Origin of the sequence: Caballeronia glathei (assembly GCF_000698595.1) — a bacterium.
Lineage (GTDB): Bacteria > Pseudomonadota > Gammaproteobacteria > Burkholderiales > Burkholderiaceae > Caballeronia > Caballeronia glathei.
On sequence record NZ_JFHC01000014.1, the window covers coordinates 1 to 115,343 of the forward strand.

The window sequence follows — 115,343 nt, forward strand, 5'->3', positions numbered from 1 at the left end:
TCATAGGAGCACAAGCGCATCAGACGGCGTAAACAACAAACCCAAACCCAAGCGCCAGCGACCAAAAAACCAAAGCCAATACAAGTTTCATGGAAGCGCAAGCGCATCAAACGGCGTGAACGTTCCCCGTCCAAGCGCCAGCGGCAAAAAATGTGTGCGTCAGGCAAATTCCTTCAGCGCACGATGATCGAGCAAACGCTCCCCTCGCGGCGGGAGACCGAGCTTCCTGCGCCCTTCGGTCGGCGCAAGAGCCCTGCCGCCAAGCCTCTCGATGATCTCGACCGCGCGCTGCACGAGCGACCCATTGGTTGCATGCACGCCCCGGTCGAGGTACAGGTTGTCCTCCAGCCCCACCCTCACATGTCCGCCCAGCAGCATCGCCTGCGCGACCATCGGCATCTGCATGCGGCCAATGCCGAACCCTGCCCAGTGCGCGCCGGGCGGCATGTTGTCGACCATCGATTTCATCGTGCCGGTGTCGGGCGGCGCACCCCACGGAATGCCCATGCAAAGCTGAAAGAGCGGCGGATCGTCAAGCAGGCCCTCCTTGAGCATCTGCTTCGCAAACCACAGGTGGCCAGTGTCGAAGATCTCAAGCTCGGGCTTCACGCCCAGCTCCTGGATGCGCTTCGCGCCCGCCCGCAGCTGCGCGGGCGTCGATACGTAGATGTAATCGCCGTCGCCGAAATTGAGCGTGCCGCAGTCGAGCGTGCAGATTTCCGGCAGCAGTTCCTCGACATGCGCGAGCCGCGTCAGCCCGCCCACGAGGTCCGTCCCGGCGCCGAACTGCATCGGCGCTTCGCCCGCGCCGATCTCCAGGTCGCCGCCCATGCCCGCGGTCAGGTTGATGATCACGTCGACATCCGACGAGCGGATGCGGTCCACCACCTCGCGGTACAGCGCCGGATCGCGGCTGCCGCGGCCGGTCTTCGGATCGCGCACGTGGCAGTGCGCAACCGTGGCGCCCGCGCGAGCGGCCTCGATGGCCGCATCGGCGATCTGCTTCGGCGTGACCGGAATGGCCGGGTGCTTGTTCGTCGTATCGCCCGCGCCCGTTACCGCGCAGGTGACGATCACTTCGTAGTTCATGTTCGCGCTGTCCTTGTAGGGAAACTCAGAGACCGAGGTATTGCTTCACCGCGGGCAGACCGTCCTTGCCGTCGACCGTCTTCACGCCCGCAAGCCACGCATCCAGCAATTGCGGATTCTTCTTCAGGTACGCCTTCGCGGCATCGGCGGGGCGCTCCTTGTTCATCACCGGCTGCATCAGCTGGTTTTCGAGCTGCGTCGAGAAGCGCAGGTTCGTGACCAGCCTGCCCGCGTTCGGGCAGCGCGTGAGGAAGTCGGGACTGGTCAGCGTGTAGACACGCGCTTCGCCATAGTTCGGGCCAAACACTTCGTCGCCGCCCGACAGGTAGTTGATCTTCATCTGGATGTTCATCGGATGCGGCTCCCAGCCGAGGAATACCACCCACTTCCTGTCGCGGATCGCGCGCTCGACGGTCACGAGCATGCCCGCCTCGCTCGACTGCACGAGCTTGAAGCCGCCAAGCCCGAACTGGTTCGTGTCGATCATCTTCTGGATCTTCGCGTTCGCGCTGCTGCCCGGCTCGATGCCGTAGATCTTGCCGTCGAGTTCCTCGCGATGCTTCGCGATATCGGCGAAGGTCTTCAGGCCCGCATCGTATTCGTAGCCCGGCACCGCGAGCGTCGCCTTCGCGCCGGAGAGATTGGGCGGTTCGAGCTTCTGGATCGACTTCGCTTCGAGAAACGGCGCGACGGCCTTTTCCTGCACCGGCCACCAGTAGCCGAGGGACACGTCGATCTGCCTGCTCTTCAGTCCGGCAAGCGAGATCGGCACGGAGGCCACGGTGGTTTTCGGCGCATAGCCGAGGCCTTCGAAGACGACGGAGGCGAGCGCGGTCGTCGCGGTGATGTCGGTCCAGCCGATATCGACGAAGCGCACCGCGCGGCACGACGCATCCTCCTTCGCCTGCGCGCGGGCGGCGCCAGTCGACGCAAAAGCGCACGCAAACGCGGCGCAAAGGCAGGCGAGCTTGATCGTAAAGGGTCTCATGGCGTGCTGATTCCGGTGATGGTTGGGGCGGGCCGTTCTTCCCGCCCGTGCATAAAAGTACCGCCGCATAATGGCGCGAAGGCGACCGGTTGCGACCGCGTTTTGCCTGGGAGCGACCTGGGGTCCCGATGGGGGCACCGGCATGGCACTCGACCCGGACGCGCCCCCGCGAGATGCGGGACACGCCCGGTTGCGCCCCGAATTTCAGCTTGCTAGCTTGGCGGTCCGTGTCCGAGAAATGCCGCCGCCCTGCAATGCACGCCACTGAAGACTTCTATTTCCTGCTGCTTCCCGAGTTTTCCTCGATCGGCTTCATGTCGGCGATCGAGCCGTTGCGCGTCGCGAACCGCTTCAGCGGCGCGCTGTACCGATGGCACATTCTCTCCGCCGACGGCGGCCCTGTCGCCGCGAGCAACGGCATTTCGCTGAACGCGGAAGGCGCGCCTGACAGCGTGAGCGGCGCGAGCGCGGTGTTCGTCGTCGCGGGCTTCGAGCCGCTTGCGTGCTACACGCGCGAAATCGGCGAATGGCTGCGGCGGCTCGACCGCGCGGGCGTCACGCTCGGCGGCATCGATACGGGCAGCTTCATTCTTGCCGAGGCGGGACTGCTCGGCGGCGAGCGCGCGACGCTGCACTGGGAGGCGGCGTCGGCATTTCGGGAGCGCTATCCGTCGCTCGACGTGAGCGAGGAACTGTTCGAAATCGACGAGCGGCGCATCACGTGCGCGGGCGGCACGGCGTCGATCGACATGATGCTCGACCTGATCGCGCGCCGGCATGGAGCGGAACTCGCCGCGCAGGTCTCCGAGCAGTTCGTGCTCGGGCGCATACGCCAGCGCTCGGATCATCAGCGCATGCAGATCGCGGCGCGCTACGGCATCCACAACCGCAAGCTGATTCAGGTGATCGGCGTGATGGAGCAGAACATGGAGGAGCCGCTCTCGCCGGACCGGCTCGCGGAGTCGATCAGCGTGACGCGGCGTCAGCTGGAACGCCTCTTCTGCTCGGCGCTGAAGGACACGCCGACGCATTTCTACCTCGGCCTGCGCCTGGCTCGCGCTCGCGAGCTTCTTCAACAGACCGACATGTCGATCATGGCGGTATGCGTTGCCTGCGGCTTCGAATCGCCGTCGCATTTCTCGCGCACGTATCGCACGCGCTTCGGCACGAGCCCGCGGCACGACCGCAGCGCGTTGCGCATCGCGGAAGCCGTTGCCGCGGGCTGAACGTCAGAACGAATGCCGCATGCCGATCCGGACATCGCTCTGCGTATTCGACGACGAGGGCGTGAAGCTGTAGCCGATCACCGCGTTCACGCCATCCGATGCGCGCAGATAGTCGCCGGAGATGTAGACGTCGGTGCGCTTCGAGAGCAGGTAGTGCAGGCCGAGCGAGCCCTGATTCCAGTGGTTGCCTTCGAAACGCGTGTGCTGGTAGCCGCCGTACAGGCTCAGCGCCGGCGTGAAGCTGTACGACGCGCCGCCTTCATACACCTGCATATGCGAGGTTTCGCCGAGACCCTTGATGGTCGTGTAGGTGAAGTTGCCCGAGAGCATCACGTCGCCGATCGTATAGGCCGCGCCGATCGCGAACGCGCCCTGCTTGTCCACCGGGAACGGGGTCGAGCTGAAGAGGTCGGTCACGGCGCCCGTCGCGGGATCGACGGACACGGTCGGCTGGCCGAGGAACGTGCGCGTGCCGATCATCGCGTACGGATCGAACGCATAGATGCCGAACGGATTGTTCAGCTGCGTATAGGCCGCACCGATGTTGAACGTGTTGCGCGCATAGTGCGCGCCCACGCTCCATGCGCTGTTCTGATGGAAGTTGCCCGCGTTGTTGCCGAACGAATACATGCCGCCGAACGTGAAGCCCGCGAAATCGTTCGAAAGAAACTTGACCGAGTTCGGCAGGCGGTCGCCGTTCATGCGGTCGAAGTCGCCCTGGTGGATCGCGTAGCCGCTCGCCCACGCCGAGATGTTGTACAGATAGACGAACTCCTCGGTCATGTCGAGCTGATTGCCGAACGAGAGCGTGCCCCACGCGTTCTTCAACCCCACATACGCCTGCCGCCCGAACTCCGCACCGCCGAACAGATACTGGCCGGTGCCGAGCCGAAAGCCCGATTCGAGGACGAACACGGCCTGCAGGCCCCCGCCGAGATCCTCGACGCCTCTGAAGCCGATCCGGTTGCCGTACGAAATGCCGTCGTCGAACTTCCAGACATGCGCGCCGCCCGTGTTGTTCACAAAGGTGATGCCCGCATCGAGAATGCCGTACAGCGTCACGCTGCTCTGTGCATGCGCGAGCGCGGGCGCGCATGCGGCGCTCGCGCCGAGCGCGAGGCCCGCGACCCTGGCGGCAATGTTCTTCTTCATCTGCTTATCCCCTGCTTGCTGATAATGCGTATTCGTTGGAGAAAGCGATTCCATGCCGCGTGCGATATCGCTATCGCGCGACACCGTTTCGCGTGAGTAGGCGTGACGAGGACTGCTATTGCTGGCGATGCGGATGCACGCGAGCAGTGTGGCCGCGTGCATCGATGGTGTAAAAATACGGGCTCATATTCAGACCGGCTCGACCGATTGCGACGCAAATCTGTCCAGTTGCGACTCGAGAACTCACTTGACGCCCAGTGCAGCCTGCACGGCTTGGAGCCCGTTGGCGCCGCTCGCCGTGTTCACGCCGTCGAGCCACGTCCTGAGCAACTCCGGGTGATGCTTGAGCGCATCGGTGGCGGCCGCGTCGATGTTCGTCTTCTTATCGAGCACATCGGTGATGACGCCGTTTTCCAGATCGACGTTGAACGAGAGTTGCCTGAAGAGGCGCCCGACGTTCGGGCACTGCCCGGCATAACCCGCGCGTGCCACGGTGTTGACCGTCGCGCCGCCGTAGTTCGGGCCGAAGTACCTGTCACCGCCGTCGAGATAGGTCAGCTTGAACTTCGTGTTCATCAGATGCGGCTCCCACGCCAGAAACACGATCCACTTCCTGTCGCGAACCGCGCGCTCCACTTGCGTGAGCATCCCCGTCTCGCTCGACTCGACCACCTTCCAGGTGCCGAGCCCGAATGCCTTCTCGTCGACGATCTTCTTGATGTTCTGGTTCGCCGGTGCGCCCGGTTCGATGCCGTAGATCCTGCTGTCGAACTTGTCGGCGTTCTTCGCGAGGTCGGCGAACGAATGCACGCCCGCCGCTGCGACATAGTCGGGCACGGCCAGCGTGAACTTGGCGTTGCTCAGGTTCGGGCGCATCACTTCAACCGATTTCTCCTCGACGAACGGCTTGACGAGCGGTGCCTGCGCAGGCATCCAGTTGCCGAGGAAGACGTCGATCTGCCCTTTCTTCAAACCCTGATACGTGATCGGCACCGACAGGTTCGCCACGTTCTGATGGTAGCCGAGCGCCTTGAGCACCACGCCGGCCATCGCGTTGGTCGCATCGATATCGGTCCAGCCGGGGCCGGCCATTCTCACCTGCATGCATGCGGGCGGTTCGGCGGCACACGCGAGCGTAGTCGCGCAGAGCACGGCGGCGCTGAACAGCGCCTGTTCGAAGGGCTTTTTCATCGGGTCTTCCTGTTATGTGGGAGTGGCACTCAACGCACGACGGCCGGGAAGCGGGCCATCGCCTCCAGGGTGTCGAGGTCGATGTGATTGCGCATGTAGCGCTGGCTCGCGTCGACTTCGGGCTGCCAGTCCCATGACTCGATCACGCCTTGCGTCGTCGCTTCGAAGTGAAAGCGCCTGCGCCGCTGGCTCGTCACGACTTCGTCATGCAATGCGGCAATGTCCCAGCGTTTCGCGATTTCCTCGCGAAACGCCGCGACCTGCAATTCGTTGCCCGAATCCGCGGCGAGGTTGTTGCGCTCCAGCGGATCGGCCGCCAGGTCGTAGAGCTGATCGGGATCGGCAGGCGAATGAATGAACTTGAAACGCCCGCGGCGCAGCATCACGATCGGCGCGATCGCGCCTTCCGCGAGGTATTCGCCGATCGCTTCGTCGTGGGCATTCCCGGCATTCAGCAGATGCGGCACGAGGCTTCGGCCATCGAGCGAGTCGGGCCACGCGTCGCGCGGCTCGCCGCGAGCAAGTTCGGCGAGCGTGGGCAGCAGATCGAGATGCGACACCGACGCGCTCACGCGATGCGCATCGAACCGTTTCGGCGCATGCACGATGAGCGGCACGCGGCAGCCGCCCTCGAAGAACGTCATCTTGTACCAGAGGCCGCGCTCGCCGAGCATCTCGCCATGGTCGGACGTCACGATCACGATGGTGTCGTCATCCAGCCCCGTGTCCTTCAGCGCCTGCAGGATCGCCCCGAACTGATCGTCGACGTAGGAAATCGCGCCATAGTAGGCGCGCCGCGCGTTGCGGACCTGTTGATCCGTCGGCGGCGTGCGGTCGGTCTCGTACACATGGCGCAGCCGCTTCGAATGCGGGTCGCACGCATGCAGCGGATCGCGATGGCGAGGCATGTCGATGTCCTCATCGCGGTACATGTCCCAGTATTTCTGCGGAATGGCGTACGGGTCGTGCGGATGCGTGAGCGACGCCACCATGCAGAACGGCCGCGCATCCTTGCCCGCGCTGCGCTCGCGCGCGATGTCGAACAGCTTCTGGCGCGTGGTGAAGGTCACTTCGTCGTCGAAGTCGAGTTGGTTCGTGCGCACGCAGGGCCCCGCGTCGATCACCGAACTCATGTTGTGGTACCACGTCGGGCGCGCATCGAAGTGTGCCCAGTCGGGCGTCCAGCCGAAGTCAGCGGGATAGATGTCGGTGGTCAGGCGCTCTTCGAAGCCGTGCAGCTGATCCGCTCCGCAGAAATGCATCTTGCCGGAGAGGACCGTGCGATATCCCTCCGCGCGCAGATAGTGCGCGAACGTGAGCGTCTGCGATGCGAACTCGGCGGCATTGTCGTAGGCGCCGATCGCGGAAGGCAGCTTGCCCGAGAGCAGCGAGAACCGCGAAGGCGCGCACAGCGGACTCGCGCAGTAAGCCGAATCGAAGACGACGCCGCGCTTGGCGAGCGCATCGAGATGCGGGGTCTTCGTCAGCCGGTGGCCGTACGCGGCAAGCGCGAACGGCGTCATCTGGTCGGCCATCAGAATAAGGATGTTTTGTTTCGTGCTGAGCATGTGAGCGCGCCTCGAATAGAATCGCAGAAGTGTCTTACCGCGTTTGAGCGTCACTATTGCCGTCCATATTGAAGCTGTGAAGACGGCAAATCGTTATGCGCCCATAAGGGGGAGTTATGCCCAGGCAGGACCGCTTGCCGCCGATGCAGGCGCTGTCGATGTTCGAATCGGCCGCGCGTCTTGCGAGCTTCACCGCCGCCGCGCGCGAACTCGGCTCCACGCAGCCGGCCGTGAGCCAGCGCGTCGTGCAACTGGAGGAAGCGCTCGGCGCGCCGCTCTTCGAGCGCGGCCATCGCGGCGTCACGCTGACCGAAGACGGCATGCGCCTCTTCGACGCCGTGCGCAGCGCGCTCGACACGATCCGCCTCGCCACCGCGGAGATCCGCGCACGGCATACCCCGCGCACGCTGACGCTATCGACCGACTTCGGCTTCGCCACCTACTGGCTAATGCCGCGCCTTTCGCAGTTCAAGGCGCTGATGCCCGATGTCGATGTCAGGATCATCACGTCCCAGACGGTGTTCGACCCATCGCACGACCATGCGGACATCGCGATCGCGTTCGGCGATGCGAGCGGCGACTGGGGCCCGCGCGAAACGCTGAAGCTCTTCGCCGAGGAAGTCACGCCCGTGTGCAGCCCGTCGTTCGCGGCCGCCCATGCGGGCCTGGGCTCGACCGCCGATCTCGCCTCGCTCCCGCTTCTGCATCTGGAGCCGACGACGCCCGAGCGCTGGCTGTCGTGGGATGGCTGGTTCGCGGCGCACGGGCTCGCGCCGCCGCCCGCGCACCGCGGCATCACCTTCAACAGCTATGCGTTCGTCGCGCACGCGGCGGTCATGGGGCAAGGCGTGGCGCTCGGCTGGGCGCCGCTCGTCGACGAGCTGATCGCAACGGGCCAACTCGTCCGGTTATTCGACGCGCCCGTCGTCACCGAACGCGGCTATGTGCTCGTGACGCCGCGTACGCCGTCACCCGCGGTCCGTGCATTCGTCCAGTGGCTGCTCGACGAATGCGGCGTCGAGACAGCGTAGGCGGCCCAGACAGCAGGCCTGACGCTTGCGTACCAGCGCGACGGCGCTTAGCTTCTATCCTCCCGGGCTGCCGGTTTGCTCTACTTCGTTCATGCGCGCCGCGTCCGCGGCGCTGCCCAACCTGCATGAACGCACAAGTGGAGACCGCATGTCCGCCGATTCCCGTCCTCACCAACTGGTGCTCACCGTCGCGTGTCCGAGCGCGGCGGGACAGGTCGCCGCCGTCGTCGGCTTTCTCGACCGGCATCATTGCTACATCGACGAGCTGACCGTCTTCGACGACGACCTGAGCGGGCGCTTCTTCGTGCGCTGCGTATTTCATGGCATGGAGCGTGACGAGACGCTGCAGATCGAAGCCCTGAAACGCGAATTCGATCCCATCGCCGCAGGCTTTCACATGACGTGGGCGATGCACGACGTCGGCGCGCGTCCGAAGGTGCTGATCATGGTGTCGAAGCTCGAGCACTGTCTCGCGGACCTGCTGTTCCGCTGGCGCATGGGCGAACTGAAGATGGACATCGTCGGCATCGCCTCGAACCACACGGACCTCGCGCCGCTCGCCGAGCAGCACGGCCTGCCGTTCCATCATCTGCCCGTCACCGCCGATACCAAGGCGCAACAGGAAGCGCGCGTCATCGATCTGTTCGAGACCTCCGGCGCCGAACTGATGGTGCTCGCGCGCTACATGCAGATTCTTTCCGGCGCGACGAGCCGCAGGCTCGCGGGGCGCGCGATCAACATCCACCACTCGTTCCTGCCCGGCTTCAAGGGCGCGAAGCCCTACCATCAGGCGCATGCGCGCGGCGTGAAGCTGATCGGCGCGACCGCGCACTTCGTCACCGACGATCTCGACGAGGGTCCGATCATCGAGCAGGAAGTCGAGCGCGTGGACCATTCGTACAGTCCGGAGCGTCTGCTCGCGACGGGCCGTGACGTTGAATGCATCACGCTCGCGCGGGCGGTCAAGGCGTTCATCGAGCGGCGCGTGTTCATCAATGGCGATCGAACGGTCGTGCTGCAGTAAACGAAAAAGCGCCGCTTTGTCAGCGGCGCTTGTCTTCAACTCACACTCGACGCACTCACTTCACCCAGCTATCCACCCGGTCGCCATGCGCGCCGATCCATGCATCGGCCGCCGACGCCGGCTTCTGGCCGTTCTGCGTCGCGAGCATCACGCTGTCGATCTCGCCCGGCTTCCACTGGAATTTCTTGAGGAACGCCACGACGGGCGGCGCCTTCTTTTCGAGTTCCGGATTCACCACGCTGTCGACGTGCTCCGCCTCACCGAACACTTTCTTCGGATCGTCGAGGAATTTCAGCTTGTACTTCGCGAACATCCAGTGCGGCTTCCAGCCCGTCACGATGATCGGCTTGCTCGCCGCTTCCGAGCGCGCCAGCTCGGCGGTCATCGCACTGCCCGAGCTCGGCATCAGCTTGTAGTCGAGATTGTAGGCCTTGATGGCTTCGCTCGTCTTCTGCATCACGCCCGCACCGGCATCGATGCCGACGATGCGCGAGCCGAACTCGTCCTTCTTCGCTTCGAGGTCCGTCATGCTCTTCACATCCGCGTTTTCCGGCACGATCAGCCCGATCCTCGCATCGTTGAAATTCGGGCCGAGGTTCACGACCTTCGCCTTGAAGTTGTTCCAGTACGCGCCGTGCGTCACCGGGAGCCATGCGGAGAGCGTCGCATCGAGATCGCCGCGCGCCACGCCCTGCCACATCACACCCGCCGCGACGGGCACGAGCTGCACCTGATAGCCGAGCCGCTTCTCGATGATGCGTGCCGCCACGTTCGACGTCGCCACGCTGTCATCCCAGCCTTCCACGTAGCCGATCTTGATCGTAGGCTTGGTGTCGGCGCAAGCGCCCGTGCTGGCCGCCGCCAGCGCCGCGCTCATCGCGCTCAGAACCAGCATTTTTCTGAACAATCCCATCTCACTCTCCCTTTCGCGGTCCATGCCTTGAAGCACTCAGAATCACCAGCCAGAATTGACCGGTAACGTTCATTTCCGACATCCAGTTGTCCGGATGCGACCTCGCTCTCTCCTCCGGCGTCTTCGCGGCCGGTCTTGTTCTTCTGCCTACTTGTCGACAACGAGATCCGTCAGCGGCCTGCTGCAGCACAACAGCACCATCCCCTGGTCGATCTCGCGCTGACGGATTCCGCCCGCGTGCTTCATGTCGACCTGGCCCGAGACGAGCTTCACCTTGCACGTGCCGCACATGCCCTGCGTGCAGGACGCCGCGAGCCGGACGCCCGCCTTTTTCGCGGCATCGAGCACGTGCTGCCCGCTGCCGCAGACGATCTCGCGATTGCTTTTCGCGAAGCTGACCTTGTACGTGGTTTCCGTTTCCGGTTCGGATTCGGCCTGGGTTTCGGCTTCCGCCGGAGCGGGTGCGAAGCCGTTGGCTGCGTGCAGCGCGTCGGCCACGTGCACGGTCGTCAGTTGCGTGGGCGCTTCAGCGAGCGTCTCGAACGAGAAGCTCTCTTCGTGATAGTGCTTGCGATCGAAGCCGCCCTCGTCGAGCAGGTCGCGGACCGCCTTCATGTAGGGCGCCGGGCCACAGGTAAAGATTTCGCGCTCGAGGTAATCCGGCGCGATCAGCTTGAGCAGCGGCAGCGTGAGAAAGCCGGTGACGCCCGGCCAGTTCGTGCGTGCACCGACACGCTCGCACACGAACGCCGCGCGGAAATTCGACTGGTTCGCCGCGATCAGATCGAGTTCGCGGGCGAAGATGATGTCGTCGGGCGTGCGGGCGCTATGCACGAAGATGATATCGCTGTCCTCGCCGAGCTCATGGTGTGCGCGGCTCATCGACATGAGCGGCGTGACGCCCGAGCCCGCCGACAGGAACAGGAACTTGCGCGCCGGATGCCGCGCGCACGTGAACTCGCCCGACGGCCCGAGCACGCGCACCGCGCCGCCCGGCTGCAGGTTGTCGTGCAGCCAGTTCGAGACCTTGCCGCCCGGCACGCGCTTGACCGTGATCGAAATGGTGTGCGGGCGCGTGGGCGGTGACGAGATCGTGTAGCACCGGTTGATCGCTTCGCCTTCGATATCGAGTTCTAGCGTAATGAACTGCCCCGGCTCGAACACGAACGCCCGTTCGTCCGGCGCGCGGAAGAAGAAGCTCTTGACGTCGTGCGTCTCCTGCCGGACATGGCAGCAGACGAGCGTGTCGTCGGTATCGCTGTTCCAGCGCGCGGGCAGCGCTCCCCAGAACTGCGGCTGGGTCACACGGCTTGCGGCCCCGAACGTCGCCTGATCGCGCATCATCTTCTACTCCTCACAGTTCAGGCGGCGCTTCAGCGCATGAAGGACACGACTTTCTCGCCGCGCGAAGCGGTCGATGCGTCGTTCGTGTCCTGGGTGTCGGGCGCGTCGGCACGGTCGGCGAGCCGGGCGATGTACCACTCGCAGAACTTCTCGACGAGACCTTCGGTGAACGGCGAATACGGGCCCGGCTCGTACGCGCTGCTCGCCGCGCCGCGCTGCGAATATTCGACGAGCGTGCGGTCCTGGTCGTTCGTCGCGCGCCACACCGCGGTGAGGTTGTTGACGTCGTAGTCGATCCCTTCGCGCGCGTCCTTGTGCACGAGCCACTTCGTGCGCACGAGCGTCCTGCCCGCCGACAGCGGAATCACCGAGAAGCTCACGATGTGATCGCTCATGAAGTGATGCCACGAATTCGGCTGCGTCCAGAACGACAGGCCGCCGAGGTCGGCGCGCTCGAAGCCGCCGAGCAGCTTCTTCGACGCGACCTTCGCGTCGAGCGTCTGCGATTCGCCGTCGCGATCGAGCGGCAGGCGCTGCGTGCGAAAGCCGGTGACGAGATCGGACAGACGTTCGATTTCCGCCGACGGCAGGTCCATCGCCTCCCACTGCGCGGTGCGGCGCGCGACGGTCTCTTCGAACGCGGCCATGCCTTCCTCGTTGGCGGGCGTGCGCTGATAGCCAAAGCCGTATTCGTAGAGGGAAATCGTGAGCTCGGGATGGTTCGCCACGCAGTGATAGCACTCGCGGTTGTTCTCCATCGTGAGCTTCCAGTTGCCGTCCTCGAGGATATCCACCGACGCCGCCACCTTGCATTCGGCAAGCCCGTGCGGCAGCAGATACGGCTCCATCGCGGCGCGCATCACGGCAAAATCGGCGGGCGGGTTTTCCGCGAGACAGATGAAGATCAGGCCCGCGAGATTCTCCAGATGAACGCGCTTCAGGCTGTGCTTGCAGCGGTCGAACTGCTCGCCCATGTGCTCGGCGAACATCAGGTCGCCGGTGAGGTTGTACGTCCAGCTGTGATACGGGCACACGATGTTGCCGAGCGAGCCTTTCTCAGCGTTGCACAGACGCGCGCCGCGATGGCGGCACACGTTGTGGAAGGCGCGGATCTGCATGTCGTCATCGCGCACGATCAGGACCGAATCGTTGCCGATCTCCACCGTCACGTAGTCGCCGGGTTCAGGCACATCCGGCTCGACCGCGACCTGAATCCAGTGCTGCCGGAAAATCACGTCCAGATCGAGCGCGTGAATCTCCTCGCTCGTGTAGAACGGCGCTTCGAGCGTATGGCCCTTCTTGCGGCGTTCGATCATTGCGCGAACGTCTGCCGAAACTTTCATCGTGTGCTCCGTTGTGCCTTGGGTGCCCCGCTCATGCCCCTTTCCGGGCCCTCTCGGGGCGGGTATCCTGCGATCGAAAAATCAGTAATCGACGAGTTGATGCTCGCGCAAATACGCCAGAATCACTTGTGCTTTTTCGACGGAACTCCCTTCAATTACGACGCTGCCGCCGCGGCTCTCGGTCGTGGTCGCCGAGAGCATGCGCGCGTGGCCCGAGCGCTTCTCGGCGGCCGCGAGCCGCGCCGGTTTCGCGGCCGCGGGCCTGATCGTCCACTGAAGGCTTTCGGCGTCGGCGGCGGCGCGCGTGACGACCGGTGCGATCGTGCCCTCGCGCAGACGCGCGTAGGCGTAGCGCGGCGCAGCATTCGCCATCGGATGCACCGCGACGAGCGCGGGCAGCGACGCCCGAACCCGCCTGCGCAAGCCCTTCGGCATGAACTGCCGGACCTCGACGCCCGCGTCCTGCACGGCGGCATCGACCGCCGATCCGAGCAGCGCAACGCCCAGCGCGTCGGCGAGGCGATACGGCAGCATGCCGCTGTCATACGCGCCTTCGGCCCGCGTGCCGGTCATCACCAGGTCGTAGCCCTTGAGACGCGCCGCAAGCGCGGCGATGGCGTCGCCGTCCACGTCGAGCACTTCGACACGCGCGGCACCGAGCGCGAGATACTCCTGCAGCGCGGGCTCGGACGGGTCGCCCGCATGCAGCACGTCGAGCGCCGCGCCGCGATCCTTCGCGATGGCGAGCGCCATCGTCAGCGCGGCGGCGTCGTTGCGGCTGTAGCGCGCCTTCGCGCTGACCGGATGGCGTCCCACCGAAACGAGTACGGCGATCTTCATGCGAGTGCTCCTTCTGCGATGCCCGCCGAATGCAGCAGCGCGGCGCCGGTGCCGCGCGCGCTGCGCGCCGCCGCGGCTGCGTCGTTGAGCGCGGCGATTGTTTCCTGTGCGTCCGCGATGATCGTGAGGTTCGCGCGCTTGGCGATCGGCGCGCTCGCGTCGAGGTTCACGGCGATCACGTGCCTGCAATCCTTGATGCCCTGCAAGTGCTGCACCGCGCCCGAAATGCCGAACGCGATGTAGACGCTCGCATCGACGGTCTTGCCCGTCGCCCCGATCTGCTTGTCGCGCGTGAACTTGCCGTCGTCCACCGCGACACGGCTCGCGCCGATCGCGGCGCCCAGCGTGCCCGCGAGACGCTCGAATGCGGCGACGTCGGAGACCCCGTTCCCCGCCGACACGATGAAATCCGCTTCTTCCAGCGCGACTTGCGCGGCGTCCAGTTCCTCGATGCCCAGGTCGCGATAGGTCCCCGACGACGCAGCGACGCCGAAAGGCTCCGCCCGTTCGCCCGCGCCCACGAATGGCAGCTTCGGATCGACGGCGTTCGGCGCGAGCAGGATCACTTCCGGCAGCGCGCGCACCGCATAGGCCTTCTTCGCCTGGACGTACACCGCGACATGCGCCGCGTCGATCTCGACGACATGGGCCGCCGCGCTCGCATTCGCATAGGCGGCGTAGCGGCGGCCGAGGTCGCCATCGCCGGTCGCGTTGTCGGGCAGGAAGACGTGCGCGGGCGCATAGGCCGCGACGCACGCGGCGAGTGCGTTCAGTTCGTCTTGCGGCGCGAAGGCGCGCCGGTCGAACTGCGGCAAGGCGATCAGCTTGTCCGCGCCGAGCACGGCAGCGTCGTCGTTGAACTCGCCGAACGCGAGCAGCACGACTTCGGTTTGCGCGTCGGCGATCAGCGCGGCGGCGGCCAGCGCCTGCCGCGCGTGGTCGTCGAGTGCGCCGCGGTCCGTATGGGCCGCCACCAGCAGCGCGCGTTGCGGCGCGGCCGTCGTGCGGCGCGGCTTCGCCTGCTCGCGATGGCCGCCCGAAGCGACGAAATCCATGGCGCCTGCCGTGCCCACCGCACCCAGCGTGATCCGTTTGAGTCCCTCGGCCGTGATCGTGAACGGCCGGCGCGGATCGATTCGTTTGATGTCGTTCATCGTGTTACTCCAGCGCGGCAGCGACGAGTTCCGCCACGTCGAGCACTTCCGGACGCGGACCCACGACGCCTTCCAGCATCGCCGTGCAGTTCGGGCAGCCCACCGCGACGATCTCGGCATCCACCGCGCGAGCATCGGCGATGCGGATATCGGGAATGCGCTGCTTGCCGGGGATATCGGTCAGCGGCGCGCCGCCGCCACCGCCGCAGCAGCGTCCGCGCATGCCGTGGCGCTCCATCTCGATCACCTTTATGCCGATAGTCTTCAGCAGCTTGCGTGGCGCTTCGGTCTCGCCGTTGTAGCGGCCCAGATAGCACGGATCGTGATACGTGATCTTCTTCTCCGCGATCGCGGCCGCCGCGCGCGGCGAGAGCTTGCCGCTTTCGACGATCTCCGCGATCAGCGAAGTATGGTGCTGCACGTCGTAAAAGCCGCCGAGCGCGCGATACTCGTTGCGCAGGCTGTGCATCACGTGCGGATCGGCGGTGACGATCTTGCCGAACGAATAGCGCGAAAGCGTGCCGATGAGCTGCTTCGCGAGCTGCTGGAAAGTCGCTTCGTCGCCGAGACGGCGGGCCGTGTCGCCTGTGTCGGTTTCCACGCCGCCGAGCACCGCGTAGTCGATGCCCGCCTTGTTGAACACCTTCACGAGCGCTCGCAGGGTGCGCTGATAGCGCATGTCGAAGGCGCCCTCGCCTGCGATCAGCAGCACGTCCACATGCCGCCCCGGCTGCGCGACCTGCACCTGCAGATCGACGGCCCAGTCGTAGCGCGCGCCGATGTCGTAACCGTTCGCGCTGCCGGTCTCGCGCAGGTTCGCGAGCGTGATCGGCCCCTTGCCCGGCACGATGCCCTCGACGAGCGTCTGGTTGCGCCGCATGTCGACGATCGCATCGACGTGCTCGATCAGCATCGGGCACTCCTGCACACAGGCGCGGCACGTCGTGCATGACCAGATGGTGTCCGCCTCGATCAGGCTCGAAATGAGCGGCTTGCCCGGCGCGCCGCCATGCTTGCCCACGGGAATGCCGGGGGTCGGACTGCCCGCATAGGCCGCATCCGTTCCGCCGACCATGCCGGTCACGAGATCCTGGATCAGCTTCTTGGGGTTGAGCGGCTGACCCGACGCGAACGCGGGGCACGCGGCCTCGCACTTGCCGCACTGCACGCAGGCGTCGAAGCTCAGCAACTGATTCCAGCGAAACTCCACCGGCTTGCCGACGCCGTATTCCTTCGCGTCGAGCACGGGCATCTTGAGCGCCGTCGGCGGCACCGCGTCGTCTTCGCGGCGCGGCCTGAAGCGTTCCTGGCGCGGATGAAACGCGAGATGCAGAAGCCCCGCCAGCGCGTGCTTCATCGGTCCGCCGCGTGCGGCCCCGAAGGTCATCGCGAACGCGCCCGCCGCAATCAGCAGCGCGACGATCGCCGCGAGCGCACCCGACATCGCCGACGCGGGCAACACGACGAACAGCGCGAGGCCGAGCGCGAACGAGCCCAGCAGAAGCGGCAGGCTGTCCCACGGACCGCGCGAAAGACGCGCGGGCACCGCCTTCGCGCCATGGCGCCTGCGCCACACGAACACCGCGCCGACCAGCATGACGAGCGCCGCGAGGAAGATCACCTTGTCGAGCCACGGCGAGTAGATGGCGAGGCCGTAGTTCAGGAAGACGAGCGCCATCGCGAGGATCGCACCGCCGGCGGTCGCGACGTGGGTCTTCGCGATGTACGGATCACGCGCGACCACGTGATGCAGGTCGACGAAGTAGCGCTTCGGGATTGCGAGCAGGTTGGTCCAGCCGTAGGCGCCGGCCGCCGTCGCGCGGCCTTCGCGCCAGTACGCGGCGCGCTTCGCGACCGCGAACGCGAGGCCGGCCACCGATACCCAGAGCAAGACGGTGATGACTAACACGGGGCTCATCGTCAAAAGTCCTTGCAAAGACGGAGCGCGTCGTAGATCGCACCGTGGATGTTGTGCATCGAGATGCAGTCGCCGACACGGAACAGCAGAAAGCGCCCGTTGCCGAGTTCCTCGTTCAATGAAGGCTGCGGCTCGGATGCGAACAGCTTGTGCACGTCCACCTGCCCGCGGTTGAGCGACTCGCCCTTGAGCTTCCAGTACAGCCCGTCATTGGGCGTGCTGCCGTTCTCGATCACCACCTGATCGACCGCGCGCTCCTCCTGCTCCTCGGTGTACTCGTTGCGGATCACCGCGATCTTCTTGCCGTCCTCCTCATACACCTTGTCGAGCCAGTAGTTCGGCGTATGGATCACGCCTTGCGCATAGAGGCGCCGATAGAAAATGGGGAACGTCGTGCCGCCCACGTCGTCCGCGACCTTCACGTCCGGCGTCACGATCTCCACGTTCGAGCCGCGGCTCGACATGAAGTCCGCGACGCCCGCGCCCGCATGCGTGCTCACGCCGTCGTACACGAGCACGTTCTTGCCCGGCTCGACCTTGCCCGACAGAACGTCCCACGAACTCACAGCCAGGCCCTCGCCGACGCCCCACGCCGGCACCTGCGACGTGAACGCCGAGCCGCCCGTAGCAAGAACGATGATGTCCGGCTTCTCGGCCATGATGGCCTTCTCGTCGGCGGCGACACCGAGGCGCCGGTCCACGCCGAGGCGCTTCGTCTCCATGTCGAACCAGCGCACGATGCCCGCCATCTGCTCACGCTGCGGCGCCTTCGCGGCCAGCATGATCTGCCCGCCGACGTAGTCGTTCTTCTCGAACAGCACGACGTCATGACCGCGCGACTTCGCCACGCGTGCCGCCTCGAGTCCGGCGGGGCCCGCGCCGACCACCACCACCTTGCGCTTCGGGCCGCGCGTCTTCTCGATCACATGCGGCATGGTGCCTTCGCGTGAGGTCGCCGCGTTCTGCACGCACAGCACATCGAGCCCGTTGTACTGCCGGTCGATGCAGTAGTTCGCACCGACGCATTGCTTGATCTCGTCCTCGCGGCCATCGCGGATCTTGATGACCATGTGCGGATCGGCAATCTGCGCGCGCGTCATACCGACCAGATCGACCATGCCGCTCGCGAGCAGCCGCTCGGCCTGGCCCGCGTCGCGGATGCTTTGCGCATGCATCACCGGGAGCTTCACCACGGACTTGATGCCCGCGGCGAGATGCACGAACGGCTCGGGCGGCAGCGCCATCGGCGGCATGCAGTTCGCAAGCGTGTTGTGCGTATCCGCGCCCGATCCGATCACGCCGACGTAATCGATCAGGCCCGTTTCGGACATCGCGTGTGCGATTTCCTTCAGGTGTTCGTGATCGAGGCCGTCTTCATGGAACTCGTCGCCGCACATGCGCAGGCCAACGCAGAAGTCCGCGCCAACCGCTTCACGCACCGCTTGCAGCACTTCCACGCCGAAGCGCAGACGGTTGTCCAGCGAGCCGCCCCATTCATCCGTGCGGAAGTTCGTGCGCGGGCTCCAGAACTGGTCGATCAGGTGCTGGTGCGCCGCGGAGATCTCGATGCCGTCCATGCCCGCATCCTTCACGCGTTTCGCGGCCGCCGCGAAGTCCTGAATGATGCGCTTGATCTCTTCGATTTCGATGATCTTGGCGTTTCCGCGATGCACCGGTTCGCGCACGCCGGAAGGCGACATCAGATGCGGCCAGTGCTCGCCATGCCATGCGGAGCGGCGGCCCATGTGCGTCGCCTGGATCATGATCTTCGCACCATGGCGATGCATTGCTTCGGCAAGACGCGAGAGCGGATCGATGATCCTGTCGGTCGAAAGATTCACCGACTTCCACCAGCCTTGCGGGCTGTCGATCGACACCGGGCTCGAGCCGCCGCATACGGCAAGACCGACGCCGCCCTTCGCCTTCTCTTCGTAGTAGCGGATATAACGGTCGCCCGGCAGGCCGCCCGGCTCCGCGTAGACCTCCGCGTGCGCGGTGCTGACGATGCGGTTGCGCAGGGTCAGCTTGTTCAGCGTGAGAGGTTTGAAAAGGTTGGGGTAACGCATCGCGATCGACCTCGGAAATGATATTGCTTTGCTCGTGCTTACGACGCGAGCGGCGACACTTCGAACACGCAGTGGTCGTGACCTTCCGCCGCGCATTGCGTTTCGACGGAATGCGAGCGCGGACCCTTCTTCGCCGAAGCGGAAGCCGTGTCGTTGACCCAGTCCATCGCGCCCGCGAACCAGCCTGCGAACATGTAGCAAAGCCTGCCTTCCTTGCCCGGCTGCGCCAGCACGAACGACGAGTTGCGCAGTTCGATGCGCGCGTGCGACGTGGCCGGATCGGCTTCCCGGATCGTGAAGATGCCCCAGCCGCGTTGCGACAGGCGCTTGAGGTAATGCTCGAAGACCGCCATGCCGGTCAGGCCGTGCTGCTTTGCTTCCTTGTCGCACCAGTGGTAGGCGGACTTGTAGCCGGCCTTGTAGAGAATCCCGGCGTAGGTGTCGCGGCCGAGCGCTTCCTCGACCGCCACGTGGTTGTTGGTGAAGAAATGGCGCGGCACGTACAGCATCGGCAGCGCGTCGGTGGTCCAGACGCCGGTGTTCGGATCGACGTCGATAGGCAGTTGAGGTTGCATCGTGGAGGCTCCGTGTATTTTTATCGAGGGATTCAGACGTTCCAGACTTCGCCGAACACCCGCACCCAGTTCTCGCCCATGATCTTTCTGATGCGCGTCTCGCTCCAGCCGGCGCGCTCCATCGCGGCGGTCAGGTTCGGAAACTCGCCGATCGTGCGGATGCCCTCGGGGTTCACGACCTTGCCGAAGTTCGTCAACTGGCGGTAGCGGCCCTTGTCGTGCGTGATCCAGTCGAAGAATTCGGTGCTGTAGCCCTGCGTGAAATCCGTGCCGATGCCGACCTGGTCTTCTCCGATCAGGTTGACGACGTAACCGATCGCCTCGATGTAGTCCTCCACCGTCGCATCCGGGCCGCGCCTCAGAAACGGCGCGAACATCGTCACGCCGACGAAGCCGCCCGCATCGGCGATTTCCTTCAGCTGCTCGTCGGACTTGTTGCGCGGATGCTCCTTCAGGCCCGAAGGGCAGCAGTGCGAGTAGCACACCGGTTTCTTCGACGCGGCGATCGCCTCGGACGACGTCTTGCCGCCCACGTGCGAGAGGTCGACCATGATGCCGACCCGGTTCATCTCCTGAATCACCTCGCGCCCGTAGCCCGACAGTCCGCCGTCGCGTTCATAGCAGCCGGTGCCGACCAGGTTCTGCGTGTTGTAGCAAAGCTGCACCACGTTCACGCCCAGGTCCTTGAACGCTTCGATATAGCCGAGGTTGTCCTCGAACGCATGCGCGTTCTGGAAGCCGAAGATGATGCCGGTCTTGTTCTCCTTCTTCGCGCGGTGGATGTCGGCGGTCGTGCGCACGAGCGTCAGGATCTCGCTGTACTCGCGGATCTGCTGCTTCATTTCGGCGATGTTGTCGACGGTCTTCTGGAAGCTCTCCCATACCGATACCGTGCAGTTCACCGCCGTCACGCCGCCCTTTCTCATGTCCTCGAACACGGAGCGCTCGAACTTCGAAATGTTCAGGCCGTCGATGATGATGCTGTTTTCATGCAGGTTGCTCATCTCTTGCTCCAGGTGTTCTCAGTAGATGGGGAAGCGTTCGCATAGCGCGAAGATCTCGCGGCGCACGCGCTGTTCGGTGGCGGCATGTCCTTCGGGCGAAGCGCGCAGCGCGTCGAGCACTTCGACGATCAGCCGCCCGATTTCGCGGAACTCGCTCACGCCGAAGCCGCGCGTCGTGCCCGCAGGCGTGCCGAGACGGATGCCCGACGTGACGGTCGGCTTCTCGGTATCGAAGGGAATGCCGTTCTTGTTGCACGTGATGCCCGCGCGCTCGAGCGCCTGCTCGACCTGATTGCCCTTGAGGCCCTTCGGACGCAGATCGACGAGCAGCAGATGGTTGTCGGTGCCGCCCGTCACGAGGTCGACGCCGCCCGCCTTCAGCACGTCGCCGAGCGCCTGGGCATTGGCAAGCACGTTGTCGATGTAGGTCCTGAAGCCCGGCTGCAGCGCTTCGCCGAATGCGACCGCCTTGCCCGCGATCACGTGCATGAGCGGCCCGCCCTGCAGACCGGGGAAGACGGCCGAGTTGATCTTCTTCGCGATGTCCTCGTCATTCGTCAGCACAAAGCCGCCGCGCGGGCCGCGCAGCGTCTTGTGCGTGGTGGACGTGACGACGTGCGCATGCTCGACCGGGTTCTGATGGCGGTCCGCTGCGATCACGCCGGCAATGTGCGCCATGTCGACCATCAGCTTCGCACCGGCGTTGTCGGCAATGGCGCGCAGCTTCGCGAAGTCGAGCTTGCGCGGATAGGCGGAAAAGCCCGCGATCAGCAGCGTCGGCTTGTGCTGCTGCGCCAGCTCCTCGATCTGTTCGTAGTCGATCAGCATCGTGTCGCGATTGACGCCGTACTGCACCGCATTGAACCACTTGCCCGAAAGCGCCGGCTTCGCGCCGTGCGTGAGGTGGCCGCCCGCGTCGAGCGACATGCCGAGCACGGTGTCGCCCGGCTTCGCGAGGGCGAGCATCACGGCGCCATTCGCCTGTGCGCCCGAATGCGGCTGCACGTTCGCGAACTTCGCATTGAACAGCTGTTTGATGCGATCGATGGCGAGCATTTCGATTTCGTCAACGAACTCGCAGCCGCCGTAATAGCGCTTGCCCGGGTAGCCTTCCGCATACTTGTTGGTGAGCACCGAGCCCTGTGCCTCGAGTACCGCTCGCGACACGATGTTTTCCGACGCGATCAATTCGACTTGCGACTGCTGGCGCTCCAGCTCTTTGAGGACGGCGCCGCGCACCGCTGCGTCGCGTGTGGCGAGCGGCGCTTCGAAGAAGGGATTCGGATTCGACATGTGAGGTCCGTGGGTCAGGAGAATAGGCGGTTTGCGAAGCACCGGCACCAGCCGGAAAGGCCGTTTCGTAGCGGGCTCCGATGCGTCTATTCTTGACTCTCGCCCCACGCGTCAATTTACGAATTCAGACGCGTTCTTGGCCTTTTCCGACATGCGCGTCTCTTTTCGACAAGTCAGCCGGGCGCGTTTGAGGTAAGGCCGGGTATCCCCTGAGCCCTGCCGCACCGCGACGGGTTTTGATTGCGCGCTGGCGGTGCGTGAGAAACCCTTGCCGGCCCCGTTGCGGTGCGGCATTGATTAGCGATCCACGATATATCATCCCGCTCAGGGTTTAGCCTGATGGCATGGTAGTTGCAATCGTAATCAAAATGCAGAAGTCGTCGCTCCCCACGACGAAGCACATTACAGATTCGAAGGAATCACTCCTCCCATGTCTCCCGATCGCACGGCGTCGCTGTCGCATTTCGCATTCATGCCGCTTCCGAACTTCACGATGATCGCGTTCACCAACGCCATCGAAGTGCTGCGCATGGCGAACTACCTGACCGGGCAGCCGCTCTACCGCTGGTCCATCGTGAGCCCAGACGGGGGGCCCGTCACGGCGAGCAACGGACTGTCGGTGGACACGGGGCCGGTCGAATGCGTGGGGCAGCCGGATATCGTGTTCGTGGTCGGAGGGATCGATGTTCAGCGGGCCACCACGCCCGCGCATCTTGCTGCGCTGCGCCGCTTCGCACGGCTCGGAAGCACGCTCGGAAGCCTCTGTACCGGAACCTACGCGCTAGCCCGCGCAGGACTTCTCGCAGGCTATGCGTGCGCGATTCACTGGGAGAACATGTCGGCGCTCAAGGAAGAGTTTCCCGACACGCGCTTTCTCAAGGAACTGTTCGTGATCGACCGCGATCGGGTGACCTGCACGGGGGGCGTCGCGCCGCTCGACATGATGCTCAACCTGATCGCCGCGCGGGTGGGAACGGCGCGGGTCACGCAGATCGCGGAGCAGTTCATCGTCGAGCACGTGCGCGATACGAGCGCACAGCAGCGCATGCCGCTGGTTGCGCGCCTGGGATCGGCCAACAAGTCGCTGTTCGAAGTGATCTCGCTGATGGAGAACAACATCGAGGAGCCGCTTTCGCGCGAGGAACTCGCGCGGCTGGCCGGGATGTCGCAGCGGCAGTTGCAGCGGCTCTTTCGCGAGCATCTCGGCATGACGCCGACGCACTACTACCTGACGCTGAGGCTGCGGCGCGCGCGTGAACTGCTGCTGCAGACCGACATGTCGATCATGCACATCACGATGGCATGCGGATTCCAGTCCGCATGCCATTTTTCGAAGAGCTATCGCGATGCGTTCGGCACGGCGCCCACGAGGGAACGGCGCAAGCAGGTGCCGCCGCTCGCGGCCGTGCCCGTGTTGGTGGCGTAAGCGCCACTCGGTGCACTTGCGGCCGGACCGCGCCTGGGAAGCGCCACCCGACCGCACTGCGTTGGCGGCGCTTATGCCGCCTTCAGGAGCCCATGCGGATCGATGACAAACTTCCGCGGCGCCCCGCCATCGAACTTCCGATAGCCTTCCGGCGCTTCATCGAGCGAAACGACCGACACGTTGACGATATCCGCGATCGGAAGCCGGTCCCACAGGATGGCCTGCATCAGGTTCTGGTTGTACTTCATCACGGGCGTCTGCCCCGTATGGAAGGAATGTGACTTCGCCCAGCCGAGGCCGAAACGGATGCTGAGGCTCCCCTTGCGGGCAGCGGCGTCGGCCGCGCCCGGGTCGTCGGTCACATAGAGGCCCGGAATACCGATCGCGCCAGCCGCGCGCGTGATCTCCATCAGCGAATTGAGCACCGTCGCCGGCGCTTCCTCGCTGTGTCCGCTGCTGCCGTGCCCGTGCGCTTCAAAGCCCACGCAGTCCACCGCGCAATCCACCTCGGGCTTGCCGAGAATCTGTTCGATCTGCTCGCCGAGCGTCGCGTCCCTTGAAAGATCCACGGTCTCGAAGCCCATCTTGCGCGCGTGCGCGAGACGCTCCTCGTTCATGTCGCCGACGATCGTGCAGGCTGCGCCGAGCAGCCGCGCCGACGCGGCCGCGGCCATCCCGACCGGCCCCGCACCCGCGACATACACCGTGGCGCCCGGCTTGACGCCCGCCATCACGGCGCCGTGGTAGCCCGTCGGCAGGATGTCCGAGAGGCAGGTGAGGTCGCGGATCTTCGACATCGCCTGCGCGCGGTCGGGAAACTTCAGCAGATTGAAATCGGCATACGGGACCATCACGTACTCCGCCTGCCCGCCGATCCAGCCGCCCATGTCCACGTATCCGTAGGCGCCGCCCGCACGCGACGGATTCACGTTCAGGCAGACACCCGTGTGCTGCGCCTTGCAGGTCGGGCAGCGACCACAGGCAACGTTGAACGGCACCGACACCAGATCGCCGATGGCGAGCGTTTCCACGTCCCGCCCGATCTCGATCACTTCGCCCGTGATCTCGTGGCCGAGCACGAGTCCTACCTGTGCGGTGGTGCGCCCGCGCACCATGTGCTGGTCGGAGCCGCAAATGTTCGTGCTGACCACCTTCAGAATCACGCCGTGGCCGATCGCGCGGCCACGCGGATCGACCATCTTCGGATAGTCGATCGACTGCACTTCGACCTTGCCCTGCCCCAGATAAACGACGCCGCGATTGCTGCTCATTGTTCGTCTCCATGTCTCGTTGCCGGCACGCGTGAGCCGATGTCACGCTCCGTGCAACGAGCGTAGCGCTCGCCTGACGATGAGACGTGTGTCCAACACGACACGGGTTTGGCAGAAACCGACACGCTCAATGCGCGCCGCCATAAGCGAGCCGGTGCGAAATCCACACGACGGCAACCGCGAGCGCCAGCGCGCCGAAGGGCAGCAGGTCGCGCACGCCGCGCCGCTGCGACGGCGAAGCTTCGAGTTCCATGTCTTCGGCCATGCGCGCGGGAAAGCGCCCCTTGTCCTGCCAGAAATGACGGTAGGCGAAGACCGGCAGGATCAGCAGCACCGCGATCAGGCCATTGCGCATCGTGCCCTCGCCCTGCAGGTCCGCACCCGCGCCGATGAACGCGAGGTTGGCGTAGCCGCACAGCGCGCCGAGCGCGAGCAGCCAGGTCGGGCAGCGAAACGGCCGCTTCCAGCTGCCGCGATCCATCCTGTGGATCCAGCCGGATTGCAGGTTGAGGAACACGAAGACCATATAGCAGACGTTCGAGATCGACAGCACGGTCATGTAGTCCGACATCAGCAGCAGCACGAGGTTGAAGCCGAGGTCGGTCCACATCGCGCGCGTCGGCGCGCCGTGCTCGTTCACGTGCGCGAGGAAGCGCGGCAGCCAGCCGTCCACGGACGCCTGATAGAGCGTGCGCGACGAACCCATCATCGAGGTCATCACGATCAGCAGCACCGACAGCATCAGCATCACGACGATCGCATTCGCCACCCACGCGCCGCCGCCCACCATGTGCGCCATCGCGGCGCCGACGCCCGTGCCGTCGACGATGCGCGGATCGAGCATGCCCGCCGTGCCGAGCACGCCCTGGAACGCGATCGGCACGAGCGTCATCACGACGAGGCACAGCGCGCCCGACCAGAAGATCGCCTTCGCGGTATCGCGCTTCGGATCGCGGAATTCGCGCGTGTAGCACACGGATGTCTCGAAGCCATACGACGCCCAGCCAGCCATGAACATCGCGCCCATCGCCATCGTGATGCCGGTGCCGTTCCATGCGCCGAACGCGGAGGCCGTCACGTTACCCTGTGCGTCGTGTCCCAGCGGCAGCAGCGGAAAGAGGTGCGCGAGCGGCACGTCGCCCGTGACGAACGGCACGATGCCGACGATCAGAAGCGGCGTCAGCGACGCAATGCCTAGAATGCGCTGCGTCTTCGCTGCCTTCGACGCGCCGCTGTGCTGCAGCCGGAACGTGATGAGCAGGAGCGCGGCCGCGAGCAGGAACGTGGTGTTGATGCGCAGCGTGAGACCCGCCTTGATGAACGACAGGTCCGCGATCGTGAGATGCCACGTGTTGATCGCCGCGTCGGCGGGAAAGAGCGCGGACAGCGCATAGTTCGCCGCGAGCCCGGTGCCGAGCGCGAGCATCGGCGACCACGCGAGCCAGTTGCACCATACGGAGACCGGCGCGAGCAGCTTGCTGTAACGCACCCAGCCGATCGCGCCGTACACGGAGGCCCCGCCCGACTTGTGCGGGAAAAGGCCCGAGATTTCCGCATAGGTGGCGCTCTGGATGAGGCCCATCGATATCGACGCGATCCAGATCGCCCATGCGGGCTGCCCGATGGTCGCGCATACGCCGCCTATCGTAAACAGCACGCCGGCCGGTACGCCGCTCGTCACCCAGAACGCATCCTTCCACGTCAGTCCGCGATGCAGCGCACCGTGCGGCTGTTCCGTGCGAGTGGCCATGTCGCTGCGCGCACGCAGTTCCGCTTGCTCCATCGGTCTTCTCCATTTCAGGCAGGCGCCGCCACGGGAAAGCGGCGCAGCAGGCAGTTCGAAGGAACGCCGCGCGTTGGCAGCGATGCGAATCGACGTGCATGTGTGCACTGATATGCATCGGCATGAATACGCGCAGCGGCGACGGCCATTCCGTCGAATCCGGGGCGCACATTCGGCGCGCGCCCGCGCGATCCTTGCTGCATGGATGTTTCAGAGGCCAGGCAAGCGGATGTCTCCTTCCGCACGCTGGCCGGTCGTCGGTTGCATCGAGCCGCGGAAGGGTTTCCGCGACTTTTTATTGATTGACCGTTCAATATAAAAACCTTAACATGGCCTTCGGAATTTGCAAAATAGTTCCGCTCGAAATCGCCCTATCTTTCAGTGAAGACGCCATGCCCAAGCTCGGAATGCGCGAAATACGGCGCGCGCAGTTGATCGATGCAACGCTTTCCACCATCGACGAAACCGGTCTCGGAGGAGCGACGCTCGCAACGGTTGCGCAGCGCGCAAGCATTTCGACGGGCATCGTCAGCCACTATTTCGGCGACAAGGACGGCCTGCTCGAAGCCACGATGCGGCACATCCTGCGCGATCTGTGGAATGCCACGTCGCGCCGCCGCAAGGCTGCGAAGCCGGACCCGCGCTCGAAGCTGCGCGCGGTCGTCGCCGCCAATTTCGACGCGGCGCAGGTGAGCAGCCCTGTCATGAAGACCTGGCTCGCGTTCTGGTCAGAGAGCATGCACAAGCCGCAACTGCGCCGGCTGCAACATGTGAACACGCGCCGCCTGTATTCGAATCTCTGCGCGGATTTTTCGAAGGCCCTGCCGCGCGCCGCCGCGCGCCGTGCCGCAAGCGGCCTTGCCGCGCTGATCGACGGCCTCTGGCTGCGCGGCGCCTTGTCCGGCGAACCATTCGACACGAAAGCTGCGCTGCGTCTCGCGAACGACTACATCGACCTGGTTCTCGAAGCCAGCGCCTGAGTCTTCCTCCTCTTCAGCGCATTTGACCTCATAGCAAGGAGCACGCGATGTCCGCATTCGACCTCCAACGTCTCTACATCGGCGGCACCTACGTCGATGCGACGAGCGGCGAAACCTTCGACACGCTCGACCCCGCAACCGGCGAAACGCTCGCGGCGGTACAGCAGGCGTCGGCCGCCGACATCGACCGCGCGGTCCGTTGCGCACGCGAAGGCCAGCGCGAGTGGGCGGCGATGACCGCGATGCAGCGTTCGCGCATCCTGCGCCGCGCCGTCGACCTGCTGCGCGCACGCAACGACGAACTCGCGGCGCTCGAAACACGCGACACGGGCAAGCCGATCGCCGAGACGAAAGCCGTCGATATCGTGACGGGCGCCGACGTGATCGAGTACTACGCGGGGCTCGCCACCGCCATCGAGGGCACGCAGATCCCGTTGCGCGCGGAGTCGTTCGTCTATACGCGGCGCGAGCCGCTCGGCGTGTGCGCGGGCATCGGCGCATGGAACTACCCGATCCAGATCGCGTGCTGGAAGTCGGCGCCCGCGCTCGCGGCCGGGAACGCGATGATCTTCAAGCCGAGCGAAGTCACGCCGCTCACCGCACTGAAGCTCGCCGAGATCTACACCGAAGCGGGCGTGCCGCCCGGCGTGTTCAACGTGGTGCAGGGCGACGGACGTGTCGGCGCCATGCTCGCCGCGCATCCGGAGATCGCCAAGGTGTCGTTCACCGGCGGCGTCGAGACGGGCAAGAAGGTGATGTCGCTCGCGGGGTCGTCGTCGCTCAAGGAAGTGACGATGGAACTGGGCGGCAAGTCGCCGCTCATCGTGTTCGGGGACGCCAGTCCCGAACGCGCCGCCGACATCGCGATGAGCGCCAACTTCTTCAGCTCCGGGCAGGTGTGCACGAACGGCACGCGTGTATTCGTGCAGCGCGGCATGATCGAGCAATTCGAGGCGCTCGTGCTGGAACGTGTGAAGCGCATCCGCGTGGGATCGCCCGCCGATCCGCGCACCAACTTCGGGCCGCTCGCAAGCGCCGCGCAGCTGCACAAGGTGCTCGGCTATATCGAGAGCGGCAAGCGGGAAGGCGCGCGCCTCGTCGCGGGCGGCTCGCGCATGACCGAGGGCGGCTTCGCCCGCGGGCAGTACGTCGAGCCCACCGTCTTCAGCGGCTGCCGTGACGACATGCGCATCGTGCGCGAGGAAATTTTCGGCCCCGTGATGAGCATTCTCCTGTTCGACGACGAAGACGAAGTTGTCGCCCGCGCCAACAATACGGACTACGGCCTCGCAGCGGGCGTCGTGACGGAGAATCTCGCGCGTGCGCATCGCGTGATTCATCGGCTCGACGCCGGCATCTGCTGGATCAACACGTGGGGCGAATCGGCTGCGGAGATGCCTGTCGGCGGCTACAAGCAGTCGGGCGTCGGACGCGAGAACGGCATCACGACACTCGGGCACTACACGCGCATCAAGTCGGTGCAGGTCGAGCTCGGCCCCTACCAACCCGTGTTCTGAAGGAGTCTCGCGATGAGCGCGAACGAATACGACTACATCATCGTCGGGGCGGGTTCGGCGGGCAACGTGCTCGCCACGCGCCTGACCGAGGACGCCGACGTGACCGTGCTGCTGCTCGAAGCGGGCGGCCCCGACTATCGCTTCGACTTCCGCACGCAGATGCCCGCGGCGCTCGCGTTTCCGCTTCAGGGGCGGCGCTACAACTGGGCCTACGAAACCGATCCCGAGCCGCACATGAACAACCGACGCATGGAATGCGGCCGTGGCAAGGGGCTCGGCGGGTCGTCGCTCATCAACGGCATGTGCTACATCCGCGGCAATGCGCTCGACTACGACAGCTGGGCCGAACGAAAGGGCCTCGAAAACTGGACCTATCTGGATTGCCTGCCGTATTTCCGCAAGGCCGAAACACGGGACATCGGGCCGAATGCGTATCACGGCGGCGATGGCCCCGTGCACGTGACGACCAGCAAGCCCGGAAACAATCCGCTCTTCGCCGCGATGGTCCAGGCAGGCGTGCAGGCGGGCTATCCGCGCACGGAGGACCTCAACGGCTATCAGCAGGAAGGCTTCGGGCCGATGGATCGCACGGTCACGGCGAACGGCCGGCGCGCGAGCACGGCACGCGGCTACCTGGATCGCGCGAAGCAGCGTCCCAACCTGACGATCGCCACGCACGCCGTCACCGATCGCGTCCTGTTCTCGGGCAAGCGTGCGATCGGCGTCGCGTATCTGCGCAACGGCGAGCGCGTGAGCGCGCACGTGCGCCGCGAGGTGCTCGTGTGCAGCGGCGCGATCGCCTCGCCGCAATTGCTGCAACGCTCGGGCGTCGGCCGCTCGACGTGGCTGCGCGAATTCGACATCCCGCTCGTGCTCGATCTTCCCGGCGTAGGTGAGAACTTGCAGGATCACCTCGAAATGTACATGCAGTACGAATGCAAGGAGCCGGTGTCGCTCTATCCCGCGCTGCAGTGGTGGAACCAGCCGGCCATCGGGCTCGAATGGATGCTGAACGGCACGGGGGTCGGGGCGAGCAACCAGTTCGAAGCGGGCGGCTTCATCCGCACGCGCGACGACGACCTGTGGCCCAACATCCAGTATCACTTCCTGCCGGTTGCGATCAACTACAACGGCTCGAATCCGATCAGCATGCACGGCTTTCAGGCGCACGTCGGCTCGATGCGCTCGCCAAGCCGCGGCCGCGTGAAGCTCAGGTCACGCGACCCGAACGCGCACCCGAGCATCCTCTTCAACTACATGTCCGATCCGCTCGACTGGCGCGAATTCCGCGACGCGATCCGCATCACGCGCGACATCATGCGGCAACCCGCACTGGATCGCTATCGCGGACGCGAACTGAATCCGGGCGCCGACCTGACCACCGACGCCCAGCTCGACGATTTCGTGCGTGCCCGCGCGGAGACGGCCTTCCATCCGTCGTGCTCTTGCAAGATGGGTTATGACGACATGGCGGTGGTCGACAACGAGGGCCGCGTGCACGGACTGGAGTCGCTGCGCGTCGTCGATGCATCGATCATGCCGCAGATCACCACGGGCAATCTCAACGCGCCGACCATCATGCTCGCCGAGAAGATCGCGGACAGGATTCGCGGACGTGAAGCGCTCGCGCGAGTGGATACGCCTTACTTCGTCGCGAACGGCGCCAAGGCGAGAAAGCGGGAGTTTGCAACGGTCTGAACGAGAGAGCCGCGACGACCTCGCGGCTCTTTTTCCACCTACTCGCGAACGGGACGCAGCATGCCGGCCGCTTCCGGCTCGACGGCTTCCGACACGAGCGTCTCGAGTGCCAGCCCGCGCGTTTCGATGCCGAGTATCCAGACCGCCGCGGCTGCAATGACGAAGCACATCGCGCCAAGCGAAAATACGCCGCCCTGGCCGAAGGCCGGCAACACCACGCCCACCACGTACGGCCCGATGAGCGAGCCCACGCGGCCGATGGCCGAGGCAAACCCCGAACCCGTAGCGCGTGCGCCGGTGCCGTAGAGTTCGGGCGTGTACGTGTAGAGCACGGCCCACATCGCGAAGAGGAAGAACTGCATCGCGAGACCGGCGCAGATCAGGAGCGTGGGCGTTTCCGCGTGCAGCGCGGTTTGTCCGTACACGTACGCCATGACGCCGCTGCCGACGAGCGACGCGATGCAGGTCGGCTTGCGCCCCCAGCGTTCGACGAGCCACGCCGCGCACAGGAATCCAGGAATGCCGCCAAGCGAGATGAGCACCGTGTAGAGCACGGACTTCGTCACGGCGAAGCCCGCCTGCTGCATCAGCGCGCCGAGCCATGAAGTCAGCCCGTAGAAGCCGAGCAGCGCGAAGAACCACAGCATCCATACCATGACGGTGCGCCGCCGGTACGCGGCGCTCCATATCTCGCGGAACGCGCCCCTGCCCTTCGTCGCGGCCGGTTCGTTCAGCATGGCGGGCGCGGGCAGCTCGCGCAGGCCGCGCGCCTTCATGACCTTTGCCTCGACATCGGTGAGAATCCTGTCCGCTTCCGCGAGGCGTCCGCGATGTTCGAGCCAGCGCGGCGATTCCGGGACCACGCGCCGCACGATCAGCACGAACACCGCGGGAATCGCGAGCAGCGCGAACTCGGTGCGCCAGCCGAACTGCGGCAGCACGAAGTACGAGACGACACCCGACGCGATGAAGCCGAGCGGCCAGAAACCGTCCATCAGCGCGATCAGCCGCCCGCGCGAGGCGGCCGGAACGAATTCCGACAACAAGGTCTGCGCGATCGGAAACTCCATCCCCATGCCGATGCCGAGCAGCACGCGATAGAAGATCAGCGCCTCCACGTTTCCCGCAGTCGAACAGAGATATGAGGCGAGCCCCCAGAGCACCATGCTCCACTGGAACACCGGACGCCGGCCGAAGCGGTCGGCCAGCAGCCCCGCGACGGCCGCGCCGAGCACCATGCCGAAGAAGCTCGCGCTCGCGACGAGACCCGCCATCGCGCTCGACAAGCCGAACTCCGTCCTGATCGAGCCGAGCACGAACGTCATGGTGCCGAGATCGACGGAATCGAAGAAGAATGCAATCGCGATGATGATGAAGATGGTCCGGTGATAACCGGAGAACGGCAGGCGCTCGAGTCTTGCGGCAGCGCTCGCGCGAGGCTGGTGGGCAGCAGGCATGTCATCCCCTCGTTGGTGCGGCGGCGGCCGCGTGGACGTTCCCGTTCGAAGCAATTCCAATTCAGTAGACGCCGACATAAATCGGCCACATAGAAGGAATGCGCCATCGGGATGGAACGAGTGCGCCACGGCCGCGAGGGGAACGGAACCGGGGATCGGCCTTCGACGTTTCAGGCCCGCAGGCGGGCACGCGCCGCCTGCGCGATGCGTGCAAGGGCTTCGGCGCTCAGGCGCGCCGCGATCTTCTGCACGTACTCATGGTGGCGCACTTCGAGAGGCGCGCCCAGATATTGCGCATGCAGGTAGCGGATAAGCGCGATGCGCCGATGCCGCAACGCGATGCTTTGATCGAGCAGCGCAACTGCGGCGCAGGCATCGCGCTGCCTCAACGCGAGTTCGGAAAGACGCGAGGTTTCAAGACGCGTCGAGTTCATCGCGCTCAGAGACAAGCCGCCGCGCGCGAACCGGCGTGCGCGCGCCATGCATCGTAGTCCGCGCGGCGCCAGTCGAGCTCGATGCCCACGCGCCGCGTGCCTTCGCGAATCTTCGGCTTGTAGAGCAGGAGCGTCACCGCATCGAGCGCGGGCCACTCGTCGAACGAGAGCGCCGCGACCTCCACTGCCAGCATTTCGAGCAGACGCGTGTGCGGCTTCTGCTCGAGAAAGCCGCTCACGCGCGCGCACCACGCTTCGTAGTCGACCAGTTCGTGCGCGGCCGCCTCGCCGGGCACGCCCCGGTACAGCAGGCTCGCATCGATCGCCACCGGCTGCGCGGCGAGATGCTCGTGCGCGTGCAGGCCGATGCGCGTCGGCACGACCAGCTCATCGACCACGATGCGCCAGCCGCGTCCGCCAGGAGACATCGGTTCGAAGGGCTTCACGACATCAGCGGTTCGGCCGCGTCGAGCATGATCTTCACGAAGTAGTCCGCGAAGCTGCGGCGGATGACGAGCTCGAAGCGCTCGCCGCCCGCCGGCAGCAGCGTGACCGGCGCCTTGAAGTAGTGGCTCTGCGCGCACTGGCCCTTGCCGAACAGCTTCGGATGCAGGTCGAGCGGACAGCCGCGCGAGAGCACCTCGCGCGTGCGCGTGCCGCTGATTTCGAGCACCGTATAGCCGCTGCCGATATCCACCGCCGACGCGAACACGCCCGCGAACGCGGCGCCGAGCTTCGCCTGCAGCGGCGCCGTCTTCGCTGCGTCGTGCGCGGTGGCCGAACGCACGAGCCATTCGTCCGGGCCGAGCCAGAGCATGTCGTAGCCGTTGCCCTCAGCCGTGGTGTTCGGCTTCTCGGGCGGCCGGCAGCCGATCACGTTTTCGACTGCGCGCACGAACGCCGCATCGCGCGTGTCGCCGCGCACGTTCACGAGTTCGAGAAACGGCCGCTCGGCCATCCGGAACGTCTTCGATGCCGCCGCCTGGTGCTTCTTCAGCAGCGCATCCACACCGACGAGCGGCGACTCCTGCCACACACCGGCCTGACCGGCAATTGCACGATCCACGACCGTCGACGTGCCTCTGGTTTCATTCCACATGTTGACGTGCTCCTTCGCTGTCGTAGAACACCGAGCTGGTGATTTTTGCCGCGACCTGCCTGCCGCCCGCAAGCGGGATCGTGACCGATGCGCCGATCTTGTCGAGGCCGCCCTTCACCACGGCCAGCGCGATCGAACGCTTAAGAATGGGGCTGTAATAGCTCGACGTGACGTGGCCGAGCATCGGGGCCGTGTCGCCCTGGAACGGTCCGGCGACGATCTGCGAGCCCTCCGGAATGACGAGCGACGGATCGTCGGAAAGCAGGCCGACGAACTGCTTGCGTCCCGCCTTCGACGTATCCGAGCGCGTGAGCGAGCGCTTGCCGAGAAAGTCCTTCGACTTCGCGACGAGCCCGCCCATGCCGAGGTCGTAAGGCGTCATCGAGCCGTCCGTATCCTGGCCGACGATGATGTAGCCCTTCTCGGCGCGCAGCACGTGCATCGTCTCGGTGCCGTAGGGCGTGATGTCGAACTCCGCGCCTGCCGCCATCAGCGCTTCCCACACGGCGCGCCCGACGTTCGCCGGCACGTTCACTTCGTAGGCGAGCTCACCCGAGAAGCTGATGCGCATCACGCGCGACGCCGCGCCCGCCACCGTGCCTTCGCGATAGCTCATGAACGGGAACGCCGCATTCGCGAAGTCGATGTCGTGACATACCTTCTGCAACACCTTGCGGCTGTTCGGGCCGACCACCGCGAACGTCGCCCAGTGGTCCGTCACCGATGCGAGGCGCACGCGCATGTCGGGCCATTCCGTCTGCAGCCAGCGTTCGAGCCACGTCAGCACGCGCGCCGCGCCGCCGGTGGTGGTCGTCATCATGTAGTGCTGGTCGGCGAGGCGCACCGTCACGCCGTCGTCGAAGATCATGCCGTTTTCGTCGAGCATCAGGCCGTAGCGGCACTTGCCCACTTCGAGCTTGCTCCACGGATTCGTATAGACCCAGTTCAGGAGCTTCGCGGAATCGGGGCCCTGAATGTCGATCTTGCCGAGCGTCGATGCGTCGAGAATGCCGACGCTCCTGCGCACCGCGAGCGATTCGCGCGCCACCGCCGCGTGCATGTCCTCGCCCGCCTTCGGGTAGTGCCACGGACGCTTCCAGTTGCCGACGTCCTCGAATGCCGCGCCGTTCTCGACGTGCCATTCGTGCACCGCCGTCTTGCGCACCGGGTCGAGGAACTCGCCGAGCTCGCGGCCCGCGAACGTGCCGAACGTGACGGGCGTGTAGTTCGGGCGGAACGTCGTCGTGCCGGTCTCGGGAATCGTCTTGCCGAGCGCCTGCGCGAGAATCGCCATGCCGTTGATGTTGCCGAGCTTGCCCTGGTCGGTGCCGAAGCCCATTGCCGTATAACGCTTCACGTGCTCGACCGACTCGAACCCTTCGCGCGCGGCGAGAAAGATGTCCGCCGCCGACACGTCGTTCTGAAAGTCGATGAACTGTTTCGGCCCGCGCGTCGCGAGCTCGCGTCCGCCGACGAGCCACAGCGGCTGCAACGGCGCTTCCGTGAGCTCGGCCACCTGCACCGGGTTCGGACGCGCGACGATGTAGCCCGCCGCGCGCGCCGCCTCGACGCCCGCGTCCACCGCGAAGCGAATGCCGCGCGCCAGCGTGAACTCGCCCGCGCACGCGCCCACGCTCGCTTCCGCCTGCATCGCCTTGCCCGGCACGAAGCACGCTTTCTCGTCATGCCAGTGCGCCTTGCCGCCCGACTGCGCGAACAGATGCAGCACCGGGCTCCAGCCACCGGACATCGCGAGCAGGTCGCAGTTCAGTTCGCCCTGCCTTGCGCCCACCTGCCCGTTCGAATACGCGGACACTTCAACCGATGCCACGCGCAGCTTGCCGCGCGCCGCCGTCACCACCGCGCCGCTCAACACCTTGACACCGTGGCGGCGCGCGAGCGCGGGCAGCGTGCCCTTCGATTCCGACACGCGCGGATCGACGACAGTCACCTGCGCACCCGATGCCTTCAGGTCGAGCGCGCATTGATAGCCGTCGTCGTTGTTCGTGAACACGACGGCATTGCGCCCCGGCAGCACCGCATAGCGATGCAGATAGGTCGACACGGCCGACGCCAGCATCACGCCCGGCAGGTCGTTGTTGCCGAACACGATGGGCCGTTCGTGCGCGCCTGTCGCGAGAATCACGCGCTTCGCGCGCACTTTCCACATCAGCTCGCGCGTGCCCTTGCGCATCGAAACCGGCAGATGATCGGTGAGCTTCTGCGTGACCGTCACGAGGTTGTGGTCCTGATAGCCGAACGCGTTGCTGCGGGTAAGGATCTTCACCTCGGGCATCTTGCGCAGCTCGGCTTCGATCTTCTGCACCCATTGCAGCGCAGGCTTGCCGTCGATTTCCGCGCGGCACGAAAGGAGCGACCCGCCCAGTTCCGGCTGATCGTCGACGAGGATCACGCGCGCACCCGAAAGGCCCGCCGCGTGCGCGGCCGCGAGACCCGAAGGCCCGCCGCCCACCACGAGCACGTCGCAATGCGCGAAGCACTTGTCGTAGCGATCGGCGTCGAGATGCTCGGGAGCCTTGCCGAGACCCGCCGCATCGCGGATCACCTCTTCGTACTTCGGCCAGAACTTGCGCGGCCACATGAACGTCTTGTAGTAGAAACCCGCCGGAATGAAGCGAGCGAACTTCTGGTTGATCGCCATGCGATCGTTCTCAATGTTCGGCTTCGCGTTCACGCTCGTCGCAACGAGCCCCTGATACAGCTCGACTTCCGTCGCGCGGGCATTGGGCACCGTATAGGCGCCGGTTTCCAGCTGCACGACGGCATTGGGCTCCTCGACGCCCGCCGTCACGATGCCGCGCGGCCGGTGATACTTCCAGCTGCGCGCGACGAAGTGCAGGCCGTTCGCGAGCAGCGCGGAGGCGAGCGTGTCGCCCTGATAGCCCTGATAGGTGCGCCCGTTGAACGTGAAGGTCAGGGCGATCGCGCGGTTGATGCGCCCGCCCGTGGCGAGTCGGTCTTTCTGGCTCATTTTGTCGTGCCCTCGTTGCTGTCCATGGTGGCGAGCGGTCGTTCGAACGTCTCGTAGCCCTGAAACGCGTAGCTCACCGTGTCGCGCTGCGCCATGAACCAGCGGCGGCAGCCCTGTGTGTGCATCCATTGCTCGCGATGCACGCCGCGCGGGTTCTTGCGCATGAAGAGGTAGTCACCCCATTCCTTGTCAGTGAGCTTTTCGGTGTCGAGCGGACGTGCGATGTCCGCTTCTCCACCGCATGAAAATTCGCTTTCGGCGCGTGGCCCGCACCAGGGGCATTCGATCAGCAGCATGTTCTCTCCAGAAGTGCGTGGGCTTTAGTGCGCGACGGCGGCGGCGCCGTGCTCGTCGATCAGGTGGCCGGTGTAGAAGCGGTCGAGCGAAAACGGCGCGTTGAGCGGATGCGGCTCGTCCTTCGCGATGGTGTGCGCAAAGGCCCAGCCCGAACCGGGCGTCGCCTTGAAGCCGCCCGTGCCCCAGCCGCAGTTGAAGTAGAGGCCCTTCACGTCGGTCTTGCTGATGATCGGGCACGCGTCCGGCGAGACATCGACGATGCCGCCCCACTGCCGGTTCATGCGCACGCGCGAGAACACCGGGAACATCTCGACGATCGCCTCCAGCGTGCCCTCGATGACCTGGAAGCTGCCGCGCTGACCGAAACCCGTGTACTGGTCGACGCCCGCGCCGATCACGAGATCGCCCTTGTCGGACTGGCTGATGTACGCGTGCACCGCGTTCGACATCACCACCGTGTTCACGACCGGCTTGATCGGCTCGGAGACGAGCGCCTGCAGCGGGTGGCTTTCGAGCGGCAGCCGGATGCCCGCCATGTCCGCGAGCGTGGACGTATTGCCCGCCGCGACGATCGCGACCTTCTTCGCCTTGATGAAGCCCTTCGTCGTCTCTACGCCGCTCACCTGGCTGCCGTCGCGGCGGATGCCCGTCACCTGGCAATTCTGGATGATGTCCACGCCGGCCTGGTCGGCGCCGCGCGCGAAGCCCCATGCGACCGCGTCGTGACGCGCCACGCCGCCGCGCCGCTGAATCGATGCTCCGAGCACGGGATAGCGGCTGTTCAGGTTGATGGTCGGCTCGATTTCCTTGATCTGTTCCGGCGTGAGGAACTCGGCATCGACGCCGTTCAGGCGGTTCGCGTTCACGCGCCGCTCGGTGTCGCGCACGTCCTGCAGCGTGTGCGCGAGGTTCATCACGCCGCGCTGGCTGAACATCACGTTGTAGTTGAGGTCCTGCGAGAGCCCTTCCCACAGCTTCATCGCCTTCTCGTAGAGCGCGGCCGACTCGTCCCACAGATAGTTCGAACGCACGATGGTCGTGTTGCGCGCCGTGTTGCCGCCGCCGATCCAGCCCTTCTCCAGCACCGCGACGTTGCGCACGCCAAGCTCCTTGGCTAGGTAGTACGCGGTGGCGAGTCCGTGCCCGCCGCCGCCGACGATCACGACGTCGTATTCGCGCTTGGGCTCAGGGCTCTTCCACTGGCGCTCCCAGTTCTCGTGATACGACATCCCGTTGCGCAACAGGCTGAATATCGAATAGCGGCTCATGATGTTTCCCTTTTCCTTCGTGACTTTCGTAGCAACGTTTTCAGCACTCGATGACGTTCACGGCAAGGCCGCCGCGCGACGTCTCCTTGTATTTCGTCTTCATGTCCGCGCCGGTTTCGCGCATCGTCTTGATCACGTTGTCGAGCGAGACGTAGTGCTGGCCGTCGCCCTTCATCGCCATGCGCGCCGCGTTCAGCGCCTTGATCGCGCCCATGGCGTTGCGCTCGATGCATGGAATCTGCACGAGCCCACCCACCGGATCGCAGGTCATGCCGAGGTTGTGTTCCATGCCGATCTCCGCGGCGTTTTCCACCTGCGTCGGCGTGCCGCCCATCACGGCGGCCAGCGCGGCAGCCGCCATCGAACACGCGACGCCGACCTCGCCCTGGCAGCCCACTTCGGCGCCCGAGATCGATGCCGTCTCCTTGTAGATGATGCCGATCGCGGCAGCCGTGAGCAGGAACGTGACGATGCCGTCGTCGTTCGCGTTGTGCATGAACTTCACGTAGTAGTGCAGCACCGCCGGGATCACGCCCGCCGCGCCGTTCGTGGGCGCCGTGACGACGCGCCCGCCCGCGGCGTTTTCCTCGTTGACGGCCATCGCGTAGAGATTGACCCAGTCGAGCATCGAGAGCGGATCGCGCAGCGATTCCTCCGAGCGCGACCGCAATTGCGACGAGAGGTCGGCAGCGCGGCGCTTCACGTGCATCGGGCCGGGCAATTCGCCGCGCACCTGGCAGCCGCGCTCGACGCACGCGGACATCGTGCGCCAGATCGCGAGCATGCCTTCGCGCACTTCCTGCTCCGTGCGCGACGCGCATTCGTTCTGCATCGTGATCTGCGCGATCGAGAGACCGGTTTCGCGGCACACGCGCATCAGGTCGTCGCCGGTGCGAAACGGATGCGGCACTTCGGCGCCGGCGCGCAGCCCGTTCACGCGATCGCCCTCGCGATTGACGACGAAACCGCCGCCGATCGAGTAATACTCCTTCTCGACGAGAAGCTGGCCGTTTTCATCGAAAGCCTGAAACCTCATGCCGTTCGGGTGCGCGATGCTCGAACCCGGCGCGCCCGGCATCAGCTTGCGGAAAAAGCCGAGGTGCTCGCGTTCGTCGAATTTGACGACGTGCTTGCCGAGGAGCGCGAGTTCTTTCGTCTCACGAATGGCCTTGAGGCGCGGTTCGATCAGGTCCGGGTCGATGAGATCGGGCAGGTTGCCTTCGAGGCCGAGCAGCACGGCCTTGTCGGTGCCGTGGCCCTTGCCGGTGGCGCCGAGCGAGCCGAACAGCTCGGCCCTGATGCGGCGCACGAACGCGAGCAGATTCGCGTCCTCGATGTGCGAGGCGAAGCGGCACGCCGCGATCATCGGCCCGACGGTGTGGGAACTCGACGGACCGATGCCGATCTTGAACAGATCGAAGACGCTGACGTTCATGGCTTGCCCTTGGTCGTTTGCAATGGATGGGTACTGCTGTGACGCCATTGGACCAAAGGCCAATTTTCATCGATAGAACAAAAACGGCATGAGAGTGGGATGGCGGCGTCGCCGTGCGGTGCCAGTGCCGCACGGCGGCGCTTTTGCGAAGGTTTCTGACGGGTTTGCAAAAGGGGGCTGCCAGGAACCCCACCCGCCGCGCAGAATCACCCCTCACCCGTTGCCGGACCGCCTCGGCTCCTGCCCGAGCATGTAGCGCGAAAGCACGCCCCTTGCGGGCAGCGAGAGCACGTCCGGATGACTCGCGAAGATTCGCTCCAGACCGCTGACCACGTCACGCAGCCGATCACCGTCGTGGACCGGCGTAGCGTGCAGCACCATGGTTTCGGCTGCCGCAACGGGCCCGGTCGCGGCCAGCGCAAGCAGCAAGAAGCTGTATGGCGGCACGAAAAGCCCGCGCCCGAAGGTGCGCACGAACAATTCGACGATCTGCGCCGATGCGGGAACGAGCGCGGGCGAAGCGCACATCAGCGCGAATTGCGGCGTGACCGGTCCCGGGTCGTCATCGAATCGCTGGATGTGATCGATATCGCGCGACAAACGGCTGATCGGCGCCGCGTGCGCGAGGATAATCATCCGGACCCGCTCGCAAAGTGTCGGAATATCCCTTTCATGAAGCTCTGAATCGTCTCTCAAAACCGGCCTCTCAACGGTTGATGCCCTTTTTGCAGGGCGTTTTTTATAAAGCGCGGGGAATGATAAAGAAGATCGCCATTCGCGCCCGCATCAAACCAGAAACCGCTCCGGGTGCGGTGCTATGCTTGATGGATATTTCCTTGTCGCCCGCTCCGTGCATGCATCCCGCTGAACCGCTCCCTCCGCAGTCCATCGACGGCAAGTCGAAGCAGCGCATCCGCTTCGGCATCATCCTGCTGCCGAATTTCACGCTGACCGCGTTCTCGGGCTTCGTCGATCTGCTGCGCCTGTCCGCGGACGAAGGCGACTTCAGCAAGCCCGTGCGCTGCTCGTGGAGCGTGATCGGGGAAACCCTCGCCCCGGTGCGCGCGAGCTGCGGCATCCAGATCACGCCGTGGGAGACCTTCGAGAAGGCCGAAGCATTCGACTACGTCGTCGTCGTCGGCGGGCTGCTGCACTCGGGCCCGGCCGCGAGCGACGCCACGCTGCAATTCATCCGCCGCGCCGCCACGACCAACGCGACGCTCGTCGGCATGTGCACGGGCGTGTTCTCGCTGATGCGCGCGGGCGTGCTCGACGGCCATCGCATCTGCGTGAGCTGGTTCCACTACTGGGATTTCGTCGAGCGCTTTCCGAACGTCAATGAAGAAGCGCTCGTCGCGGACCGGCTCTTCGTGATCGATCGCCGGCGCATCACCTGCTCGGGCGGGCGCGCTTCGATCGATGTCGCCGCCGCCATCCTGCTGCGCCACTTCGAAACGGCGACGGTGCAAAAGGCGCTGCGCATCCTGCTCGTCGACGACATGCAGAAGGGCAACGCGCCGCAGCCGCATCCGCCCGGTCTCGCGCCCGCCACGCATCCGAAGGTGAAGCGCGCGATCCTGCTGATGGAGCAGCACGTGGGGCGCTCGCTGTCGCTCGACGAACTCGCGCACAAGCTCGATCTTTCGACGCGGCAACTCGAACGCCTCTTCAAGGCGGAAACCGGCAAGGCGCCGCAGGCGTACGCGAAGCAGGTGCGCCTGCGCACCGCCGCGTGGCTGCTCACGAGTTCAGACAAGACGGTTGCGGACATCGCATCGAGTTGCGGCTTCTCCGACGCGTCGCATCTCGGCCGCGAATTCCGCAAGCAGTTCGGCTTGCCGCCGATGATGTACCGCGAGCAGCGCGGCACGGCCGAAACCGACAACGCGGCCGGCTACGACGAAACCTTCCCGGGCCGGGCGCAGGCGCTCTGATTCATCCTTGTATAAACGCCAATAATAGTGAAGATGAAAATACGCGATTTTGCACGCGAATATTGATGCCGGATAAAGAGGGGTGTCTCCACATGAACCCCTGCCCGCGCGCACAGCAGCGCGAGCCCGTCCCAAAGGCGCGACATGCTCAACCCGGACCAAACCCGTCAGCCCGTGCGCGCGGCGCTTGCCGCCTTCATCGGCACGACCGTCGAGTTCTACGACTTCTACACCTACGCCACCGCGGCGGCGCTCGTGCTCGGCGACATCTTCTTTCCCAGCAGCAATCACTTCCTCAGCACGCTCGCGTCGTTTGCCACGTTCGCGGTCGGGTTCATCGCGCGGCCGCTTTCCGGCGCCGTGTTCGGCCACTGGGGCGACAAGCTCGGCCGCAAGAAAATGCTGCTCCTCACGATGTTCCTCATGGGCGTCGCGACCACGGGCATCGGACTCCTGCCGTCGTATGCGTCGATCGGCGTCTGGGCGCCCGTCATGCTGATCGTGCTGCGCATCGTGCAGGGCATCGCGGTCGGCGGCGAATGGGGCGGCGCCGTGCTGATGTCGAGCGAGCACGCGCCCAAGGGCCGCAAGACCTTCTTCGCGTCGTTCCCGCAGATGGGCAGCCCCGCCGGTCTGCTGCTCTCGCTGATTTCGTTTCGCCTCGTCACGTCGCTCGATCACGCGGATTTCGTCGCGTGGGGCTGGCGTCTGCCGTTTCTCGCGAGCTTCGTGCTGTTGATCGTCGGGCTCGTGATCCGCGTCGGCGTGAACGAGTCGCCGGAGTTCGAGCAGATGAAGGAAGCGCGGCAGATGGCGAAGGCGCCGGTACGGGAGGTCCTCACGTCGCACTGGTATCCGATCCTGCTCGCGGCCGCCGCGACGACCATCGGCTCGGCCGGCTTCTTCTTCACGAACACGTTCATGATCTCCTACGTGACGACGTATCTGTCGATGCCGAAATCGCTGATCCTCGACTGCCTGTTCCTCGTCACGATCATCCAGTTGCTTTCCCAGCCCGGCTCCGCGATGCTGTCCGAACGCTTCGGCGAAGCGCGTTTCCTCACGGGAGCCGCCATCGTGTCGATACTCACGCCCTATCCGATGTTCATGCTCGTCAACACGCAAAGCCCGCTGGCGATCGTCGTGGGCATCTCGTTCGCGGTAGTCGTGCTCTCGGCGATCTATGCGGTGATCGCGGGCTTCATGACCTACGCGTTCCCGACGCATTTGCGCTACTCGGGCATCTCGATTGCGTATCAGCTTTGCTGCACGATCGCGGGTGGCACGACGCCGCTCATCGGCACCATGCTCGCGCAGCGCTATCAGGGCGAATGGCTGCCGCTCGCGATCTTCTTTTCGCTGCTCGCCGCGGTCTCGCTCGCGGGCATTGCGGGGCTCGCGCGCTATCAGGGCAAGCACGGACTGCGCGACGAAACGCGCGATACGGTCGCGCGTGCGACCTGACATCGATCCTCACTCATCGCACTCGAAGGAATACGCAACATGCCACACGACACTCATGGTTATTCGGCGCAAGAATGGGCGGTGCGCTGCGAGCTTGCCGCGCTGTACCGGCTCGTCGCGCATTTCCGCATGACCGACATGATCGACACGCACATCACGGCGCGCGTGCCGGGCCCCGAGCATCACTTTCTGATCAACCGCTACGGCGTGCTGTTTCATGAGATGTGCGCATCGGACCTCGTGAAGATCGACAGCGCGGGGCGCGTGGTCGAAGCGGACGCAGACGCGCATCCCGAACGCTACCGCGTGAACGCGGCCGGTTTCACGATCCACTCGGCGGTGCACATGGCGCGGCCCGATCTCGCCTGCGTGATCCATACGCACACGTCGGCGGGATCGGCGGTATCGGCGCAGCGGCAAGGGCTCTTGCCCATCAGCCAGCACGCGTTGAAGTTCTACGGGCATCTCGCGTACCACGACTACGAAGGCATCGCGCTCGACCTCGGCGAACGCGAGCGGCTGATCGCCGATCTCGGCTCGCACAACGCGATGATCCTGCGCAATCACGGGCTGCTGGTCGGCGGCTCGTCGATTCCGGCGGCGTTCCAGGACATCTATTTTCTCGAGCGTGCATGCGAGATACAGGTGCGCGCGCTTGCGGGCAACGCGGATCTGTCGTTCCCGCCGGAAGCGGTGCGCCGCCTGACCGCGCAGCAGTTCCAGCGCGACGAGTCGGACAACATCGTCAGCCTGCAATGGCAGGCGGCCCTGCGCCTGATCGAAGGCAACGGATCGGATTACCGCACCTGACGCCGCCGACATGACCAGAATCGTATTGCTGAGTGACGGCTACGACATGACGCCGGTCGTGCGGCCGCTCCTGAAGGCGGCGCCGGAGCTCGTCATCGTGCCCGAGCAGGAAGGCAGCGCCGACGTCGCCGTCTGCTGGAATCCGCGCCCCGGCTCGCTCGCGAGGCTGCGTGGCCTGAAACTCGTGCACAGCATCGCGGCAGGCGTCGACAACATCCTCGCCGATCCGGCCCTGCCCGCCGTGCCGCTCTGCCGCGTCGTCGATCCCGGCCATGCGCAGGGCATGACCGAGTTCGTCACGTGGGGCGTATTGCATTTTCACCGGCAGATGGATCGCGTGTTGCGGAACCACGCGCGTCGCGTCTGGGAGCGTCCGTTGCAGGTCGCGGCCGCGCAGCGCACGATCGGCGTGATGGGGCTCGGGACGCTCGGCGCGCGGGTCGCGGGCGAGTTGCGGCGCTTCGGCTTCAGCGTGCGTGGCTATTCGCGCACGCGAAAGGCGCTGCCCGGCGTCGAGACGTTCGGTGAAGACGAACTGAAGCACTTCCTTTCGCCGCTCGACATTCTCGTGTGCCTGCTGCCGCTCACCGAGGCCACTCGCGGCATTCTCAACCGAGAGCATCTCGCGGCCATGCCTCGCGGCGCCCGGCTGATTCACGCCGGACGCGGCGAGCATCTCGTGCGCGACGACGTGCTCGGCGCGCTGAACGAAGGCCAACTCGGCGGCGCCATCATCGACGTATTCGACAAGGAGCCGCTCTCGCCCGGCGACGCCTTCTGGCAGGCCCCCAATCTGATCGTGACGCCGCACATGGCGTCGGTGGCGAGCTTCGAGTGCATCGGCGAGCAGGTTGCGTCGAACGTGCGCAGGCTCGTGCGCGGCGAGCCGCTCGCGAACCAGGTGGACGCAGCGCGAGGCTACTGACCGCGCTCGCGAAGCGCCTCTTCGGCGAACGCCTTCATGCGCTGCAGGAAGACCGCTTCGGCCGCGCGCGGCTTGTGATGCGCGGGCCAGAGGAGCATGACGTCGAGGTCCGCCACGCCCTCGGCGGGCGGCAGGCGCATCATGCGCCCGAGCGCGACCTCGGCCTGCCCGACATGCTCCGGCAGGCAGCCGATGCCGAACCCCGCATACATGAGCCGCCGCACTTCGGCGACGCTCGCGGATGATGCGACGACGCGTCCCGTGAAGCCGTGCTGATCACGAAAGTACGTCAGCGGTGACAGCGACGCGCCGATCTGGTCGCCCGTGAACGAAACGAAGTTTTCGTCGAGGAGATCGGCGGTCGTGAGCCCTTCGCGTCCGAAGAGCGGATGATGCCGTCCGCAAAAAAGCGCATAGCGCTGCGGCATGAAGAGCCGGTACTCGATCTTCTTGCCGACATTGCGGTTCAGGCTGAGCGCGGCGGTCGCGGTGTGCTGGATGAGCGCGCTCGGCACATCGGCGCTGCGCATCACCTGCACCTCGATATCGATGCCGGGATAATCGCGATGAAAGGCGGCGAGAAATTCGTCGTAGGCCGGAAACTGCACGCCGCTCACGGTGATGAGGCGCACCTGGCCCGACACGTCGCGCTCCGCCGCGCTGCTTTGCCCCGCGAGGCGCGAGATGCTGCCGTAGATCTCCTCGGCGAGTTCGCGCACCTCGTCGCCTGCGCGCGTGATTTCGATGCGCGGCCCGTTGCGCTGCACGAGCTTGCGGCCGAGTTGCTCCTCGAGGCGCTTGAGCGCATGGCTGACCGCGGGCTGCGTGATATGCAGATGCGCGGCCGCACGGCTCACGCTTTCTTCGCGAGCGATCACGAGAAAGGTCCGCAGCAGGTTCCAGTCGAGCCGGTCGTTGATCAGCGTCGCGCGAACGCTCTGGGTCATGGGGGCTCCGGGCAATCGATCCGCAAGAAGCCCCCGATTATAGAGCGCCGTTATTTGCCTGCCACGTAGGCCTTGACCGCGGGCAGGCCGTCCTTGCCGTCGAATGTCGTCACGCCCGCGAGCCATTTGTCGAGCACCGCGGGATTCGCCTTGAGCCATTCGCGCGCCGCCTTGTTCGCGTCTGACTTGTTCATGATCGGCACCATCACGTGGTTTTCGATGTCGGTCGTGAACTGCAGGTTCGACACGAGCTTCGCCACGTTGGGACAACGCGCGCCGTAGTCCGTCGGCGTCACGGTCAGCACTTTCGCCTCGCCGTAGTTCGGGCCGAACACGTCGTCACCGCCGCTGAGGTAGTCGATCTTCATCTGCACGTTCATCGGGTGGGGCTCCCAGCCCAGGAACACGATGGGCTTCTTGTCGCGGATTGCGCGATTCACTTCGATGAGCATGCCCGCCTCGCTCGACTCGACCAGCTTGAACTTGCCGAGGCCGTACTGATTACTGTCGATCATCTTCTTGATGAGCGCGTTGCCGTCGTTGCCCGGCTCGATGCCGTAGATCTTGCCGTCGAGCTTGTCGTAGTTCTTCGCGATGTCGCTGAACGATTTCAGGCCTGCGTTGTAGACGTAGTCGGGCACGGCGAGCGTGTATTTCGCGCCGGTGAGATTGGGGGTCGCGAGCACCTTCACTTGTCCGGCCTTCCTGAACGGATCGATCATCGGGTCCATTGTCGGGGACCAGTAGCCGAGGAACACGTCGATCTGCTTGTTCTTCACGCCGGCGAAGGTGATCGGCACGGAGGCGATGGTTTTGGTTGGCTTGTAGCCGAGTCCTTCGAGTACCGTCGATGCGAGGCCGGTCGTCGCCGCGATGTCGGTCCAGCCGACGTCGGCGAAGCGCACGTTGCGGCAGGCGGCCGGGTCTGCGGCATAAGACGTCGATACTGCGAGCGCGCAGAGTGGCGCGATCCACATACGGTTCATTTTGGGTTTCTCTCCGAGGGGTTTTGTCGCTGGCGCTTGGGGTTCGGGTTTGTTGTTTGCACCGTTTGATGCGCTTGTGCTTCTATGGAACTTGTATTGGCTTTGGTCTATTAGCTTCGCCCCTGTGCGGGGCGGCACTTACTTTCTTTGCTGCTGCAAAGAAAGTAAGCAAAGAAAGCAGCTTTTTAGTCATCCGGTGTTAGGACGTGACCACGTTTGATTCCTTCTAAGTGGCCCGACCGTCGGAGTGTCCACCACTGTTCGTCACGCGGATTGGTACGCGGACCCACTGCGTCATCGCGCCACCAGACGAAGTGGTAAGGCAGTCATCCATCCGTCCTCGCTTTGCTCCGACGGGAGGTTCGCCACAACCAGTCGCTTCGCTTTCTTGTCGCGCATATCAAAGCGCTTCGCCTTGTAGCTGCCACGTGCATTCAGTGCGTTTCGTCATGACGCGGCGCGTGCCTCACACCGTGCAAACCTGACGTCGGGCACGCAGTGCCAAGACGGATAAATGACTGCCTTACCACTTCGTTTAACGGCGCGACGACACAGTGGGTCCGCGTACCAATCTGCGCAACGAACAGAGGTGGACACTCCCACGGTCGGGCCACTCTGATAACCTCAAACGTGGTCCCGTCCTAACACCGCTGAGCCTATAGCTGCTTTCTTTGGTTACTTTCTTTGCAGCAGCAAAGAAAGTGACTGCCGCCCCGCACAGGGGCGAAGCTAATAAACCAATATCAAATCAAGTTTCATGGAAGCACAAGCGCATCAAACGAACAAAACCCCAACCCCAAGCGCCAGCGAAATAACTGTCTAGGCCGAAAGCCTCCGCTCAACGCTAGGAGCGTGTCCAAACTGCGCGCGGTACGCTTTAGAAAAGTGACATGGCGAGTGAAATCCACAAACTGCGGTGACCCGTGCAATCGAAGCATCCGTATTGCGCAGCAGTTCGCGCGCACGGCGCAACCGCAGCGTGAGGTAATAGTGCGTCGGCGAAACGCTCAGAAACATCTTGAACATGCGCTGCAAGTGACGTTGCGACAACTGCACGAGCCGCGCGAGTTCCTCGAGTGAAAGCGGCTCTTCGATGTTCGCCTCCATCAGCCGCACCACCTCGATCAGCTCGGCGCGCGAAAACCCCACGCGCGCATCGACCGGAATGTGCTGGTAGTCGCTCGACCCCCGAATGCGCTCGACGATGAACTGCTCCGATACCTGCGCCGCATGCGACTGTCCGAGCCGCATGCCGACAAGGTTGAGCATCAGGTCGAGCGGCGCCGTGCCGCCCGTGCACGTCACGCGGTCGCGATCGATCACGAACAGTTCGTCGGCGAACCGCACATGCGGATAGCTCCTGTGCAGCGGCGACATGTCTTCCCAGTGCACCGTGCAGCGATAGCCGTCGAGCAGGTTCGCCGCCAGCAGCGCATACGCGCCCGTGCAGATGCCGCCCAGCGGCACGCCCTGTGCCGCCACTTCGCGCAGGAGCGCGATCACCTTCTCATCCACGTATTCCCGCACGTGCCAGCCCGCGCAGACAATCAGCACATCCGGCACACCCGCTTCGGCCAGCGTCGTGGTCGGCTTCACGGTGATGCCGTTGCTCGCGCGCGCAGGCTCGCCGTCAGGCGTGATCACCGACCACGTGTAGTGCTCTGCGCGGCCCACGTAGTTCGCCATGCGCAGCACCTCGACCGCGCTCGTGAACGCGATCATCGAGAAGTTCGGCAGCGTGAGAAAGCCGTAGTGAGCCAGCTTCGATAACGGCGAGTCGCTCGGAGCAGGCGTGATCGCGTCGCGTTTCATGGGCGTGCCGGTTCGCTCAGCTCTGCTGCGCCGCCGGCGCGCGGCGCACCCGCATCACGCTGCGAAGGCCCGAGAGCAGCGGGGCGCGCGCCATGCCCGGCGACCGGCCGAAGCTCTCCGTGATGCGATCCAGGATGATCGCGAGCAGCACCACCGACAGACCGCTTTCGAAGCCGAGCCCGATATCGAGCCGCTGGATGCTCGCGAGCACGTCGTTGCCGAGACCGCCCGCACCCACCATCGACGCAATGATCACCATCGAGAGGGCCATCATGATCGTCTGGTTCACGCCGGTCATGATCGACGGCAGCGCGTTCGGAAACTGCACCTTGTAGAGCAGCTGCCACGGCGTGCAGCCAAACGCCTGCCCGGCTTCGACGATCTCGCGGTTCACATGCTTGATGCCAAGCGAGGTGAGGCGCACCGCGGGCGGCATCGCGAAGATGACCGTCGAAAGAATGCCGGGCACGCGCCCGAGACCGAACAGCATCGCAGCCGGAATCAGGTAGACGAAGGCGGGCATGGTCTGCATGAGGTCGAGCACGGGGCGCACGGCCATCTCGACGTACTTGCTCTTCGCCGTCCAGATGCCGAGCGGAACGCCGAGCAGCAGGCTGATCAGCGTCGACGAAAGCGTGAGGCCGAGCGTGATCACCATCTGGTCCCAGAAGCCGGTGCCGTAGATGAGCAGCATCGAAAGCAGCGTGAAGAACGCGAAGCGCCAGCCCACGCGCCACAGCCCGACGCCGACGAAGAGCGCCATCAGCGCCCACATTGGAATGGCTTGCAGGCCGTGCTCGACGAACGCGGCAAAGCTCTCGATGACCTTGCCGATGGAATCGAACGTCTTGGCGTCGTGGTCGAGCAGATAGTGGACGCCGTGATCGACCCAGCTACCGAGCGGAATCATTTCAGACATGGGAACCTCGATGGCGCGTTAAGACCTTCAGTACGTTCGTCTTGTTGACCGAACCACAATATGAACCGTCCGCCTCGACCACGGGCAGCGGGGCACGGCTTGCCACCACGCGCGAGACGACATCGTCGAGCGGCGTGGTGCGATGAATGCATTCAACCTGGTTGAGCAGCGTGGACGCGCCGCCCGTCGCGTCGCGGCTCACGAAGCCGCGGATCCTGCGCTCGCTGTCGAGCACGAACGCGTAGTCGGCATGGCCGTTGAGCGTCGCGGCAACCGCCGACGCGTCGATCTGCGCCGAATGCTTCATGAGCGGCACGGCATCGGTCTGCATCAGGTCGCCGGCGGTCAGGTAGCGGCTCGTGTCGATGCCGTCGAAGAACGCCTGCACGTAGTCGTCGGCCGGGTTCGTGATGATTTCCTGCGGCGTGCCGATCTGCACCACGCGGCCGCCTTCCATGATCGCGATGCGCGTGCCGATGCGCATCGCCTCTTCCAGATCGTGGGACACGAAGAGAATCGTGCGCCGCTGCTCGCGCTGCAATTCGAGCAGGACGTTCTGCATTTCCTTGCGCTTCAGCGGATCGAGCGCGGAAAACGCTTCGTCCATGATCATCAGCGACGGATTGACCGCCAGCGCCCGCGCGAGACCCACGCGCTGCTGCATGCCGCCGGAAAGCTGCGCGGGCAGCTTCTGGGCGAACGGAGCGAGTCCGACCTGCTCCAGCACCGACATCGCGCGCCTTTCGCGGTCCTTGCGGCCGACACCCGCGACTTCCAGCCCGAACGCGGCATTCGAGAGCACCGTGCGCTGCGGCATCAGCGCGAACGACTGGAACACCATGCTCATGTCCTTGCGGCGCAGAGCGGTGAGTTCCGAGCGCGGCACGGAAGCGACGTCGCGCCCGTCGATCAGCACCTTGCCCGCCGTCGGCTCGACCAGACGATTGATGAGGCGAATGAGCGTCGACTTGCCCGAGCCGGACAGGCCCATCAGCACGAAGATCTCGCCTTCCTTCACTTCGAACGACACGTTATGGACGCCGACGATCTGGCCTGTGCGCGCGAAGACTTCTTCCTTCGTCGCGCCGCCGGCCAGCATGTCGATCGCCTGTTTCGGGCTGGTGCCGAACACCTTGCAGAGCCCTTCTACCACGACCTTGGGGGAATTCATTGAATGCTCTCCTAGCGTGGCGGACGTGCGTCCGCGCTGTGCATACATAGTTGCCAGAAAAAAGTGCGGCGGGCCGACTATTTCCGACAACCACATGAGGAAATACGACACCGGATTCCGCAGTCCGTCTGATTGCGGCGCGTGGCGCCTTGTCCGGCAAGGGTTTGCGGGCGATGCGCGGCGCCGGCGCGAGGTTTTTCGCATGTCGCGCTGGTGCAAGTCCGGGCGTCCTTTATGGCGCATCCACCATTCGTCAGATCATTTGGCGCGCGTTAAAGAAACGAACGCCAGTGCCGTAAACCAGTGACAGCTGAACGACATCCGGGCTACAGCCCCCTCACCCCACCAGCAACCCATGCCAACCCTCAGCCTTCGCCGTGCGAACGTCGGCACCAAGTTCGCGGTTCTCGCGTGCGCGCTCGCCGCGCTGATCGTCGCCAGCTTCACGATCGCCGTGACCCGCTCGGCGGGCGAACAGGTCGACGCGCACGCGCTCGCCCGCGTGGAAAGCGACAACCGCTCGATCGCCACCATGATCGGCCTCTACAACAAGGCCGTGAGCGCGGAAGTCGAGCGCTTCATGTCGATCTTCGCGAGCTTCCTGCCGGCGGATTTCGCGCTCGACGAATCCCGCAGTGTGGACATTGGCGGCGTCGCCACTCCGGCGATGAGCGCCGGCGGCACGACGCTCAACCTTGATTTCACGATTCCCGATGCGTTCCTCGAAAAGAGCGGCGCCATCGCGACGATCTTCGCGCGCACCGGCGACGATTTCGTGCGCGTCACGACCTCGCTGAAGAAGCAGGACGGCGCGCGCGCGATCGGCACGCTGCTCGACCGCAAGGGCCCCGCCTACGCGCCGGTGCTGGCGGGCAAGCGCTACATCGGCATCGCGACGCTGTTCGGCAAGCAGTACATCACCGAGTACAAGCCGGTCACCGACGCCTCGGGCCGCGTGATCGGCGCGCTCTTCGTCGGCGTGGACGTGGGCGCCGAGATCGCCGAGCTGCAGCAGAACATCCGCAAGCTGAAAATCGGCGACAACGGCTACTACTTCGTCGTCGATGCATCGAGCGGCGAGAATCGCGGCAAGCTGCTCGTGCATCCGGGCAACGAAGGCCAGGCCGCCGACGAACGCGTCGCGCCGTTCAGGCAGATGCTCGACGCGCGCGAAGGACAGCTCGCGTTCGAAGGCGCGGACATCGCGGACGCCGACGCGAAGATCCACGGCGGGACCAAGGAAATCGCCTTCACCACGGTGCCGGAGTGGCAATGGATGGTCGGCGGCATCGCCTATCGCGACGAACTGCTCGCCGATGTGAACGCCAGCCGCAACCGCTTCCTGCTGCTCGGGCTGGCCGTGGTCGGCGCGTTCGTCGCGGCGCTGCTCTTCGCCGTGAAAAAGCTCGTGAGCGAGCCGCTCGCCGAGGTCACGAACGCGTCGGAGCGGATCGCCGCGGGCGACCTGACCGTGCGCCTCGATTCGAAGCGCGAGGACGACATCGGGCGCCTGATGCAGGCCATCGACGGCATCGCGACCGGCCTCGCGCGCATCGTCTCGCAGGTGCGCAGCGCGTCGGCGGACATGCTCGATGCGACAGGGCGCATCGCGTCGGGCAGCAGCGACATCTCGCTGCGCATCGCCACGCAGGCGAGCAGCCTCGAGGAAACGGCGGCCAGCATGGAGGAAATCACGTCCACCGTGCAGCAGAACGCGGCGAACACATCGCACGCGGACAGCCTCGTCGCGTCGGCGTCCGACGCGGCCCGCGCAGGCGGCGAAGCGGTCGGCCGCGTGGTCGCGACGATGGGCGACATCGACGCGTCCGCGCGCAGGATCGCGGACATCACGTCGGTCATCGAAGGCATCGCGTTCCAGACCAACATCCTCGCGCTCAACGCGGCGGTCGAAGCGGCGCGCGCGGGCGAGCACGGCAAGGGTTTCGCGGTGGTGGCGTCGGAGGTGCGCGGGCTCGCGCAACGCAGCGCGGCGGCGGTGAAGGAAATCGAAGCGCTGATCGCGGAGTCGGTCGGCCGGGTGTCGGACGGCTACCGGATCGCCGAGCAGGCAAGCGGCACGATGAACGGCATCGTCGAGCGCGTGGCGCGCGTGAACGCGATCATCGCCGAGATCAGCGCGGCCTCGCGCGAGCAGTCGAGCGGTATCGAGCAGGTCAACGTCGCGGTGATGCAGATCGGCGAGGCGACGCAGCAGAACGCGGCGCTCGTCGGCGAGGCGGAGCATTCGGCCGCCGATCTGCGCGATCAGGCCGGGCGGCTCGCGCAGGCGGTGAGCGTGTTCAGGCTGTGAGTTCGGGAAAGCGCGCAGGAAAGCGCGCGGGGAAGTGACTTGTGGCGGGCGGCACCGTGAGGGCCGCCCCGTCTTGCCTGGTGCGCGCGGCGTACCGCGTCGCTTCGGCCGCTACGCCGTCGGACGGATCATCTCGAACATCTCGCCGAGTTCCGCGTAATCGCCGCGATATCCCGCGCGCATGATCGGGCGGGCGGCGGCGGTATCGAAGAGGCCGTCCTTCAGGAATTCCTTGCGGATGTGCACGCCGACCACCTGGCCGAGCGCGAGCCAGTTGTCCATCGGCTCGCCTGCGAGGTTCTTCAGCCGCACGACCTGCAGCAGCCGGCATTCCAGCGCCGCCGGCGATTCGGCCACGTGCGGCACGTCCACGCTGCGCCCGGGCGCCTTCGTGAGGCCCGCGAGGTCGAATTCGTCGATGTCGTGCGCAACCGGCGCCGAGGTCCGGTTCATCTTTTCCCCGAGCGGGCGGCTCGTCATGTTCCAGACGAACTCGCCCGTCGCCTCGATGTTGCGGATGCTGTCCTTCTGCCCCTCGCTCGAAAACCCGATGATGTACGGGAAGGTCGCGAACGCGCCGAAGAAGCTGTAGGGCGCGAGGTTCACGCGCCCATCGGCGTCGCGGCTCGAAATCCAGCCGATCACGCGCGGCGCCACGATAGCCTTGAACGGATCGTGACGCAGGCGGTGGCCTTCGTCGGGATGATAGAAATGGACGTCGTCTGTCATGTGGGATCGGGCAGAAATGGCGCGTCGGGCGACGGCAAGCCAGCAGAATAGCGCAGCGTCGCGCGGCTCACAGCGGACGATGTTCAGCGTGGGGAAAAGGGCAAAAAAAAAGCAAAAAAATAGCGCCGGATGGCGCGTGGACAGGACGGCGAAAGCGGCTGATTCGACGCCAATTCTGGCTAGAAAAACTACATTGCGGCAAACTGGAAAGCGGGCGCGGCGATTCGCCTTTCAGCGGATCAGACAGTCTTGCGCGCCGCTTTCGGCAAAGCTCACAGACGAATACCGAATACGGTGCCACGGGCCTTGCGAACGCGTTCGGACTCGCGGAAACGCGCCTGGTACGAGTAGTCCGAGTCGAGCGGCAGATGCGGCGATTCGAACAGCGCGGCGAATTTTTGAAGCAGGGCGAAGAGGTAGCTCATGTCAGACTCCGGTTAATGTTGCAGGGTTTTCCCTTAGCTCTAATTATAGGGTTTTCACCTACCGATTTCTAGTGCAATGCAACATTTTCCGTTAGGAAATTACGTAGTTTTTCTACATGACGCTTCCGAAGAAGCCTGAAATTTGGGGGCCGGGTCGGAGAGGCAGTATTTGCGGGGATCGAGAGCGATGGGTGGCGCGTGGCGTGATTCGTCGCCTGCGCAAGGGTGTGGCGTGCACGTCACACCGGGGCCCGAGCGCGCGAGGCTGTCGCTGGCGAAGCCCGGCCGGTGTCAAAAAAGACCGACCGAAAGCTCCGTCTGCAAAGGTCAGGCGCGTTTGCGCCACGATGCCCTTCCTTGGCCCGCCGCGGGCGGCGGCCGACAAAAGGCCGCGCCTCAGTGCGCGGTCGTGTAGCTCTTGTGCTGCGCGTGCGTCTGCTGGGGCTTCCTGGCGGCCGCATCGCTCTTCGGTGCAGCCGCCGGCTGCACCGGGGCCGGAACGTTCGATTCCCTCGGGACATTCAGCGCGTTGATCGTGCTGATGTTGGCCGAATCGGTATCGAAGAAGGAAGCGAGCGTCGCCTCCTGGTTCAGCATCAGCTGCTCGATGCGCTGCTGCTGCACGGCGCTCTCACGCCCCATGCGCAACAGCACGACAGTCTGCGCGATAACCGTCGCGACCGTCACGAGCATCACGCAGACGATGATCGTGAGCATCGTCTTCATGCGGCGCGAGTGGGCGGTCGCGGCACGGCGCTGGTCCGCGATCACGGCGTAGAGCGCGTCGATCGTATCCGCGAAGGCGGTCGCGCGGGCGCGGTCCAGTTCGGGCGCGTCTTCGGCTTCGGTTCGGGCGGCCGCGGGCGTCGCCCGGTTTCGGGACGTCGCGGGGCCGTGGTGGCGGTCGTCGTCGATCAGGGCGGCGGCAAGCGACGACGGCGCCCGGCGCATGCCGTGCGTGGCGCCTGAAGCAGCGGCCGACGACGGCTCCGGTTCCGCGCCGTCAGGACGCACGGTGGCCGGTGCGGAAGCGGAGCCGGACGTCACGGAAACCGGTGCGGCAACCGGTGCGGAAACCGAGTCGGCCAGCTCCGTATCGGCGGCAAAAACTGAAGCCCCCGCCCCCGCGTCCGCCTTCGCAGACGCCGTGCGGCTCACCGGCCTCACCGCCGATGCGGCGATCACGGTCGGCCGAACAGCCTTGAGATGACCGTGCGCATCCGACGACGCCGACGACGGCTCCCCGACGGCACCGTTCTCTTCGTCACCCGCCTCGCTCTGCGCGATGAGCGGCGGCACGGCATCGATACCGCCGTTGCTGTCGGCATCACCTGCGGCACGCGCGGCCGCCGCGCCCCCGCGCGTGGCGCGTTTCGCGGGCAGCGCGTCGCCGTTCGCCCCGCCCGGCGTCACGCCCGACTGCACGGCGGCCATGAACGCCTCCGGCAACTCGAAGCCCGCGAGCGTGCCCTGCCTGAGATCCGTGTTCATGGCCTGCAGCGTCGCGCGCTCGGCGTCCTCGGCGAACAGGTCGGGCGTAGTGTCGACGCGCGGGGCGTTGCTCAGCTGCGCGAGCCGCTGCGCCGAGCGCGCGGCGCGGGCAAGCTTCTTTTCGGTATCGGTGCCGGAATTCGGCGATGCGGCGTCGGCGCCACGCGGCGCTCTTGCGTTTCTGACTGGCGGGGAAGCGGTCTTTACAGCGGAATCTGGCATAGGTTCGGAGAGTGGCGGCCGTCGCGAGGCGGCTCGCGGCAGGGCGATGCAAGTCTGCGATTGTTTCGAGACCGCATTGTCGCACGGCCGCGCCCGTTCACCGGCGGTTATCTGCAAGCTCCGGGCGGTGTTTCGCGCATGCTGCGATCCGTGCCTCGGCCCATGCCGCGTCTCTCCATCGCCGAGGAAGCACGGCCGCCTCAGCTCGCGTCTTCTTCCCTGAATTCACGCACGGTCGGCAGATTCCTGAGCTGATCGCAGATCGCCTTGTATTCCGGCGCCGACACGCGCGCCAGCACGATCTGCACTTCGTCCAGATCCGGCGAGTCCTCGCTTTGCTGCACGACGAACTGCTTCACGCGCACGCTGCCTGGCCCGAGCGTTTCGTGCAGGCCGTGAAAGCTGAGCGAGCCGCGCTCGACGAGCATCGTCAGCTGACGGCGCTGCTTCACCGAGATGAAGCGCCGCTCCAGCGGCTTGATGCCCGCGAGGATGATCAGAATGATGAGCGTAGCGGCGATCGACGCCGTATACAGCCCGCCGCCGACCGCCAGCCCGATGGCCGCCACGGACCAGAGACTCGCCGCCGTCGTGAGGCCGCGCACGATCTCGTTGCGCAGGAGAATCGAGCCCGCGCCGAGAAAGCCGATGCCGGAGACGACCTGCGCGGCCATCCGCGAGGGATCGAGGACGACGTGCTCGCCGCCGAGCGAATCGGCGAAACCGAATGCGGACACGATCATGATCAGGGCCGAGCCGACGCACACCAGCATGTGCGTGCGCAGCCCGGCCGCCCACGAGAGCCGCTCGCGCTCGAAGCCGATCACGCTGCCGAGCGCCGCGGCCACCACGAGCCGCGAAACGAGTTCGAAATTGCCTAGCATGGATACGATCCTCCGTTATTTTGGTGAGCCGATGCGGCACCGTCCGGGGCGGGCCGGACGGATTTGCTATCCTTGGACCCCGCGCTTTCGTGCGTTGCGCTGGCGGCGAGTCCGCTGGCAGAGGCAACGCCACCATCCAATAAAGAACCGGCCTCATGCACGACCAGAACCCGAACGCCGCGCCGCCCGCGCAAGCCACGTCGATCACACCGGGCGCCGCGCTGCGCGATCACTACGCGCGCATCGTACTGCCCGTATGGCGCGGTCCCGGCTACAACGCTGCGCTGCGGCTGCCGTACGAAGCCGTTTCGCCCGGCGATCACGCGCCGCTGCCGCCGTCGCGCTACCGCGCGATGGCCTGCGCGCGGCAGTTGTTCGTCTTCTCGCAAGCCGGCGACATCGCGCACGCCGGCACGCTGTTCGCGTCGTTGCGGCACTATTTTCAGGACAATGAAAACGGCGGTTGGTTCTACAGCGTCGATGCGCAAGGCCGGCCGCTCGAGCGGCAAAAGGACCTGTACACGCATGCGTTCGTGGTTTTCGCGTGCGCGGAGTACGCGCGGCGCAGCGGTTCCGGCGACGCCGTCGCGCTGCTGAACGAAACCGCCGCACTCACGCAGACGCGCTTCGCGGCGGACGGCGGGCTGATGAACGCGGTGCTCTCGGAAGATTTCGGGACGATCGTCGAAACGCCGTTGCAGAATCCGCTGATGCACCTGACCGAAGCCTGGCTCGCCGCACGCGACGCCACCGGCGACGCGGCCTTCGACCGCCGGCTGGAAACGCTGGCGTCGGCGGTCGCGCGAACCTTCGTGCACGAGGCGAGCGGCTGCATCGCCGAACTGCCGATCGGCGCCGCCGACAACCGGCTGGAGCCGGGTCATCAGTTCGAGTGGTTCTTTCTGGTGGAAGGCAGCCGCCACCCGGCTTTCGACGCGGCCGGACTGCGCGCTCCTCTCGCGCGGGCCTTCGAGTTCGCGCGGCAGCATGGCGTCGACGGATCGACGGGCGGCGTGTGCGCCGCGCTGGATGAAAGCGGGCGCATCAAGGATGCGACACAGCGCATCTGGGCGCAAACCGAATACCTGCGCGCGCTGGCGACGCACGACAGCGACGCCTCGCGCGCCGAATTGCCGCGGCAGATCGAGCGCTACCGGACGCGCTTTCTGCACCCGCGCGGGTGGATCGAATGCCAGCTGGCGGACGGCACCGTGACGCGCGCGGACATGCCCTCGACGACGCCCTATCACCTCGCCACCGCCTACGCCGCGCTACCGGCCTGAGCCGGGACGCGAACGCGACTACCGGGGGCACATGACAAAAAAGCCCACGTCGGTGCGACGTGGGCTTTTTGCCAGCGATCGGGCCGCAATCAGCCCGCAATCAGCCCGCGCTCAGCCCGCCGCCAGCTGGCCCGTCCGGAACGACGCCTCGCGCGGCGCGCGCTCGTCGCGCTCGAACGCCGCATCGGCAATCCGGAACACGGACACCGCCGCCTTCAGCTGGCGCGTCTGCTCGTGCAGCGAGGCCGCGGCAGCCGCCGCCTGCTCCACCAGCGCGGCGTTCTGCTGCGTCATCTCGTCCATTTGCGTGACGGCCCGATTGACCTGCTCGATGCCCGTGCTCTGTTCGAGCGACGATGCGCTGATGTCAGCCATCATCTGCGTGACGCGCGAAATGGACGACGACACCTCGCGCATCGCCTGCCCCGCCCGCTCGACGAGCGCGGAGCCGTCGCTCACCTGCGACACCGATTCGCCGATCAGCTCCTTGATCTCCTTCGCCGATTGCGCGCTCCTCTGCGCGAGCCCGCGCACCTCGCCCGCGACCACCGCGAAGCCGCGCCCCTCTTCGCCCGCGCGCGCCGCCTCGACGGCGGCGTTGAGCGCGAGGATGTTGGTCTGGAAAGCGATGCCGTCGATCACGGAGATGATCTCCGCGATCCTGTCGGAGCTTTGCGCGATGCTGCGCATCTTCTCGACGACTTCGTCCACCACTCCCGTGCCGCGCGACGTGGCCGCGAGCGCCTCGCCGGCGAGCATGTTCGCTTCGCGCGCGTGGTCGGCGTTCTGGCGCACCGTCGCCGTGAGTTCCTCCATGCTCGACGCCGTTTCCTCCAGCGACGCCGCCTGGCTTTCGGTGCGCGCGGACAGATCCGCGTTGCCGGTCGCGATTTCATCGGCGCCGAGGTTGATCGAATCCGACGTCTCGCGCACCGTCGCGACCGTGCGCGCGACGCTCGCCTGCATCGCCGCGAGGCCGGCGAACAGACGCCCGATCTCGTTGCTCCCGCGATCAGCGATGCGCTCGTCGAGCAAGCCCCGCGCGATTCGCTCGAAGTGCCGCCCCGCTTCCTCGAGCGGCGCGACCACGCCACGGCGCAGCGCGGCGTGCACGAGCACGATGCCCGCCACCAGCGCGACGAAAATCCCCGCCCCGACCGCGCGGAACAGGAAAAAGCGCGCATCGATGGATTCGATGTACGCGCGGCCGGCGGCGTCGCCGAATTTCACGAAATTCTGCTGCTCGGCGAGATAGCGGTCCTGGAAGCCTTGCGTCGGCTGATCGAGGAATGCCTGGATGTTGCCGGCGTCGAGATACTGGACCAGCTCGCCGAGCGCCTTCGCGTACGCCGCGTATTTCTCCTGAAGCGCGCCCGTGCGCGCCTGATTGTCGTCGCCGGTCTTCGGTGCGCCGACGAATGCGCCAAACGACTTGTCCGCGAGCGCGAGCTGCTCGCGCGCATGCTGGACGATCTCGACGGGCTCGGCGCCGCCGCGCACCATGCGCGTGCCTGCCCGCGAGAGGTTGATGCGCGCGTCCATCAGGTGCTGCGTGGTCTCGTTGACCGCGTTCACCTGCCTGAGCGCGATATTCGACAGATTGCCGACGTCGTCGTGCGTACGCGACAGCGACCAGAAACCGAGCCCCTCCGTCACCACCTGAAAGAGACAGAACACCACCAGTACCGCCAGCAATCCCGATGCAACCTTGATTTTTCCGAACATCCCTGACACCCGACTTCTGAATTGGCCCTGCGCAAGCGGCGACAGCAGGGTTTACGGCAATACGGGCGGAGGGCTTGAACGACGTTTCGTACGATTCCCCGGGTTCGCTACGCGGACGTCGGGGTGAAATGCGGATGAAAGATTTTTTCGCTGGCTTTTGGAGAATTTCTTGCAGTGTGGGCCAACGCTACCTACAGTCTTTGCAGGACCGCGCCGAACCCACCCAAGGAGTGTCCGAATGGCCGAAATCGTCGATATCGCACGCGGGGCGCTGAACGCGCAGCCGTTCAGTGCATTGCTCGGAACGAAACTGATGCAGGTCGATTCAGCGAGCCTCACGCTGTGTCTGACCATTCGCGACGATCTCAGGCAGCAACACGGTTTCGTGCACGGAGGGGTGGTGAGTTATCTCGTCGACAATGCGCTGACCTTCGCGGGCGCACTGAGGCTCGGCCCGAAGGTGGTCACCGGGGAATACAAGATCAACTATCTGCGGCCCGCGGTGTCCGGGACGCTGATGGCGCGGGCCCGCGTGATCCATGCGGGCATGACGCAGGCGACCTGCCAGTGCGACGTCTACGTGACGGACGGTAATGCCGAGCGGCTCGTCGCCGTCGCGCAGGGCACGATCAACCGCATCGTCGAAGGCGCGCCCGAACCGATGTTCAATGCGTGAGGCGCTGGTCCGCGCTCTGCGTGGTCAGGCGTGCATGAAAAAACCTCGCCCAGCGGCGAGGTTTTTTCTTGCCGGGCGCCGCCGCTTACTTCGCGGCAACCGTCCTTTGACGCTGTTCGCCGAGGCCCTGAATGCCGAGGTGAATCGTCTGCCCGGGCTTCAGGTACACCGGGTTCGGCTTCACGCCCATGCCGACGCCGGGCGGCGTGCCCGTCGAAATGACGTCGCCGGGCTGCAGGCTCATCGTCTTCGACAGATACGACACCAGTTGCGCGACGTTGAACACCATCGTGCGCGTGTTGCCGTTCTGATAGCGATGGCCGTCTACTTCGAGCCACAGGTCGAGCTTCTGCGGGTCCGCGATTTCGTCCTTCGTGACGAGCCACGGGCCGATCGGTCCGAACGTATCGAAGCCCTTGCCCTTGTCCCACTGCGTGCCGTGCTCGAGCTGCCACTCGCGCTCGGACACGTCGTTGATCACGCAATAGCCCGCGACGTAGTCGAGCGCGCTCGCCTCGTCGACGTATTTCGCCTCTTTGCCGATCACGATGCCGAGTTCGACTTCCCAGTCTGTCTTCTTCGAATCGCGCGGGATCTCGACTTCGTCGTTCGGGCCGCAGATCGCGCTCGTCCATTTGCCGAAGATCACCGGCTCGGTGGGCACCGGCAGGTTCGATTCGGCCGCGTGGTCGGCGTAGTTGAGGCCGATGCACACGAACTTGCCCACCCGCCCGACGCACGGGCCGATGCGCGGCTCACCCGGCACGACGGGCAGCGACGCCGGATCGACGGCGCGCAGTTTCGCGAGACCGGCATCGGTCAGCGTGTCGCCGGCGATGTCGTCGACGACCTTCGACAGATCGCGAATCTTGCCTTCCGCATCCAGCGCGCCCGGCTTTTCCTGACCCTTCGGCCCAAAACGAAGCAGTTTCATCTGGTTTGATCCTCGTATTTCAAAAGGTGTTTCGATTGCCTCAGTTCGACCAGCCGCCGTCGATCACATGGATCTGGCCGGTCGTGAACGACGATTCATCCGACGCGAGATAAAGCGCGAGCGCCGCGATTTCCTCCGGCTTGCCGACGCGCCCCATCGGCTGGCGCGCAACGAACGCCGCGTGAACCTGCTCGATGGTCGCGCCCTGCGCCTTCGCCTGTTCCGCGATGCGCTGCTGCAGCGAGGGCGAATCGACCGTGCCCGGGCAGATCGCGTTGCAGCGTATGCCGCGCGTGACGAAGTCGGCGGCGACCGCCTTCGTGAGCCCTATGACGGCCGCCTTCGACGCACCATACGCGAACCGGTTCGGCACGCCCTTCACGCTCGACGCCGCCGACGACATGTTGATGATCGACCCGCCGCCATTGTCGAGCATCGCCGGCAAAAACGCGCGGATCGTCCGGTACATCGCCTTCGCGTTCAGGTTGAAGGAGAAATCCCAGTCCTCTTCGGTCGTTTCCAGAATCGTGCCGGCATGCACGAAACCGGCGCAGTTGAAGAGCGCATCGACGGCGCCGATCTCCTTCGCCAGGTCATTGACGGCCCGCGGGTCGAGCACGTCCAGCTTGCGGACCTCGAAAGGCTTGCCTTCGAGCGAACCGGTGCGGATGTCGGTCGCGATCACGCGCGCGCCCTCGGCCGCGAAACGCTCGGCCGTGGCGAGCCCGATACCCTGCCCCGCTGCCGTGATCAGAACGGTCTTGCCTGCCAGTCTTTGTATCATCTACGACTCCGGTTGAAATTGTTTTTGAGACACGTCGTGCATATCGCGCGTTCAAAGGCGGTAGAAAGCACGGGCGTTTCCGCCGAAAATCGCGTCCATGCCCGATTTTTCGAGATTGCCGCGAGCACCGGTGAGCGCCTGTGCCGCGCGGTGCCAGCCGGCGTAGTCACCGTTCAGTTCAAGCACCGGCCAGTCGCTGCCCCACATCAGGCGTTGCGCGCCGAAATGTTCCAGAAGATGTTCGACGTAAGGTTTCAATATCGTTTCGTCGCATTCCGGCGCCGCTTCGGTCACGAGGCCCGAGAGCTTGCAATGCAGCTTCTGCGGCAGCGCCGCGAGTTGCGCGACGCCGTCGGCCCACGGCTGCCAGCCTCGCGCGCCATCGCGGATCGGCGGCTTCGCGCCGTGATCGACGACGATTCGCAAGTCGGGATAGCGCTTTGCGAAAACCAGCAGCGAAGGAACGTGGCGGGCAAAGATCAGAGCGTCGAAGGCGAGATCGAGTTCGATCAGTTTTCTGATCGCGGCTTCTTTCGGCGCGGTTTCGATCCACCGGTCGTCGGGCAGGTCCTGCAGCATCGGCCGCACGCCCTTGAACTTCGGGTGCTGCACGAGTTCTTCGAGCAGAGCGGGCGCGTGCTGCGCGTCGAGCGGCACCCAGCCGACCACACCCGCAATCGATTCTTCCGCACGCGCTAGGTCGAGCAGATAGCGCGTTTCCTCCACGGTCGGTGCCGCCTGCACGACGACCGTGCGCCCGATGTTCGCCGCCTCGCGCAACGGCTTCAGATCGCCGGGACCGAACACGCGGTACAGAGGCTTCAGGTCGGCCGTCAGCCATCCGTAATCGCCGCGCGCCGGGTCCCAGTAATGCTGGTGAGCGTCGATTTTCATCGCGGCACCGGCGCCGCCTGATGCAGCAAGCCGTCCGCACGCAACGCGTCCCACAGCGCGGCGGGGAGGGGCTGCGCGAACGACGCCGCGTTCTCATGCACTTCATGTGCGCTGCGCGCGCCCATCAGCACCGTGGCGACTACTTTATGCGCATAAGGAAATTGCAGGGCCGCGCTCGACAGCGCGACGCCGAGCTCGCGGCACACGCGTTCGAGCCGCCCGACCTGCTCGACGATCGCCCGCGGCGCATCGCCGTAGTTGAACTTCAGATCGCCTTCCGCCTTCGCGTCGAGGCCCCGCGCCAGAATGCCGGAGTTGAACGCGCCGCCAAGCAGGATGCTGACTTCGCGCTTCTCGCAAGCGGGCAGCAGGTCGTCGAGCACTGCCTGCTCGAGCAGCGTATAGCGGCCCGCGAGCAACGCGCAGTCGATGTCGAATTCCGCCATCGCCTCCATAATCGCCGCGCCTTCGTTCACGCCGAGCCCGACCGCCTTCACGCCGCGGGTCTTGCGCAGTTCGTCGAGTGCGCGAAAGCCGCCTTCGTTCGTCAGTTGCCGCCAGTAATGCGCGTTCTTTTCGCCGTGCGTGTAGCGGCCGATGTCGTGAATCAGGACGATGTCGATATCGGCAATGCCGAGCCGCTGCTGGCTGTCTTCGAACGAACGCAGGATGCCGTCGTAGGTGTAGTCGTAGATTGCCTGGAAGGGCAGCGGATTCGCCCAGCCTTCGCTGCCGTCATATGGCGTCGTGCGCGGCACGAAGCGGCGCCCGACCTTGGTCGACAGCACGTAGTCGGCGCGCGGATAGCGGCGCAGCGCGTCGCCGAGCCGGTGTTCCGCCTTCGTGTGCCCGTAGTGCGGGGCCGTGTCGAAGAAGCGGATGCCCACGGCCCAGGCGGCATCGACCGTCGCGAGCGCGGCTTCCTCGGAAAGCTCGTGATACAGCCCGCCGAGCGGTGCGCTGCCGAGCGACAGCGCGCTCACTTCCAGCGCGGTACGGCCGATCCGGCGACGGCGCTGTACGGCTTCGAATTTTTGCGTGCTCATTCGCGCGACCTCACTGCAGTGCGATTTCCACGACATTACGCGCCGCCGCGCCCGCGGGCAAACACGCGGGTCCGACCGGCTCGAACGTCTTGTACGTCAGGATGAACTCCTGGTGGCCGAGCGCTTCCGACTTCGACGGCGCGCCCGCCGCAACCGCCACCGTCACGTCGAACACTTCGCGGCCGACTTCGTCGAGTGTCGCGCGGCCTTCCAGGATGCGGCCCGCGTCGACATCCATGTCGCCCGCGAGGTTGCGGTACGTCGTCGGGTTCGCGCAGACCTTGATGACGGGCGAGATCGCCGAGCCGACCACCGATCCACGCCCGGTCGTGAACAGGATCACGTGTGCGCCGCACGCGATCAACTCGGCGATTTCGGCGTTGTCGCTGATGTTCGGAAAGCCGAAGCGCGGCTCGCCGTCGGGCACGACGTCGAGCAGGTACAGGCCGCCCGTCGGCGGAATGTCGCCCGGCTTGACGATGCCGACGATCGGCGACGCCCCGCTCTTCGCATATGCCCCGAGTGATTTTTCTTCCTGCGTGGTGAGCCCGCCGTCCGCGTTGCCGACCGCGAACGAGCCGTGGCCGAGAATCGAGTAATAGCGTGCCGCCTTCGCGACGCACGCGACTATCTCCCGGCCGAGTTCGGGCCGCGCCGCGCGCTTTTCCATGTGATATTCGCAGCCGACGAGTTCGCCTGTTTCCTCGAAGACGCACGCGGCGCCGGCCTCGACCAGCGCGTCGAACGCGCGCCCGACTGCCGGGTTCGCCGTGATGCCGCTCGTGCCGTCCGAGCCGCCGCAGATCGTGCCGACGATCAGTTCGTCGAGCGCCATCGGCACTTTCTGCTGGCGGCCGAGGGTCTCGCGCGCCTCGCGCACCCAGTCGAGGCCGTTCTGGATCGTGCTGCGCGTGCCGCCCTTTTCCTGGATTGTCAGGACGTGCGCGGGGCGGCCGCTCGCGCGCACCGCGTCGACGAGATGGTGCTTGTTCATGCTTTCGCATCCGAGCGACACGAACAGCACCGCGCCGACGTTCGGATGCGTGGTCAGCCGCTCCATCATCTTTTCGGCGTAGCTGTTCGGGTAGCAGCCCGGAAAGCCGATCAGGTGCACGGGCGGTTCCTGTTCACGGGCGGGGTCGTCGAAGGCATCGAAGGCCGGGCGGAACTGCGCGACGATCTCGCGCGCGACGTGATGCGCACATTCGACGAGATACGCCACCGCGACGACATTGCGGATGCCTTTGCGGCCGTCGGCGCGTAAGTAGCCTTGCAGTTCGGGAGATTGCGCGTTCGTGATCGTCATCGTCATGGTATTTGGTTGCATTTGCCACCCTTTGCGGGGTGGGAGTCGCTTTTCGTATCGTGGCCGATGGGGCTTGGGGTTCGGGCTTCTACACCGTTTGATGCACTTCGGCCTCTATGAAACTTGCTTTGTTCGCGGTCTATTAGCTCGCCCCTGTGCGGGGCGGCAGTCACTTTCTTTGCTGCTGCAAAGAAAGTAACCAAAGAAAGCAGCCGTTTCGCCCGCAATTCCTTTTGATCCCACCCACCAAGCTGGCACAGCCCCTAAGTGTCACCCCCACAAATCCCCCGCCTTGGCCCGCGGACCCACTGAGACAACGCACCCTCCAACTCAGTGGTAAGCATTTCGTTCCGCTCCCTCCTCGCTGCGCTCGGACGTCGGGCCATCACAAACCAGTGCTTCGCTCCAGTCTGGCGCTTAACCAAGCGCACCACCCATTGCACCTCTCGTCAGAGCGAAGCAAAGACGGATGGATGACTGCCTTACCACTTCGTCTAAGGGCGCGATGCCGCAGTGGGTCCGCGTACCAAGCCCCGTAACTACCCGAGGGTGACACTCCCACGGTCGGGCCACTCTGAAAAACTCGAACGTGGTCACGTCCTAACACCGCTTACCCCATAGCTGCTTTCTTTGGTTACTTTCTTTGCAGCAGCAAAGAAAGTGACTGCTGCCCCGCACAGGGGCGAGCTAATAGACCATTAAGAAAACAAGTTTCATAGGAACCTACGTGCATCAAACGGTGTAAAACACCCCGTCCAAGCGCCAGCGCCTATCCCACGAATGTATTCCCCACATCATGCGTATACGTCGGCAGATAGTCGCTCGCGAGATTATGCGTATGCAGGTGCTCGCCCTTTCGCACGCCGCAGGTCACATGCCCAATGACCGCCCCGTAGCGCAGCACCTTGTCATCGGCCTGCAGCGCGCAGCGCGCAATCTTGTGCGCCAGTTCGATGGTCTTGCCGAGCGTCACCCGCTCGCCGTCGATCACCACCGTCTCGCCCGCCGCAAGCCGCGCACCGGCAATCAGGCAGTTGTCTTCCGGGCTCAGCAGGATCAGCCGCGAATCGGTTTGGACATTCATGTCATGCGTGTCTTGCACAGTGGCTCCTCTCAGTCCTGACCTTCGCCGCCCGCGAGCCGCGCCACCATCAGCGAGCCGAGGATGATCGCGCCGTAAATCGCCTGAATCCAGAACGACGGCACCTGGGCGAGCGTCAGCAGGTTCTGCACGACGCCGAGCAGCAGCACGCCGGAGAGCGCGCCAAGCATCGTGCCCTTGCCGCCATCGAGCGAAATACCGCCGATCACCGCCGCCGCGAACACCGTGAAGATCATTCCGTTGCCCTGGTTCGCGTTGATCGCGCCGACGTAGCCCGTCACGATCAACCCGCCGATCGACGCGAGCACGCTGCCAAGCACGAACACACCCCACGTGATGCGCTCGACGCGAATCCCCGCCGCGCGCGCCGCCTGCGGATTGCCGCCGATCGCGTACAGCGCACGGCCGAGCCGGTGATAACGCAGCATGAATGCGGCGATGCCGAACGCGACGGCCGCAAGCCACACCGAGACCGGCAGCCCGAGCACCAGCGTGGTGGCAAGCGTGAAGAACGACGGCGGCATGTCGAAGAGCGTCCCGCCCTTCGTCGCGCCGACCAGCATGCCGCGCAGCACGATCAGCATCGCGAGCGTGACGATGAAGGCGTTCAGCCGCAGCCGCACGACGAGAAAGCCGTTGACGAAGCCCACTGCCGCGCCCACCACGACGATCGCGAGCAAGCCCGCCGCCGCCGGCCATTCGAACCCGAATCCCGCCGACGCGGCCGGCATGACGAGCATCGCGCCAACGGCGGGCGCGATGCCGACCGTCGATTCCAGCGACAGATCGAATTTGCCCGTGAGCACGATCAGCGACTCGGCGAGCACGACGAGCGCAAGCGCTGCCGACGCGCCGAGAATGCTGATCAGGTTCGCCTTCGTGAGAAAGCTCGGGCTCACGAACGCGCCGATGGCGAGCAGGAGCGCGAGCGCGGGCAGCAGCGCGAGATCGCGAAACCGCGCGAGTTCGATACGCGGGCGCGCGCGCACGCCGACGCCAGCGCCGGGGGCGCCGCCGGCCATCGCCGGACTCGGAACGTTATTCTTCATGGAGACTCACCCCTTCCACCGATGCAATCAGTTCATGGTCCTGCCAGCCGGCAGGAAACTCGGCCGCGATGGCACCGCGAAACATCACGAGGACGCGGTCGCAGGTGCGCAGGTCATCGAGCTCACCCGACACGACCAGCACCGCCTTGCCCTCTTCGCGCACGCGATCGACGACCGCGAGCAGCGCTTCCTTCGATTTCACGTCGACGCCCGCCGTCGGGTCGATCAGCACGAGCACGTTCGGGTCGGTGGCGAGCGCGCGCGCCATCACGACCTTCTGCTGGTTGCCGCCCGAGAGGCCCGACACCGCGTGATCCGGCCCCTGCGTCTTGATGCCGAGCGCGTCGATCATGCGGCGCCCGAATGCGTTCTTCTTCGCCGGCGACGCGATGCCGAAGCGCCCGAGCGTGCGCGCGATCGTCATCGACGCGTTCTCCGCCACCGATTGCGACAGCACGAGCCCCTCGCGATGCCGGTCCTTCGGCACGCAGCCGACACCGGCGCGAAGCGCGGCGGGCACGTCGCCGGGCGGCAGCGCGCCGCCGCCGACACGCACCGTGCCCGCGCGCTGCGGGCTCAGCCCCGCGATCGCCTCCGCGACGCTCGTGCGCCCGCTCGATGTCGCGCCGGTGAGCCCGATCACTTCGCCGCGCCGCACGCTGAACGACACGCCTTCGTAGTCCTCGCCCGCGAGCCGGTCGACTTCGAGCGCGACAGGCGCGTCGGCGGGCAGCGCGGGGCGCGCCGCCGCATCCGCGACGGCCAGGCCGCCCTGCTCGCCCGTCATCGCCTCGATCAGCTTCTCGCGCGGCAACGCGGACACCGGCGCGCTCACGATATGCCGCGCGTCGCGCAGCACCGTCACCGCCTGGCAGATCTCGTACACCTCCTGCAAATGGTGCGAGATGAAAAGGAACGTCACGCCTTCGCGCTGCAGTTCCTCGATGCGCCGGAAGAGCCGCTTGATCTCCTCGCCGTCGAGCTGCGCGGTCGGCTCATCCAGGATGATGAAGCGCGCGCCGTACGACAGCGCCCGCGCGATTTCCACGAGCTGCCGCGCTTCCACCGTCAGGTCGCTGGCGCGGGCGTTCTCGCGCACGTCGATCTTCCAGTGGCCGAGCAGCGCCCGGGCGTCTAGGCGCATCGTGCGCCAGTCGATCACGCCGCCATTGACCGGCTGGCGGTTGATGAACAGGTTCTCCGCGACGGACAGTTCGCGGATGATCGTCGAGTGCTGATAGACGCACGCGACACGTTCGCGCCACGCATCGCGGTCCGCGATCGGCGGAGCCGGTTCGTCGTGAAAGCGCACCTCGCCGGTATCGGGCTTGCGCAGGCCGGTCAGCATCGAGACGAGCGTCGACTTCCCCGCGCCGTTGCGCCCGACGAGCGCATGCGACTCGCCGGGCATCACGCGGATGCTCACGTCGTTCAGCGCCGCGGTGGAGCCGAAACGCTTCGTCACGTTGCGCGCTTCCACCACGGGAACGTTCAGCATGGCGCTCATGGCATCGCTCACTTGATGGTGTTGCCCCAGAGCGACTTGTCGTCGACGTTCGACTTCGTCACGAGCGGCGCGGGCAGCTGGTCTTCGAGAATGCCGGGCGCGCGCTGCACGATCGTGCTGCCGTGATCGGTCGGACCGGGCTTGAAGGTCTGTCCGGCGAGCGCCGCCTTGATGTAGAAGAGGCCGTATTTCGCGTACAGGTCGGCGGGCTGGGAGATCGTCGCGTCGATTTCACCGCGGCGGATCGCCTCGTATTCCTGCGGAATGCCGTCGTTGCTCACGATCACAATGTGCTTCGGATCACCCGCCTTGAAGAGCAACTGCTTGCGGCGCAGCGTCTGCAGCGTCGGCGACAGGTAGACGCCGCCCGCCTGCATGTAGATCGCCTTCACGTCCGGGTTCGCAGTCAGGAGGCTGTCGAGCGCGGTCGCCGCGACCTCGCCCTTCCACGCCGCCGGGATTTCGAGCAGCGACAGGCCCGGATATTTCTTCAGGCACGCGCGAAACGCCTCGGAGCGGTCACGGCCGTTCACCGACGCCAGATCGCCCATGATCTGCACGACCTTGCCCGACTTCACGTGCTCGCCGATGTAGTCGCACGCCTTCGAACCGTACGCGCGGTTGTCGGCGCGCACGACCATCGCGACCTTGCCCTGCGTCGGCGCGACGTCGACGGCGACGACAGGCACGCTCTTCGCCGTCGACGCATCGAGCGCGCGGCTGATCGCGGCCGAATCCAGCGGACCGACCACGATCCCTTTCGCGCCGAGATTCAGCAGGTTGTTCATGTCGGTGATCTGCTGCGCGGGGTCGCCGTTCGAATTGACGGGCGCAAGGATGTCGAGCCCCATTTCCTTCGCGTAGACCGGCAGGTAGTTGTTGTACGACTGCCAGAACGGCGACGTGAGCAGCGGCAGGCCGAGGCCGACCTTGCCGGTTTCGGCGGCATGCGCCGCGCCTGCGGCTCCCGCCGCCACGATGACCGCAGCGGCAGCGATGAATCGGCGGGCCGTGGGGAGCCCCTTGATGAACGTCATGCTTGTCTCCTGATGTACTTGTTTGACTGCTTTCGACTTCGACCCTTGGGGTTTGCCTTGATGCGCTAATTCATCAGTGAACGTATTATTCATATACGGATAACTCGAAGTCAAGGAAAGTGCGCTGCAGCATCGGTCGGTGATTTCCCTAGCACGCGGCGCTCGCCGCGAAGGCGACAGACGGCTTACACTCGGCGCGGCCAAACCATGAACCGACCCAGAATGGATGTCGAAGACACCAACGATGCCGACCGCTACCGCGCGCCCGCGCTGGACAAGGGACTGGACATCCTCGAACTCCTCTCCGAGCAGAAGGAGGGGCTCACGCGCGCCGAGATCACGAAGCTGCTCGGGCGCAACGCGAGCGAGATGTACCGGATGCTGGAGCGGCTCGTCGCGCGGCAGTACGTCGTGCGCTCGCCAGGCGGCGACCGCTATTCGCTGAGCCTGAAGCTCTATGCGCTCGCGCATCGCCATCCGCCGATGAACCGGCTGATCTCCGAGGCGCTGCCGGTGATGCAGCGTTTCGCCGATACCGCCGAGCAGTCGGTGCATCTCGCCGTCTACGACCGCGGCAACCTGCTCGTGATCGCGCAGGTCGACGGGCCGGGGACTTGGGGCATCTCGGTGCGGCTCGGCTCGCGCGTCGGTCTGATCGACACGGGCTCAGGGCGCGTCATGCTCGCGTTCCAGACGCCGGAGCAGCGCGAGCACATGCTCGCCGAGCACACCAAGGTAAAGGGCGAGATCACGCTCGACGCCGGGGCGCTGGAAGCGGCTTACCGGCAGATACGCGAAGACGGCTTTTCGCGCAAGGACAGCGCGCAGACCGTGGGCGTGACGGACGTGACGTTTCCGCTGCTCGGGCCGTCGGGTCAGGCGATCGCGGCGCTGACCTGCCCGTATCTGCGGCGCATCGACGAATATGTCGCGCCGTCGATCGAGGACGTCACCGCGCTGCTGAAGGAGGCGGCGGCAGGGTTGTCGATCTTTCCCGCCGCACCCGGGCAGGATTCGGGCTGACGTGCGATAAGCCGGGCTGGGCCGGTCAGGACGGGTCGAGACGCGCTAGAATGGCGGCCCTCTCAAAAGGCGGGCGGCTTTCGAGCGGCCTCCCGCCATCTCTCCGACGCAAGCACTTTCAATGGCGAAACTCCTGTCCGACCCCGAATTCCAGCGCTTTTCCGAGCTCCAGCAGAAGCAGGCCAGCTTCACGATATCGTCCGATGAAGCGGATGAATTGCGCGACATCGTCGCCCGCGCGCAGAAAAAGCGCGACGACCGCGCCGCCGCGATGCAGTCGATCGAAGCCCACATCCGGCAGTTCGACATCACCCCGGACGAGCTTTTCTCGCCCGAGCAGATCGGCGACGCGGCCCGCACGTACGGGCTGATCCCGGCCGCGAAAAAAGAGCGCGCCCTGCCGCCGCAACTGACGTACAACGGCAAGCCGTATCAGTGGACGGCGCGCGCCCTGCCCGACGATATCCGCGTGCCGCTCTTCGAGACGTTTTCGTCGGGTCAGTCGGTGAAGGCGTTCATCGCGACGCCGAAAGACGCCACGCGCTGCGCCGCGACCATCGCGCGGCTGGAGCGCGAGACGGGCAGCGCGTATGCCGATGCGTGGCTCGCGGAACTTGCGCTCTCGCGCGCCCTGGTGGACGAGGCGCTGGCGAAGCTAGCCGCGTGAGGCAGCCTTCGCGGGGCCGCGCCCGGCGGACGGTTCAGTCTTTCGGAGGATGGTCTGTCGCGAGGTTGCGGTAGCCGTGCAGACGCGATCGTTTTCCTGAATCGAGCGCACGCCGCCGGGCGGTCGCGATGCCCGCCTTCCCTGAATCGCTGCCTCTGCGCAGCGATTCGTCGTTTACGGCGCCGGTTCGGAAACGACGCCCGGTTTCGTTTCGCAAAGCCGCATCCGGAATCCGACGACGCCCGGATCCTCCGTCAGCGATACCTCGAACCCGACGCGCCGCGCGAGCTCGATCATCCCGGTGTTCTCGCGCAGCGCCTCGCCGACGAGCCAGCGGGTGCCACGGTCGCGGCAGTAGTCGATGATCCGCGACAGCAGGAGCGACCCGAGCCCGCGCCCCTTCATGTCCGAGCGCGCGGCGACCGCGAATTCCGCGGTCTCGTTGTCCGGATCGGCGATCGCGCGCACGACGCCGAGCGTCTCCGTCACGCCGCTCGAATCCGTCCGGCATGCGATCAGCGCCATTTCGCGGTCGTAGTCGATCTGCGTCATGCGAGCGAGTTGCGAGTGGTCGAAGCTGCGCACCGCGCCGAAAAAGCGCAGGCGCAAATCCTCCGCCGTATTCGCGGCGACGAACGCGCTGTGCGCGGCCTCGTCTTCCGGGCGAATCGGCCGCACGGTCAGCCGCATGCCGCGCCAGTCGAGCGTCTCTTCGAGACAGCGCGGATACGGTACGATCGCGAGCGGCTTGCGGTGCGCGCCGAGCGTCAGATGCGGCTCGTGGACGACCACGGCGTCGCGCGTCACGCGCATCGTGAGACGTAGCGCGACGATCTGCTCGACATCGCAGACGAGCCGCGACAGCGCCGTGAGCGCCGCGAGCAGCGTGTCCGTGGGCAGTTCGCGGGCGCGCGGCGAGCGCGTCAGCAGATCCCGTGAGAGCACCGGATTGAGCGGCGGCAGCGCGAATTCGTGCAGCGCGTCCGGCAGGCCGAGCGCCCCTTCCGCCCTGAATTCGAACACCGGGCCGAACACGCGGTGATTGAGCAGCCGCACCTGGATTTCCACCGCGTCGTGGCTTCGCGGCCCCGGCGGCCCCGGCTTCACGACGATGTTGAAACGCGCCAGCACGCGCGCCGCGCGCTCGCCCTCGAGTTCCGCGATGCCGCTTTTCAGCGCGGCGCGCACGTCGCATTGCGCGGCGTCGATTTCGTCGGGGATCACGGCGGGCAGGCCATCCGGCGTCTGCATCAATAGTTCGCGGGCCTGCCGGTAGTCGACGAGACGGGCGAAGCCGCGCGCGAGCCGCTGGGGCGTGGTGTGCACGGGGATGCCGTGGCCGTGCAGTTCGTCGCGCGTCGCGGCATCGGCGCAGCCGAAGAAGCACGCCAGCAAGCCGCGGTACGCGTGGCGCTGCTGCGCGATCAGCGCGCGCGCGACCTCCGCGACGGGCGCGCTGTGCGTGGGCGCGTGCACGACGAACGCCGTGCCGGTCTCGCGATGCGGCGCGAGCGCCTCGAGCGCGACGCCGAAGTCGGCGGGCGACGCGTCGTCGCCGAGGAGCAGCGGATTGCCCGCCTGTGCACGCGGCAAGGCGGCGGCGAGCGCGTCGCGCGCCGCGGCCGGCCACTGCGCGAGGCCGTCGCCGGCCGAGCAGAACGCATCCGCGGCGAGCGCCGCCACGCCGCGATCGCTCGTGATGACGGTCGCGACGTCGCTCGCCGCCACGCGCCCGACACCGAGCGTCTCGATTTCGTCGAGCAGGTCGTCGAGCGAATCGACGCGCACCAGGCCCGCGCGGCGAAAGGCGGCGCTGTAGAGAGCGTCGAAGGGGTCGTCATGGCCGGTTCGCAGCGCGAGTACCGGCTTGTTGCGCGCCGCGGCACGCGCCGCCGACATGAACTTGCGCGACGCCCGCACCGATTCGACGGCGAGCAGGATGGCGCGGGTGGACGGGTCGCTTGCGAGGAAATCGAGGATGTCGCCGGTGTCGACGTCGGCTTCGTCGCCCAGCGCGACCACCCGCGAAAAGCCGAGCCCGCGCGCGCCCGCCCAGCCGAGGACACCATTCGTCAGCGCGTTCGACCCCGAGACCCACGCGACGCCGCCCGCCTTGATCCCGCACGACGGCGCGCCGAGGCACGCCCCGAGCGACGGCGTCATCACGCCGAGACTGCCCGGCCCCACGACGCGCAGCAGATGCGGCCGCGCCGCCGCGAGCGTGCGCGCGGTCCAGTCGTCGCGATCGAGGATACGCCAGCGCGTAGCGGCCTCGCCGTGGCGCTCGCCCGCCTGGCCGACGATCACCACCGCCTTCGTGCCGCGCTCGCCCAGCCGCTCGACGATTTCCGGCCATGTCGGCGGCGGCGTGCACAGCACGGCGACGCTCGGCGCTTCCGGCAGGTCACGGACGCCGAAGAAAACGGGACGGTCGTCCAGTATTTCGTGCTTCGGGTTCACCGGCCACAGCGGCCCGCCGAACCCGCTCTTCAGCAACTGCGACCACACCATCGCGCCGATGCTGCGCGGGCGCGACGACGCGCCCACGACGGCGATCGACTTCGGGCGAAAGAGGACATCGAGGTTGCGGACGGTCATGATCGCTCCGAGCATCGGATGACTGGCGAATCGGTCTGCGTAGGATAGGCGATTTCGGGCGGGGGTTGCGTCGGAGCCTGTTGCGTTGGCGCGAGCAAGGGGTGCGAACGCTGAGTAGACTGGCGACGCGAGGGGAGTCGCAATCGCCATCGAGGAAGGAAAGCAGATAGCCGGGACGTGGGCCACGGACAGCGTTACTGATAGCTCATCGTGTACGTGGCGGCCGCCTGTACCGTGCCCGTCGCCGTGCCACCGCTCAGCCGGTAGTACTGCGCGGAAAATGGAATGGTCGTGTTGCCTGAAGTGTTCTCGACGACCTTATGCGCCTGATCGAGCACGATGGGGGCATCCGAGGCGTCGAGCAATTGAATGCCGATGCCCGTTGCCGTTCCCGTCGACTTCACCACCGAGTCGACACCCGATGCCCCGGCCGCGCTGCTGAACGTCACGTTGACCTTGACGCCGGATTGGCACGTCAGGGCGATCGAAAACGGAGTCTTGCCGGATACGGCACCGGTTGCAGCAAGCGTCGAGCTATTGGCCGTGCGCATCGAGACCGTTTGATTGGCGGTCGCGGCCGTTACTGAGCATGTGACTGCTTTCACGGCCGTGCCGTCGGCGACGTACATGTAACCGGCGTCGTTGTTCAAAACATATCCCGTGTTCAATACACCGGTTTTGTACGACGCGGCGGAGCCTAACGTCGCATTGGTCACGGGGCCAGTCTTTACCAGTTCGAATGTTCCCGCGAGGTCGAATTTGCCCGTTGCGTCAGTCTTGCCCAGCGACGCTTGGGTCTGGCACCCGCCCGTATCGTCAAGCGCGACGCCCGCATTGTTGCGCACCCGCATACCTATCCCCGTCACCCCCGTGGCATATACGCCGGACAAACCCGCGACCGCTGCCTTCGTCGGGCAAGCGACAATATCCTTGTTGAATAACGCCGCCGACACGCATTGGCCGCTCAGCCTGAACGACTTTATCGTGCCGGGAATGACCTCCCCGACCGAGAGATTCACCGGGACGGCAACCGAGCCGTAAGCGAAGATCGGCATCCCGCCCGTGACCGGGCAGTCCGCGCGCGCTGCGCAAGACCAGCCAAAAAACACCGAAAACACCACCAATGCCTGCACCAGCAAGCGTGCGACATTCAATCGATCAGGCTTGTTCATTCCCTGCCTCCATCAGAATCAGTTGGTTTTGGTGGCTGCGAGCGCGCTCGCGTCAGTCCCGGTCTTCGCCTCCAGCAACGCGCCCGCCACACACTGCGACTCGACCGACAGATACCCCATCGCCTTCTCGCTCTTTGCCGGCAGCGTGTATTTGATCCGGCACAGCTCGGTCGGACCGTCGCCCCATTTGACGCTCAGCACGCCGCTGTCCTCCAGCCCGCGCGCGAAGATCCGGCTGTCCTGTCCGACCACGCCAATCGAGCGGCCCTGCTCGTCTTCCACGCTCGCCCCGAACGGCAACGCACCGCCACCCAGCTTCGGCGCACGAACAAGCGCTGCGCGCCCGCTGACCGTCTCGTACTTCAACATCACGACCGATCCCGCACGCGGCGCGACCTGCGCGGATGTCGACTTGAACTCGACGTCCGTCGACGTGCCCTTCGGGTCGATATCCACGACGTTCATGCTGTACGGCGACAGAAACGGAACCACCGCGTAGCCACGGGAATCCACCTTCGTGCCCGGCGCGTTCGCTACGTTGGCGCCCTTCGCCGCCGGCGCCTGAACCACCGCGAACGTATCGCCGACGGTCTGCGAGAACGTCACGCCGCCCGGATGCGCGACGATCGATCCGGCCACGCCGGCCGACATTTGATGCGTACCGCTGCCGCCGCTCGCCGACGCATTGATCGAGGCGTAAGGCGCGCGATACGTGCCACTTACTCCCGCCGTGCCGGTGTTGTTCGACCCGCCCGCGTTGTAGGTGCCATAGCCGTTGTACGAAAACTGGTTGAACTCGCCGAGCGAACCGCTGACGTTCGCCTGCGTGTTCGTGCCGCCGTTGGAGTTGTGCGAAACGTTCGTCGTCAGCATCGGCGCATGCGCTGCCTTGCCGAGCGGCAGCGTCGTGCTGAGGAAATATTCGTTCGACAGACGGCCGTCCATCGCCCGTGACCGGCCGGCCGTCACGCTGTACGTGCCGTACTTGAAGCCGTTCGTGTAGCCGGCCTGATACAGCGTGTCACTGCCGCCGCGATTCCAGTAATTCTGCGAAGAACCGGTCAGGAACACCGTCCCCTGCGCACCCAGCCGCTGATTGACCGTGACCTGCACGCGATTGCGCTGGCGCAGAATCGAATCGATATCGCCGCCGCGGTTCGCTATGTCGCGCACCGACGCGGCGTCGTTCAGATTGAGATAGCCGGACGTCGAAAAGCGGTAGGCGGCGACGGCCACGTTCGTGTCGGTCGGCGTGAAAAACTTGCTATAGCCGATGCGCAAGCTCGTGCCGCGCATCGATTGCTGGTTCGGCACGTCCGTTTGCGAGCCGGTCACGTCCATCGAGAACGCGCCGATCTTCGTGTTCAGCGCGGCACCGACGTTCAGCGCGCCGTAGCCGCTCGCGCCGATCACGCCGCCGTAGGCGGTGATCGCGTTGCTCAGGCCGCGCTGCATCGTGAACTGGCCGAACACCGGCTTGTCTTCGAGCGCGTCGTTGCGCAACTGCCCCGCCGTCGCGCTGAAACGCGTGACGCCCGGCCGCAACAGCTGCGCGACCGATGCGAACGGCACCGTGAAGGTCTTCGTGCGTCCGTCGGCTTCCGTGACCGTGACGACGAGATCACCGCCGTAGCCGGTCGAATAGAGATCATTGATTTCGAAAGGACCCGGCGAGACATTGGTTTCGAGCAGCACCTGACCGTTCTGGCGAATCGTCACGTGCGCATTCGAATCGGCCGTGCCGCGTACGACCGGCGCGTAGCCGCGCAGCGATTCGGGCAGCATGCGGTCGTCGGTCGCGATCTGCGCGCCGCGGAACGACACGCTGTCGAATACTTCCCCGGTCGTGTACGCGTCGCCGAGGGTGAGCTGGGCGCGCAGCTTGTCGACATCGCGCTGCACGTAGGTCGCGATGTTGTCGAACTGGGTGGATTGCCTGGTCGCGGACGTCACCGACGACTGATGCCGAAAATGCCACGCACCGACGTTCACACCGGCGTTGAGCCCGAGATAGGTTTGCGTCGAATCGATACCTGAGCCGCCCGTGCGGAACGTGTTCGCGTTGTAGCTGAGAAAGCCGGCGTTGACGCCCTGATCCCATTGATCCGGCGACACATAACCGCGCGCCGAATTGCGCATGTACGCCTGCGGCACGCTCAGGTCAAGGCGTTGCTCGGTGAAATCGAAGTCGACGCTCGCCCCCGGCACGACGCTGCCGATGTCGCCGCACGATTCGGCTTCCGGCGCAGCCGCAGTCGCGCTGCGTCCTGCGGCTGCGTCGGCCTTCCCGAGATCGACGCCCGCGCGCAGCAACAGGGCGCGGCTGATGCACGGGCGAGCGGCGGCGTTGCCGTCGTTCGCTGCAAAGCGGACGCTTTCGCGCGCGAAACGCGAGCCGTTGATCACAATCTCGACCACATAGTTGCCCGGCGACACCTGGTTGCCGCGAGTGAAGCGGCTCACGTCGACCGCCTGCCCGCCCTGCTGGAGCAGGAAGGTATTGTCGAATTCGATCTCCTGTCCCCTGCCCGACTGGGCCGTGCTGGGCACGGAACCTTGTGCAGACGCCCCCGGAGCCGCGGCGCTGGCCATCATCGCCAGTGCGATCGCCGCGAGCGGCTTGAGACGGAGCACGAAGTCGTTCTGTTTGGATAGGGAGATGGCTGAGGTTTTCATGATCCGGGGCGGTATCGATTGGGTCGCGATCAGGCGCGAGTGGTCCCGCCGGGCCGCATCGAGCGGTCCGGACGACATGCGCGTCCTGCTTTGGAGATGCGCCGTCCCTATGCGGGCGGCGCCGGCGCCCGGGCTAGTTGCCGAGCGGGACTTCGTGCGGCATGGCGCCGCCGTAGTCGCTGATCGCGATGTATTTCAACCGGGCGCCGGCAGGCATCGCGTTGAGGTCCTTGATCGGGAAGACGGTCGTACCTTTCGGTTCGACCATCCCGCCAATTTCGTTCTTGAAGGTCTTGCCGCCGTCGACGACGTCGATTTCGCTGAACGACACGTGATAAACCGACGGATTGGTCGCGCTCACCGCATAACCTTTGCCATCAACTGCCGGCACGACTTTCCACGTCACGTTCGCCGCGGCGTCCTCGGGCGTGCCGGGCAATCCCTTCGGACGGGCGAAGACTTTGATGCGCGTGCGAAACGCAAACTGCAGCGTGTTCACATCCGGTGCCTGCTTCGCCTTCGGAGGCACGTCGAGCACGTTCAGCCAGAACACGGATTCGCGATCCTGCGGCAACGCTTCGCCGGTGTACATCATGCGCAGCGTCTGCGACTTACGGCCGTCCATCCGAAAAATCGGCGGCGTAAGGACGAAGGGTGCGTTTGCTTCGTCGGGCTTTGCGTCGGCATTGCCCCTGTCCATCCACACCTGCACGAGCGACGGATCTGCACGGTCGTTCTCGAGCTTGACGGTTACCTCACGGCTTTCAAGGGGATAAACGACGCGCGTGCCACCCACCGTAACGCTTGCACCGGCACTGCCTGCGACCAGCGCCGCCACCATGCCCAGACCACATGCAACTCGAGTAAGCGACTTCATCATCTATCTCCTTGAAACCTGTCTCTAAATTTGGGTAAAAGACAGGCATCCGCGCCCGCGGATGCCTGTCGATACGGCTTACTGATACTGCATCGTGTATTGAACCGACGTGCTCAGCGGACCTGCGGTCGCTACACCCGTCGCAAAGTACTCGGCGAAGTACTTAAGGTTTGCAGCGCTGCTGACGATTGCTGCGCCGTTGTTGGCGATGTCGTTGTTCGCGCCGGTCACGACGTTGATCGGCTGCATCGAAGCGTTGAGCAAACGAACCTGAACATTCGTTGCGCCGCCCGCGGCCTGGTTCTTGAGATATCCGGTGGTCTGGTCGATCGTCGGACCGTTTTCGAAGCGCGCGACAGCCTTCGTTGCGCCAGCCGAGCAGCCAGTCAAGGCGAACACCAGATCAGTTGCGGCCGAAGTGCCGGCAACCGCGCCGTTCGCACCCAGCGTGCGCGTCGACACCGTCGGCAGCGTGACGGCCTTGTCGGCAGCGCCGGTCGCCTTCGCGTCGATCGAGCAGGTCGTGTCCGACACCGTGCCCGTGAAGCTGATGGTTCCATCGGCAGCTTGCGCGCCGGTCGAAGCCAGTGCGACGGTGCCGATAGCCGCGACAGTCGACAGAGTGGAAAGAATGGATTTCATTTGGTGTCCCAGAGGAGTGGATGGCAAGGTGGGTAGCGCGGCACTCGTTTTCCGTTCATTCAGAGCCGCAACGCAGTAGTGCGATCTCGTTCATCGGCAAATTGGTTGAAGGCGATGTTCGTGTCCGACTGCGTTGAGAAGAATAGTAAGGGTCTTGATCCGGGATTACCCTGAGACAAATCTGAATGTTTTAAGCGTAAGGAGCGGTTTGTCTTGGTTAATCAAGCGGGTTCTTAGGAGGACTGCCGCGAGGAGGGAGTTTCAGAAGGAGAGTCGTTGCATGACGCGGTCTGTCCCGTGTCTTTATTTCGCCGAAACGCCTGATGCACTGTTGATCTGCACTTGCTTGGCAAGCTCGAACGGGGATGCTTGGCGTTGCGTTGGCGTTCAGGACGGCCGGAAATCGCACGCGGCCTGTAACACGCGGCACCCATCACGCGATGATTGATTGATCAAAACGAAGGTTGGCTCGAGAGGCGCGGTGGAAAGACCGTTGCAGCACGGACGAATCGGATCGTGCTCGCGCATCGGCCGGAACCGGATCGGAGAAGACTTTTGATACACGCGCGATCAGTGAGACAAGCGATGAATCGGCGAGGGTGGCCGCGCTTTGCGATTGGACCCAAGTAACGAGTTTCGACCACGATAGCGAGGATTTGCGCGGATAAACGCTGGCAGAAGAAATGCGTCGACGCTCATGCCATACGGGTGAATACGCTGCGGTGAAGGGACTTTTCGTCATCAACGCGCTGCGCGGCAGCTGTTCAACATTTCGCGGTATTTGGGTCCCGAGCCGCGCCTTCGGGTTAGGCGGGATACTACAAACCTTCGGAAAACGGTGATCTCAGGTGCGGATTGCACACCTCTTGGACCAGGCGAAAACGCCCTGAATTGACGCAGCCGCCGACCTCGGCATCTCAGCGGGTCTCGGGTCCATTTGCCGGTCACCAACTTTATGCGCATAAAGCCGCTCGCCGATCCGCGATATCGGCCCATTTTCACATGCAGCGTCCACATGGCGGCAGCACTGCGGATGCGCCGCGTATGCGCACGGCTCAGCAACCGAAAGCCCGCTGCGCCTCGTCATAGACCCAAGTTGATGCGTTGCGTGTCTTTATGCGCATAAACCTCGGCCAAACGGTTAATTCGATTCATCTTGACTTTAATTCGATGGAAATTTTTATTCATCGATGTAAAATTCGTCAGCGTAAAACACAGGGAGTTAAGAACGTGGCAGCGGAAATCATTGCGATCACGCAACAGAAGGGCGGTGTCGGGAAGAGCACGATAGCAATGCATCTTGGCGCCGCTTTCCATGAAAAGAGAAAGCGCGTGCTCGTCGTAGATGCAGACGGCCAGAACACATTGATTCACTGGGCAAGCGCGGCCTCGGACGGAAGCGGCGGTATTCCTTTTCCCGTCGTCAATCTCTCGGAGGCAGGTGGGCAGATCCATCGCGAGATCAAGAAGTTCGTCAACGACTACGACATCATCGTCGTGGACTGCCCGCCCTCCATCACGGAGAAGGTCTCCGGCGTTGTCCTTCTGGCGGCAACCGTAGCCGTCATTCCGACCTCGTCATCGCCGGCAGACTATTGGTCGAGCGTCGGCCTGGTCAAACTGGTTCAACAGGCGCAGGTCATGAACGAAGACCTGCGTGCCGTGTTTTTGCTCAACAAGACCGAAGAAAAGAGGATGCTGACGCGCGAATTGAAAGCGGCCCTCGAAGAGTTGGGCTTTCCACTTTTGAAGACGCAAATTCCGACGCGCGAATGCTACAAGCAGGCAATGGCTCTCGGACAGACCGTGCTTCAGATGACAGACCGCGGCTCGCGCCTCGCGGCGATCGAGATTCGCTCATGCGCAGATGAAATTCTCGCCATGCTTCCCTGACTTTATGCGCATAAAGGACCCTCAATGAAACCGTCCCAGTTCGCCAAGGGCTTCAAGGCCCGTCCGGATACGACAAGCAGCGAAAAGAGAACCGCACTCGATCGGCTAAATGCAATCGATGGCATCGTCAGCAGCGAGCATGCTGGCCAACCTCACGTCAACGGCCGATCGAGCGCCCTGATAGAAGACCAGCCTGCGGTGCAGGAAGGCCCGGAATCCGACAACTACAAAACATGGCGCAGGGCGAATCGCTACGTGCCAGGGCAGTCCATTGAACTGCCGCTCAAGGCCATCAAGCCCAGTCCGTTCAATCCCCGCCATTTCTATTTGAAGACATCGATAGCGGAACTCGCCGTCAATCTGGCGAAGCAGGGGCAGCAGCAGGCAATCCACGTCATTCCCGATTACGACAATCCCGGTACGTTCTTCGTCAGTGACGGCGGGCGCCGTGTACGCGCACTGAAGGAAGCAAACAAGGAGACGGTCAAAGCGATCGTGATCGATCTGCCGGTCGGGATCGAAAGCTACAAGCTGGGCTATGACCTCAATGTCCAGCGAGATTCGCAAACCGTGTTCGACAATGCGGTCGTATGGAAGCGATTTCTGGATGAAGCGCACTTTCAGAGTCAGCGCGAACTCGCGGATCATCTCGGCCTCGACGAGTCGACGATAGCGGTCGCGTTGTCGATTGCGAAGCTCCCCGAAAGTGTGATGCACGAGATGGTGGCGCGTCCGGATCGATTCGGCTCGAACATGGCGTATCAGGTCACGCGTTATCACACGGCGCGCGGCACCGATGCCACGTTGCGGCTGATCAACAAGATCGTCTCGGACGATCTCAGTACGCGCCAGGTCGCAGACATCGTCAAAGGCAGGGCGAGCGCCCAGGAAACGCCGAAGCCTGCCGGACGTCAGCGCTATGCGCAAAGGCTCGAAATCAAGCTTGATGGCATCGCAGTCGGCGACCTGAAATCCTACGGGGACGATCGCCTCGAATTGCGGCTGCGGGGGCTGTCGAAAGAAAAGCGTGACGAATTACTTCGTCAGATCGAGGGCATGCTGCAGTCAGGCGCCGCGAAGCGGTAGGAACTCAAGGGCCGCGCGCCGCTCAGGCTGCGCGCGACTGATTGAGGGTGAAGGCAAGCAAATCGCCGTCGGTGGGCTCGCCCCACGTCTTTCTTGCGAGCCAATCGAAGAAGGACGTTTCCACCAATTTCGATTCGAGACCGCGCTTGCGCCAGTCCTCGCGCATGTGCGTGCCGAGCTCCGGCAACACATCCTCCTCGAATGTCTGGCGCGCCAGATCCCGTTCCTTCTCACCTTGCTCGTCGTAGAGGGCACGTGCCTCCTTGCGACGATAGGCTGAAAACTCGCTCAGCAACCGGGCTTTCAGGTCGTCCGCGGGAGCGCCGTTGTTACGCGACGGCGCCGCCGTTGCCGGCAGAGCTTCGACGGGCGGCGCATATCCCTTTTTCAGCGCATCCTTGAAAAGCGCCGCGGCACTGCGCACCGGCGGCAGGGATGTGCTGCGCATCCGTTGCTCCGTCATCTGAAGCGCGGCGCGGATGCGATTCTCTTCGCTGTCCGCATACAGCGTCTGCGCGTCCTTCAACGGTATGCCTATTTTCACCATCCGGTCGACGAGCGTACTGTCGAAAACGTTCGGGTGCTCGTCGAGCGCAAGCATCGGCTGCTTGCGCTCGGTCACACGGAACTGGATTTCAGCCACGCGTCGACCTTCCCGATGTTCGATCAGCTCGACAAAAATGTTCGTCACCGCGTTGACCTCGGCAATCGCCGGACGCAGGTAGTCCCGCTTGAAATACTTGTACTCTCGCTTCGCTTCGTCTCCGGCTTCTGTGTCAGGCGTGCCTGAGAGAATGGGCCTCCACCATTCCCACGTCTCACGCATCGTCAGATGGCTCGGATTGGTGAGATATCGGACGCAGATTTCGTACAACGCAAGGCCCGCGCTGCTGCGAAGCTGACTCTGGAATTGCAGGCTCAGGCGCGCATACTGGACCGGATCGAGCAGCTTTTTCTTGATCTTCGGGGCAAACGAAAACTCGACCCATACGCGGCGCGTGGCCGGGTCCTCGAGGATTTCGGCATCCGCTATCAGCGTGGAAATGCCCCATTTGCGCCCCGGCTTCTGACTGGACGTGCCCGTGCTCCACTCGACCTGCACCGACACCATCCGCCGAAGATGCTCCTTGACGAGCGCGGTGTCATTGGAATCGAATGCGGAGTTCGCGACGATATCCGACAGTAACGCACGGTACGTGTCGCCGGATTCGTCGGCCTGCTGCGCGACCGCAAGCAGGACGTTGAAGAGCTTGCGCGTGAGCAGCGTAATCTTCCCGCTCTTCGGCTGAATCGCGATTGCCTCGACGGCCTTGCGCAGCTCTGCCGAGCTCGGGCTGACTACATCGGTTTTCTTAGCGCGCTTGGTTGCCATGCGTCGGGTCGGGAAGATTTTGGGAAAGCATACGCATTGCGGTGATGGGCGTCTATAGGGTCACCCTCACCATGTTGGGGTGAAGCCTGCCCCGTCGACGAAGCTCACTGCGGTGCGCTCCCGAAAATACTCACCACTCACCGTTCGGGCGTCAGCGGACATAGGCAGATGCCGCGCGGGTAAACGGGTTCCGAGCGATATGGGCGCCGAGCGCCTCGCGCGAAAGGCATTCCCGAAAATACTCACCGAAGATTTTTTTGCGGCCGATACGCCTGTCGCATGACCACGACAGCGCGATGTCGCGACGATATTTTCATCGATTTCGTCGCGACGAAAGGCGCGTGCTCAGCCGCGAGACACGCTTAAGCGCCAGTTTTCTCGATCCGAGCGGTGGCAGTCCCGAAAACCTTCACCTTAAGCTGCCGGGAACCCGCATTGTTTGGCGGTTCGACGGCAGACCGCGCACGATGAGCGGTGCAGCACCTCCCGAAAACGCTCACCTCAACCTCATCGCCTGCCGAAATGGCGTCCGATCCGGCCATTCAGGTCCCGAAAAGCCTCACCTTTATGCCCTTCCACCCAAAATCGCATGCTTTTTTGGGCACTTAGACGAACAAGCTAATGCTCATTCTAGCGATCCCTGGTCCCGTAACACCTCACCTTTGGGCCCGAGGACGGCGGCGCTCCATCCTCGGGTTCACAAGTCTCAGGTCCCGCAAGTTCTCACCTTTGCTCTGGCCGCTGCCTGACGCGGATGGATAACCCATTGTTTTTAATTAATATTTGACACCGCTCTCAACGCTAGCCGATAAACGGACAATCACGCTGCCCCCGAACAAGCTCACCTTTGGGGCCATCCTGGCCGCTGTCGGCGACGATTCCGATACCGAATCGGCTCCTGCATTTCCTCACCTGTCGTCCGCAAGCCGCACTGGCAACGACAAAACGCGAGTTTTCCGTCTCAATCGAGCAAAGACGGACGATGCCGCCGTCCCACGTCCCGAATCTCCTCACCTTTGCGGCGCGCAACTGCCGCGCATCCGTACCAAACGACCCAATTTCTCCCGAAAAGCCTCACCCAGCCTTCCGCTGGACGCCTGAATAGACTCACCGATCGGTAAATTTGACTTGTTCTCATGACGATCGAGCGCGTTTTGTGGCCTCCCGATTCGTCTCACCTATCGCGTTTGCGACTTTTCCTCCGAGGCCTCGCGCCCTCTTCGTCTGGAGGCCAAAAGGTCCCGTAAAACCTCACCTGTTGCTTTTGCACGCCTCCTGAACCCACTCACGATGCTTCCCGTGTTTCCTCACATAGTTCCCCGAAGCCCATCACCGGGACATCCCGCACGAACTCACCAAGGCTCCCGAAAAGACTCACCCGGTCGGCCGGATAGGCCCGCCCAGCAAGGATCTCCCAAGGCGTTAACGTTTTTAACTAAGGTTCAAGGGTGTTTACTTCTAACACTCTCAACAAAGCCAGTTGAGCAACGAGGAAGAAAGATTCCCGACACAGGCGTGAAACAATGATAAAAAGGGCCCACGGCGATATATTGCAATCCAATCAAAAGGTTATTGGGTAAACTTGAACATGTTTCACGGAAATCGCGTCCAAGTGCGAAATGCGATTTGATTTTGCCCAAATCGGACTGAGTCAAGTCCAGACTTCCGAACATCGACGATAAACTGTACCATTTGCTACGTAAAACGTTATGATCCCTCCGGTTTGATCCACTCATCACATGCTATGAACAACGAGATTCGCGAGGCGCTGCGGCAGGAACTCGAGCGTTTGCGCGCGAACGGCGCCCGGCGTCAAGAGCTCTCGCACCACGCCTGCACCCGGCTTTTCTTCGATTTCGGCATCCGTCCGTCGACAGCAACCGTCCGCGACCTGACGCAGACGGGCAGCGCGAGCGACATCCCCAAGGATATCGATGCATTCTGGTCCCATGTTCGCGCCGCCTCGAAGGTGCGAATCGAAGGCGGTGCGCTCCCGGAAGCCCTGCGGGAGCGCGCGGGCGAGTTGCTCGGGCAGCTTTTCGCCGAAGCCCAGGATCACGCTCGTGCTGCGCTGGCCGTCCAGCAGGAGCAGATACAGACGATCGTCGAAGCGTCCGAAGAGAGGATTCGCGACGCCGAGGTCCGACACGCAGCGATCGACGAAGCGCGCGAGCGCAGCGAAGCACGTGCGGCCACCGCCACGGCTCGCGTGGCGACGCTCGAGGCCGAACTGGCCGTGCTGCGCGGTCAGGAAACGAATGCGCACGGCGGACTGCAGGCGTTGATTCACAGGCTGGAGAGGGAAAATGACGCGCTGTCCAAACGGCTCGAAGCCGAACAGGCCGCGAGCGGGGCTCTGCGCGAGCGGATCGATGCGCTGCAGGACGAATTGCGCCACAGCACGGAGCACTACGCCCACCAGATCAAGGACGCGGTCACCGAAGCCGAGCGCCGCGTGAAGCCGATGCTCGTGGAACTCGACTCGCTGCGCAGCATGGCGGCGACCTACCAGGCCGGCGTACGCGAGGCGAGTCAGAAAGAATTCGAGTTTATTCAACAACTTAGCGCATCGAAGGCGCGAGCGGACCGTTTCGAGGCGCAAGTACGGGCTCAGTCCGACGAGATTGATGCCCTGGCCCACGAGCGCGACACGCTGCGCGCACGGGCGGGCATGAGCGAGGAAGTCGGCGCGATCATTTGCGCGCTGGCGACCGAGGGGCGCCTTTCGGCAGACGAAATCGACGTGCTCGGCACCGACATCGATGCGCATGTCGAAGTGCCGGCGCGCTGCCCCGTCTGCGAGGCGGGCGAGCCGGAGATGTCGCGGCACGACGACGAGTACGAATTGTCGTGTCCCGACTGCGAACACACGTCGGGGACGACGGCATCGCGGCTCGCGGCACTGGTGGGCTTTTGCAGGCAGGACCGGGTCAAGCCCGCCTGATTGGTCCTTATCGCCGGAAAGGTGAGGTTTTTCGGGAGCGCGCTTAAGCCTGAGATTGGTCCCGCTCGTCGCTTTCCCGCGCCAGCGCGACATCGCGATCCCGTATCTCCTCACCCATCCACTGTTGCCAGGCGCGATAGAGGCGATGCGCCGAGATCATTTGCTGAAAACCCAGCCATTCACCGACGAGCTCGGGCTGCGTGCCGGCCTCGAACGACTCGGCGGCGAACGTGTTGCGCAGCGTCTGCGGGCTCGCTCGCGCGGTGCGGGACGCGGCGATTCCCGACGCTTCGACGACCGCGTCGATGGCGCGCAGCATGGTCGCCTTGTGCATCGGCCGGCCCGACGGGGCGGCGGGGAACATGAGGCTGCCCGCCAGGCCGAGCGTCTTTCTCTCGCTGATCCAGTTGTCCAGCAGCGCGACAGCGAACGGCGAAAGGCGCGTGCGCCGCGTCAGCGCGGGATTGGACGCCTCGACGGTCAGCCAGGGCTGTCCCCATGCGTAGCAACTAACGGTCAATGCAGCGGCTTCGCCCGTCTTGACGCCGCCGCCGAGAAAGGCCGCGACGAGCGCTCGGTCGCGCCGCTCGCGCCAGCGCTGACCGTTCGACAGATGGCCGAGCGGCGAAAAAAGATGCGCGACGAGGAGCGCGCGTTCGCTCTGCGCGAGAAAGCCGGTGGGCTCGTTGTCGCGCGCATTGCGCCAGGCTGCGTCGCCATCCTGCGCGATGAAGCGGGCCGGATTCGTCGATGCCATTTCGATCTCGCGCACGTGATCGAGCACCCGCTCGATCAGGCGCAGATAGCGCACGCGTTGCGGCCGCCGAATATTCAGCTGCGTCACGAATTCCTCGATCGTCGGGCGCTGCACGGAGTGCAGGGTCGTTCGTTTCGCCTTGAGCCACTCGAGGAAGAGTCCCCACTGTGCCCGATACACCTCGGCCGACGACGTCCGGAATTCCTGCTGGGCGAGCCAGGCATCGAAGGCGATTTGCGGATTCGACTGCCAGTCGGCGCGTTGCTGATCGAAGATGTCGGTGGTGTTCGGCATGGGGTCGGTGTCGGTACATGAACCGTTCGTTGCTCGGGATAGAGTCGGACATGGATGCATCGGCGTCAAGTTCGGCGACGCATTCGGGACTTTCAGCCGGATTCGCGTCCTTCTCGGCCGCGTGCGCGCGCGCCGACTGCGGCGGCTGTGCGGCTGGATGGAAATCGCAGGCACGACCCCGCTCACCCGACCGGGGTCCACGAAGTTCGCGAGGCATTCCGCCTGCCCCGCGAGTTCAAGCACACACTGAGGCGGATATAGGCGCGCGCATTTTGCGTCGCAAACGATTCCCTCGCGGCGCGCCGCGTGCCTAATGAATCAACGCACGGCAATGTTCGGTCAGTGCGCACCGGCGAGCGCCAGCTTCGGTCTCCCGTGTTGCGCGGCGCGCTCATAGGAGTCGACGGCGAACGCGAAGACCGCCGGCAGCGCGTTCGACGAGCCGACGTCGACGACGTCATCGGTCTCCGGATATTTGAAATCGTCGGGCCGCGCGAACAGTTGGCGCAATGCGGGTTCGTGCCGTCCGGCGAAGCCTAGGTCGGCCACGGCTTCTGCTTCGATCGCGTGCAGCAGGCGCCAGGTCAGCGGCACCCCTTTTTCGATATAGCGCCCGGCGATCTGACGGGTGATTTTTTCCAAGTCGCGCACAGCGCGGGCGAACTGCTTTTTGTTGAGGTTTTCGCCTTGCGAGTCCATCTTCATCCCCTTCCATCTGGTCTTTGTATACTGTACAAACATACAGTATTTGTAGCAATGGAAATAGCGTCGCGCTACTCGCGATGCGTGTATGTGCGATTCCGCCTACGTGCTTATCAGACATGCACGGCTATGCGCGCCAGCCAACGAAGCGCATCGTGAAGACATGCTTAGGGGCACCTCCCTGGCGAGGCGCGAATCCTTTCGGCGCAATGCGCCGCGCGCCAAAATCCCGATGCAATTCAAGGAGATCGACAATGAACAAGGATCAAACGGACGGCGTTTTGAAGCAGGCGAAAGGCAAGGTCAACGAAGTCGTCGGCAAGGCGACCGGCGACAAGGCCCAGGAAGCCAAGGGCGACATGCAGCAGGCGGCAGGCAAGGTGCAGAAAGGCGTCGGTGATGCACGCGAAGATTTGAAGGATGAACTGAAGAAGAAGCCGTAAGAGTTGGGGTCGCGCGGCCGTGGTCGTCCGCTTCGGCGTAGAGGTTCAACTACGAGGTTCAACTACGACGGAAAGACGCTCGGCTCGAGCGGGAGTTTGATCAAAGGGACGCGCATCGACGCGTCCCTCTCGCGTGCAGGCGCCCGGCCGGCCGGAAACTTTATGCGCATCAAGTTCGCCCCGGCGGCGGCGTTGCCCGTTCCGGGCGCAGGCATCCTCAGACGTGAATCACGACAAGAAGTGCCTTCGCTTCCGCGCGCCCCACATTTCTGATCGCATGTGGCTCGTCTGCGGCGTAACGGGCGGTTTCGGCGACTTTCAACCTCTTGCTCGTACCCGACGCGTCGATTTCGATCGTACCGTGCAGCACGGTCAAATGCTCTCGCGTGCCCGGTTCATGCGCATTGGACACGAGCGCCCCGCCCGGCTGCAGCGTCAGTTCGTACCACTCAAACTTTCCCGCGAGTTCAATCGGTCCCCACACCCGCAACTGATACGCGCCGTCGTCGCCGCTGAGTGTCGGGATCTCATGGGGGCCGGCTACGCGGATCGTTTCTGTCTGCTTCTGCTGGGCGAACAACTGATCGAGGCTGATACCGAGCGCGTTCGTCAGGCGCCACGCCACGGCGATCGTGGGATTGGCCTTGTCGCGCTCGATTTCCGACAACATCGATTTCGAAACGCCTGCCGCTCGTGACAAATCGTCGAGGGTCAATCTCCGCTCGTTTCGAAGACGCTGAATCTGTTCGCCCACGCGCGGCGGTGCCGCAACCGGCGGCGGCGCCAGCGCACCCGCCTTGTCTCTCGTTCCCGAGCTTGCCATCGATTCCTCAATCCATTACAGTATTTCGGTATATTGGAAAACGGTTCGAAATATCGAATCTGTCCAATTTCATCGATCGACTATAACAGGGCATATGCCCCGCGCATACCTAACGAACCGACAAGAGATCCCGATGAAAGAGCGTTACCTGTCCCATGTGCGGGCCACGATCGACGAGATTCGTGCCGCCGGCTTCTACAAGACCGAGCGCGTCATTGCGAGTCCGCAATCGTCGGACATTCGCCTCGCGAACGGGAAAGACGTGCTGAACTTCTGCGCGAACAACTATCTGGGGCTCGCGAATGACCGGCGCCTGATTGATGCAGCGAAGGCGGGCCTCGACGAAGATGGCTTCGGAATGGCGTCGGTGCGATTCATCTGCGGTACGCAGAGCGTGCACAAGACGCTCGAACAGGCACTCGCCGGATTTCTGCAAACAGACGACGCGATCCTCTATTCGAGTTGCTTCGACGCGAACGGCGGTCTGTTCGAGACCCTCCTCGGCGAGGAGGACGCGATCATCAGCGACGAGTTGAATCACGCCAGCATCATCGACGGCGTGAGGCTCTCGAAGGCGAAACGCCTGCGCTACAGGAACAACGACCTCGCCGACCTCGAAGCGAAGCTTCAGGAAGCCGACGCGGCCGGTGCGCGGTTCAAGCTGATCGCGACAGACGGCGTATTTTCGATGGACGGCATCATCGCCAACGTCGCCGGCATTTGCGATCTCGCCGACCGCTACGGCGCGCTCGTGATGGTCGACGACTCGCACGCAGTCGGCTTCGTAGGCGCGAATGGGCGCGGCACGCCGGAGCACTGCGGCGTACTGGATCGCGTCGACATCATCACCGGCACGCTCGGCAAGGCGCTTGGCGGTGCGTCGGGCGGGTACGTCGCGGCGCACAAGGAAATCATCGAACTGCTGCGACAGCGCAGCCGCCCCTATCTCTTCTCGAACACGCTGGCGCCGAGCATCGCGGCGGCATCCCTGAAAGTGCTCGACCTGCTCGCAAGCGACGAAGGCGCGGCGCTGAGAAAGCGCGTACACGACAACGGCGTGCGCTTTCGCTCCGCGATGAGCGCGCTCGGCTTCACGCTCGTACCCGGCGACCATCCGATCATTCCGGTCATGCTCGGCGACGCACAGCTCGCATCGAACATGGCCGACGCGCTGCTGGACGAAGGCGTCTACGTGATCGGGTTTTCATATCCGGTCGTGCCGAAGGGCCGCGCGCGCATCCGCACCCAGATGAGCGCCGCCCATACGCCGGAACAAGTGGATCGCGCGGTCGATGCGTTTGCGCGCGTCGGCAGAAAACTCGGCGTGATTTGAGAATTGAACGGACGCGCGCCCGGTGCAAATAGCGGATGAAGGCCCCGCCCGCTGTCTGGCCCAGCACGTCGTTGCGACGAGTGCGGCGGCTAGCGGGCCGGGGCCAAAACTTGATGCGCATAAAGTTCCGGCGCCTCCGCCCGATCTGCGTTGCTTCAACCATGCGCGTCGAACGCGCCCAGAGGATCACCAGCAATGAAAGCACTAGCAAAACTCGAACGCGCCCCGGGACTCACCATGACGCGCGTCAAGCGGCCGGAAGTCGGCCACAACGACGTGCTCATCCGCATCCGGAAAACCGCTATCTGCGGCACCGACATCCACATCTGGAAGTGGGACGACTGGGCGCAAAAGACGATTCCCGTGCCGATGCACGTGGGCCATGAATACGTCGGCGAAATCGTGGAAATGGGACAGGAGGTGCGCGGTTTCGCGATCGGCGACCGCGTGTCGGGCGAAGGGCACATCACGTGCGGCTTCTGCCGCAATTGCCGCGCGGGGCGCCGTCACTTGTGCCGCAACACCGTTGGCGTCGGCGTGAATCGCGAGGGCGCGTTCGCAGAATATCTGGTGATTCCCGCGTTCAACGCGTTCAAGATTCCGCCGGACATTTCCGACGATCTCGCCGCCATCTTCGACCCGTTCGGCAACGCCACGCACACGGCGCTCTCGTTCAACCTCGTCGGCGAGGATGTGCTGATTACGGGCGCCGGGCCGATCGGCGTGATGGCCGTGGCGATTGCGCGGCACGTCGGCGCGCGCAACGTCGTGATTACCGATGTCAACGACTACCGGCTGGAACTTGCCCGCAAGATGGGCGCGACGCGCGCGGTGAACGTCGCCCGCGAAAACCTGCACGACGTGATGAACGAACTCGGCATGACCGAGGGTTTCGACGTCGGCATGGAAATGTCCGGCGTGCCGAGCGCGTTCACGGCCATGCTCGAGTCGATGAATCACGGCGGGAAGGTCGCGTTGCTCGGCATTCCGCCCGCGCAAACCGCGATCGACTGGAATCAGGTGATTTTCAAGGGACTGGAAATCAAAGGCATCTACGGACGCGAAATGTTCGAAACCTGGTACAAGATGGTCGCGATGCTGCAAAGCGGGCTCGATCTTTCGCCGATGCTCACGCACACGTTCCCCGTCGACGACTACGAACGCGCATTCGAGACCGTGCTCTCGGGCAACAGCGGCAAGGTCGTGCTCGACTGGGCCGCGGCCTGAAAACCTGCAGCGGCGGGCTACGACCCGCTGCCCGGCACTGGCTTCGCGAATTCCGCCTGAATGGCGACGTGCACGTCGTCGCCGACAGCCGGATACCACGTCGACAAGCCGAACTGCGCGCGGCTGAAATGCCCGTCGGCGGCAAAGCCGAGGGTTTCCTGCTTCGTCAGCGGATTAGGCGCGTGACCATTGAAGGTCACGTTCAGCGTGACCGGGCGCGTCGTGCCGCGAATCGTCAGGTCGCCCGTCAGCGTGCCCTTGTTCTCGCCCGTGCGAACGAAACGCGTGCTCACGAACCGGATCGACGGGTAGCGTTCGACGTCGAACATGTCCGGGCCCTTCACCATGCGGTCGAGCAGCGGCACCTTCGTGTTGACGCTCGCGGCATCGATGTCGGCCGTCACCGTGCTCGCCTCCATGCCGGCGGGGCTCCAGTCGAGTTGCGCCTTGACCTTGTCGAAGCGGATCACGTAGCGCGAATAGTGAAAATGATCGACGTCGAAGCTCACGCTCCAGTGGAACGGGTCGAGGTCGTAGCGTCCAGCCGGCACACTTGCCTCGTTCTCCGAAACCCGGTGCGTGACCACCTCCACCGCGGTGCACGCCGCGAGCATCGACAGAGCGGTACCCGCCGCGAACATACGCAAGCCATTGACTGCTTTTCGACCAGTCATCGCATTTCTCTGAAAGTGACGATTTCGTTAAGGCGCGAGGGTGCGTTGCGCCGAGACCAATGCCCACACGATACACGTGCGTTCAGGTAGAGTTCCGCTCGAAATCTATCTCGAAAAGGCGTTGTCGCGCTCAGCCGACGACGGAAATCACATGCGCTTCAGGTTGGCCCGATCGCGCGCCTTGCGCGCGTGCTGGATTTCGCTTGCGGTTTTGGCCGCGCTGACGGTGACGTCGAACGCTCGCGCCGCGAACTGGTGCAAGGACGGCATCTGGGTGGATGCGATGATCGGCTCGCACCACGTCAACCCCGACAAGGACTTCAAGGAATTCAATCCGGGCATCGGCGTGGAGTGCTGGATCGCACCGGAGTGGGCGCTGACGGCCGGGTATTTTCGCAACTCGCTCTCGAAGCCGTCGATCTACGGCGGCGGCGTCTGGGCGCCGGAGTTCCTTCATTGGGGCTTCATCCGGCTCGCGGCGATGGGCGGGCTGATCTCCGGCTACGAGTTCGACCGTCTCGGGTTCGGGCACGATCACACGGTCGGCCCCGTGCTCGCGCCGCTCGTCATGGCGGAGTACGGGCGGTTCGGCGCGAACATCATTCTGATCCCGCCGATCCCGTCGAGCGACCTGCCGCTCACGTTCGGGCTGCAACTCAGGCTGCGCTTCTAGGTTCCGTTTCGTAGCGCATCCTGCATGCTTGAGGGTCATGTCACCGGCGATGATCCATCGACAGATCCGCCACATTCCGAACCCGCGGCGGGCCGGTCGTTCGCGTCGAGGGCCGGCGACCGCAAGGAACGAGTCACCGGTGCCACGGCGCTTTTGAATCGCTCGGCCGGAAAATCGATGAAAGCCCTCGCGCGTGCGGACTGGTTGGGCTTATGCGAACAGGTCCGCCGATGGCAGCACATGGTCCGGCGGGACGATTCGCAGCCTGTGCCCGGCGCCGCATTCGTGGCACGGGCAGCAACGCTCGCTTGAACGCACGAGATCCTCGTGGAAGGATCGGTGCTGTTGCTCGGCGTCGACCGTTTCCTGAACGAAGCCCGCGCAGTCACCAACCTGATCGGCAACGGCGTTGCGACCGTCGTGGTGGCGCGATGGAAGGGTGCGCTCGAGAAGAACACGGCGCGGGCAATGCTCGATGGTCATGGCGATACGGGCATCGAAGCGTTCGAGCCGGCCGTGCAGGGAACGACGGAACCCTTCGACCGGCCCTCAATGATCCGGTCTCGCTGAATGGGCGCAGTCACCCGGTGCGACGAGTATGATTCCACTTTAAATCTGCTCGATTCCGGCATGCTCGCGCTCAAACTCACGCTTGTTCCGCTGTTCGTGCTTGTCGTATCGATGTCGGGTAAATGGTGGGGGCCGTCGGTCGCTGGCTGGTTGGCCGGATTGCCCGTGGTGGCCGGTCCGATTCTCTTCCTTCTCGTGCTTGTGCATGGCCCGATCTTCGGCGCGCGTGCTGCCACACTTTCCCTCTCCGCGATCCTCGCGTCAGAAGCATTCAATTTCGCATACGCGTGGACCTGTCGCTCACGCGCATGGCCGGTTGCAGTTGTTGTCGGGCTCATCGCGTGGCTGATATCCGCGTGCGGCTTGTCGATGCTGCCCGCTTCCCCGATCTGGGCCGCCGCCGCTGCCCTCGCTGCGGTGTGCTTCGGCCAGTCGTTCATGCCGCGCGGTTCGGCGGTGGCGCCGGGTGCTCCGCTCACGCGGGCCGACCTGCTCGGCAGGATGATTGCCGGCGCGGTGCTCACGGTACTGGTCACGTCGGTATCGGGATGGGTGGGTCCCGCGTGGAGCGGCTTGATCGCAGTGTTTCCGCTGCTCGGCATCGTGCTGTCGGTGTCCTCGCACCGCGCGCATGGACCTGCCTTCGTCGTCTCGCTGCTTCGGGGCATGGTGCTCGGGCGGTTCTCGTTCGCCGCCTTCTGTCTTGTTCTTTCTTTCTCACTGCCGCACCAGCGTCCGCTTCCGGCTTTCGCGGAGGCGGCCATCGTCGCGATGTTCGTGCAATGGAGTACCCGGCGGCTGGCAACAACCCGGCGCCCGAAAGTTTCGCGGACGACCGCGATTGCCGCCGAATGATTCGCAAGCCGCGTTGTTGCCCTCCAGCGTCATTGACTCCCGAATCTTCCCCAGGCAAACCCATCGTCAGTCGGTGTTCACGTATCTGCGAATATCTGCCACCCAGACATCGCGCTTGACGCCGCTCCTGCTACTCGCTCGCAGAATCGACAGACGCCCCGGAGCCTTCGCCGCCCGCGGTGTCTCGCCTCGGCCGCTGAACGGCTCTCAGCTTCCCGCTGTTTCCGCCGCCGCAGAAGAACCGGTCACCGCCATCGGACTCGAGCCCCGACACGGCCGTGCCGGGCGGCATCTCCAGGCTCTCCAGGACCTTGCCCGTTGCGGGATCGATGCGCCTCAAATCGCTCGTCTCGCTTTCCCAGGTGCCGTGCCAGAGTTCTCCATCGACCCACGTGACGCCAGTGACGAAGCGGTTGGACTCGAGGGTGCGAAGAATCGCCCCTGTCTCGGGATCGACCTGATGAATCTTCCGCTCGCGATACTGCCCCACCCAGAGCGTTCCTTCGGCCCACGCGAGCCCCGAGTCACCGCCGTCCCCGGGTGCCGGGATCGTGGCAAGCACGCGGCCCGTCTCCGGATCGATCTTCTGGATGCGATCCTCGGCGATCTGGAACAGGTGCCGGCCGTCGAAGGCCGTCCCCGCATGCGCCGCGACATCGATCGAGCGCGTTGTCTTGCCGCTTGCCGGATCGAGGGCGTTCAGCTTGTCGCCGGACGCAAACCAGACCTGCCGGCCGTCATACGTCACGCCATGCACGCCTTCGACGCCCGGAAAGGGTCCGTACTCCCTGATGATTTTGGCCGCTGATCGATTCATGTCGTCGTCCTGTCGCTCGGTGGTGGAAGATCGTTGCCTTCATCCTAGTCAATAAGGAGCGGGGCAGGGAGTAACAAGGTCGTCGTGAATCCCGGCACGGGCGGGGTCATCCAGCGGCGAGCCCGCCCGCGCCCGAACGGCTGCACCTTGCCCGCCGACGCCAGCGCGTCGAGCGACCGCTGCACGGTGCGCTGGCTGGCGCCGAGCGCGATCGCCAGGGCCGAACTCGACCACGACTCGCCATCGGAGAGCACGGCGAGCACCGCCGCATGCGCCTCGTCGACGGGCCGCGCCAGCACGACGACCTCGCGTGCGCGCGGCACGAGTGCGAAGCCGTGCTTCGTCGCGCTCACGCCGGCGAGCGTCCCGAGCGCAGCGCGAAGCCGCCCGATTTCCACCCGCAAGCGCGCGCGATGCGATTCGTCGGCGGACTTCGCCCGGAACGCCCGCGCGACGAGCGTGTCCCTCGGCACGTCCGACGGCCACGCTTCGCCAAGTGCCCGTGCAAGCGCGAACAGCACCGGACGTCTTGCGAGCGGGACTACGGTTTGCGCATCGCGAACGACATGCCGGCACGCGTCCACGACGAGCACCTTCGACGCCATCAACGCTTCGACTTCATCGAGCAGGAGGAGCCGCTCCTTGCCGCGCTCAATCAGGCGCGCGGCGGGCGTGTTCAGGACGAGGGATGCGGCTTCGACCTCCGCGCTCAGCGCGGGAATGCCAGCGTGATGCGCGGCGCGTTCGGCGCGGGCGAGCGCGGCGCGGGCCGCACCGGTTCGCAGGCGCCGCATCGCGATCCCCGCGACGACCAGTTCGCGGGCGGCCGTCAATGCGGGCGGGAAGGGCGTCGGGTCGGGTTCCGCGAGCGTGCGCTCGGCTTCGTCGAGGCGCCCGATCAGCAGGAGCCGCCGCACTTCGAGATACCGGGCATGCGCGGCGTTGACCCGGTCGCCGTGCTGTTCGAGCGTCGCTCTGGCGGCGTGGAGCGCCTTCGCCGGCCAGCCCAGGTCGCGCGAAACGAACGCGATTTCGGCCTCGGCGACGACACACCTCGCGCGAGCCACGGCCTCTTTCGCGCCGAAGGCGCGCGCCGCGCTTCGCAGGAGCGCCTTCGCGCGAACGAGATCGCCGAGCTGCGCCATCGCGATACCGCGAAGCGCGAGCGCAGGCGCGTCGTCGCGCAGCGCGATCCGGTTCAATGCCCCGAGGGGGTCTCCCGCCGCGAGCGCATGCGCCGCGGCCGTGATCAGCGAGTCCAAGTGAATCCCGCCAAACTTGTCACTCCCACCGTTCGATACCCGGGACTAATCTATCACGACCGCCAACCCGGACGTCGCATCGGCAACCGGGCGCACGACGAACGATATTCAACGGAGGCAAGCATGCAGACGAAACACACGACCGGCACACGCGACGAGTGGCTGGCAGCGCGGCTCGAACTGCTGGACGCGGAGAAGAATCTGACGCACCGCAGCGACGAACTGGCGCGGCGCCGTCAGGCGCTGCCGTGGGTCCGCGTCGACAAGACTTACTCATTCGAGACCGAGGCAGGGAGCGCATCGCTTGCAGGCCTCTTCAGGGGGCGCTCGCAGCTGCTCGTCTACCACTTCATGTTCGGTCCCGACTACAAGGCGGGATGCCCGTCCTGTTCGGCGATCGCCGACGGCTTCGACGGTTTCGTCGTGCATCTCGCGAACCATGACGTCACGCTGTCGGCGGTATCGCGGGCGCCGCTCGCGAAGCTGCAGGCGTACAGGCAGCGGATGGGATGGACGTTTCCCTGGGCGTCGTCGCTTGGCAACGACTTCAACGCGGACTTCAACGTCTCGTTCACGGAGGCGCAGCAGCGCGAGGGAGACGTCGAATACAACTACCGGCGCGAGCCTGCGTTCGAGCGGCGCCCGGGTCAGGAGGGCGGCGGCCAGAGCGCCGGGGCGAAGTTCGCGGCCATGAGCGGAACCGACGTGGCCACGTTCCATCGCGACAGGCCGGGCATGAGTGCGTTCGTGCTCGAAGACGGCGAGGTCTACCACACGTATTCCACCTTTTCGCGCGGACTCGACGGCCTCTGGGGCATGTACCCGTGGCTCGACCGCGCGCCGAAGGGGCGCAACGAGACGGGCGTCTGGTGGCGCCGCCACGACGAGTACGACGAACGCTGAGGCGCATCGTGGACAGTGCTCGCGCAACCGGGAGATGGCAGATGTCACCGCGCATGGAGTCGGAGCGGGCGTTCATCGGCGTCGCGGCGCTCGTCTTCGCCGTCAGCGCGGCAGCGACGATCGGCTGGAGCGCGTCGATGTCGGCGATGGGCGGGATGCCGATGCCCGGCGGCTGGACGATGTCGATGGCGTGGATGCGGATGTGCGGCAAGACGTGGCCCGGTGTCGCGGCGTCGTTCCTCGGCATGTGGGTCGTGATGATGATTGCGATGATGCTGCCGTCCCTCTTGCCGATGCTGTGGCGGTACCGGCAGGCGGTCGGCGGGAGCGGCGGGACCGGCGAGAGGCGGCTCGGCCCGCTGACCGCGCTGGTCAGCGCGGGATACTTCTGCGTGTGGGCCGCGTTCGGAATGGCGGCCTTTCCAGTCGGCGTCGCGCTGGCGGCGCTGGAGATGCAGTTGCCGGCGCTCGCGCGCGCGGTTCCGGCCGCGGCCGGTGTGGTCGTGCTGATCGCCGGGGCGCTCCAGTTCACCGCGTGGAAGGCGCGTCATCTGGCCTGCTGCCGGGCGGCACCGGTGCACGGCCGGGCGTTGTGTGCGGATGCCGCCACGGCCTGGCGGCACGGCCTGCGTCTCGGCCTGCACTGCTGTCATTGCTGCGCCGGCCTGACCGCGGTTCTCTTCGTCATCGGGGTCATGGACCTGCGCGCGATGGCTGCCGTTACGGCCGCCATTACCCTCGAACGCCTCGCGCCGGCCGGTGAGCGCGTCGCGCGGGCGATCGGCGCGGTTGTCGCCGGGGCAGGGGTGCTCCTGATCGTGCAGGCGGCCGGGCCCGGATGACGCGCGTCGCGCATCGTGCGGCTGGTCGGCCATCGTGCGAGCGACAGCGCGGCAGGCGAGCGCACGCCGGCCGGAATCAGTCGCGTCTGCAGGCCGCGGCGTACATGCCGATCACTTCCCGCACCTTGCTCTGAACGAGGCTCATCGGCGAGCCGTCGATCGCGCCGCGCCGCGCCTCCCAATACTGTCCCGGGAGATAGCGGCTCAGCAGGTTTTCCGGAATGGGCGCTGCGCCCAGATTGGCGATCAGTTTCTGCGCGGCGGCATCGACTTGCGGGTCGGCCCAGTAGTACCGGACGCGGTCGCTGTAGCTGTAGGCGCGCAGCAGGCGCTGTTCCCGCTCGTCGCCGTGATAGTACTTCTCCCAGTTGGCCGGCTTGCCGAGCATCACGCTTTCGACGACCTTTCGCAGGTTCGAGCGCTCGCCTTGCCCGACGATCTCCGCTTCGATGTCCGCCATCGCGTAGAGCGCCTCACGCAGCGCGAAGGTCACGCCCGGTCCCACCTTCAGGATCGCGAATCCGTCGCGCACGAGCGCCGCCAGCGCCTCGGGCTTCTGGTAATCGGTGGAGTGGGCTTCGAAGACCACGCCCGGCATCTGCCCGAGCACCTCCGAGAGCCCCACGGCGTGTTCGGGCACATAGTCGATCACGCGCGTATGGTCGAACTCGACGCCCGGCTGCACGACGAGCGCAATCACGCGCTCCCACGCGCGATCGAGACCGCGCGCGCGCCACGCCTCCTGGTGAACGGCGACCGTCGCGAGCGCGGCCTCCGGGCGCGTCACCTCGACGCTCGCGAGCGCTTCAGCGGCGCCACCCGGCACCGGCACCTCGGTTCCGATGACATACACCGGCCTCACGGCCTTCGCCTCGCGATCGGCGGCGGCTTCCGCGACCGCGCACAGGCGCGAGGCACGCTCGGCCACCACGCTGTCGGAGAGCCGTTGCGGATCGTCGGCGCAGCGCATGCTGGTGTCGAGATGGATCTTGACGAATCCGGCCGCAACGTAGGCGTCGATGAGCGCTTCCGCGCGCTGCATCGCGTCGCGCGCGGGCAGGCCGCGCCACGCGTTGGGACCGAGGTGGTCGCCGCCGAGGATCAGCCTGTCGCGTGAAAGTCCGGCGCGCCCGGCAATCGTATGGACGAAGCGCACGAAGTCGGCGGGCTTCATCCCCGTGTAGCCGCCGAACTGGTCGACCTGATTCGACGTGGATTCGATGACGAGCGGCGTGTCGTCGGCGAGCGCCTGCTTCATGGCGGCGGCGAGCACCCAGGGGTGCGCGGAGCAGATCGAATAGATGCCCGCGAGATTTTGCGCGCGGCGCGCATCGCCGGACAGGCGCGCAACGACGTCATGCATGACCCTGCTCCGGAGTTTGCGCAATGAACGCGTCGAGTTGGGCGAGCGTGGCGGTGCCTTCCATCGGTCCGCGGAACGTGACGGCGCGCGCGCCGCTCGCGCAGGCGTAGCGCAACGCGTCTTCGATGCCGAACCCTTGCGAACGGCACGCGATGTAGGTCGCGCCGAAGCAGTCGCCGGCGCCCGTCGGATCGACTTCCTCGACGCGCAGCGCGGGCATCCGGATCTCGTGGCTGCCGTCGTGATGGCTGCATCCGTCCTTGCCGCGCTTGACGACGACTTCGCGCACGCCTCGCCTCAGCAGTTCCTCGATCGCGCCTTCCTCGGTGGTGGCGCTCGCGAGCAGCATCACTTCGTGGCCGCTCGGCAGGAACACGTCGGTGTAGTCGAGGATGAAGTCGAGCGCTTCGCGCATTTCGGGGATGCGCAGCATCTCCTTGCGGATGTTCGGATCGAAACTGACGGTGCCGCCCTGCGCCTTGACCGTCTCGATCACCTTCTTCATCGCCTCGATGATGCGAAACGAGAAGAGCGACGAGCCCATCACGTGGAAGTGCGTGCAGTCCGCGAGCAGGTCGTCCCTGACGTTGCTCACCGACAGGTGCCCCGACGCGCTGTTGGCGATGTTGTAGATGAAGTCGCGTTCGCCGTCCTCGCGATAGGTGACGAAGGCGCTGCCCGTGGTGGCGTTCCTGACCACCGAGATGCCGGACACGTCGACGCCGTCCGCGCGCAGGCGTTCGACGTTGAGCGCGCCGAAGTCGTCGTCGCCCACGCAGCCGATCAGCGCGCCGCGGCTGCCGGCACGCGCCACCTGGTCGATGAAGATCGCGGGCGCGCCGCTCGCGTAGGGGCCGATCAGCGTGCCCGCGCGGCGAAACGACTGGCCGCGCTCGGTCGCCATGATTTCGACGAGAATCTCGCCCATCGTCAGAATGCAGCCGGCTTGTGCGGCGTCTCGCGTTTCAGTGGTGGCCATGGCGTGAGCTCGTTCGGGCGTCGATGCGAAAGGCGGCGACGCAACAGGTTGAGGAAGGTTCGGACCGGCGGGATCGGCGGAGGTCATGGGCTCGCTGTGCCCCGGACCGGCCGGGTGTTGCAAAACTCCAGCACGCCGCTCTCCTTGCGGTGGAGTCGCAGCCCGTGGCGAGTCATCAGTTCCATCGTCGGCGGGTCGATTCCCTCGTCGATGAGGAGCGCGTCGATGTCCGCGACGTGGCCGAACGCATCGCCTTCGCGCTCGGTCAGCCGGGGCTGGCAGGCGACCACGATCGTGCGCGCCGCCGACCGGCTCGCCGCCTGAAAGACCCGTGCGCTGGCGGGATCGGAAGCGAGCAGGGTGCCGTCGCGGTCGATGCCCGAGGCTTGCAGGATGCACAGATCGAGTGACCGGCTTCCGACGGACGCCTCTGCCTCCGGCCCGGTGAGCGCGGTGGCGCCCGTTTCGAGCTGGCCGCCCGTCAGCGCCAGCTCGCACTGGACGAATCGCTGGGCCGTCTGCGCCATCGCGATGTCGTTGAGCAGCAACGCGAGATTCGACCGCTCGGAGAGAAACGGCAGAACCTTGTGGACGATCTCTCCGCAGCCCAGCATGAGCGACGCGTGGTCTTCGACCGCTTCCGCCGCGGCGCGCGCGATTGCCGTTTCCGAGGCCTTGCGCGCCGCGCCGTCGACAACGGGCACGAGCACGTCCTCACCGGGGCGCTGCGCCAGATAGCGCGCCTTTCCGGACGACCTGACGAGGTATCGCTGCTGCTCCAGATAGGTGAGGTCCGTGCGGATCGTGACGCTCGACACATCGAACGTCTGGCTGAGTTCATCGACCGACACTTCCCCGCGCTTGCGCACGAGCTCGACGATCTGCAGCCGCCGCTTCAGGGAACTCTTGTTTGCCAGCACGTTTGCGCTCTCGAAAAAGACTCTTTTGTTTCGAAAGAGTCTAGTTTCGAATCGAAAGAACGTCAAAAGGAATTGTCGGGGCGCCGGCTAGGGATTTCCCTTAAGCGGGACGCGGCGCCCCGATCGTTCAGGGGGAACGATGCCGCCCGCTCTGGTGACTGGGGCGGCGTCGGCGCATCGAATGCGGTCTTTGCGGATCAGATTGAATGTTTCTCGCCGGGCGCGGACGGGCTGCATGGCGCCCGTGGCCGTCCGGTGTCGTCCCGGCCGGGTCGTGCCGGGCACGGCGCACGGCACGGCGGGAACGAGGCACGCCGTGCGCCATGTGATGCGCGTTCCGCCCGGCTCAACTTCCGCCGAAAAAGACGGAGCAGAAGCTGGCGGGTCCGACGCAATCGGCGGCTTTCTTCGGCGCGGCCACCGAGCGTTGCGCGGCAGGCGCGGTATCGGCCTGCGCTAGTTGCTGCTGTGAGTTCGCATTGTCGGCGGCGGGTGCGGGGGTTTGCGCATGCGCCATCGATACCGCGGACAGCCAACATGCGAAGAGGGCGAACTTGAGCAACTTCATTTGTTTTCTCCTATGAACGAGCACTGCGAGGCAGTGACGGAACTATAGGACCCGGCGATGCGCGGATTAACGGGCGCGCCTGAAAGGTACTCTTCCTGGTTGAGGAAAAATGGGCAGTGAAAGGGCGCGTCGCCGTCGAGGAGCGCGGTGCGGACGACGTGAAGGCAACGCACGATGCACGGTGTCGGGCAGGAAGCAGGCGTGCCGGAGGGCGTCCGCAATGCTCGCGCGATGCATGACGGGTTGGGACCGCACCACCGTCCGATACGCGTTGACCCCAGCCCACAGTTATCCACCGTTTTTGTTGAAAGGGGTGTGGATAACGTTATCGAAAGCGCGCCAACCTGCTGATGCGAAAGGCATTCCGCTCGATGCATCGTGGCGTGCGCGCTTGTCGCCCGCGTGGCGTTACTTGAAGTCGTTCGTTTCCAGTTCGACCGACTGCCCTCCGTTCTTCGAAAGCGTGCGCCGCGCGGCCTCTTCGATCCGCAAGCGGCCGCCTTCGAACGCGCTCAGCAGCGCATGAGAGGACGTGCCTTCGTTGCCGAAGTGGTCATTGAGTGCATCCATCGAAACGCTGCACCAGACTTCGCGGCCATCGACACTGGCCTCGAATGCGACACGTGCGGCGGCGACGACGTGGCGCCGGCCGCTGAACTCGATCGTCATCTTTGTCTCCTTGAGTTGGGCGCAGGCCACGAGCATTCCATGTGCAGGGAGCCGCCTTGTCGCGCTCCCGGCCCGCATGGACGAAGATCACGCAGCCCATTGAACATGACGGCGCGACGCGTGGCGCTGCTCAGAGGAGCTGCTTCACGGCCGCGAGCGCATCGACGAGCCCGGCACCGGTCGCGCCGTCCTCGCCGGCGCCGGCCGCGAGGCCCACGCCTCTCGGGTCGCTGGCCGGATTCGCGTGGCCCGTTCTGACGTCGCGTGCGGTACGGCGCAGGATCGCCTTGACGTCGCCTGGCGAGAGCTTCGGGCTTGCCTGCAGCAGAAGCGCGCACAGGCCCGCGAGTTGCGGCGCCGCGGCCGACGTTCCGCTGAACACGCCCCAGCCGTCGGCGGGCAGCGTGCCGTCGAAGGCGGAGTTCTCCCGATCGATCTCGCAGGCGGACGGAATCGGCAGCGCCAGATAGTTCGCATGCGGCAGGAGCCCCACCAGGCCGCACACGTCGGGCACGTTTCGCCCCGAGTAGATCCGGCTCCTGAAGGCGCTCGCATAGTCGGATGCGCGCATGGAACTGGCCTGATCGACGAAGACGCCCCCCGCGGAGACGACGTCGGGCATCTGTCCCGGGAACGAGTAGTGGCCGTTGCCCGCGGAAAACACGATCACGATGCCGCGCTTCACTGCCGCCTGGATTTCGGCCTCGAGCGCGACGAGGCTGTTCGGCAGCGTCGCGAGCGGCGTGTTGTTGGGCCCGCGCAGATCGTAGCCGAGGCTCACGGAGATCACGTGCGGATCGTGCTTGAGCGCTTCCTGAAGCCCTTCGAGCACGGACGCGCCCGAGGTCGGATCGGCTTCGTTGTCGAGCTTCACGCCGATGAACGTCGCGCCCGGCGCGATGGCGAAGATGTTCGCGGATTCGCCGGTGCCGTGGCCGTTGCCGTCGGTGCTGCGATCAGCGGCGCCCGGTGCGAGAACGATCGACGACGTGTAGCCGTTCGCCCTGAAATACGGATGGCTGTGGCCGAAGCCGCTGTCGATCATCACGACGCGCACACCCTTGCCCGTGATGCCCTGAAGATGCACGGGCGTCGCGTTGAGATGGCGGGCGATGTCCGCGGGCGCATCGAGATGGAAATACGGGATGGCGGGCGGCGTGGCCGACGGGAGCGCGCCCTGCGCCCCTTTCGGCGTGCGTTTGGCTGGCGCCTTGGCCGGCGTCTTGGCGGAAGGCTTCGTGGATTTCGCCGATTTCGCGGCCTTCGCCATGTAGATGTGGGGCCATTGAATGTAGACGTCGTCGAGCAGCGCCTGCAGCGACGGGTCCGGATTCCACGGCGCCCCGTCCGGCGGATAGAGCACCGACGAGAACTGCGCGGCCGACCCGCCCGGCGCCGTCATGCGCGCGAGCTTCGTCTGGAACACCGCCTCGAACTGCGCGCGGGTGCAGCGCATCGAGGCGGAGAGCGACCCGCGGCCCGTCAGCGTGAAGCCGCATCGCGCAAGCTCGGCGATGGCGAGGTCCGCCTGCGCGGGATCGGGGATGAAGCTCGAGACCGTATCGGTCGACATCCGCGCGCCGAACTTGGTGGGGCCGCCCAGCTGGCCGGGCCGGTTGAACGTGACGGCGACACGGAGTTCGTCGCCCGGTGGCTGGCGGCGGGTGGGTCGGGTGGACAGGTCGTCTGGATCGTAAGCCTTCATCGCTTCGCCTCCCGGTTATTCGAATGAGAGATGCTCCGGTGCTTCGCAGATCGATGAGACATAGGGCTTGAGCGGGTCCGGCACCGTGAGGGCGTCGGCCGCTGCGCCGCAGAAAAGCTTCCTGAACTCGGCGTCCGGAACGCGCGCCGACAGGCTCGCGGCGCCTTCGCCGCTCAACTGCAGGCCCAGCTCCTGCGCAGCGTGCTTGGCGGCTTCGCGCGCCTCGCTCGTGCGGCACGTGTCGTGCAGCAGGAGTTGCAGGCGGCGGACGTGACGGGTTTCGGGAGCCATGGTCTTCGCGCGAGGCACGGCCGGCAAACGGCATGCGCACCCCGGACTTCCTTCGTGGGTTCCGATACTACGCCTAGTTCATCAACTATTCCACGGCGCGCGCAAGAGCGAACGCGTGTCGCGCGGCGCACGGGTGAGTACGGTACTCTGATCCGTACGACGCTGTGAGGCAGCATGGCGGTGCGCGTGAGCCTGACGTGGCGAGGCGCTGCGTGTCGGATGGCGGATCGCGCGCCGCGCAAGGCCGAAATACGTGTATCGTGCACGCTCACCAAATTCACCAATGCGCTAACGCCATCCGGTGCGGGCCGCCGCGGCGCCCCGCTCAGGCACGCACGCAAGACTCTTCACGATGGTCGATCTATCGATTTACGGCGGGCTCTTTGTCGTCGCGCTGGTCGCCGCGACCATTCTGCCGCTCCAGTCCGAGGCGTTGCTCGTCGGTCTGCTGATCGCCGGCAATCAGCCCGCGTGGCTGCTGGTCGCGGTAGCGAGCGTGGGCAACATCGCGGGCTCCACGATCAACTGGCAGCTCGGGCGCTCGATCGAGCGGCTGCGCGACCGGCGCTGGTTTCCGGTCAAGCCGGCGGCGCTCGAGCGGGCGGGGCGCTGGTATCACCGCTACGGGCGCTGGACGCTGCTGCTCAGCTGGACGCCCGTGATCGGCGACCCGCTGACGATGGTCGCCGGCGTGATGCGTGAGCCGCTGCGATCGTTCCTTGTCATCGTCGCGATCGCGAAGACCGGGCGCTATGTGGTGATCGCGTCGCTGGTGCTGTTTCACGGCAGGCTCGGCTTCTGAAACCATGCGGGTTTGCAAAACAAAGGTCCCGACCATGAACCAGATCGTTCGCGCACCACTCTCGGTCGGACCGGCCTTGGCGTTCCTGATGAAGCTGCCCGTGCCCGCGCTGATTCCGCTCGCGCTTGCGGCGAGCTATCTGCTCGGGCTCGTCGTCGCGGTTCCCGTGGGCATCTTCTTTCCCGAGCTCGACGTCGGCGGGCCGCGGCTTCATCTGAACGGGCCGATCTTCGTCGTCTGGCTCGTTGCCGCGTGCGTCGTCATTCCGGTCGCCGAGACGCTCGTCTTCCAGTGGGCCTGCATCAGGCTGCTGCGCGAGAAGCTCAAGTGGCGCGCGTCGCGGGCGATCGCGGCATCGGCGGTCCTGTTCGGCCTCTCGCACACATACAGCGTGCCTTACGTGCTGATCGCCACGATCGGCGGCGTCGTGCTCGGGATTGTCTTCGTGATCGAGCAGGAAAAGAACGGATCGCCGTTCTGGGTCGTCGCGACCATTCATGCGCTGCGCAACCTGATCGCGACGTTCGCGTTCGCCACCGTCCTGTGAACCGGTGAGTTCGCCCCTCGCGCGGTTGTTATACGATTCCTGAACACGAAAACGCGCGGGCCTGTCACGACGACCGCCTGACCGAAGCCGACAGCCCGCAAGCCGACAGACGCCGCCGCCGAGCCGAGCGAACCATGTCCATGGACGACCCTGAACGCGACGCGCACCCGCCACACCCGGCCCCGGCAGGCGCGTCCGCTTCCCGCGCGTGGATGCAGGGGCCGGTTGCGGCGCTCTCCACGCTCGCGCAGATCGGCGGCGCGGCGCTCGCCGCGGTCGGACGCGAACTGGCGGCATGGAAGCCGTCGACGGAACGCGCGGCCTTTGCCGCGCAGGCGGTGCTCTCGGTTGCGCTGGCGGTTGCGCTCGCTTACGCGCTCAACCTGTCGAACACATGGTGGGCGGCGATCAGCGGCTTCGCGGTGATGCAGACGAGCTTCGCGGCGTCCGCGAAGCGCGCCGCGCACCGCATCCTCGGCACGGTGCTCGGCGCGTTGCTCGGCACGATTGCCGGACCCGCGATCGGCGATCTGCCGTGGATCTTCGTGCCGCTTCTTGGCGTGATCGGCGGGGTGTCGGTGTACCGGGCGATCGGCTCGGATGCCGGGTACGCGTGGATTCTCGGCGGGGTCACCGCGCTGATGGTGACCTACGAGGCGCACAAGCTGGCGACGGCCGCCGCGACTGCCTCATTCGCGACGCTGCGAGTGGCCGAAGTCGTGGTCGGGACGCTTGCGTGCCTGGCTGTGTCGGGCGCGTTCCATCTCGGGGCGCAGCTGCGCGCGAAGCGTCGCGCGGGCGCCGGACCTGCCGGGCCGGTCGCAGCGGCGGCGCCGGGCGCCATGCCCGCCACGCCCGACGATACGCCCGCGGTGGCGGCGCACGCGCCGTCGCAGCAAGCGCAGCACGCGGCGCGCAAGCTGCTCGCGTGGCAATGCGCGCTATCGGTTTCGATACTGGCAGCGCTTACTTACGTACTGAAGCTGCCGGGCTTCGCGCAGGCGATGGTCACGGCTGTCGCCGTGCTGATCCTGCCCGTGTCGTCGCTGGGCGGCAGCACGCCGCGGCCGGTGGTCGAGCGCATGGTGCACCGCTTTGCGGGGTGCCTGCTCGCGGGGGTGATCAGCGTCGCGCTGCTGCCGGTGCTCGGCGAGAGCGCGCCAGCGTGCATGCTCGTGCTTTCGCTCGGCGTGTGGTTCGGATGCCACGTGCAGACGGGCCAGGAAGGCGCGAGCTACGTCGGCCGGCAGTTCACGATCGCGTTCATCATGGTGTTCGTGCAGGATCACCACTGGTCCGCCGATCCGGTCCCGGCGCTGATGCGGCTCTCGGGCATCCTGACGGGCGTCGTCGTGCTTTCCGCGGTGATGCTCGCCACCAGCCGCCTGCCGCTCGCGCGGCAGGGCGCCGCCGCGGGATGAAACGGCTGAAGCGAACGACCGGTCGCGACGCGCGCCGCCCGGGCAAGCCCGGGCGGCGCGCGTCGCGGTCAGGCTTGCCTCAGGCTTCCTCGGCCCACGCCATGCTCTCGCGCGCCATCAGCGCCGACGATGCCGCCGGCCCGAACGTTCCCGCCGTGTAGTTGCGCGGGCGGTCGTTGAGTTCCTTCCAGCCCGCGAGGATCGGCTCGACCCACGCCCAGGCCGCCTCCAGTTCGTCGCGCCGCATGAAATGGGTGAGGCGTCCGCGGATCACGTCGATGAGCAGCCGCTCGTAGGCTTCCGCGCGGCGCTCCGTGAACGCCTGCTGCAAGTCGAGGTTCAGGTTCACCGGCAGCATGTGCATGCCGCTGCCCGGCTCCTTCGCGAGCATCTGGAGCTGGATCGACTCTTCCGGCTGCAACTGGATGATCAGACGGTTGCCGTAGTTGCGCGGACCGCTCGGGATGATCGAGAACGGCAGGTCCGCGAAGTCGATCACGATCTCCGACTGGCGCTTCTGCAGCCGCTTGCCCGTGCGCAGGAAGAACGGCACGTTCGCCCAGCGCCAGTTGTTGATGTGCGCGCGCAGCGCGACGAACGTTTCCGCGCGGCTCTCGGCGGGCACGTTCGCTTCTTCCAGATAGCCCTTGACCGGCTCGCCGCCGATCGCGCCCGCCGCGTACTGGCCGCGCACGGTGTCGCGCGCGATGTCGGCAACCGACATCGGCCGCAGCGAGCGCAGCACCTTCAGCTTTTCGTCGCGCACGGCGTCCGGGTCGAGCGACACGGGCGGCTCCATCGCGACGATGCACAAGAGCTGCAGCAAGTGGTTCTGCACCATGTCGCGCAGCGCGCCCGTCTGGTCGTAGAAGCCCGCGCGGCTGCCGACGCCCACCGTTTCGGCCACCGTGATCTGCACGCTCTTGATGTACGGCGCCTGCCACAGCGGGCCGAAGATCGCGTTGCCGAAGCGCAGCACCATCAGGTTCTGCACCGTTTCCTTGCCGAGATAGTGGTCGATGCGATAAATCTGCGCTTCCTTGAAATGCCGTCCGACCGACGCGTTGATTGCCTGCGCCGAAGCCAGGTCGTGCCCGAGCGGCTTTTCCAGGACGACGCGCGCATGCGCGTCCACGAGGCCCGCCACCGCGAGGTTGTCGCAGATCGTGGTGAAGAGGTCCGGCGCGGTCGCGAGATAGAACACGCGCAGCCCGTTCGGCCGCGACGTTTCGGCGAGGCGCTGGTAGTCGGCCGGCGCGTCGATGTCGATGCGCACGTAGTCGAAGAGGGCGAGGAACTTGTCCCACGATTGCGCATCGAGCGCCTTGCTGTCGACGAACGGACGCGAGTGCTCCTCCATGAACGCGAGGTATTGCTCGCGCGTCCAGTCCCGCCGGCCGATGGCGATGATGCGCGTCTCGGGGGGCAGGTTGCAGTGCAGGTGCGCCATGTACAGCGCGGGCAGCAGCTTGCGCGCGGACAGGTCTCCGCCTCCGCCGAAGATGATCATGTCGACGGGCAGGTCGGGCGTGCCGGAAGGATTTTGAGTCGTCATGGTGCGTATTGGGTCGCCGGTTGAGGGATCAGGAACGCCGCAGCGCAGGGAGTTTTTCCAAGACGCCTATGGTGCATGTTTTGCGTGTTTTTTGCACGCGACGCCCCGCGCGGCAGGCGGCAAGAGGAAACCGGCCGCAACGGGGCCGCGTCGCGGTTCGATCAGCGCGGCCGCTCGTTCAGTTCAATGAAGTGTCGGCGCGCAGGGTCTCGATGGCGAGGTCGAGGAACGCGCGAACCTTCTGTATCACGTGCCTGCCTTCGCGGTGCACCACGTGGATCGGGAGCGCTGGCGGCTCGAAGTCCGGGAGCACGATCCTGAGCGTGCCGTCGCGCAGGTGGTGCGCCACCTGATAGGACAAAAGACGCGTGATGCCGAAGCCCGCGGCGGCGGCGATGATCGCGGAGTCGTTGGTGGTGGTGGTGAGGCGCGGCTGCAGGCGCACGACGAGCGGCCGGTCGCCTTCGTAGAGACGCCATTCGGGCGACGGCGAAATGCCGCTCGACAGGATCGACACGTGGTTCGCGAGGTCCTCGGGACGCTGCGGCTCGCCGTACCGCTCCAGATACTCCGGCGAGGCGCAGAGCACGCGGCGGACCTTCCCCACGCCGATCGCCTGCAGCGACGAACTCGGCAGCTCGCCGATGCGCACCGCCACGTCGATGCCTTCATCCACCATGTTGACCACGCGGTCCAGAAACGTGCACTGGACATCGGTATCCGGATAGCGCGTCAGGTAGTCGAGCACGATGGAGGTGATGTAGTACTTCCCGAACAGCATGGGCGCCGTGACCGAGAGCGTGCCGCGCGGCGACGAGTGCGTGCCTGTCGCCGACAGTTCCGCCTCGTCGACTTCGCCCAGTATGCGGCGGCAATTCTCGAAGTACGCGGACCCGGCGTCGGTGAGGCGCACGACGCGCGTCGTGCGGGTGAGCAGCCTCACGCCGAGCCGCTCTTCCAGCTCCGTCACGACCCGGCTCACCACCGACGGCGACACGTCGAGCTTGCGCGCGGCCGACGCGAAGCCGCCTGTCTCGACTACCGTGACGAAGGTCGTCATTGCCTGGAAGCGGTCCATATCGTGTGTCGTTTCCGAATCGGGAAGAGGGCAGTCGTATTGCCGTGCATTCTGGGACATAAGTGGCCTCTGAACAAATGAAAATGCGTCGGCAAAGGCGTCGCGACAGGGAAATCGTTCCGCACGGATGCGCGGCCGGCCGCCTTGGGATGGCCCGAATGCGAAACGGCCCGCCGATGCGATGCACCGGCGGGCCGTTTCAGTCAAATAGAGCGATCGGGGCTCAGAGTTCCAGCAAGAGCCGGTTGCCGCCCGGCGCATCGGACTCTCCAGGAACGGCGCAGCAGATGAGCGCTTCGTCGTCGGGCACGCTGAACGCGGGCGCCGTCGGATAGGCCACCGCGCCTTCCACGATGCGCGTCCTGCACGTGCCGCAGCTGCCTCCCCGGCAGCTGAAGTCGGGCGACAGGCCGCGCGCTTCGGCCAGTTCGAGCAGCGTGCCGCCACCCGGCGTCCAGCGGGCCTCCTTCCCCGACGTGACGAACGCAACCGGCACCGGTTCGGTTGCGGGTGCGCGCCCGGGCTGCGCCGCGCCCGCGCCCTGATCGGGCTTGCGCACGAGGGCCGCCGGTCCGAACGCTTCGGCGTGAATGCGCGCATCGGCGATGTTCAGGCCGCGCAGGCCGTCGTAGACCGACTGCATGAACGCGGTGGGGCCGCACAGGTAGAAGTCGTAGTCGTTGAACGGCAGCGTGCCCGTGAGCATGGCCATGTCGATGCGCCCGGCCACGTCGTAGTCCACTTTCGCGCGCGCCCCTTCGGTATCGCTGAGCGCGCGGATCACGTGAACGGCGCCGCCGGCTGCCTGCGCGAGGCTTGCGATTTCGTCCGCGAACGCCCGTTCGGCAATCGAGCGCGCCGAGTGGAAGAACCACACGGGACGCGTGCGGCGCGTGCGCCCGCCTTCGTACACGACGTGCCGCAGCATCGCGAGCATCGGCGTCACGCCGACGCCGGCTGCGAGCAGCACGGCGGGCCGGCGCTCGGCCGCGTCGATCGTGAAATCTCCGGCGGGCGCGCGCGCCTCGATGATGTCGCCCGTGCGAAGCGTGTCGTGCAGATGCCCGGACGCGAGCCCCTGCCGCTTCACGCTGATGCGGTAGAACCCGTCCGATGGCGCCGCTGACAGCGTGTACGTGCGGATCACCGGATGGCCGTCGCAGCCCGGCGGCGTGACGCGGATCGGCAGGTGCTGCCCGGCGGCGTGCGGTGCGAGCCCCGCGCCGTCGAGCGGTTCGAGATGGAACGAGCGGATCACGGCGCTTTCATCGACGATCTTCGCGATCCGGAACGGCCGCCATGCGCGCGCGAGTGACGCCGCGCCGATGCGCTCGGCGGCTTCCTTCCAGCTGCCGGTCATCAGCGAGTTGGGCGACCAGCCGCCTTCCTGGAAGCGCCAGCGCAGCGCGAGCGCCGCCTCGCGGTAGACGATGCGCCGCGGCGTGAAGCGCCACAGCCGTTCCGCGCCCTGGAATGCGGCGATTTCCGGCGAATCGAGAATGACCTCGGCGTCGCCGGAAAGCTGGAGCAGGTCGCCCGTTTCGAAGTCGGCGAACATGAGGCCCGCCTTCGGGTTCACCACGAAATTGCCGAGCGTGTTGAAAAAGAGGTTGCCTGCGAAGTCCGGGATGGTGAGCACGCCGTCGGCGCCGATCCGCACGAAACCCGCCTTGCCGCCGCGATGCGACACATCCACTTGCCGCTCGCCGTCTTCGCGATCGGTGTAGGACGCGACGAAAAACGTGTCCGCGCCGGAGATCATCGATGCGGCGCGCGGCGACAGGCGCTCCATATGCACCGGCGTGGACGCGGAGGGCGTCGCCGGATCGCGCACGAACTCGAACTCGCGCAACTGGATGTACTGCGGGCAGTTGCCGTAACTCTGGACCACCTCGACGCCGAACGTGCCCGAGCCGCCGCGGCGGATCACGCCGTTGACCCGGTTGCGCCGCCGCGTGTGCAGCTCGATGCCGAGCAGCCCGATGGCGTTGCCGTCTTCGAGGCCGGAGTCGGCGGGATCGTTCGCATCGCGGGTGGCGGTGACGTTCAGCACCGCAGGCGTCGGCGCGTCCAGGAAGCCGGCCCCGCCCGCAAGCACCGTCGCCCACGCGTCCCCGGCCGTGTCCACGGCGCCCGCCACGATGAACGGCAACTGCGCATAGAACTCGCGATGCTGGTCGAGCAGGAAGTGGCGCACGAAGCGGCGTCCGAGGCCGTCCATCCGCTCGGCCACGCCCGCGCGGCGCTGCAGTTCGATCTCGCCGGCGTGCCACGGAGAACGGTCGACGGTCGTGGAGAGGGTGGACATGATGTTGCGCCTCGAAAGTAGGGACGGGGCGGGCGCGGTGCGCCCGGCCGGGTGCGTCAGCTGTTGGCCGTGAGGCCGACGGGCGTCTTCCTGAACTCGACGAAGCCCGACAGCGCCTCGACGCGGTGCAGCCACGCGTTCACGTTCCGGTACGCGGCGATATCGACGTTGCCTTCCGGCGCGCGGGCGATGTAGCCGTACAGCGCGACGTCGGCGATCGTCGGCGAGCCCTCGGCGATCCATTCGCGGCCCGCCAGCTCGTCGTCGATCACCTTCAGCACGGCGTGCGCGCGGCGGATGGCGTCGTCGGCGTCGAGCTTCGCGTTGAACACGGTGACGAGGCGCGCGGCAGCCGGACCGTACGCGATCTCGCCTGCGGCGACCGATAGCCATCGCTGCACGGCGGCCGCTGCGGCGGGCGTCTGCGGCAGCCATTCGTCCTTGCCGTGCTTCTTGGCAAGATAGACCAGAATCGCGTTGGAGTCCGAGATCACGGCGTCGCCGTCGACCAGCACCGGAACCTGACCGAAGCGGTTCATGCGCAGGTATTCGGGCGACTTGTGGGCGCCTGCCGCCAGATCGACTTCGATGGCTTCGTACGGTGCGTCGATGAGCGAGAGGAAAAGACGGGCGCGATGCGAATGGCCGGACAGCGGATGGTAATAAAGTTTCATGGAGAACCTCCTGGTACGCAGTGTTGTGGGCGGGAATGTTTCCCAACCTCTGGCTCGAAGTCTAGGTGCCCGGCGGGGTTTGTTTAATACCAGCCGGATTCAAATCACCATTCTCGTAACGCGAACGATCGGCGTGAAGCAGGCTGGCCAAGGCGGCGCGGCGTTAAGCAAATCGAAACCCCCGGTTCAAGAATGCGAACTTCGCGGATCGCGCGAGCCGGTTCATAGTGGAACCCGAAGCACAAACCAGATTCCGGAGACAGCGAAGTGTCCGAACCCACCCCCAGGCTTGCCGACTGGCTCGACAAGACAGCCGTCGCCGAAGACGACATCACCGCCTACCCCCTCGCGGCCATGTCCGCCACCCTCGATCGCGAGACGACCGGCGGCGCCGTGCCGCCGCTCTGGCACTGGCTCTATTTCCTGCCGGTGGCGCCGCTCGCGGAGGTCGGCCAGGACGGCCATCCGAAGCGCGGCGGCTTCCTGCCGCCCGTGCCGCTGCCGCGCCGCATGTGGGCGGGCGGGCGCCTGACGTTTCATGCGCCGCTCGCCGCCGGCGAGCGGGCCACGCGCACCTCGACGATCGCGAGCATCGAGGACAAGACCGGGCGCACCGGGCGCCTCGTGTTCGTCACGGTGCGGCATGAAATGGGCGTCGCGGGCGATCTCAGGATCGAGGAGGAGCAGGACATCGTCTATCGCGATGCGCCGGTTCCGGGCGCGCCGGAAAAAGAGCCCGCCCGCGCGCCGCAGGGCGAGGCTTTTCAGCGCACCGTCACCGCCGATCCGGTGATGCTGTTCCGCTATTCCGCGCTGACGTTCAACGGTCACCGCATTCACTACGACTATCCGTACGTGACGCAGGAAGAGGGCTATCCGGGGCTCGTCGTGCACGGGCCGCTGATCGCGACGCTGCTCGTCGACCTGCTGCGCCGCGAACTGCCCGCGGCCACGCTCAGGACGTTCGCCTTTCGCGCGGTGCGCCCGACGTTCGCGGGCAATCCGTTCACGCTGTGCGCGAAGCCGTCGGACGACGGCCACACGGTCGAGCTGTGGGCGAAGGACCACGACGGCTACCTCACGATGAGCGCGAGCGCGACGCTCGCCTGACACCACCCCGACACTCACGCCCAGGCACCATGCAGACCACTCAATCCGAATCGTTCCAGGACATCCGCGAAGCCGTACGCGACCTGTGCCAGCAGTTTTCCGGCGAGTACTTTCGCAAGATCGACGAAGCGCGCGGCTATCCCGAGGCGTTCGTCGATGCGCTCACGAAGGCGGGCTGGCTCGCGGCGCTGATCCCGCAGGACTACGGCGGCTCGGGGCTCGGGCTCACCGAGGCGTCGGTGATCATGGAGGAAATCAACCGTTCCGGCGGCAACTCCGGCGCGTGCCACGGCCAGATGTACAACATGGGCACGCTCTTGCGCCACGGCTCGGACGAGCAGAAGCAGCGCTATCTGCCCAAAATCGCTTCGGGCGAACTGCGTCTGCAGTCGATGGGCGTGACCGAGCCGACCACCGGCACCGACACCACCAGGATCAAGACCACCGCCGAGCGCCGTGGCGACCGCTATGTGGTGAAC

99 protein-coding genes and 1 pseudogene (1 of these 100 running past the window's edge) are annotated in these 115,343 nt (G+C 65.4%); 32 read left to right on the forward strand and 68 right to left on the reverse strand.

From position 1 onward, the window contains the following. Positions 1 to 159: 159 nt before the first annotated feature. Positions 160 to 1,089, reverse strand: coding sequence for a 3-dehydrocarnitine:acetyl-CoA trimethylamine transferase CdhC (gene cdhC / locus BG61_RS11540; RefSeq protein WP_035929002.1), 930 nt, complete (start codon positions 1,087 to 1,089; stop codon positions 160 to 162). 25 nt (positions 1,090 to 1,114) lie between these two features. After that, complete coding sequence (locus BG61_RS11545; protein ID WP_035929005.1) at positions 1,115 to 2,077, reverse strand: choline ABC transporter substrate-binding protein; 963 nt, start codon at positions 2,075 to 2,077, stop codon at positions 1,115 to 1,117. Between the two features lie 254 nt (positions 2,078 to 2,331). Between BG61_RS11545 and BG61_RS11550 the strand changes: the two genes are divergently transcribed. Beyond that, positions 2,332 to 3,303 carry a GlxA family transcriptional regulator gene (locus BG61_RS11550; RefSeq protein WP_035929007.1) on the forward strand — a complete coding sequence of 324 codons (972 nt, stop codon included), beginning with the start codon at positions 2,332 to 2,334 and terminating at the stop codon, positions 3,301 to 3,303. Positions 3,304 to 3,306: 3 nt separating this feature from the next. Here BG61_RS11550 and BG61_RS11555 read toward each other — a convergent pair whose 3' ends face one another. The 3 genes from BG61_RS11555 to betC form a co-directional block, all read right to left on the reverse strand. Then, positions 3,307 to 4,455: a porin gene (locus BG61_RS11555; protein ID WP_035929233.1), complete on the reverse strand. Its 1,149-nt coding sequence runs from the start codon at positions 4,453 to 4,455 to the stop codon at positions 3,307 to 3,309. A gap of 243 nt (positions 4,456 to 4,698) precedes the next feature. Then, positions 4,699 to 5,646: a choline ABC transporter substrate-binding protein gene (locus tag BG61_RS11560; RefSeq protein ID WP_035929010.1), complete on the reverse strand. Its 948-nt coding sequence runs from the start codon at positions 5,644 to 5,646 to the stop codon at positions 4,699 to 4,701. Positions 5,647 to 5,675: 29 nt separating this feature from the next. Beyond that, on the reverse strand, positions 5,676 to 7,214 hold the full coding sequence (gene betC, locus BG61_RS11565) for a choline-sulfatase (RefSeq protein WP_035929011.1): 1,539 nt from the start codon (positions 7,212 to 7,214) through the stop codon (positions 5,676 to 5,678). Positions 7,215 to 7,330: 116 nt separating this feature from the next. On the opposite strand from betC, the gene BG61_RS11570 reads away from it, so the two are divergent. Beyond that, entirely contained in the window at positions 7,331 to 8,245 is a 915-nt protein-coding gene (locus tag BG61_RS11570) for a choline sulfate utilization transcriptional regulator (protein ID WP_035929014.1), read from the forward strand. Positions 8,246 to 8,393: 148 nt separating this feature from the next. Further along, a complete protein-coding gene (purU, locus tag BG61_RS11575; RefSeq protein WP_035929235.1) occupies positions 8,394 to 9,269 on the forward strand; it encodes a formyltetrahydrofolate deformylase in 876 nt (291 codons plus the stop codon). 55 nt (positions 9,270 to 9,324) lie between these two features. Here purU and BG61_RS11580 read toward each other — a convergent pair whose 3' ends face one another. The 10 genes from BG61_RS11580 to BG61_RS11625 all read right to left on the reverse strand — a co-directional run bounded on the left by BG61_RS11580 (position 9,325) and on the right by BG61_RS11625 (position 21,719). Beyond that, positions 9,325 to 10,182 carry a glycine betaine ABC transporter substrate-binding protein gene (locus BG61_RS11580; protein ID WP_035929016.1) on the reverse strand — a complete coding sequence of 286 codons (858 nt, stop codon included), beginning with the start codon at positions 10,180 to 10,182 and terminating at the stop codon, positions 9,325 to 9,327. A 147-nt stretch (positions 10,183 to 10,329) separates the two neighbouring features. Continuing rightward, positions 10,330 to 11,526 carry an FAD-binding oxidoreductase gene (locus tag BG61_RS11585; protein WP_035929020.1) on the reverse strand — a complete coding sequence of 399 codons (1,197 nt, stop codon included), beginning with the start codon at positions 11,524 to 11,526 and terminating at the stop codon, positions 10,330 to 10,332. 29 nt (positions 11,527 to 11,555) lie between these two features. Further along, positions 11,556 to 12,869 carry an aromatic ring-hydroxylating oxygenase subunit alpha gene (locus BG61_RS11590; RefSeq protein ID WP_035929022.1) on the reverse strand — a complete coding sequence of 438 codons (1,314 nt, stop codon included), beginning with the start codon at positions 12,867 to 12,869 and terminating at the stop codon, positions 11,556 to 11,558. Positions 12,870 to 12,950: 81 nt separating this feature from the next. Then, positions 12,951 to 13,709, reverse strand: a complete 759-nt coding sequence (locus BG61_RS11595) for a drug:proton antiporter (protein WP_035929024.1) — start codon at positions 13,707 to 13,709, stop codon at positions 12,951 to 12,953. Next, the gene (locus BG61_RS11600) at positions 13,706 to 14,863 is read right to left on the reverse strand and encodes an electron transfer flavoprotein subunit alpha/FixB family protein (protein WP_035929026.1); all 1,158 of its coding nucleotides are present in this window, start codon (positions 14,861 to 14,863) and stop codon (positions 13,706 to 13,708) included. Before BG61_RS11600 ends, BG61_RS11595 begins: the two co-directional genes overlap by 4 nt. A gap of 4 nt (positions 14,864 to 14,867) precedes the next feature. Then, the gene (locus BG61_RS11605; RefSeq protein ID WP_035929027.1) at positions 14,868 to 16,781 is read right to left on the reverse strand and encodes a (Fe-S)-binding protein; all 1,914 of its coding nucleotides are present in this window, start codon (positions 16,779 to 16,781) and stop codon (positions 14,868 to 14,870) included. A 2-nt stretch (positions 16,782 to 16,783) separates the two neighbouring features. Next, positions 16,784 to 18,847, reverse strand: coding sequence for an NADH:flavin oxidoreductase (locus tag BG61_RS11610; protein ID WP_035929029.1), 2,064 nt, complete (start codon positions 18,845 to 18,847; stop codon positions 16,784 to 16,786). Positions 18,848 to 18,885: 38 nt separating this feature from the next. Next, the gene (locus BG61_RS11615; RefSeq protein ID WP_035929031.1) at positions 18,886 to 19,422 is read right to left on the reverse strand and encodes a DUF5943 domain-containing protein; all 537 of its coding nucleotides are present in this window, start codon (positions 19,420 to 19,422) and stop codon (positions 18,886 to 18,888) included. 32 nt (positions 19,423 to 19,454) lie between these two features. Continuing rightward, positions 19,455 to 20,426 (reverse strand): dipeptidase, encoded by a 972-nt coding sequence (locus BG61_RS11620; RefSeq protein ID WP_035929033.1) that lies wholly within the window; start codon positions 20,424 to 20,426, stop codon positions 19,455 to 19,457. A gap of 18 nt (positions 20,427 to 20,444) precedes the next feature. Continuing rightward, a complete protein-coding gene (locus BG61_RS11625; RefSeq protein ID WP_035929036.1) occupies positions 20,445 to 21,719 on the reverse strand; it encodes a serine hydroxymethyltransferase in 1,275 nt (424 codons plus the stop codon). Between the two features lie 430 nt (positions 21,720 to 22,149). Between BG61_RS11625 and BG61_RS11630 the strand changes: the two genes are divergently transcribed. Then, positions 22,150 to 23,145: a GlxA family transcriptional regulator gene (locus BG61_RS11630; protein WP_035929038.1), complete on the forward strand. Its 996-nt coding sequence runs from the start codon at positions 22,150 to 22,152 to the stop codon at positions 23,143 to 23,145. 71 nt (positions 23,146 to 23,216) lie between these two features. Here BG61_RS11630 and fdhA read toward each other — a convergent pair whose 3' ends face one another. Together fdhA and BG61_RS11640 are read right to left on the reverse strand one after the other, a co-directional pair. After that, positions 23,217 to 24,416, reverse strand: a complete 1,200-nt coding sequence (fdhA, locus tag BG61_RS11635) for a formaldehyde dehydrogenase, glutathione-independent (RefSeq protein ID WP_035929041.1) — start codon at positions 24,414 to 24,416, stop codon at positions 23,217 to 23,219. A gap of 127 nt (positions 24,417 to 24,543) precedes the next feature. Further along, positions 24,544 to 26,199: a trimethylamine N-oxide permease gene (locus BG61_RS11640; protein ID WP_035929043.1), complete on the reverse strand. Its 1,656-nt coding sequence runs from the start codon at positions 26,197 to 26,199 to the stop codon at positions 24,544 to 24,546. A 392-nt stretch (positions 26,200 to 26,591) separates the two neighbouring features. Between BG61_RS11640 and betI the strand changes: the two genes are divergently transcribed. From betI to betA, 3 genes are read left to right on the forward strand one after another with little or no spacing between them, the layout of a single operon-like run. Continuing rightward, on the forward strand, positions 26,592 to 27,179 hold the full coding sequence (gene betI / locus BG61_RS11650; protein WP_035929048.1) for a transcriptional regulator BetI: 588 nt from the start codon (positions 26,592 to 26,594) through the stop codon (positions 27,177 to 27,179). 47 nt (positions 27,180 to 27,226) lie between these two features. After that, positions 27,227 to 28,696 carry a betaine-aldehyde dehydrogenase gene (gene betB / locus BG61_RS11655; protein ID WP_035929050.1) on the forward strand — a complete coding sequence of 490 codons (1,470 nt, stop codon included), beginning with the start codon at positions 27,227 to 27,229 and terminating at the stop codon, positions 28,694 to 28,696. A gap of 12 nt (positions 28,697 to 28,708) precedes the next feature. Continuing rightward, positions 28,709 to 30,394, forward strand: coding sequence for a choline dehydrogenase (gene betA / locus BG61_RS11660; protein WP_035929052.1), 1,686 nt, complete (start codon positions 28,709 to 28,711; stop codon positions 30,392 to 30,394). A gap of 38 nt (positions 30,395 to 30,432) precedes the next feature. Here the strand turns inward: betA and BG61_RS11665 are convergent, their stop codons facing one another. The 9 genes from BG61_RS11665 to BG61_RS11705 form a co-directional block, all read right to left on the reverse strand. Further along, positions 30,433 to 31,851 carry an MFS transporter gene (locus BG61_RS11665; protein ID WP_035929054.1) on the reverse strand — a complete coding sequence of 473 codons (1,419 nt, stop codon included), beginning with the start codon at positions 31,849 to 31,851 and terminating at the stop codon, positions 30,433 to 30,435. A gap of 170 nt (positions 31,852 to 32,021) precedes the next feature. Continuing rightward, positions 32,022 to 32,285 carry a hypothetical protein gene (locus BG61_RS11670; protein WP_035929238.1) on the reverse strand — a complete coding sequence of 88 codons (264 nt, stop codon included), beginning with the start codon at positions 32,283 to 32,285 and terminating at the stop codon, positions 32,022 to 32,024. Between the two features lie 5 nt (positions 32,286 to 32,290). Further along, entirely contained in the window at positions 32,291 to 32,713 is a 423-nt protein-coding gene (locus tag BG61_RS43930) for a dihydroneopterin aldolase (RefSeq protein ID WP_035929241.1), read from the reverse strand. A gap of 14 nt (positions 32,714 to 32,727) precedes the next feature. Next, positions 32,728 to 33,384: a sarcosine oxidase subunit gamma gene (locus BG61_RS43935; protein ID WP_035929057.1), complete on the reverse strand. Its 657-nt coding sequence runs from the start codon at positions 33,382 to 33,384 to the stop codon at positions 32,728 to 32,730. Further along, a complete protein-coding gene (locus tag BG61_RS11685) occupies positions 33,374 to 36,376 on the reverse strand; it encodes a sarcosine oxidase subunit alpha family protein (protein ID WP_035929059.1) in 3,003 nt (1,000 codons plus the stop codon). Before BG61_RS11685 ends, BG61_RS43935 begins: the two co-directional genes overlap by 11 nt. Continuing rightward, complete coding sequence (locus BG61_RS11690) at positions 36,373 to 36,672, reverse strand: sarcosine oxidase subunit delta (protein WP_035929062.1); 300 nt, start codon at positions 36,670 to 36,672, stop codon at positions 36,373 to 36,375. Before BG61_RS11690 ends, BG61_RS11685 begins: the two co-directional genes overlap by 4 nt. Before the next feature lie 24 nt (positions 36,673 to 36,696). After that, positions 36,697 to 37,941, reverse strand: a complete 1,245-nt coding sequence (locus tag BG61_RS11695; protein ID WP_035929065.1) for a sarcosine oxidase subunit beta family protein — start codon at positions 37,939 to 37,941, stop codon at positions 36,697 to 36,699. A gap of 40 nt (positions 37,942 to 37,981) precedes the next feature. Beyond that, positions 37,982 to 39,376, reverse strand: coding sequence for an L-serine ammonia-lyase (locus BG61_RS11700; RefSeq protein ID WP_035929069.1), 1,395 nt, complete (start codon positions 39,374 to 39,376; stop codon positions 37,982 to 37,984). A gap of 213 nt (positions 39,377 to 39,589) precedes the next feature. Beyond that, entirely contained in the window at positions 39,590 to 40,012 is a 423-nt protein-coding gene (locus tag BG61_RS11705) for a hypothetical protein (protein ID WP_035929072.1), read from the reverse strand. Positions 40,013 to 40,230: 218 nt separating this feature from the next. Between BG61_RS11705 and BG61_RS11710 the strand changes: the two genes are divergently transcribed. The 4 genes from BG61_RS11710 to BG61_RS11725 all read left to right on the forward strand — a co-directional run bounded on the left by BG61_RS11710 (position 40,231) and on the right by BG61_RS11725 (position 44,509). Further along, a complete protein-coding gene (locus BG61_RS11710) occupies positions 40,231 to 41,310 on the forward strand; it encodes a GlxA family transcriptional regulator (protein WP_035929074.1) in 1,080 nt (359 codons plus the stop codon). A 144-nt stretch (positions 41,311 to 41,454) separates the two neighbouring features. Next, positions 41,455 to 42,774 (forward strand): MFS transporter, encoded by a 1,320-nt coding sequence (locus BG61_RS11715; RefSeq protein WP_051672434.1) that lies wholly within the window; start codon positions 41,455 to 41,457, stop codon positions 42,772 to 42,774. A gap of 39 nt (positions 42,775 to 42,813) precedes the next feature. Next, entirely contained in the window at positions 42,814 to 43,584 is a 771-nt protein-coding gene (locus tag BG61_RS11720) for a class II aldolase/adducin family protein (protein WP_035929076.1), read from the forward strand. A 10-nt stretch (positions 43,585 to 43,594) separates the two neighbouring features. Beyond that, a complete protein-coding gene (locus BG61_RS11725) occupies positions 43,595 to 44,509 on the forward strand; it encodes a 2-hydroxyacid dehydrogenase (protein ID WP_035929079.1) in 915 nt (304 codons plus the stop codon). Here BG61_RS11725 and BG61_RS11730 read toward each other — a convergent pair. The 5 genes from BG61_RS11730 to BG61_RS11750 form a co-directional block, all read right to left on the reverse strand. Then, positions 44,503 to 45,456 carry a LysR family transcriptional regulator gene (locus BG61_RS11730; protein ID WP_035929083.1) on the reverse strand — a complete coding sequence of 318 codons (954 nt, stop codon included), beginning with the start codon at positions 45,454 to 45,456 and terminating at the stop codon, positions 44,503 to 44,505. The genes BG61_RS11725 and BG61_RS11730 overlap by 7 nt on opposite strands. 50 nt (positions 45,457 to 45,506) lie before the next feature. Further along, complete coding sequence (locus BG61_RS11735; RefSeq protein WP_035929086.1) at positions 45,507 to 46,442, reverse strand: choline ABC transporter substrate-binding protein; 936 nt, start codon at positions 46,440 to 46,442, stop codon at positions 45,507 to 45,509. 819 nt (positions 46,443 to 47,261) lie between these two features. Then, positions 47,262 to 48,254, reverse strand: a complete 993-nt coding sequence (locus BG61_RS11740; RefSeq protein ID WP_035929089.1) for a GlxA family transcriptional regulator — start codon at positions 48,252 to 48,254, stop codon at positions 47,262 to 47,264. A gap of 16 nt (positions 48,255 to 48,270) precedes the next feature. Beyond that, positions 48,271 to 49,173 carry a choline ABC transporter permease subunit gene (gene choW / locus BG61_RS11745; protein WP_035929090.1) on the reverse strand — a complete coding sequence of 301 codons (903 nt, stop codon included), beginning with the start codon at positions 49,171 to 49,173 and terminating at the stop codon, positions 48,271 to 48,273. Continuing rightward, positions 49,166 to 50,344, reverse strand: a complete 1,179-nt coding sequence (locus BG61_RS11750; protein WP_035929093.1) for a quaternary amine ABC transporter ATP-binding protein — start codon at positions 50,342 to 50,344, stop codon at positions 49,166 to 49,168. Before BG61_RS11750 ends, choW begins: the two co-directional genes overlap by 8 nt. A 355-nt stretch (positions 50,345 to 50,699) precedes the next feature. On the opposite strand from BG61_RS11750, the gene BG61_RS11755 reads away from it, so the two are divergent. Beyond that, positions 50,700 to 52,655 (forward strand): methyl-accepting chemotaxis protein, encoded by a 1,956-nt coding sequence (locus BG61_RS11755; protein ID WP_035929095.1) that lies wholly within the window; start codon positions 50,700 to 50,702, stop codon positions 52,653 to 52,655. A 111-nt stretch (positions 52,656 to 52,766) separates the two neighbouring features. Here BG61_RS11755 and BG61_RS11760 read toward each other — a convergent pair whose 3' ends face one another. From BG61_RS11760 to BG61_RS11770, 4 genes are all read right to left on the reverse strand, one after another. After that, a complete protein-coding gene (locus BG61_RS11760; RefSeq protein ID WP_035929098.1) occupies positions 52,767 to 53,384 on the reverse strand; it encodes a flavin reductase family protein in 618 nt (205 codons plus the stop codon). A 272-nt stretch (positions 53,385 to 53,656) separates the two neighbouring features. After that, on the reverse strand, positions 53,657 to 53,809 hold the full coding sequence (locus BG61_RS43260) for a hypothetical protein (protein ID WP_169743300.1): 153 nt from the start codon (positions 53,807 to 53,809) through the stop codon (positions 53,657 to 53,659). Positions 53,810 to 54,205: 396 nt separating this feature from the next. Continuing rightward, positions 54,206 to 55,522 (reverse strand): hypothetical protein, encoded by a 1,317-nt coding sequence (locus BG61_RS11765; RefSeq protein WP_051672435.1) that lies wholly within the window; start codon positions 55,520 to 55,522, stop codon positions 54,206 to 54,208. A gap of 200 nt (positions 55,523 to 55,722) precedes the next feature. Further along, entirely contained in the window at positions 55,723 to 56,406 is a 684-nt protein-coding gene (locus BG61_RS11770) for an MgtC/SapB family protein (RefSeq protein ID WP_035929100.1), read from the reverse strand. Positions 56,407 to 56,561: 155 nt separating this feature from the next. Here BG61_RS11770 and BG61_RS11775 point away from each other — a divergent pair, with 155 nt between their 5' ends. Further along, the gene (locus BG61_RS11775) at positions 56,562 to 57,689 is read left to right on the forward strand and encodes an AGE family epimerase/isomerase (RefSeq protein ID WP_035929103.1); all 1,128 of its coding nucleotides are present in this window, start codon (positions 56,562 to 56,564) and stop codon (positions 57,687 to 57,689) included. Between the two features lie 111 nt (positions 57,690 to 57,800). Here BG61_RS11775 and BG61_RS11780 read toward each other — a convergent pair whose 3' ends face one another. Beyond that, positions 57,801 to 59,414 carry a methyl-accepting chemotaxis protein gene (locus BG61_RS11780; protein ID WP_035929106.1) on the reverse strand — a complete coding sequence of 538 codons (1,614 nt, stop codon included), beginning with the start codon at positions 59,412 to 59,414 and terminating at the stop codon, positions 57,801 to 57,803. A gap of 238 nt (positions 59,415 to 59,652) precedes the next feature. Here BG61_RS11780 and BG61_RS11785 point away from each other — a divergent pair, with 238 nt between their 5' ends. After that, positions 59,653 to 60,090, forward strand: a complete 438-nt coding sequence (locus BG61_RS11785) for a PaaI family thioesterase (protein ID WP_035929108.1) — start codon at positions 59,653 to 59,655, stop codon at positions 60,088 to 60,090. Between the two features lie 85 nt (positions 60,091 to 60,175). On the opposite strand, the gene BG61_RS11790 is transcribed toward BG61_RS11785, so the two are convergent. From BG61_RS11790 to BG61_RS11830, 9 genes are all read right to left on the reverse strand, one after another. Beyond that, complete coding sequence (locus BG61_RS11790; protein WP_035929110.1) at positions 60,176 to 61,024, reverse strand: ureidoglycolate lyase; 849 nt, start codon at positions 61,022 to 61,024, stop codon at positions 60,176 to 60,178. Between the two features lie 40 nt (positions 61,025 to 61,064). Continuing rightward, positions 61,065 to 61,808 (reverse strand): SDR family oxidoreductase, encoded by a 744-nt coding sequence (locus BG61_RS41850; RefSeq protein ID WP_035929112.1) that lies wholly within the window; start codon positions 61,806 to 61,808, stop codon positions 61,065 to 61,067. Positions 61,809 to 61,859: 51 nt separating this feature from the next. Further along, the gene (locus tag BG61_RS41855; protein ID WP_035929115.1) at positions 61,860 to 62,702 is read right to left on the reverse strand and encodes an amidohydrolase family protein; all 843 of its coding nucleotides are present in this window, start codon (positions 62,700 to 62,702) and stop codon (positions 61,860 to 61,862) included. Continuing rightward, positions 62,699 to 63,748 carry an aldo/keto reductase gene (locus BG61_RS11805; RefSeq protein ID WP_035929117.1) on the reverse strand — a complete coding sequence of 350 codons (1,050 nt, stop codon included), beginning with the start codon at positions 63,746 to 63,748 and terminating at the stop codon, positions 62,699 to 62,701. Before BG61_RS11805 ends, BG61_RS41855 begins: the two co-directional genes overlap by 4 nt. Before the next feature lie 10 nt (positions 63,749 to 63,758). Beyond that, positions 63,759 to 65,075: a UxaA family hydrolase gene (locus BG61_RS11810; RefSeq protein ID WP_370818057.1), complete on the reverse strand. Its 1,317-nt coding sequence runs from the start codon at positions 65,073 to 65,075 to the stop codon at positions 63,759 to 63,761. 748 nt (positions 65,076 to 65,823) lie between these two features. Then, complete coding sequence (locus tag BG61_RS11815) at positions 65,824 to 66,138, reverse strand: UxaA family hydrolase (protein WP_035929274.1); 315 nt, start codon at positions 66,136 to 66,138, stop codon at positions 65,824 to 65,826. Positions 66,139 to 66,167: 29 nt separating this feature from the next. Then, positions 66,168 to 67,205 (reverse strand): ABC transporter permease, encoded by a 1,038-nt coding sequence (locus BG61_RS11820; protein ID WP_035929277.1) that lies wholly within the window; start codon positions 67,203 to 67,205, stop codon positions 66,168 to 66,170. Then, positions 67,195 to 68,712, reverse strand: a complete 1,518-nt coding sequence (locus tag BG61_RS11825; protein ID WP_035929278.1) for a sugar ABC transporter ATP-binding protein — start codon at positions 68,710 to 68,712, stop codon at positions 67,195 to 67,197. Before BG61_RS11825 ends, BG61_RS11820 begins: the two co-directional genes overlap by 11 nt. Before the next feature lie 8 nt (positions 68,713 to 68,720). Beyond that, positions 68,721 to 69,749 carry a sugar ABC transporter substrate-binding protein gene (locus BG61_RS11830; protein ID WP_035929282.1) on the reverse strand — a complete coding sequence of 343 codons (1,029 nt, stop codon included), beginning with the start codon at positions 69,747 to 69,749 and terminating at the stop codon, positions 68,721 to 68,723. 222 nt (positions 69,750 to 69,971) lie between these two features. Here BG61_RS11830 and BG61_RS11835 point away from each other — a divergent pair, with 222 nt between their 5' ends. Then, complete coding sequence (locus tag BG61_RS11835; protein WP_035929284.1) at positions 69,972 to 70,772, forward strand: IclR family transcriptional regulator; 801 nt, start codon at positions 69,972 to 69,974, stop codon at positions 70,770 to 70,772. A 121-nt stretch (positions 70,773 to 70,893) separates the two neighbouring features. Then, positions 70,894 to 71,439, forward strand: a complete 546-nt coding sequence (locus BG61_RS11840) for a hypothetical protein (protein ID WP_035929288.1) — start codon at positions 70,894 to 70,896, stop codon at positions 71,437 to 71,439. Between the two features lie 174 nt (positions 71,440 to 71,613). On the opposite strand, the gene BG61_RS11845 is transcribed toward BG61_RS11840, so the two are convergent. The 5 genes from BG61_RS11845 to BG61_RS11865 form a co-directional block, all read right to left on the reverse strand. Further along, positions 71,614 to 74,037, reverse strand: a complete 2,424-nt coding sequence (locus BG61_RS11845) for a bifunctional acetate--CoA ligase family protein/GNAT family N-acetyltransferase (RefSeq protein ID WP_035929373.1) — start codon at positions 74,035 to 74,037, stop codon at positions 71,614 to 71,616. 194 nt (positions 74,038 to 74,231) lie between these two features. After that, positions 74,232 to 75,209 carry a fimbrial protein gene (locus BG61_RS11850; protein WP_035929290.1) on the reverse strand — a complete coding sequence of 326 codons (978 nt, stop codon included), beginning with the start codon at positions 75,207 to 75,209 and terminating at the stop codon, positions 74,232 to 74,234. 18 nt (positions 75,210 to 75,227) lie between these two features. Continuing rightward, entirely contained in the window at positions 75,228 to 77,885 is a 2,658-nt protein-coding gene (locus tag BG61_RS11855; protein ID WP_051672437.1) for a fimbria/pilus outer membrane usher protein, read from the reverse strand. 133 nt (positions 77,886 to 78,018) lie between these two features. Next, positions 78,019 to 78,765, reverse strand: coding sequence for a fimbrial biogenesis chaperone (locus BG61_RS11860; RefSeq protein ID WP_306434161.1), 747 nt, complete (start codon positions 78,763 to 78,765; stop codon positions 78,019 to 78,021). 75 nt (positions 78,766 to 78,840) lie between these two features. Beyond that, positions 78,841 to 79,404, reverse strand: a complete 564-nt coding sequence (locus BG61_RS11865) for a fimbrial protein (protein ID WP_035929293.1) — start codon at positions 79,402 to 79,404, stop codon at positions 78,841 to 78,843. Between the two features lie 1,230 nt (positions 79,405 to 80,634). Here BG61_RS11865 and parA point away from each other — a divergent pair. Continuing rightward, positions 80,635 to 81,297, forward strand: coding sequence for a ParA family partition ATPase (gene parA / locus BG61_RS11870; protein ID WP_035929296.1), 663 nt, complete (start codon positions 80,635 to 80,637; stop codon positions 81,295 to 81,297). 24 nt (positions 81,298 to 81,321) lie between these two features. Beyond that, positions 81,322 to 82,383: a ParB/RepB/Spo0J family partition protein gene (locus BG61_RS11875; protein ID WP_035929299.1), complete on the forward strand. Its 1,062-nt coding sequence runs from the start codon at positions 81,322 to 81,324 to the stop codon at positions 82,381 to 82,383. 22 nt (positions 82,384 to 82,405) lie between these two features. Here the strand turns inward: BG61_RS11875 and BG61_RS11880 are convergent, their stop codons facing one another. After that, complete coding sequence (locus tag BG61_RS11880; RefSeq protein WP_035929302.1) at positions 82,406 to 83,755, reverse strand: replication initiation protein; 1,350 nt, start codon at positions 83,753 to 83,755, stop codon at positions 82,406 to 82,408. Positions 83,756 to 85,499: 1,744 nt separating this feature from the next. Here BG61_RS11880 and BG61_RS11885 point away from each other — a divergent pair. Beyond that, on the forward strand, positions 85,500 to 86,699 hold the full coding sequence (locus tag BG61_RS11885) for a DNA-binding protein (RefSeq protein ID WP_035929305.1): 1,200 nt from the start codon (positions 85,500 to 85,502) through the stop codon (positions 86,697 to 86,699). 43 nt (positions 86,700 to 86,742) lie between these two features. Here BG61_RS11885 and BG61_RS11890 read toward each other — a convergent pair whose 3' ends face one another. Further along, positions 86,743 to 87,750, reverse strand: a complete 1,008-nt coding sequence (locus BG61_RS11890) for a tyrosine-type recombinase/integrase (RefSeq protein WP_035929307.1) — start codon at positions 87,748 to 87,750, stop codon at positions 86,743 to 86,745. 339 nt (positions 87,751 to 88,089) lie between these two features. Further along, entirely contained in the window at positions 88,090 to 88,449 is a 360-nt protein-coding gene (locus BG61_RS11895; protein ID WP_035929381.1) for a DUF2471 family protein, read from the reverse strand. Positions 88,450 to 88,706: 257 nt separating this feature from the next. On the opposite strand from BG61_RS11895, the gene BG61_RS11900 reads away from it, so the two are divergent. Further along, entirely contained in the window at positions 88,707 to 88,895 is a 189-nt protein-coding gene (locus BG61_RS11900) for a CsbD family protein (RefSeq protein WP_035929310.1), read from the forward strand. 217 nt (positions 88,896 to 89,112) lie between these two features. Here the strand turns inward: BG61_RS11900 and BG61_RS11905 are convergent, their stop codons facing one another. Continuing rightward, positions 89,113 to 89,718: a helix-turn-helix domain-containing protein gene (locus BG61_RS11905; RefSeq protein ID WP_035929311.1), complete on the reverse strand. Its 606-nt coding sequence runs from the start codon at positions 89,716 to 89,718 to the stop codon at positions 89,113 to 89,115. A 133-nt stretch (positions 89,719 to 89,851) separates the two neighbouring features. Here BG61_RS11905 and BG61_RS11910 point away from each other — a divergent pair, with 133 nt between their 5' ends. Continuing rightward, complete coding sequence (locus tag BG61_RS11910; RefSeq protein ID WP_035929313.1) at positions 89,852 to 91,051, forward strand: glycine C-acetyltransferase; 1,200 nt, start codon at positions 89,852 to 89,854, stop codon at positions 91,049 to 91,051. Between the two features lie 195 nt (positions 91,052 to 91,246). Continuing rightward, positions 91,247 to 92,278, forward strand: coding sequence for an L-threonine 3-dehydrogenase (gene tdh / locus BG61_RS11915; protein ID WP_035929316.1), 1,032 nt, complete (start codon positions 91,247 to 91,249; stop codon positions 92,276 to 92,278). A 17-nt stretch (positions 92,279 to 92,295) separates the two neighbouring features. Here the strand turns inward: tdh and BG61_RS11920 are convergent, their stop codons facing one another. After that, a complete protein-coding gene (locus tag BG61_RS11920; protein ID WP_370818058.1) occupies positions 92,296 to 92,919 on the reverse strand; it encodes a YceI family protein in 624 nt (207 codons plus the stop codon). A gap of 184 nt (positions 92,920 to 93,103) precedes the next feature. Here BG61_RS11920 and BG61_RS11925 point away from each other — a divergent pair, with 184 nt between their 5' ends. The 3 genes and pseudogenes from BG61_RS11925 (at position 93,104) to BG61_RS11935 (ending at position 95,050) form a co-directional block, all read left to right on the forward strand. Next, on the forward strand, positions 93,104 to 93,625 hold the full coding sequence (locus BG61_RS11925; protein WP_035929321.1) for a hypothetical protein: 522 nt from the start codon (positions 93,104 to 93,106) through the stop codon (positions 93,623 to 93,625). Between the two features lie 258 nt (positions 93,626 to 93,883). Beyond that, positions 93,884 to 94,195, forward strand: a pseudogene (locus BG61_RS11930) (cation:dicarboxylate symporter family transporter); the annotation flags it as partial. A 60-nt stretch (positions 94,196 to 94,255) separates the two neighbouring features. Then, entirely contained in the window at positions 94,256 to 95,050 is a 795-nt protein-coding gene (locus BG61_RS11935; protein ID WP_035929383.1) for a hypothetical protein, read from the forward strand. Positions 95,051 to 95,180: 130 nt separating this feature from the next. Here BG61_RS11935 and BG61_RS11940 read toward each other — a convergent pair whose 3' ends face one another. Both BG61_RS11940 and BG61_RS11945 read right to left on the reverse strand, forming a co-directional pair. After that, a complete protein-coding gene (locus BG61_RS11940) occupies positions 95,181 to 95,867 on the reverse strand; it encodes a Vgb family protein (RefSeq protein WP_035929324.1) in 687 nt (228 codons plus the stop codon). A gap of 44 nt (positions 95,868 to 95,911) precedes the next feature. Then, positions 95,912 to 97,129 (reverse strand): hypothetical protein, encoded by a 1,218-nt coding sequence (locus BG61_RS11945; RefSeq protein ID WP_035929326.1) that lies wholly within the window; start codon positions 97,127 to 97,129, stop codon positions 95,912 to 95,914. Positions 97,130 to 97,252: 123 nt separating this feature from the next. On the opposite strand from BG61_RS11945, the gene BG61_RS11950 reads away from it, so the two are divergent. Continuing rightward, the gene (locus BG61_RS11950; RefSeq protein ID WP_035929329.1) at positions 97,253 to 98,032 is read left to right on the forward strand and encodes a DUF899 domain-containing protein; all 780 of its coding nucleotides are present in this window, start codon (positions 97,253 to 97,255) and stop codon (positions 98,030 to 98,032) included. Between the two features lie 41 nt (positions 98,033 to 98,073). Further along, entirely contained in the window at positions 98,074 to 98,874 is an 801-nt protein-coding gene (locus BG61_RS11955) for a DUF2182 domain-containing protein (RefSeq protein ID WP_051672438.1), read from the forward strand. Between the two features lie 76 nt (positions 98,875 to 98,950). On the opposite strand, the gene BG61_RS11960 is transcribed toward BG61_RS11955, so the two are convergent. The 7 genes from BG61_RS11960 to BG61_RS11990 form a co-directional block, all read right to left on the reverse strand. Then, positions 98,951 to 100,237, reverse strand: coding sequence for a D-tagatose-bisphosphate aldolase, class II, non-catalytic subunit (locus tag BG61_RS11960; protein WP_035929335.1), 1,287 nt, complete (start codon positions 100,235 to 100,237; stop codon positions 98,951 to 98,953). Continuing rightward, positions 100,230 to 101,216 (reverse strand): tagatose kinase, encoded by a 987-nt coding sequence (locus BG61_RS11965; protein ID WP_051672439.1) that lies wholly within the window; start codon positions 101,214 to 101,216, stop codon positions 100,230 to 100,232. The genes BG61_RS11960 and BG61_RS11965 overlap by 8 nt, the downstream gene beginning before the upstream one ends. Before the next feature lie 83 nt (positions 101,217 to 101,299). Continuing rightward, positions 101,300 to 102,136 (reverse strand): DeoR/GlpR family DNA-binding transcription regulator, encoded by an 837-nt coding sequence (locus BG61_RS11970; protein WP_051672440.1) that lies wholly within the window; start codon positions 102,134 to 102,136, stop codon positions 101,300 to 101,302. 346 nt (positions 102,137 to 102,482) lie between these two features. Continuing rightward, entirely contained in the window at positions 102,483 to 102,704 is a 222-nt protein-coding gene (locus tag BG61_RS11975; protein WP_035929338.1) for a hypothetical protein, read from the reverse strand. Between the two features lie 408 nt (positions 102,705 to 103,112). Beyond that, positions 103,113 to 103,373: a DUF1488 family protein gene (locus BG61_RS11980; RefSeq protein WP_035929392.1), complete on the reverse strand. Its 261-nt coding sequence runs from the start codon at positions 103,371 to 103,373 to the stop codon at positions 103,113 to 103,115. Positions 103,374 to 103,503: 130 nt separating this feature from the next. After that, positions 103,504 to 105,078 (reverse strand): S8 family serine peptidase, encoded by a 1,575-nt coding sequence (locus tag BG61_RS11985; protein WP_035929341.1) that lies wholly within the window; start codon positions 105,076 to 105,078, stop codon positions 103,504 to 103,506. A gap of 15 nt (positions 105,079 to 105,093) precedes the next feature. Continuing rightward, on the reverse strand, positions 105,094 to 105,369 hold the full coding sequence (locus BG61_RS11990) for a hypothetical protein (protein ID WP_035929345.1): 276 nt from the start codon (positions 105,367 to 105,369) through the stop codon (positions 105,094 to 105,096). A 352-nt stretch (positions 105,370 to 105,721) separates the two neighbouring features. Between BG61_RS11990 and BG61_RS11995 the strand changes: the two genes are divergently transcribed. From BG61_RS11995 to BG61_RS12005, 3 genes are all read left to right on the forward strand, one after another. Further along, positions 105,722 to 106,171 (forward strand): YqaA family protein, encoded by a 450-nt coding sequence (locus tag BG61_RS11995; protein WP_035929348.1) that lies wholly within the window; start codon positions 105,722 to 105,724, stop codon positions 106,169 to 106,171. A 34-nt stretch (positions 106,172 to 106,205) separates the two neighbouring features. Further along, a complete protein-coding gene (locus tag BG61_RS12000) occupies positions 106,206 to 106,718 on the forward strand; it encodes a CPBP family glutamic-type intramembrane protease (RefSeq protein WP_051672441.1) in 513 nt (170 codons plus the stop codon). A 134-nt stretch (positions 106,719 to 106,852) separates the two neighbouring features. Further along, complete coding sequence (locus BG61_RS12005) at positions 106,853 to 108,139, forward strand: FUSC family protein (protein WP_306434162.1); 1,287 nt, start codon at positions 106,853 to 106,855, stop codon at positions 108,137 to 108,139. A gap of 79 nt (positions 108,140 to 108,218) precedes the next feature. Here BG61_RS12005 and zwf read toward each other — a convergent pair whose 3' ends face one another. The 4 genes from zwf to BG61_RS12025 all read right to left on the reverse strand — a co-directional run bounded on the left by zwf (position 108,219) and on the right by BG61_RS12025 (position 113,754). Beyond that, positions 108,219 to 109,694 (reverse strand): glucose-6-phosphate dehydrogenase, encoded by a 1,476-nt coding sequence (zwf, locus tag BG61_RS12010; RefSeq protein ID WP_035929354.1) that lies wholly within the window; start codon positions 109,692 to 109,694, stop codon positions 108,219 to 108,221. A 178-nt stretch (positions 109,695 to 109,872) separates the two neighbouring features. Next, positions 109,873 to 110,772 (reverse strand): LysR substrate-binding domain-containing protein, encoded by a 900-nt coding sequence (locus BG61_RS12015; protein WP_035929358.1) that lies wholly within the window; start codon positions 110,770 to 110,772, stop codon positions 109,873 to 109,875. A 223-nt stretch (positions 110,773 to 110,995) separates the two neighbouring features. Continuing rightward, the gene (locus tag BG61_RS12020) at positions 110,996 to 113,080 is read right to left on the reverse strand and encodes a 2Fe-2S iron-sulfur cluster-binding protein (RefSeq protein ID WP_035929362.1); all 2,085 of its coding nucleotides are present in this window, start codon (positions 113,078 to 113,080) and stop codon (positions 110,996 to 110,998) included. Positions 113,081 to 113,136: 56 nt separating this feature from the next. Continuing rightward, a complete protein-coding gene (locus tag BG61_RS12025) occupies positions 113,137 to 113,754 on the reverse strand; it encodes a glutathione S-transferase family protein (protein WP_035929365.1) in 618 nt (205 codons plus the stop codon). A 267-nt stretch (positions 113,755 to 114,021) separates the two neighbouring features. On the opposite strand from BG61_RS12025, the gene BG61_RS12030 reads away from it, so the two are divergent. Together BG61_RS12030 and BG61_RS12035 are read left to right on the forward strand one after the other, a co-directional pair. Further along, complete coding sequence (locus BG61_RS12030) at positions 114,022 to 114,864, forward strand: HTD2 family dehydratase (RefSeq protein ID WP_035929368.1); 843 nt, start codon at positions 114,022 to 114,024, stop codon at positions 114,862 to 114,864. A 29-nt stretch (positions 114,865 to 114,893) separates the two neighbouring features. Next, positions 114,894 to 115,343 carry part of the coding region annotated (locus tag BG61_RS12035; RefSeq protein ID WP_035941667.1) for an acyl-CoA dehydrogenase family protein on the forward strand (this coding region is incomplete at its 3' end). 177 nt of the annotated region lie beyond the right edge of the window, so 450 of the 627 annotated nt are shown.

Coding starts and splice junctions, on each gene's coding strand:
- cdhC (WP_035929002.1), bottom strand. CDS start 1,089: ATGAACTACGAAGTGATCGTCACCTGCGCGGTAACGGGCGCGGGCGAT.
- BG61_RS11545 (WP_035929005.1), bottom strand. CDS start 2,077: ATGAGACCCTTTACGATCAAGCTCGCCTGCCTTTGCGCCGCGTTTGCG.
- BG61_RS11550 (WP_035929007.1), top strand. CDS start 2,332: ATGCACGCCACTGAAGACTTCTATTTCCTGCTGCTTCCCGAGTTTTCC.
- BG61_RS11555 (WP_035929233.1), bottom strand. CDS start 4,455: ATGAAGAAGAACATTGCCGCCAGGGTCGCGGGCCTCGCGCTCGGCGCG.
- BG61_RS11560 (WP_035929010.1), bottom strand. CDS start 5,646: ATGAAAAAGCCCTTCGAACAGGCGCTGTTCAGCGCCGCCGTGCTCTGC.
- betC (WP_035929011.1), bottom strand. CDS start 7,214: ATGCTCAGCACGAAACAAAACATCCTTATTCTGATGGCCGACCAGATG.
- BG61_RS11570 (WP_035929014.1), top strand. CDS start 7,331: ATGCCCAGGCAGGACCGCTTGCCGCCGATGCAGGCGCTGTCGATGTTC.
- purU (WP_035929235.1), top strand. CDS start 8,394: ATGTCCGCCGATTCCCGTCCTCACCAACTGGTGCTCACCGTCGCGTGT.
- BG61_RS11580 (WP_035929016.1), bottom strand. CDS start 10,182: ATGGGATTGTTCAGAAAAATGCTGGTTCTGAGCGCGATGAGCGCGGCG.
- BG61_RS11585 (WP_035929020.1), bottom strand. CDS start 11,526: ATGATGCGCGATCAGGCGACGTTCGGGGCCGCAAGCCGTGTGACCCAG.
- BG61_RS11590 (WP_035929022.1), bottom strand. CDS start 12,869: ATGAAAGTTTCGGCAGACGTTCGCGCAATGATCGAACGCCGCAAGAAG.
- BG61_RS11595 (WP_035929024.1), bottom strand. CDS start 13,709: ATGAAGATCGCCGTACTCGTTTCGGTGGGACGCCATCCGGTCAGCGCG.
- BG61_RS11600 (WP_035929026.1), bottom strand. CDS start 14,863: ATGAACGACATCAAACGAATCGATCCGCGCCGGCCGTTCACGATCACG.
- BG61_RS11605 (WP_035929027.1), bottom strand. CDS start 16,781: ATGAGCCCCGTGTTAGTCATCACCGTCTTGCTCTGGGTATCGGTGGCC.
- BG61_RS11610 (WP_035929029.1), bottom strand. CDS start 18,847: ATGCGTTACCCCAACCTTTTCAAACCTCTCACGCTGAACAAGCTGACC.
- BG61_RS11615 (WP_035929031.1), bottom strand. CDS start 19,422: ATGCAACCTCAACTGCCTATCGACGTCGATCCGAACACCGGCGTCTGG.
- BG61_RS11620 (WP_035929033.1), bottom strand. CDS start 20,426: ATGAGCAACCTGCATGAAAACAGCATCATCATCGACGGCCTGAACATT.
- BG61_RS11625 (WP_035929036.1), bottom strand. CDS start 21,719: ATGTCGAATCCGAATCCCTTCTTCGAAGCGCCGCTCGCCACACGCGAC.
- BG61_RS11630 (WP_035929038.1), top strand. CDS start 22,150: ATGTCTCCCGATCGCACGGCGTCGCTGTCGCATTTCGCATTCATGCCG.
- fdhA (WP_035929041.1), bottom strand. CDS start 24,416: ATGAGCAGCAATCGCGGCGTCGTTTATCTGGGGCAGGGCAAGGTCGAA.
- BG61_RS11640 (WP_035929043.1), bottom strand. CDS start 26,199: ATGGAGCAAGCGGAACTGCGTGCGCGCAGCGACATGGCCACTCGCACG.
- betI (WP_035929048.1), top strand. CDS start 26,592: ATGCCCAAGCTCGGAATGCGCGAAATACGGCGCGCGCAGTTGATCGAT.
- betB (WP_035929050.1), top strand. CDS start 27,227: ATGTCCGCATTCGACCTCCAACGTCTCTACATCGGCGGCACCTACGTC.
- betA (WP_035929052.1), top strand. CDS start 28,709: ATGAGCGCGAACGAATACGACTACATCATCGTCGGGGCGGGTTCGGCG.
- BG61_RS11665 (WP_035929054.1), bottom strand. CDS start 31,851: ATGCCTGCTGCCCACCAGCCTCGCGCGAGCGCTGCCGCAAGACTCGAG.
- BG61_RS11670 (WP_035929238.1), bottom strand. CDS start 32,285: ATGAACTCGACGCGTCTTGAAACCTCGCGTCTTTCCGAACTCGCGTTG.
- BG61_RS43930 (WP_035929241.1), bottom strand. CDS start 32,713: ATGTCTCCTGGCGGACGCGGCTGGCGCATCGTGGTCGATGAGCTGGTC.
- BG61_RS43935 (WP_035929057.1), bottom strand. CDS start 33,384: ATGTGGAATGAAACCAGAGGCACGTCGACGGTCGTGGATCGTGCAATT.
- BG61_RS11685 (WP_035929059.1), bottom strand. CDS start 36,376: ATGAGCCAGAAAGACCGACTCGCCACGGGCGGGCGCATCAACCGCGCG.
- BG61_RS11690 (WP_035929062.1), bottom strand. CDS start 36,672: ATGCTGCTGATCGAATGCCCCTGGTGCGGGCCACGCGCCGAAAGCGAA.
- BG61_RS11695 (WP_035929065.1), bottom strand. CDS start 37,941: ATGAGCCGCTATTCGATATTCAGCCTGTTGCGCAACGGGATGTCGTAT.
- BG61_RS11700 (WP_035929069.1), bottom strand. CDS start 39,376: ATGAACGTCAGCGTCTTCGATCTGTTCAAGATCGGCATCGGTCCGTCG.
- BG61_RS11705 (WP_035929072.1), bottom strand. CDS start 40,012: ATGATTATCCTCGCGCACGCGGCGCCGATCAGCCGTTTGTCGCGCGAT.
- BG61_RS11710 (WP_035929074.1), top strand. CDS start 40,231: ATGCATCCCGCTGAACCGCTCCCTCCGCAGTCCATCGACGGCAAGTCG.
- BG61_RS11715 (WP_051672434.1), top strand. CDS start 41,455: ATGCTCAACCCGGACCAAACCCGTCAGCCCGTGCGCGCGGCGCTTGCC.
- BG61_RS11720 (WP_035929076.1), top strand. CDS start 42,814: ATGCCACACGACACTCATGGTTATTCGGCGCAAGAATGGGCGGTGCGC.
- BG61_RS11725 (WP_035929079.1), top strand. CDS start 43,595: ATGACCAGAATCGTATTGCTGAGTGACGGCTACGACATGACGCCGGTC.
- BG61_RS11730 (WP_035929083.1), bottom strand. CDS start 45,456: ATGACCCAGAGCGTTCGCGCGACGCTGATCAACGACCGGCTCGACTGG.
- BG61_RS11735 (WP_035929086.1), bottom strand. CDS start 46,442: ATGAACCGTATGTGGATCGCGCCACTCTGCGCGCTCGCAGTATCGACG.
- BG61_RS11740 (WP_035929089.1), bottom strand. CDS start 48,254: ATGAAACGCGACGCGATCACGCCTGCTCCGAGCGACTCGCCGTTATCG.
- choW (WP_035929090.1), bottom strand. CDS start 49,173: ATGTCTGAAATGATTCCGCTCGGTAGCTGGGTCGATCACGGCGTCCAC.
- BG61_RS11750 (WP_035929093.1), bottom strand. CDS start 50,344: ATGAATTCCCCCAAGGTCGTGGTAGAAGGGCTCTGCAAGGTGTTCGGC.
- BG61_RS11755 (WP_035929095.1), top strand. CDS start 50,700: ATGCCAACCCTCAGCCTTCGCCGTGCGAACGTCGGCACCAAGTTCGCG.
- BG61_RS11760 (WP_035929098.1), bottom strand. CDS start 53,384: ATGACAGACGACGTCCATTTCTATCATCCCGACGAAGGCCACCGCCTG.
- BG61_RS43260 (WP_169743300.1), bottom strand. CDS start 53,809: ATGAGCTACCTCTTCGCCCTGCTTCAAAAATTCGCCGCGCTGTTCGAA.
- BG61_RS11765 (WP_051672435.1), bottom strand. CDS start 55,522: ATGCCAGATTCCGCTGTAAAGACCGCTTCCCCGCCAGTCAGAAACGCA.
- BG61_RS11770 (WP_035929100.1), bottom strand. CDS start 56,406: ATGCTAGGCAATTTCGAACTCGTTTCGCGGCTCGTGGTGGCCGCGGCG.
- BG61_RS11775 (WP_035929103.1), top strand. CDS start 56,562: ATGCACGACCAGAACCCGAACGCCGCGCCGCCCGCGCAAGCCACGTCG.
- BG61_RS11780 (WP_035929106.1), bottom strand. CDS start 59,414: ATGTTCGGAAAAATCAAGGTTGCATCGGGATTGCTGGCGGTACTGGTG.
- BG61_RS11785 (WP_035929108.1), top strand. CDS start 59,653: ATGGCCGAAATCGTCGATATCGCACGCGGGGCGCTGAACGCGCAGCCG.
- BG61_RS11790 (WP_035929110.1), bottom strand. CDS start 61,024: ATGAAACTGCTTCGTTTTGGGCCGAAGGGTCAGGAAAAGCCGGGCGCG.
- BG61_RS41850 (WP_035929112.1), bottom strand. CDS start 61,808: ATGATACAAAGACTGGCAGGCAAGACCGTTCTGATCACGGCAGCGGGG.
- BG61_RS41855 (WP_035929115.1), bottom strand. CDS start 62,702: ATGAAAATCGACGCTCACCAGCATTACTGGGACCCGGCGCGCGGCGAT.
- BG61_RS11805 (WP_035929117.1), bottom strand. CDS start 63,748: ATGAGCACGCAAAAATTCGAAGCCGTACAGCGCCGTCGCCGGATCGGC.
- BG61_RS11810 (WP_370818057.1), bottom strand. CDS start 65,075: ATGCAACCAAATACCATGACGATGACGATCACGAACGCGCAATCTCCC.
- BG61_RS11815 (WP_035929274.1), bottom strand. CDS start 66,138: ATGAATGTCCAAACCGATTCGCGGCTGATCCTGCTGAGCCCGGAAGAC.
- BG61_RS11820 (WP_035929277.1), bottom strand. CDS start 67,205: ATGAAGAATAACGTTCCGAGTCCGGCGATGGCCGGCGGCGCCCCCGGC.
- BG61_RS11825 (WP_035929278.1), bottom strand. CDS start 68,712: ATGAGCGCCATGCTGAACGTTCCCGTGGTGGAAGCGCGCAACGTGACG.
- BG61_RS11830 (WP_035929282.1), bottom strand. CDS start 69,749: ATGACGTTCATCAAGGGGCTCCCCACGGCCCGCCGATTCATCGCTGCC.
- BG61_RS11835 (WP_035929284.1), top strand. CDS start 69,972: ATGGATGTCGAAGACACCAACGATGCCGACCGCTACCGCGCGCCCGCG.
- BG61_RS11840 (WP_035929288.1), top strand. CDS start 70,894: ATGGCGAAACTCCTGTCCGACCCCGAATTCCAGCGCTTTTCCGAGCTC.
- BG61_RS11845 (WP_035929373.1), bottom strand. CDS start 74,037: ATGACCGTCCGCAACCTCGATGTCCTCTTTCGCCCGAAGTCGATCGCC.
- BG61_RS11850 (WP_035929290.1), bottom strand. CDS start 75,209: ATGAACAAGCCTGATCGATTGAATGTCGCACGCTTGCTGGTGCAGGCA.
- BG61_RS11855 (WP_051672437.1), bottom strand. CDS start 77,885: ATGAAAACCTCAGCCATCTCCCTATCCAAACAGAACGACTTCGTGCTC.
- BG61_RS11860 (WP_306434161.1), bottom strand. CDS start 78,765: ATGATGAAGTCGCTTACTCGAGTTGCATGTGGTCTGGGCATGGTGGCG.
- BG61_RS11865 (WP_035929293.1), bottom strand. CDS start 79,404: ATGAAATCCATTCTTTCCACTCTGTCGACTGTCGCGGCTATCGGCACC.
- BG61_RS11875 (WP_035929299.1), top strand. CDS start 81,322: ATGAAACCGTCCCAGTTCGCCAAGGGCTTCAAGGCCCGTCCGGATACG.
- BG61_RS11880 (WP_035929302.1), bottom strand. CDS start 83,755: ATGGCAACCAAGCGCGCTAAGAAAACCGATGTAGTCAGCCCGAGCTCG.
- BG61_RS11885 (WP_035929305.1), top strand. CDS start 85,500: ATGAACAACGAGATTCGCGAGGCGCTGCGGCAGGAACTCGAGCGTTTG.
- BG61_RS11890 (WP_035929307.1), bottom strand. CDS start 87,750: ATGCCGAACACCACCGACATCTTCGATCAGCAACGCGCCGACTGGCAG.
- BG61_RS11895 (WP_035929381.1), bottom strand. CDS start 88,449: ATGGACTCGCAAGGCGAAAACCTCAACAAAAAGCAGTTCGCCCGCGCT.
- BG61_RS11900 (WP_035929310.1), top strand. CDS start 88,707: ATGAACAAGGATCAAACGGACGGCGTTTTGAAGCAGGCGAAAGGCAAG.
- BG61_RS11905 (WP_035929311.1), bottom strand. CDS start 89,718: ATGGCAAGCTCGGGAACGAGAGACAAGGCGGGTGCGCTGGCGCCGCCG.
- BG61_RS11910 (WP_035929313.1), top strand. CDS start 89,852: ATGAAAGAGCGTTACCTGTCCCATGTGCGGGCCACGATCGACGAGATT.
- tdh (WP_035929316.1), top strand. CDS start 91,247: ATGAAAGCACTAGCAAAACTCGAACGCGCCCCGGGACTCACCATGACG.
- BG61_RS11920 (WP_370818058.1), bottom strand. CDS start 92,919: ATGTTCGCGGCGGGTACCGCTCTGTCGATGCTCGCGGCGTGCACCGCG.
- BG61_RS11925 (WP_035929321.1), top strand. CDS start 93,104: ATGCGCTTCAGGTTGGCCCGATCGCGCGCCTTGCGCGCGTGCTGGATT.
- BG61_RS11935 (WP_035929383.1), top strand. CDS start 94,256: ATGCTCGCGCTCAAACTCACGCTTGTTCCGCTGTTCGTGCTTGTCGTA.
- BG61_RS11940 (WP_035929324.1), bottom strand. CDS start 95,867: ATGAATCGATCAGCGGCCAAAATCATCAGGGAGTACGGACCCTTTCCG.
- BG61_RS11950 (WP_035929329.1), top strand. CDS start 97,253: ATGCAGACGAAACACACGACCGGCACACGCGACGAGTGGCTGGCAGCG.
- BG61_RS11955 (WP_051672438.1), top strand. CDS start 98,074: ATGTCACCGCGCATGGAGTCGGAGCGGGCGTTCATCGGCGTCGCGGCG.
- BG61_RS11960 (WP_035929335.1), bottom strand. CDS start 100,237: ATGCATGACGTCGTTGCGCGCCTGTCCGGCGATGCGCGCCGCGCGCAA.
- BG61_RS11965 (WP_051672439.1), bottom strand. CDS start 101,216: ATGGCCACCACTGAAACGCGAGACGCCGCACAAGCCGGCTGCATTCTG.
- BG61_RS11975 (WP_035929338.1), bottom strand. CDS start 102,704: ATGAAGTTGCTCAAGTTCGCCCTCTTCGCATGTTGGCTGTCCGCGGTA.
- BG61_RS11980 (WP_035929392.1), bottom strand. CDS start 103,373: ATGACGATCGAGTTCAGCGGCCGGCGCCACGTCGTCGCCGCCGCACGT.
- BG61_RS11985 (WP_035929341.1), bottom strand. CDS start 105,078: ATGAAGGCTTACGATCCAGACGACCTGTCCACCCGACCCACCCGCCGC.
- BG61_RS11990 (WP_035929345.1), bottom strand. CDS start 105,369: ATGGCTCCCGAAACCCGTCACGTCCGCCGCCTGCAACTCCTGCTGCAC.
- BG61_RS11995 (WP_035929348.1), top strand. CDS start 105,722: ATGGTCGATCTATCGATTTACGGCGGGCTCTTTGTCGTCGCGCTGGTC.
- BG61_RS12000 (WP_051672441.1), top strand. CDS start 106,206: ATGAACCAGATCGTTCGCGCACCACTCTCGGTCGGACCGGCCTTGGCG.
- BG61_RS12005 (WP_306434162.1), top strand. CDS start 106,853: ATGTCCATGGACGACCCTGAACGCGACGCGCACCCGCCACACCCGGCC.
- zwf (WP_035929354.1), bottom strand. CDS start 109,694: ATGACGACTCAAAATCCTTCCGGCACGCCCGACCTGCCCGTCGACATG.
- BG61_RS12015 (WP_035929358.1), bottom strand. CDS start 110,772: ATGGACCGCTTCCAGGCAATGACGACCTTCGTCACGGTAGTCGAGACA.
- BG61_RS12020 (WP_035929362.1), bottom strand. CDS start 113,080: ATGTCCACCCTCTCCACGACCGTCGACCGTTCTCCGTGGCACGCCGGC.
- BG61_RS12025 (WP_035929365.1), bottom strand. CDS start 113,754: ATGAAACTTTATTACCATCCGCTGTCCGGCCATTCGCATCGCGCCCGT.